Raw genomic sequence first — 115,343 nt, forward strand, 5'->3', positions numbered from 1 at the left:
ATCCTGGCTGCTACCCGACTGCGACTTTGCTGGCGTTGCTTCCTTTGGCCAAAAGTGGCTGGGTCGATCCACGCAGTTGGGTGGTGGATGCCAAGTCGGGAGTATCGGGAGCTGGACGGGGCGTCTCCCTGGGGGTTCACTACAGCGAGATTAACGAAAGTATCCACGCTTACAAGGTGGGCAAACACCAGCATACGCCGGAAATCGAGCAGGAGCTTGGTCGGCAGAGCGGTACGGAGGCAATCGTCCAGTTTACGCCGCACCTCGTTCCGATGACCCGGGGGATTCTGGTCACGGCGTACGGGCAATTGACCGAACAGGTGACCCAGACACAGGTGCAGGAGCTTTTCGCCAGTACGTATGCCGACAAGCCGTTTGTGCGGGTTCGTCCCGCAGGCAGCCATCCCCGGACCAAAGAAGTATACGGCTCCAATTACTGTGACATCGCCGTACATGTAGATGAGCGGACGCAAAAAGTAGTCCTCCTGTCGGTGATCGACAACATGGTCAAAGGCGCTGCCGGTCAAGCCATCCACAACATGAACGTCATGCTGGACTTGCCGGAGACGGCGGGGCTGCCGCTGGTGCCGGTATTCCCGTAAAGGAGGAGAACAGATGGGAAGCGTAATCGTAATCAAGTGCGGCGGGAGCACGATGGATCAATTGCCGGATTCGTTTTTTCAGGCAATTGCCACTCTTCAAGCGAACGGAAAACAAGTTGTGATCGTCCACGGCGGCGGGCCGGCGATTAACGCGATGCTCGACCGGCTGCAAATCGTCCCGCAATTCGCGGACGGGCTGCGCGTCACCTGCGAGGATACGCTCGGTGTAGTGGAGCAGGTGCTCTGCGGCAGTATCAACAAAGCGCTCGTTCGTCGCCTGACGCAGGCAGGAGTGAAGGCGTGGGGAGTGAGCGGCATAGACGGACAGACGCTGATCGCCGAAAAGACGGGCAAGCCGCTCGGTTGGGTGGGCGAGATCAAACAGGTGCAGACAGCCATTCCGCAAATGATGCTCGCCGGCGGGTACGTGCCGGTGATCGCTCCTCTGTCCGTCAGTACGGACGGATCGCACACGTACAACATCAATGCCGATGTGGCTGCCGGGGCGATTGCAGCGGGACTGCAAGCGGAAAAGCTGATCATGGTAACAGATGTTCCCGGCATTTTAAAGCCGCAGCCGGATGGCGGCAAAACGCTCGTGACACAGACTGATCCGCAGGAAATAGACGACATGATCGCCGATGAGATCATTACCGGAGGAATGATTCCCAAGGTGCGGGCTGCGCTGGACGCCTTGGGGCAGGGAGTGGAGCAGGTCGTCATTTGCCGCGGTACTGCTGGAGACTTGCTCGGAGTCTGCACAGGGCAGACAGTGGGGACGACAGTTCGGACGAATTCGACAATAAAGGGGAGATAAGCATGAATACCGCTACCGAGCCTATACATCTGATGAATAACTATGCACGCTGGCCGATCAGCCTGGTCAAAGGACAGGGCAACCAGGTATGGGACGATCAGGGCAAGCAGTACCTCGACTTTACTTCCGGCATCGCGGTCACTTCGCTGGGACATGTGCCGCCCAAGGTGACGGCGAAGCTGCACCAGCAACTGGACACCCTCTGGCATTGCTCCAATCTGTTTCATATTCCGCAGCAGGCGGTCTTGTCGGAAAAGCTGAGCAAATTGTCCGGTTTGGACAGCGCGTTTTTTTGCAACAGCGGGGCAGAGGCGAACGAAGCGCTGATCAAGATCGCCCGTCGCTACGCGCAAAAGGTAAAGGGCACCGGACGTTTTGAAATCATCACGTTTTCCCAGTCGTTTCACGGACGAACGCTGGCTACGCTGACCGCAACCGGCCAGGACAAGGTAAAAGACGGTTTTGCGCCGCTGCCAACCGGGTTTGTCACTGTTCCGTACAACGATCTGGCAGCGGTCGAGGCGGCGATCACGGACAATACGTGCGGGATCATGCTGGAGCTGGTGCAGGGAGAAGGCGGCGTGCACCCCGCCGAGGAAGCATGGGTCCAGGGATTGCGAAAGCTGTGCGATGAGCATGGATTGCTTCTCCTCGTGGATGAAATCCAGACCGGAATCGGGCGCACGGGCACCTGGTTTGCCTTCCAGCAGTACGGCGTGAAGCCGGATGCTATCTCGCTGGCAAAAGGGCTGGGCAGCGGCTTCCCGATCGGGGCGATTGTCGCCACCAGCGAGGTCGCACAAGCCTTCGCACCGGGAACGCACGGGACGACCTTCGGCGGAAATCCACTGGCGATGACAGCCGGGATCGCGACTCTGGAGACAATGGAAGAAGAACACATTCTGGAGCGGGTCGGACAAATCGAGAAACAGCTGCTCGCCGGTCTGCACAAGCTGCAGGCTGACCATCCGACCAAGGTGGTTGCCGTACGCGGCAAGGGGCTGCTCGTAGGCGTAGAACTTGCCATTCCGTCTGCCGATGTCATTTCCTTTGCACGGGAGCAGAGTGTCATCCTGCTTTCGGCAGGCCCGAACGTGCTGCGTTTGCTGCCCTCATTCATCACGACGCAAGCGGAGATCGACCAGGTAATTTCTGTTATAGACAAAGCCTTGACGCAGTAAGGATCAAAAAGAAGAGGCAGTTCATATCCGATGCAACGAGTGGCAGTTCAAAAAACTCGTTGCATTTTTATTAAAGCAAATGTATATTAATACAGAGAGTTGCATAAATTTTCGTTAACGAGTGCCTTTTCTGGAGAGGAGTGGCTTTCATAGATGAGTAGAGACAAAGAAGATTTCGGAACGGGTTATCTCACATTGGAAAGTGGAGAAGTGTTTGAAGGAACCATTTACGGCGCCCCGGTCAGCGGATTTGGGGAGGTTGTATTTCATACAGGAATGACAGGGTACCAGGAGGTAATGACCGACCCGTCCTTCGCCGGACAGATCGTTTCCTTTACGTATCCGCTGATCGGTAATTACGGGGTCAACGAACGCGACTTCGAGGCCGCCAAGCCCGCTTTGACCGGGATGGTAGTCAGCGAACTGTGCCTCGAGCCGAGCCATTACGAGTCGAACAAGTCACTGGCGGAAATCGCCGCGCAGTTCGGCTTTCCCATCCTGGCCGGCATTGACACGCGGACGATTACGAAGCGCGTGCGCCAGAACGGACCTGTGTTCGGCGTCATTTCCGATCGCGTTTTGACACCGGAAGAAGTGATCGCGCAGCGTTACAAGCACGCAAAAAAATCGCTGGTAGCCAACGTCTCCAGCGAGAAAATGATCCGCTACCCCGGCAGCGGGGAGCATGTCGTGCTGGTCGATCTGGGGATGAAACTGTCGATCCTGCATTCGTTGCTCGCGTTGGGCTGCCGCGTGACGGTTGTGCCGTTTGACGCGTCGTTTGCGCAGATCAAGGCGCTGCAGCCGGACGGCATCGTTTTCTCCAACGGCCCCGGCGACCCCGAGCATTTGCTCGCGTATTGCAGCGAGTGGCGCAAATCCGTAGAGCTGTACCCGACGCTGGGCATCTGCCTGGGTCACCAGGTACTCGCCTTGATGTACGGCGGCCAGACGGAAAAACTGGCGTACGGTCATCGCGGAAGCAACCATCCGGTAAAAGACCTGGAGACGGGAAAGGTCTACATGACTTCGCAAAACCACGGCTATGTCGTGAAGGAAGAAAGCCTGGACAAGAGCAAGCTGGAGGTTTCCTACCGGAATGTAAACGACGGTTCCGTCGAAGGGCTGCGCCACGTCAGCCTGCCGGTGTTCAGCGTGCAGTACCATCCGGAGGCACATCCCGGACCAAGTGACACATCCCATATTTTTCACCAATTCTTGCAATCGATGCGCGTAGTAGGAGCGAAGTAATATGCCGAAATTGCCACACATCCACAAAGTTCTTGTCATTGGTTCTGGCCCGATCGTCATCGGTCAGGCAGCAGAGTTTGATTACGCAGGGGCACAGGCCTGCCTCTCCCTGAAAGAAGAGGGCGTCCAGGTCGTGCTCGTGAACAATAACCCGGCCACGATTATGACCGATCAGCAAGTGGCAGACAAAGTGTACCTGGAGCCGCTGACCGTAGAGTCTGTTGCCGCAATCATCGCCAAGGAGCGCCCGGACGGCCTGTTGCCGACATTGGGCGGGCAGACCGGACTGAATCTGGCGGTCGCCTTGTCTGAGGCAGGCGTTCTGGAAAAATACAACGTAGAGCTGCTCGGTACGCCGCTTGAAGCCATCCAGAAAGGGGAAGACCGCGAGCTGTTCAAACAGTTGATGCAGCAAATCGACGAGCCTGTGCCGGAGAGCGACACGGTCGAGTCGGTGGAAGAGGCTTTGGCCTTCGCCAGCTCGATTGGCTACCCTGTGATCGTCCGTCCTGCCTATACACTGGGCGGTGCAGGCGGCGGCATCGCAGCCGACGAGGCAGAACTGAAAAAGGTAGCTGCCGGAGGAATTGCCGCCAGCCCGATCGGCCAGGTGCTGATCGAGCGCAGCGTAAAAGGCTGGAAAGAAATCGAATACGAAGTCATGCGTGATGCCAATGACACCTGCATCATCGTCTGCAATATGGAAAATCTCGACCCGGTCGGCGTGCATACGGGAGACAGTATCGTCGTCGCGCCCTCGCAGACGCTGACCGACCGCCAGTACCAAATGCTGCGCAGCGTTTCCACCAAAGTGATCCGCTCGCTGGGCGTGGTAGGGGGCTGCAACATTCAATTTGCTCTCGATCCGAATTCCGATCGCTACGTCTTGATTGAAGTCAACCCGCGGGTAAGCCGTTCCAGTGCCCTCGCCTCCAAGGCGACCGGCTATCCGATCGCCCGGATCGCGGCCAAACTCGCGCTGGGCATGCGCCTGGACGAGGTGCTGAACCCGATTACCGGCTATACGTATGCCAGCTTTGAGCCGGCATTGGACTACATCGTCGTCAAGATTCCGCGTTTCCCGTTTGACAAGTTCCCGCATGCCGACCGCAAACTCGGCACGCAGATGAAAGCGACCGGGGAAGTCATGTCGATCGCCCGCAATCTCGAAGCCGGGCTGCTCAAGGCAGTCCGCTCGCTGGAGCAGGGCTGCACCCACCTGTCCCGTCCGGAGATGGCGGAATGGACCGATGAGCAGTTGGCGCACGCTTTGCAGGAGGCGACCGACATCCGCCTGTTCGCGCTGGCGGAAGCGACGCGCAAAGGCTTTACCGAAGAGGAGCTGCACCGTCTGACGGGAATCGATCCGTTCTTTTTGCGCAGCATCCGCAAGATTGTCGAGATGGAGTTGGAGCTTGCTTCCTATAAGGGCGGTACGCTGGATGAAAAGCTGCTTTTGACCGCCAAAAGACGCGGCTTTGCCGATGAAACGATCGCTGCGCTGGTCGGCTCCACTCCGGCGGAAGTAAAAGCCATGCGCGAACAGGCGGGAATCCGCCCCAGCTACAAGATCGTGGACACATGCGCAGCCGAATTCGACGCGCAAACGCCTTACTACTATTCCGACTGGCAGGGCGTGGACGAGGTAGCGACGCTCACTGGGCGCAAAGTTCTGGTGCTTGGTTCCGGTCCGATCCGCATCGGGCAAGGGATCGAGTTCGACTACTGCTCGGTTCATGCCGCCAAGTCCTTGCAGGAAAAAGGAATAGCCGCAATCGTGGTCAACAACAACCCCGAGACGGTGAGTACGGATTACGAGACAGCCGACCATTTGTATTTCGAGCCGCTGCATGTGGAAGACGTGCTCCATGTAGCCGAGCGCGAGCAGATCGAAGGCGTCATGGTGCAGTTTGGCGGGCAAACCGCGATCAATCTGGCCGCCAAGCTGGAACAGGCCGGACTGAAGGTGATGGGCACTGAGCTTTCCGCGATTGAACGGGCGGAGGATCGCGAGCTGTTCTACGACATGCTGCGCAAGCTCGATATTCCGCACATCCCCGGAAAAGGCGTCTCCACCCAGGAGGAGGCCGCTGCAATTGCTGAAGAAATCGGCTATCCGGTGCTGATGCGTCCGTCCTACGTCATCGGCGGGCAGGGAATGGTTGTCGTGCATGACGAAAGCGAGCTTTCGGCTACGATCAGCGAATGGCTGAGCCATCCCGACAGCCAATCGTTCTTCCCGCTGCTCGTCGACAAGTACGTGCCAGGCCAGGAAGCGGAAGTAGATGCGGTCTGCGACGGGACAGACGTGCTGATCCCGGGCATTTTTCAACACGTGGAGAAAGCGGGGATTCACTCGGGTGACAGCGTAGCCTTGTTCCCGGCTCCCGCGCTGTCCGACGAGATCAAACAGACAATCTCCCGCTACACCGCCGCGATCGCGCGCGAAATGGAAGCGGTGGGATTGATCAATATTCAATTTGTCATCCATGGCGATACCGTTTATGTGCTGGAAGTAAATCCGCGCGCCTCCCGCACCGTTCCGATCACGAGCAAAGTGACAGGGATTCCGATGGTGCAGTTGGCAGTGCGGGCGCAATTGGGAGAAAAGCTGGCAGCGATGGGGTACGGTACAGGCCTGTTGCCTGACATTCCGTTTTCCGTGGTGAAAGCTCCGGTCTTCTCCACTATCAAGCTCAATGGCGTCGACCCTGCACTCGGTCCGGAGATGAAGTCGACCGGAGAGGTGCTCGGCTTGGGCCAATCGTTCGCGGAAGCCGCAGGCAAGGCTTTTGCCTTCAAAGACAAAATGTACGGAGACTGGCGCTCCGGTCACGCCGTCATCCTTTCCTTGCGCGATGCAGACAAGCGGGACGAGGTAGCGGCTGCGATCGCCAAGGTGAAAGCAGATGGAGCAGTGCTGGCTGCTACGCCGGGTACGGCCAAGTGGCTGGAGTCTCAGGGAGTCAACGTCGCGCACGTACTGGCAGACGATCAGCAACTGCCGGCTTTGCTGCAGCAGACACCTGCCGCTTTTGCACTGGTTACGGCGACAAAAGGAAATCGCTTTGGCAGCAACGGATTCTCTTTGCGCAGCCGCTTGATCCAGCAAGGCGTGTCCTTGTTTTCCGCGGTAGAAACCTTTGACTTGTACGTGCAATCGAAACTGGAGAAAAGGGGTGGCTCGGATGCAACCTGTGAAGATATTGGAACACTTACCCAACTTGCCGTTAAGCAAGCATAAAGGAAAAGATTTGCTTCGTATCGACGAGTTCGACGGCCAGGAGCTGATGGAGCTGCTGCAGCTCGCTTCGCACATCAAGCAGCTTCAGCAGCATGGTCAGCCCTTCCAGCCGCTGCAAGGCAAGACGCTGGGAATGATCTTTGACAAGGCTTCGACCCGCACTCGGGTTTCGTTTGAAGTCGGCATGTACCAGTTGGGCGGCATGGGCATGTTCCTCAGCGGAAAAGAATTGCAGCTCGGACGGGGAGAGCCGATCAGCGACACGGCGAAGGTGCTCTCCCGCTACGTCGACGCCATTATGATCCGCACGTTCTCTCACGCATACGTGGAAGAGCTGGCATTGCACGCTTCGATCCCGATCATCAACGGACTGACCGACCTGTACCATCCCTGCCAGGCGCTGGCAGACCTGCTGACGATCTGGGAGCAAAAGGGCAAGCTGCAAGGCGGCAAGCTGGCCTATGTCGGAGACGGCAACAACGTAGCCAATTCGCTCGTGCTGGCAGCAGCGCTCGTCGGTATGGATGTACGCGTCGCAACCCCGGTCGGCTACGAAATGGAAAGCGGCATCGCCCAGAAAGCCAAGGAATACGCACAGCAAAGCGGCGGCAAGCTGCTGATTACCCATGATCCGGTGGAAGCTGTGGCTGGAGCGGATGCCGTCTACACGGACGTCTGGACCAGCATGGGCTTTGAAGCGGAAAATGAGGTTCGCCTGAAGGCATTTGCCCAATACCAGGTGAACGAGCAGCTCACCGCTCACGCCGACCGCGAGCACGTTTTCTTGCACTGCCTGCCTGCACATCGCGGCGAAGAAGTGACAGCAGGCGTCATCGACGGACCGCGTTCATTCATTTTCGACCAGGCGGAGAACCGCCTTCACGCGCAAAAAGCTGTTTTGGCAGCGCTGGTGTGAGAATAGTTCTAGTTCAATAGCATCATTATTTTGGTTTTTCCCAATAGAGCCCAAATCTGTGATTGCCGAAATTTGTCAGATAGTTATAAAATATAGACAAGAAGATGCAATGAAGTACAGACAGTATTTGGTCGCTTTGTCTGTATGGAGCGAGTAGCGAATCCGCCCTTTCCCCCAAGCATGGAAAGGAACTTTGGTAGAGGCTGTATTTGGTCGCTTGGCCTCTATCCGATACAGTAGCGAACCCGGCTTTCTCCATTTCTAGAAAAAGGAGGGGGATCAGGATGAAAAAATGGATCACTGCGATCTTGATGGTGGTTGCCATCGTAGCTGCTACTTCGGCAAACTTCCACATTGGCTAATAACGGAAAAGAAAAACACCGCTTGCTTTGCAGTGGTGTTTTTTCTTAAACTTGGGGGAACTTTCGATGCTATTGGACGTCATTCTCGCTTCATTCCTCGTGGCCTTGCTGCGGGGAGGAAGGGTCAAAGAACTGCCAAAGTTCAACCGGGTGTATTTGCTGGTTGTCACGATTGCGCTTCAGATTTGTGCTGCCTTTTTTCCGCTCCAGGGCGGGGTGTTTATCTCGATTGCGTACGTGTTTATCCTGGCGTTTCTCCTGTCGAACCGGCAGTATGAAGACATGCGCATTTTTAGTGTCGGGTGGTTTTTGAACGCCATTGCGATCTGGACCAACGGCGGAAAGATGCCGATCGATCTGGAGCAGGCGAGCAAGCTGCCGTACGATTTGGAGCCGGTGATAAACGGCACCAATTTCAAACACAACGTACTGACGGAAAGCTCCAACTTTCCGTTCCTGACAGATGTTATTTACATGCCTTTTATCATTCCGAGAGTGATTAGTATCGGGGACATTTTTATTATGCTGGGTGCCTTTTTGCTTGTACAACGTCTCATGGACAAACCGATTTCTCTACTACAACTCCGAGAAGGTAAAAGCTATGCGACAAAAAATTGATGTTGGGTTCATGGTCAAGGGCTTCGTGGTGCAAGTAGGCTTTGTACTAGCTGCCATCAGCATCTTTTACACCTCCTTGCCCGCGTGGGAGCCCAGGGAAACATGGGGAGTATTGTTTGCCTATACTCTCCTCACCATCTTTTCCTGTTTTGCGCCGATCCGATACTCCAAAACGATCCTGACGGTAAACAACGCAGTCATTTTTTCGGGAATTCTTCTGTACGGGCTGGAGGTCGGGGTATGGGCGGCCGTTATTGAAGCTCTGATTATCGCATTTCTGGTACGCTTTAACTTGCTGAAAACGCTGATCAATTCAGGTCAATTGCTGATGACGATCTGGACGGTGGCGGTCGTAAACGAGTGGCTGGGAAGCTGGGAGTTGTCCCCGATCCTCTCCGATCTGCTGCTCGCCGTCCTGTACTGGTTTGTCAATTTGATCCTGTGTGGGCTCGGTATTTCCTATTTTTATCGGACAAGCTGGTTTGCTACGATTCGGGACATGGCCCGAGGGTTTACCTCTACCTATCTGCTTCTGATGGTACTGGCAGGCATCGGGGCACGGCTGTTTGAATCATACGGTGTCCTTGCGCTGATACCGATGCTCATCGCCTTGCTTACGATCAGCTTCGTGTTTCACCAATATTATGAAAGTGTGCAAAAGCTTCAGCAAAAAGTAGAAGAAGTGAAAAACCTCAACCATGGCTTCCTCACGACGATGGCTGCCGCGATTGACGCCCGTGACCACTACACGAGCGGTCACTCCATGCGTGTGGCGCATTGGGGCCGGGAGATCGCCAGGCAAATCGGATTGCCCCCAGAAAAAGTAGAGGAGGTATACTTCGGCGGTATCCTGCATGATATTGGCAAGATCGGGATTGAAGATGAAATTCTCAATAAACAAGGGAAATTAACACCGGAGGAATACGATAAGATCAAACAGCATACGGTGATTGGATATGAAATCGTCAAGAAGGCCGGGATGTTTCACGAACTGCTTCCCGCGATCCGTTCCCACCATGAGCGCTTCGACGGAAAAGGCTATCCGGATGGTCTCGCAGGTGAGGAGATTCCGCTGATTGCCCGGATTTTGGCTGTATCCGACTCGTTCGACGCGATGGTAGCGGACCGTCCGTATCGCAAAGGCTTGCCGCTGGAAGTCGCGTTGCAGGAGATCAGGCGCGGGGCGGGAACGCAATTTGACCCGGAACTGGCGCACCACTTTGTGCATATTATCAACCAGCTCCCTCCGGGGGAACTGGAGGGCATGCTCGGGCAGCAAGACAGCCCCGAGGTTCCGCTCAAGGAAACGCTGCCCTGAAACGATTCCCCGCGGCATCCGGAAGCGTGTGATGTACATATTCGCCGCAACTGCATGAATAAAAGCATATACATAAGAATACGCACAAGCTGGCAAGAAGCCGGGCGGTCGACAAGACGCGTCCGGCTTTTGTTGTCGCCCCGAAGTACCAGTTGTTGCTGGCGAAAAAGAACAGAGAGCAGGGAAAGAAAATGGTTGTATTTTTATAAATACATTTGTATAATTACTCACATAAGAAAATTCTTCGGTATAGGGAGAGAAGAACCATGTCCAAAGAAAAAATCGTATTGGCCTATTCAGGCGGTTTAGATACATCGGTAGCCATTCGCTGGCTGCAAGACACATACAACTACGACGTCATCGCGGTCGCGCTTGATGTCGGGGAGGGCAAAGACCTCGATTTCGTGCAGAAAAAGGCTCTGCAGGTCGGCGCCCTGAAATCGATCGTCGTCGATGCCAAGGAAGCATTTGCCCAGGAGTTCGTCCTGCCGGCACTGCAGGCAAACGCGATGTACGAAGGCAAGTATCCGCTCGTCTCGGCGCTGTCCCGTTATCTGATTTCCCGCGTCCTGATCGAGATCGCGGAAAAAGAAGGAGCGGTCGCTGTCGCACACGGCTGCACCGGAAAAGGAAACGACCAGGTCCGTTTTGACGTATCCTTCACGGCTCTCAATCCGGAAATCAAGATCGTCGCTCCTGTTCGTGAGTGGGGCTGGACGCGTGACGAAGAGATCGAATACGCGAAAAAGAACAACATTCCGATCCCGATCGATCTGGACAATCCGTACAGCATCGACCAAAACCTGTGGGGCAGAAGCTGCGAGTGCGGCGTCCTCGAAGATCCGTGGGCGGCTCCGCCAGAAGGCGCATACGATTTGACCAAATCGATCGCCGATGCTCCTGACGAGCCGGAAGAAATCGAGATCACATTTGTGAAAGGCGTTCCGACAGCGTTGAACGGAGAAGAGCTGGCGCTGTCCGAACTGATCCTGAAGCTGAACAAAATCGCCGGCAACCACGGCGTGGGCCGGATTGACCATGTAGAAAACCGCCTGGTCGGCATCAAATCCCGCGAGGTGTACGAGACTCCCGCGGCGACGACGCTGATCCTCGCTCACCGCGAGCTGGAATTTTTGACGCAGCCGCGCGAGGTGGCACAATTCAAGCCGATCATCGAGCAAAAAATGTCCCAAGTCATTTACGAGGGACTGTGGTTCTCGCCGATCCGCAACGCCCTGCAAGCGTTCATCGAAGAGACACAACAGTACGTTACCGGCGTCGTCCGCGTGAAACTGTTCAAAGGGCATGCGATCGTCGTGGGCCGGAAATCCGCTTCTTCGCTGTACAGCCATGAGCTTGCTACGTACAACGCCGGCGACCAGTTTGACCACAAGGCAGCGCTTGGCTTTATCAAGCTGTGGGGTCTGCCGACGAGAGTATACGCGCAGGTGAACGACGGCGTCCTGCAACAAAACGTCAATACAGCCATCAAGATCTTGGACGAAAAGGATGCGATCAAGCAATGAAACTGTGGGGAGGACGCTTCACGAAGCCGACGAATCAACTTGTAGATGAGTACACATCATCGATTTCGTTTGACCAGCAGATGTGGCGTCAGGATATCGTGGGCAGTCTGGCACATGTAGCGATGCTGGGCAAGTGTGGCATCCTGCCGATGGAAGAAGTACGGCAAATTATCGCCGGTTTGAAAAAAGTAAAGGACAAAATCGAGCGCGGCCAGGCGGAATTCCTGGTGGCGCACGAGGATGTCCATATGAATATCGAAAAAATGCTGATCGAGGAAATCGGTCCGGTCGGGGGCAAGCTCCATACCGGACGCAGCCGCAACGACCAGGTAGCGACAGATATGCATTTGTACCTGCGGGAAAAGCTGATGGAAATTATCCAGCTAGCCATGTACCTGCAGGAAGCGCTGCTGGAAAAAGCGGGCCAGCACCTGGATACGGTGATGCCTGGCTACACGCATCTGCAGCGTGCCCAGCCGGTGCTCTTTGGCTACCACCTGATGGCGTACGTCTCGATGCTGCAGCGCGACATCGAGCGAATGACCGAGACGTGGAAGCGGGTCAACGTCCTTCCGCTGGGAGCGGGCGCTTTGGCGGGCACGACCTTCCCGATCGACCGCGCCTTTGTCGCCGAACTGTTGCAGTTCGACGGAATTTACCAAAACAGTATGGATGCGGTCAGCGACCGTGACTTCATCGTGGAATTTTTGGCTGATTCGGCGATCCTGATGGCTCATCTCTCGCGTCTGTGCGAAGAGCTGGTGATCTGGAGCAGCCAGGAGTTTTCCTTTATCGAGCTGGACGATGAATTCTGCACAGGCTCCAGTATCATGCCGCAGAAGAAAAATCCTGATGTGGCCGAGCTGGTGCGCGGAAAGACAGGGCGGGTGTACGGCAATCTGTTTGGTCTATTGACTGTGCTGAAAGGCTTGCCGTTGGCGTACAACAAGGACATGCAGGAAGACAAGGAAGGCATGTTCGACACCGTGGCTACCCTGCACGGAGCGCTGGCGCTGTTGACGCCGATGATTTCCACGATGCAGGTAAAAGCCGACCGGATGCGGCAGGCGGTGACCCAGGACTTCTCCAACGCGACCGACCTGGCTGATTATCTGGTGCGCAAAAACATGCCGTTCCGCCAGGCGCATGAAGTGGTGGGCAAAGCTGTCCTGTACTGCATCGAAAACAACAAATACTTGCTCGATATGTCGCTTGCCGAATTCCAGAGCTTCTCCGGCGTGATCGGCGAGGATGTGTACGAGGCGCTGGCTGTAGAGACAGTCGTAAATGCACGCAATGTGCTGGGCGCGACTGCCCGTGGACAGGTGGAGGAACAGATCAAGGTGTTCCGCAAACACCTGGAACAGACGCATGACTGGGTAGAAAAGAACAGCCAAAAAGTGATGATCGAGTCGCTGATCGACGTCGGTTCGCCGGCGTAAGACTCCATACACATAAAAAGGATGGGCAATCCGCTGCCCATCCTTTTTGGCGTATCTTTTTTTACAAGCACATGCGCAAAATTTCAGCCACGTCCGCGGCAGACAGTTGTTTGAAGCGGCCAATCGGGCCGAACGGCGTCGCTTTTTCCGCCATCACCTGAATATGTTCATCGCCGATCTCGTAATCAGCGAGACGCGTTGGCGCTCCGATACGGGCGAAAAACGCTTCTGTGGCTGCGATGCCCTCCAGCGCGACTTCCTCGTGGGTCTTGCCTGCCGGATCGACGCCCCACACCTCAACCGCAAAACGGACGAAGCGTGCTGTGTTCTCGCGGTAGACGTAGCGCATCCATTTCGGGAAAATGATCGCCAGCCCCCCGCCGTGCGGGATGTCGTAGACAGCACTGACTGCGTGTTCGATGGAGTGGGTCGCCCAATCCGTGTCGACGCCGACTGGCAGCGTTCCGTTCAGAGCCATCGTGCCGCAGTAGAGTATATTGGCGCGGGCATCGTAGTCTTCGGGATTGGCCAGTACGCGCTCCGCATTTTCGATCACCGTCTTCAGAATTGACTCGGCGAATCGGGTTTGCAGCGGAATCTCTGGCGTATGGGTGAAGTACTGTTCAAACACATGCGACATGATGTCGCAAATGCCGTAAATTGTCTGATCTCGCGGAACAGTGAAGGTATTTTCAGGGTCCAGGATCGAAAAAGTCGGGAACGTCGTAGTGCCGCCAAACTTCTCCTTCGTCTCCCAGTTGGTTATGACACTTCCCCGGTTCATCTCCGAGCCGGTCGCAGCCAGGGTCAGGACTGTCCCCAGCGGAAGCGCTGTTTGCGGGACAGCTTTTCGCGTGTAAAAGTCCCACACATCGCCCTCATAAGGGATGCCGACAGCGATCGCTTTGGAGGCGTCAATGACACTCCCTCCGCCAACGGCCAGCACCCAGTCTGCACCTTCCTGACGGGCAAGCTCGATGCCTTTTTTCACTGTGCCAAGCCGCGGGTTTGGCTCTACGCCGGACAGCTCCAGCACGCGGCAGCCTGCTTTCTCCAGCAGGGAGACGACCTTGTCGTACAGCCCCGAACGCTTGATGCTGCCGCCTCCGTACACCATCAGCACGGTAGAACCAAGCTGCTTTGCCTTTTCTTCCAGATGGGAAATCTGGCCTCGCCCAAAAATCAGTTCCGTCGGATTGCGATACACAAAGTTATTCATTTTCCTTGTCCCCTTTCTCACCGGTACTTCTGTTATTGTACCCAACAGTCTCTTGCGCTAGCTAGATTGCAATGTGTTGGTAGACACTTCGCACCTCGGTGTCAGAATTCGACGAATCAAAGACAGTTTTGACTAGAAATGAGAGATTTAGTGGATACCATCCGCGAAATGGGATGGTATAATGGATAAGATGAGAAATCCTGCACTTTTTCAACAGTGGGGAACAGGGAGCTACAGAGAACGCGCTCGGATTTGTCGAAATGAGCGGATAGAGTGAGGATGTAGGATCTGACAACATAGGATGTGATGGACTTGATCGAGATGTTTGACGTGTGGAAGACCTACCCGAATGGGACCAATGCCTTAAAGGGTATCAATATTCGGATTGACAAAGGCGAATTTGTGTATGTAGTTGGTCCCAGTGGGGCAGGGAAGTCCACTTTTATCAAACTGATGTACCGTGAAGAAAAGCCGACCAAAGGACAGATTTTTCTCGGCGGCTTCAATGTAAGCAGAATCAAGGAACGGCAAATTCCCATGGTTCGACGCAGTATCGGCGTCGTTTTCCAAGATTTCAAACTGTTGCCAACCCTTACTGTATTCGAAAACGTGGCATTCGCCATGGAAGTAATCGAGAGCAACCCGAAGCAAATCAAACCGCGCGTAATGGACGTGCTGGGGCTGGTCAAGCTCAAGCACAAGGCGAAAATGCTGCCGAACGAGCTGTCGGGCGGGGAGCAGCAGCGCGTCGCCCTGGCACGTGCTCTGGTCAATAATCCTGGCATTATCATCGCTGACGAGCCGACGGGAAACCTGGATCCGGAAACCTCCTGGGAGATTATGAAGCTGTTCGAGGAGATCAACCAGCGAGGTACTACTGTAGTCATGGCAACGCACAACCGGGAGATCGTAAACACCATGAGAAAGCGGGTTGTCGCGATTGAGGCGGGACAAATTGCCCGTGACGAGCAGAGAGGGGATTACGGCTATGAAGATTAGAACGCTGGGGCGCCATGCCCGCGAAGGGGTAAAAAACCTCGGTCGCAACGGCTGGATGTCGTTCGCTTCCATCAGCGCCGTGACCATTACACTCTTGATCCTCGGTGTCTTTCTCATCCTGGCCATGAATGTCAATTACTTCGCGCAATCAGTGGAAAAGCAGGTGGAAATCCGCGTATTCCTCGATGTCCTCGCGACCCAGACGGAAGCCGACCAGGTGGAAGCGAACATCAAGGCGATTCCCGAAGTGAGTACAGTCACATTCGTCCCGAAAGACGAGGGCTTGAAGCAGTTTAAGGAAAGTCTGGGCGACAAGGCCTACCTGTTCGAAGGGCTGGAAGAGGACAACCCGCTGCCCGACGCCTTTGTCGTCAAGACCGAGGACCCGCAGCAGACCGCTTCCGTAGCTGCCAAAATCAAGCAGTTTGAACATGTGAACAGCCTGAACTACGGAGAGGGAACAGTCGAGAAGCTGTTCGCCTGGACCGGGGCAGTCCGCAATGTAGGGATTATTTTTATCGTCGGGCTTGGCTTTACGGCAATGTTTCTGATCGCCAATACCATCAAGCTGACGATTGTAGCGCGACGCCGCGAGATTGAGATTATGAAGCTGGTCGGGGCGACCAACTGGTTTATCCGCTGGCCGTTTTTTGTCGAAGGACTTTTGATGGGTCTTGCCGGGGCGCTGATCCCGACGATCATGCTGACAGTTGGCTACTATTATTTGCTGGACGCGATTCACTCCAGCTTTGAAGCATCCCAGCTGTTCAATCTTTTGCCGATCTATCCGCTGATGTGGCAAGTGTCGCTGGCTTTGCTGGCGATTGGCGCCTTTATCGGCATTTGGGGAAGTTTGGTTTCTGTTCGCCGCTTCTTGCGGGTGTAAAATGAGTAGAGTGGGAGGAGAAGTATGAAGAAAAAGATCCTACTAACCCTTTTCATAACCGGCCTCTTGGTCGTACCTGCGATCCCGCTGGGGCAAAGCCAGGCGGCAAGTCAGGAAGCGCTGGACAAAATCAACAAGGAATTGGCAGAAATTCAGCGAAAGAAAAATGCGCAGAGGCAGCAGGTCAAGGAAACTGAGCAGAATATTGCGGTGGTTCAGAAGCAAATCAAGGATTTGAACACTGAGCTGATGCAAATCGACCTGCGCCGCAACGAGGTCCAGGAAAAGCTGGACCAGCTGGAAAAGCAGATGGATGACACCAGGCTGAAGGCGGCACAGGCGCAGGACGAGCTGGATGAAGCGGCAGACCGCGTCGAGAAGCGGGATGCCTTGCTCAAGACCCGAGTCAAGTCGATGTACGAGCGCGGCAATATCTCTTATTGGGACGTGCTGCTCGGCGCCTCTGACTTTGGCGATTTCCTTACTCGCATGGAAGGATTGCGGCTGATTCTCGAGCAGGATACGCGCATTTTGGAAGACAACCTGCGGGACAAGGCGACGATCGAGCAGAAGAAAAAAGAGATCGACCACCAGCTTACGGTATATGCGGGCATGTACGATGAAGCGGAGGCGCTCAAAGCTGAGTTGGACAAGCAGTATCAGCGAAGCGTAGTCGTCAAGGCAGAGCTGGACAAGCAGGAGAAAGAACTGGAGGCCGATCTGGAGCGCAGCGGACAGGAGCTGCTTGCCCTGACCCGAGCAGAGTCGGAGAAGTACGCCGAACGTGTGCGCGCCCTTAGCAGCAGCAGCGGCGGCTACAAGGGCGGCAAGCTGGCTCTGCCGATCGCCGACGGAAACTTCCGCTTTACTTCCGGCTTCGGTGTGCGCAAAGACCCGTTTACAGGTCGCTCAGCGGGGCATAATGGAGTAGATATGGCAGCTCCAAAAGGGACGACTATCATGGCGGCAGCTTCCGGGATCGTCACGTATGCCGGATATTACAGCGGCTTTGGAAATACGGTTATGATCAAGCACAACGACGAACTGACGACGCTGTACGGTCATATTCGCGAGGGCGGCATCAAGGTGTCGGTCGGACAACAGGTAGCAGCAGGACAAAAAATTGCCGAAGTAGGTTCGACAGGCCGTTCCACCGGGAACCACTTGCATTTTACCGTGTATAAAAACAACGTGGCCGTAGACCCGATGCCGTATTTGCGATAGTTTCTGGTCCGTCCAGACAAATATTGCTGCCGGAAATCGCATAGACTAACAGGAATCTTTTTCGACGGCAGCAAAAGGATGGTGACGTAGCAGTGAGATGGAAGGGACGTACCGTACTCGGGCTTGTACTCGTCTCCATGGTAGCGAGCAGCTTGTTTACCATGGCGATGATGAAGACTTCAGCCGCGAGCAAGGCGGATTCATCGTTGACGGCGTCAGCGAATAGCCTCTTTGCCGGGATTGCCGGAGGATATCCGGACGAGTTTAAAAAGCTGTACGAGGCTTTTAGCGCGATCCAGAAGGAGTATATCGAGAAAGTCCCCACAGATAAGCTGGTAGAAGGCGCAATTGGCGGAATGGTCAATTCGCTTGGCGATCCGTACAGTGATTACATGGACCCGAAAACGGCGGCCGAGTTTACTTCGAGCCTGCAATCTACCTTCCAGGGGATTGGCACCGAGGTAACGATGCAAAATGGGCGTGTGACCGTCGTTTCCCCGTTCAAAGGTTCGCCAGCAGAACGGGCGGGTTTGCGTCCGAACGACCAGATTATCAGTGTGAACGGCGAATCGCTGGAAGGACTGGACTTGCATGAGGCTGTGACGAAGATTCGCGGTCCCAAAGGTACAAAAGCGGTCTTGCAGGTCATCCGCCAAGGGGTGCCGGAGCCGCTGACCATCGTCTGCATCCGCGACGATATTCCGATCGAGACGGTAACCAGCGAGATCATGGAGAAAAACGGGGTGAAAGTGGGCGTCATCTCACTCACTCAGTTCTCCACGGAAACAGCCCAGCACTTTAAAGATCAGCTTGCCGATCTCGAAGAGCAGGGAATTGGCGGTCTGGTCATCGATGTCCGCGGCAATCCGGGCGGTTACTTGCTGGCCGTGAAGGAAATTGGAGAAATGCTCGTGCCCAATTACGCACCGATCGTCAAAATTGAGTACGGCTCGGGCGGACAGCAGGAAGAGTATCGCTCGAAGACCGAACAGGCAAAGCCGTATCCGATCACGGTGCTGATCAACGGAGGAAGCGCCAGCGCATCGGAAATTCTCGCAGGTGCCATGCGCGACAGCGGCAACTACAAGCTGGTCGGCGAGAAGACGTTCGGAAAAGGCACCGTGCAGAGCACGATGGAGATGCAGGACAAGAGCCAGTTGAAGCTGACCATTGCCAAGTGGCTGACGCCAAGCGGCGAGTGGGTCAATGAAAAAGGAATTACCCCGGATTACGTCGTCGAGCAACCGGCGTACTTCAATGCCACGCTGCTGCCGGCAGACAAAGAGCTGGCGCGCGACATGAATGGCAGCGACGTGAAAAATCTGCAAGTCATTCTCAAGGGTCTCAATCTGGACCCGGGCAGAGAAGACGGCTATTTTGACCAGAAGACAGAGGATGCCGTGGAGCAGTTCCAGAAGAACAATAACTTGCCGGTGACGGGCAAGGTGGATGCTGCCACACGCACTTTGATGGAAGAAAAGCTGCTCGAAGCGATCCGTCATCCCGAAAACGACATGCAGTTGCAAAAAGCGCTCGATATCGTGAGCCAATCGACAAAATAAACCAAAGCGAAAAGGCAGGGAATCTCCTGCCATTCGTAGAAATGGTAACCACGGCAAAAAGCTGCCGTGGTTTTCTTTTTCTGAAAAATTGAGGTGAGGCGCGTGCAGATACAAGGAGACATCCTCTCAATGGTATATGGCTTTGCCCTGTTTTTTCTCAATCCCATCTTTTATGTGTTCGTCTTCCTGATTTACTTGCAGTATCGGCGGCAAATGAACTGGGAACGGCAGTTGTTTGCGGTGCGCATCCAGACCCCGGTCGTACAGACGCTTCGCGCGGTCGGCATGGGGGCAGTCGGCGGTCTGGTCATTTCGCTTTTGGCGGCAGGGCTGGGCATCGTGATTCAGGCCCAGGATTTGTGGCTGCTGTGGGGATTGGCGATCCTTTTGGCTCTGTTTCGTTTGCGCTTTCTCTGCTTTGCGTACGCGGCTGGCTTGCTGACGCTACTGCACGGAATCGCGCAGGTGTTTCCCGGGCTGTCGGAGGTGGCTGTGATCGGAGTCGTCTGGGAGATGTGCATCCAGGCGAAGCCATTGCCGCTTTTGGCGCTGGCGGCGATCATGCACATCGGAGAAGCGCTGCTGGTACGCTGGAATGGCGGCAGAGATGCCTCTCCCTTGTTCGTCGAGGGAACGCGGGGGCGCATTGTTGGCTCGTATTTGCTACATTCGTTCTGGCTCACGCCGCTTGTGCTGTTCGTTCCGGTCGACCACGGGGCGCTTCAGGGAGCACTGTACCCGGGCTGGCCGTTCTTTTGGCAGGAAGCGACGTCGTATGGTTTGCTGCTGCTGCCGACCGTGACCGGCTTTTCTGATCTGACGCAGACGACGACTCCGTACAAGAAGGCATTGCAAATTTCCAGACAGCTCGCACTGTACGGAATCGTGCTGCTCGCGATCTCCGCTCTGGCGATATGGGTCTACCCGCTGATTATTGTCGCTGCGCTGTTCGCGATTTTGGGACATGAGGGGCTGTTTATCTGGAGCCAGTATCAGGAAAGGCAGCGCACCCCGTACTACATACAGTCGCCACGAGGGGTCAAGGTCATGGCTGTCATACCAGGGACGAGGGCGGCGGAGATCGGGATTTTGCCGGGAGAGATTATCGTCAAGGTAAACGGAATACCGGTACGCAGCCGGGAAGAGCTCTATCCCGCCCTGCAGGCGAATTCCGCTTTTTGCAAATTGGAAGTGCTCACGTACGACGGCGAGGTGAAATTCGTCCAGTCCGCCGTGTACGCAGGAAGCCACCATCAATTGGGGATCATCGTTGTTCCGGATTCCTCGACCAACGTATTCGTCGATCTGCGCCGGTCCAGTGTGGTGCAGCTCATCAAGCAAAAACTGGAGAAACTGCATATAGGAGCGTAAAGGCGATGAGAGCGTGTCACAAAGGGGCGCGCTCTCTTTGTTTATGCAGATTTCCTTTGAGTGAATCAATTTTCACCATTATCTGCAAAAAAGGTGTAACAAAATACCACTTTATGCGTCTAAACCGTATGAACCAGAGGGGGAATGAATGTTGTTTACACACTATAAAAGGCCAGCGCTGTGCGTACTTTCAGGTGCAATGGTTGCAGCCAGTCTCTTCGCAGCACCGTTGGCACTAGCAAATACAGGAACGTCCGCTGCCCAGCAGCAGGAAGTGCGGCCGATCCCGGCACAGGTATCCAAGGGAATTCAGCAATTGGTCGGGCTTTTGCCGGAACTGTCGAGCACGCATGTCGTGTTGAACGGCGAAGTGGACGGTCCCGGGGTAAGCGGCATAGCCGTCTCCTTCCTGCCGTCTTCCGCACAGGCAGAAGGCGAGGCACAAGAACAAGAAGACCAGGCGATTTTTGACGCGCAGACCGGCAAGCTGCTGTTTTTGTCGTTCCATCCGAAAAAAGCGGTGCAGTCTGACGCTTTCACAGAGGAGCAGGCCAAATCCAGGGCGGTTTCCTTTGTCTCCGGATTGCAGTCCTCGCAATCATTGGGGAATACGTACCATGTACAGGAAGTCAACAGCAGCGCAGAGGGGCGGACCGTTCGCCTCGTACGCAAGCTGAACAATATCGTGCTGGATGACGCTTACGATGTGTTCGTGACGTTTGATGCAGGGGGCAGACTGATCGAATTTCGCACGCATAACGGACGGATGCACGAGGCGATCAGCCGGACCGACCTGCCGTCGGCACAGCGGGTCATCTCCGTCGAGCAGGCAGAGGCGCACTTTGCCAAAAATGCTCCCGTGGAAAAGGTGTATCTGCTTCCGAACCAGGCAAATGGCGTGGAAACAGAGGAAGTCAAGCTGGTCTACGTGGTCAAAGGCGGCGTTGTCACCAACTCGTATACGGCGAGCGCAGTCGATGCGGTGACCGGCGAGATCGCAGCGAGGACATACGCGCAGCAGCCGGAGCAAGCATCGCAGGAGGTGGTCCGGACGGCTGCCTTGCAAGGAACCGGTGAAACGTGGGCAGCGACGACAGAGGAAGAAGCTGGCAAGCTGATTAACGGGCTGTTCCAGGTCAATCCCGCTGGCTTGCCGCTCCATACCTTTGACGAAGACTGGGGGACAAAGCAGGTTCGCTATTATGTGTGGGGACATTTCGCGGAGGATGTAGCCGAAGCGGATCTGCCGTATTACCTGGGAACATATCCAGAGGATGCGACCGCCGAACAGCGCAAGCACCTGATGCTGGTTGTCGACGCGAAGTCAGGCGAACTGATTCGCTTTTTGCACCTCGACGATACGCAGGCAACAGCCCGGCAGGACAAAGAGCGGGATCGGAAGGTGGCGGACGATCTGCTGGCGCGGCTGCTGCCAACGGGGGCAAATCAGTTGAAGATCCGTGAATCGGCGGGAGGGGAGTATACGCTTATTCTCGCAGACCCGATCGTGAACGGCATACCGGTCTACCGCGCAGGACAAACGGTGGAAGATGCGATGTATCGGGTCATCGTCGACTCTCGCAGTGGAGCCGTACAAGAGGTATCCTTGCAGCGCCCGAACAGCCCGGTTTATCCGCAAGCATCGCAGGCGATCTCCGAGGAAGAAGCCGTTTCCCGCCTGCTCAAAGGCTTTCCGCTCATCCTGACCTATGTCCACGAATCCAATCCGCAAACCGAAAAAGTCGAATGGAAGCTGGTGTACGATCTGTCGTTCCGGCAAACCGACCCTCAGTGCTTCTGTGGGCCGGAGCGGCTGGTCGACGATACGATTCGCATCGACGCCCTGACGGGAGAGATGACAGTCGAGGAGTAAGCCGGCAGGCAAACGAAAAACGCACTTCGCTTGGGTTCAGGCGAGGTGCGTTTTTGTGGTTCACCATCTTTGGGCTTCGTAGCCGATCACTTGCTGCAAGGATACCTTTTCTCCGTCTTCCAGCACGAATTCCACCAGCCCGTTTTTCATGCTGACTGCCTGGATAATCCCGGATCGCTCATCCTGGTCCACCGTTCCGTCAGCGTTTGTTTGCGAGCTGTTGTAGCTGAGGGTGTAGCCGATCATTTGCGCGTACTGCAAGGAGCTGCTCATGGTCGAGTTGTCAGGGTTCACCGACATGCCGACAATATCCTCGAGCTTGACAGTGGCGCCGTTGTCCAGTTGGAACTGGCCGGTACCGTTCTTCATCGCAAATCCGATGATGGTTCCTTCGGCGATGCTTTCAACCGGTCCGCTCTCTCCTTGGGTAGTGGTGACGTAGGAGACGTGGGAGCCGATCATGTTCATGTATTTCAGGCTGCTGTCCAGTGCGTTTCCGGTCATCCCTTTGGACTCCAGTCCCTTGACGTCGGCAAGCGGGATCGGTGTGGCTTCGCCGGCGATGCGGAAGTAAATCTTGTTGTTGTCCATGTATACGGCCTCGATCGCGCCGTGCTTGGTCTCTGTGGATGTTTCGCCTGTAACGGTGTTTTTCAGCGTCAAGTCATATGTGGCGGTTCTGCCTACGAGCGCTTCGTACTTTTCCAGCGTCAGCATGCTGTTGTTGGACTGCTCCATCAGCGATGCCATTTTCGTGATTTTCTCCACCATCGTCATCATGCTCGTCTGCTGCAGGAATTGCGAGTTGTCCATCGGGGATAGCGGGTCCTGGTGTTTGAGCTGCTCGAGCATCAGCATCATAAACGCGTTTTGGTCCAGCTCGGTCGTAAACTCTTTCTTTCCTTTATAACTCCATTGCGATTGTGAACTGGTGTTGGTTAGACTGGTTACTGGCATCATGGACCTCCCTGAAGTGGCGATTTTTTCCGTTCGCTGGGGATTTCTACAGTATAGTATCGGATAAACAGACAGGTTGATAAAGACAAACATTTGTTCTGAATTTCCGCTTATAATCAGGTTGAATGTGTTATAATGGAAATAATGAGAACGGCAACGAGGAGATGAACGAGGGAATGGACCGTTTTGAATTGGTATCGGAGTATCAGCCGTCCGGCGATCAGCCTGCTGCCATTGCCGAACTGGTGAAGGGAGTACAGGCGGGGAAACGGCATCAGACGTTATTGGGGGCTACCGGTACGGGAAAAACATTTACGGCTGCCCAGGTAATCGCCCAGGTGAACAAGCCGACGCTGGTCATGGCCCACAACAAGACACTGGCTGCCCAGCTTTGCGCGGAATTCAAGGAGTTTTTCCCGAACAACGCAGTCGAATACTTTGTCAGCTACTATGACTACTATCAGCCAGAAGCGTACATTCCCCAGTCAGATACGTATATCGAGAAAGACTCCAGTGTCAACGACGAGATCGACAAGCTGCGCCACTCGGCCACCAGTGCCTTGTTCGAGCGGAGGGACGTCATTATCGTCGCATCTGTATCCTGCATTTACGGGTTGGGTTCTCCCGAGGAGTACAGAGAGCTGGTCCTTTCTTTGCGGGTGGGAATGGAAAAGAGCCGCAACGAAATTTTGCATCGGCTGGTCGACATTCAGTACAACCGCAACGACATCAATTTTGTGCGCGGTACGTTTCGCGTTCGCGGCGACGTGGTGGAGATTTTCCCTGCCTCGCAGGACGAACAGGCGATTCGCGTAGAGTTTTTCGGGGATGAGATCGAGCGCATTACGGCGATCGATGTACTGACCGGAGAAGTGCTCGGGCAGCGCGAGCATGTCGCGATCTTCCCGGCCTCCCACTACGTCACGCGCAGCGAAAAAATGAAGCTGGCTGTCGCGAGCATCGAAGCGGAGCTGGAGCAGCGGCTGGCCGAGCTGCGGGCAGCGGGCAAGCTGCTGGAAGCGCAGCGCCTGGAACAGCGGACCCGCTACGACATCGAAATGTTGCTGGAGATGGGCTTTTGCTCCGGGATCGAAAACTACTCCCGCCATTTGACCGGATTGCCGGAGGGACATCCGCCGTTCACGCTGATCGACTACTTCCCGGACGATTTCCTGGTGCTGGTCGACGAGTCGCATATCAGCCTGCCACAGGTGCGGGGCATGTACAACGGTGACCGCGCGCGCAAGGACGTCCTGGTGGAGCACGGCTTCCGGCTGCCTTCTGCACGGGACAACAGGCCGCTTCGCTTTGAAGAGTTTGAGCAAAAAGTAAAACAGGCGATCTACATCTCTGCTACGCCGGGACCGTATGAGCTGGAGCACTGTCCGGAAGTGGTGCAGCAGGTGATTCGTCCGACCGGTCTGGTCGATCCGACGATCTCGGTTCGTCCGATCAAGGGGCAAATTGACGATCTGATCGGGGAAATCAATGCCACGATCGCCAAGGATGAGCGTGTGCTGGTGACGACGCTGACGAAAAAAATGGCGGAGGATTTGACCGATTACCTGAAGGAAGTCGGCATCAAGGTGCGCTACCTGCACTCCGACATCAAAACGATCGAGCGGATGCAGATTTTGCGCTCGCTTCGCCTGGGCGAGTTTGACGTCCTGATCGGCATCAACTTGCTGCGGGAGGGACTCGATCTGCCGGAGGTATCGCTGGTGGCGATCCTCGACGCGGACAAGGAAGGCTTCTTGCGCAACGAGCGCTCGCTGATTCAGACGATCGGACGGGCAGCGCGCAACGCCGAGGGGCGGGTCATTATGTACGCTGACAAAATGACCGATTCGATGAAGGCGGCGATCCAGGAGACGGAGCGCCGGCGCAGCATCCAGATCGCGTACAACGAAAAGCATGGCATCACCCCGCAGACGATCAAAAAGGCGGTGCGCGACGTCATCGAAGCGACCAAGGTGGCGGAGGAAAAGGCGGATTACATGCCGCGCGACGACTTCAAGAAAATGCCGAAAAAGGACCGCCTGACAGTGATTGCCCGGATGGAAGAGGAAATGAAGGAAGCAGCGCGCAACCTGATGTTCGAACGTGCAGCCGAGCTGCGTGACTTGATATTGGAACTAAAGGCGGAACTCTAAGGAGAGGTTATTTTCATGCCATTGGAACATATTGTTGTAAAGGGCGCACGTGCCCACAACCTGAAAAATGTCGATGTCGTCATCCCCAGGGATAAATTCGTGGTGCTGACGGGCTTGTCGGGGTCGGGCAAGTCCTCGCTTGCTTTTGACACCATCTATGCGGAGGGACAACGCCGTTATGTGGAGTCGCTCTCCGCGTACGCCCGGCAGTTTCTCGGGCAGATGGACAAGCCGGATGTGGACTCGATTGAAGGCCTTTCTCCGGCAATTTCCATCGACCAGAAGACGACCAGCCGCAACCCGCGTTCGACGGTCGGAACCGTGACGGAGATTTACGACTACTTGCGCCTGTTTTACGCGCGCGTGGGCAGAGCTGTATGTCCGGTGCACGGTGTGGAAATTCAATCGCAGACGATTGAACAGATGGTCGATCGGGTCATGGAGTACCCCGAGCGCACCCGCATCCAGATTCTCGCTCCGATGGTACAAGGGCGCAAGGGAGAGCATGTAAAGCTGTTGGAGGACATCCGCAAGCAGGGCTTTGTCCGCGTCCGTGTCAACGGGGAGATTGTCGATCTGTCGACGGAGATCAAACTGGAGAAAAACAAGAAACACAGCATCGAGGTCGTCGTCGACCGCATTGTCGTCAAGCCTGACGTACATTCCCGTCTCGCCGATTCCCTGGAGACGGCGCTTCGTCTCGCGGACGGCAAGGTGATCGTGGATGTCATGGAGCAGGAGGAGCTGCTGTTCAGTGAAAAGCACGCCTGCGCGATTTGCGGATTTTCTATCGGTGAGCTGGAGCCGCGTATCTTTTCGTTCAACAGTCCGTTTGGCGCCTGCCCGGAGTGCGATGGGCTGGGAGTAAAGCTGGAAGTAGACCCTGATATGGTCGTTCCCGATGCCAGCTTGTCGCTTGCCGAGGGAGCAGTCGCCGCCTGGGAGCCGAAATCGTCCACCTACTACCAGCAATTGCTGGAATCGGCTTGCCGTCACTTCGGTATTCGCATGGATGTCCCGTACGAAGAACTGCCGGAAGAACATACGAAAATACTGATGTACGGCAGCAATGGAGAAAAGATCCAGTTCCGCTATGAAAACGAGTTTGGCCAGGTGCGGGAGGCAAGTGTCGTTTTTGAAGGGGTAATTCCCAACCTGCAGCGGCGCCATCTGGAGACGAGCTCCGACTACATCCGCGAGCAGATCGAAGGCTTTATGAGCCAAAAGCCGTGTCCCGTCTGCAAAGGACAGCGGCTGCGTCAGGAAAGCCTTGCTGTGAAGATCGGCAATCGCAGCATTTCTGAATTGACCGATTTGTCGATTGCCGAGGCGCATCAGTTTGTCAGCGGACTGGAGCTGACAGAGAAGGAAGCGAAGATTGCCAACTTGATCGTGAAAGAAATCAGCGGGCGTCTCAACTTCCTGATCGACGTAGGGCTTGATTACCTGACCTTGAGCCGTGCCGCCGGGACGCTGTCGGGCGGTGAGGCGCAGCGCATCCGGCTGGCGACACAGATCGGTTCGAGCTTGATGGGCGTGCTCTACATTCTCGACGAGCCGAGTATCGGGCTGCACCAGCGCGACAACGCTCGCTTGATCAAAACGCTGGAGCACATGACCAAGCTGGGCAATACGCTGATCGTCGTGGAGCATGATGAGGATACGATGATGGCTTGCGATTACATCATCGACATCGGTCCGGGGGCAGGCATTCACGGCGGACGAGTCGTGGCTGCCGGCACTCCCGAGGAGATCATGCGCAATGAAGCATCCCTGACCGGCGCGTACTTGAGCGGACGCAAGTTTATTCCTGTGCCGCTGGAGCGGCGAACGCCGACGGACAAGTGGCTGAAAATCGAGGGAGCGAAGGAAAACAACCTGAAAAACGTCAATGTGAAGATTCCGCTGGGGATGTTTATCGCAGTTACGGGTGTTTCCGGTTCCGGAAAGAGTACCTTGATCAACGAAATCCTGCAAAAGACGCTGGCCCGCGAACTGAACGGAGCCAAGGTCAAGCCAGGGGAGCATCGGCGCATCACCGGTCTGGAGCATCTCGACAAAGTCATCAACATCGACCAGTCGCCAATCGGGCGCACCCCGCGCTCCAATCCGGCGACCTATACCGGGGTTTTTGATGACATTCGCGACCTGTTTGCCTCGACGAACGAAGCCAAGGTGCGCGGCTACAAAAAAGGTCGCTTCAGCTTCAACGTAAAAGGCGGCCGCTGTGAGGCTTGCAGCGGGGACGGGATCATCAAGATCGAAATGCACTTCCTCCCCGACGTCTACGTACCGTGCGAGGTTTGCCACGGCAAACGCTACAATCGCGAGACGCTCGACGTGAAGTACAAAGGGAAAAGCATCGCCGATGTTCTGGAGATGACGATTGAGGATGCCGTCGAGTTTTTCCGCAACCTCCCGCGCATCGAGCGCAAACTGCAAACGATCGTCGATGTAGGGCTTGGCTACATGAAGCTGGGGCAGCCGGCCACGACGCTTTCCGGCGGTGAAGCACAGCGCGTCAAGCTCGCTTCCGAGCTGTACCGCCGCAGCACCGGCCGCACGCTCTACATTCTCGATGAGCCGACGACAGGTCTGCACGCGGATGACATCCACCGCTTGCTCAAAGTGCTGCAGCGGCTGGTGGAAAACGGCGATACGGTACTGGTGATCGAGCACAATCTCGATGTCATCAAAACGGTCGACTACATCATCGACCTGGGACCGGAGGGCGGTACGCGAGGCGGTCAGGTCATCGCCACTGGTACTCCCGAAGAGGTCGTCGAGATGGAAGGCTCCTATACGGGCATGTACTTAAAGCCGATTTTGGAGCGCGATCGGGAACGCACGAAGAGCAGAATGGAAGAATTGATCTCCAAATAAACAGAAGGGCTGATGAGGGGGGGATCGTATGGACTACGCGGCTTGGGCCTTATCTCATCTTTCGACCCGATTGGTCGAGGAAGCAAAACGCCACTTTCACGGCCAGGACGCGGCACATGACTGGCAGCACAACATGCGCGTGATCGGGATGTGCGAGCGAATCGGACGAGAGGAAGGAGCGGATATGACCGTTCTTCGCCTCTCTGCTTTGCTCCATGATATCGGGCGTGCACAGGAGCGGCGCACTGGCGAATGTCATGCCGAGATCAGTGCCCGGCTCGCTGCGGACATGCTGCGTGCGGAAGGTGTCGAGGAGGCACAAATCGCAAGCATCCAGCATGCCATACTCGCCCATCGCTTTCGCAAGGACTATCCGCCGCACAGTCTGGAGGCACAGATTTTGTATGATGCGGATAAACTCGATTCGATCGGAGCGATTGGAGTCGCTCGCGCGTTTGCCTTTTCAGGTGTCATCGGGCAGCCGATTCATTCCGATGATCCGGATCAACATACGCCGTACCGCGAGTATCAGACAAAGCTGAAGCGGATCAGCGAAGCATTGTTTACTGACGAAGCGAGAAGGATCGCGGCAGAGCGTCATCGTGTCATGGCTGATTTTTTTGATCAGTGGAGAGAGGAATTGAGGGGCGTACGCTAACGGAAGGGTATGCCCGGGGGAGGGAAGAAAATGGCCCGCTGGCTCGTCATGCTGTTCTTGAACGGTGCGGCCCTGCTGTACATCAGCTCCTGGTTTCCATCCATCTATCTGGCAAACATGGTTGTGGCGATGTGGGCGGCGCTGGTTCTGGGCGTAGTGAATACAGTCGTCCGTCCGATTTTGCTGCTGATGAGCCTGCCAATCCGCATGATGACATTTGGCTTGTTCTGGTTTGTCATCAATGCCGCTACTTTTGCATTAACGGCGTACTTCATCGATGGGTTCGAACTGGGTGAATGGCCAGGCAATATCGGGACTGTCATTGCAGCGGCTGCCTTGATGAGTATCGCCGGTTGGCTGATTGACAGGGTTTTCGGAAAGAAATAGCAGGAAAAAAAGAGCCCGCAACTCTGTAGTAGAGTGCGGGTTCTTTCGTATGTGAGCTGTTATTTGGCAGATTCTTTTTTTGCTTGTTCTTCTCGCATTTGAGGTGGAATTGGTTCGTAAATGACGCTTCCCTTGAGCAGTCCCTTCAGATTGAGGGAAGAAACCTGGGCAAAAAAGTGGTTGGACAACGCTTGAATCTTTTTCATTTTACAACCATCCTCTCAAAGTGTTTTTCCAAACGATTGGCAATTTGGAATGAAACCGGCAGGAGAAGTATTGATTGTGTCAGGATTGCCACCATATAAGCAATCACCAGTTGATATACATATTCTACCAGGAATAGAGAGAGGATGCAACAAAATCCTACAATATTTAGAATAATAACTCTATTTTTTTGTTGAATTTTGGGGTCGGTAGAAACATATGTATGTTCTGCGGGCGCATACCGATAATTAATAAGAAAAGCAATTCCAATACCGACTCCTGCGAGCAGCGCGGCGTAGGGCGGAACGGTCGCGGACAGGTGCTTGACCAGGTATCCTCCTGCGTTCATTAGCAAAAGCGTTGCGGTCATGCACGTCCACGGATTCTTCAAATGAACGCCACCTGATAGTAAACGATGAAAGAAAAATAGAGCCGTTACAAGAAACACTTCTCCTACGATTTGCAACAAGGCGGAGGTAACAAATAGTGCGATGACATTTAGAATGTTAAGCAACACTATTTCAATTCCATGCGCCAGCTGACCAATCGAGTAAGGGGTTTCGTCCATTTTGATCCGCTTGGCCAAACGCCATGATATTTTCTCCATCCAAGTCATAGCTGATGCCTCCTCTCCATTATCGATGGTGAAAGGAGATGCGGAATCGGGTTACGCCATCTGCAGAGCTGACTTGAATTTTCCCTCCGTATCGTTCAATCACGGATTTGACAATGGCCAAACCAAGTCCACCTTCTCCGTTTGTCTTGGTTGTATACCCCATTTGGAAAATGTCCTCTAGTTTTTCTTCCGGAATGACTGGCCCACTATTTTCGATCATCAGAAATTGTTCTTGCTCCGTCTGGCCCCATTCGAAGTGTATGTATCGATTTTCTTCCAGTTCGTGGGAAGTGGCGCGAATGGCATTGTCCAGCAAATTCCCAACCACCTTGATCAAATCAAAGGTTTTGATATGGGAGAATTGGTTGGAATTGTGAATGTCTACAGTGAGAGTGATTCGTTCTGCCAGACATAACGCCATTTTGGATTGCAGCAGCGAGGACACAGCCGGGTTTCTGATCGATTCCAAAATATGTGAGCTGTAATCTACTTTCTTCTCTGTCACCACAGTTTCCTGCAAAAGTTGTTCTACATATTCTTTGGCCAGATCGTACAATCCTTTTTTCAGAAAGCCATTAATGGCCGTATAGTGATTTAACGAGTCATGCTTGATGGAGCGAATGGCAGTCAGCATGTCATGGATATTTTTCAGATAGGGGGTCCCCGTCTCTTCTTCTACGCGGTGGATCGTCAGGTTCATATAGATGCGGAACAAATAGACGATCAGGATAAACATTCCTAGGATCAGCAGTTGAAATACGATTTGAAACTGAGGGCTGTAAAATTGAGTCATGTTGGAGTTGTTATCCCGCAAAAAGAAGGACGTGTTCATCACCAGAATCAAAGAGAATTCGATGCTGCCTGCCAGGATCAGGAAAAACAGATAGCGGTTATGGCGGTTCCTCGGCAATAGTCTTCGGATGTCAAAACGCACGATGCGCAAAATGAAAGCCAGGAGGAACAGGAGTAATAGGTAAAGTGCGCGTATCACGACAATGGTTACAGATGTCGAGAAGATGTCCGCCAAGTAAATTTGCTGACTGTTGTAAATCATCAGCAGGATAAATTCAGCCAAAATCATCGACCCGATAGCAGCAGTGGCCATGAAGACAGATTTTAAGATACCCGGTCTGTACAAGAGGTAGAGAGTAATCGTGGTTATCGTAAACATCAGCAGAAACTTGGGTTGATATTGTATTTGCAAATATGTAAAAAGTTCTCCGGCTATTGCAAAGATGATGACAAAGGTGAGTGCTTTTTTCCAGCTCCGAAAGACGGAATGATTGAATATGGCCAATCCGATCGTGAGTAGCAAGAAGGCTTCCGGTACGTCAACAAGAAAAAATCGAAGCATTAAGTCCAAGATGTTGCCTCCTTCCAGTCCAAAACTCTGAAATCGTTTCCTTCTATTATTAATTATCAACCCATATCTATCTTATGAAATCAGAAGAAAAATGTAAATGATGGCTAATCGCCCGTATCGAGCGCGGAATGGTTGTCCCGACCATGCCCGATTCGTTACAATAGAGAGATAAAACTATGATCCCGAAAACGCAATGTGAGGGGGAACACGCATGCGCAAAACAAATGTCGGTCATCTCGCCAATCATTTTCATATGAACATCGTGAGCGGCGAAGAGGGATTGGGCAGGGAGATCACGGTGACCGACCTGAGCAGGCCTGGCTTGCAACTGGCTGGTTACTACTCCTATTATGCCGAAGAGCGGATACAATTGTTTGGCCTGACCGAAGTCACGTTCTTTCAAACCTTGTCGCGCGAGGAACGATTGGAACGGATGAATTTCCTCATGCAGGGAAAAACCCCCTGTTTTTGTGTGACGCGCAATTTGGACGTGGCAGAAGAAATGATAGAGGTATCCAACAAGTACGGGGTCCCTGTATTGCAGACGCCACTGGCGACTACGCCGCTGGTCGGGAAAATGACCAATTACCTGGAGAACCGTCTCGCTCCTACGACGACGATCCACGGTGTATTGACGGATATTTACGGCGTCGGTGTCCTGATCATGGGCTCCAGCGGTATCGGGAAAAGCGAGGCAGCACTCGAGCTGGTAAAACGTGGCCACCGCCTCGTTGCCGACGACGCTGTCGAGATTCGGCAGACACAAGGGGGCCAGTTGAGCGGCAGCGCTCCTGAACTGATTCAGCATTTGCTGGAGATTCGCGGCGTCGGGATCATCAACGTAATGACGATGTTTGGCGCCGGTGCAGTCCGCAATGTGAAAAACATTGAGCTGGTTGTTCAGTTGGAGCTGTGGGAGCCGCAAAAAATGTACGAACGGCTCGGACTGGATGAAGAAACCGTCAAAATTATGGACATGGAAATTCCGATCATTACCGTACCCGTGCGACCGGGCCGCAACCTGGCTGTCATCATCGAGGTGGCAGCGATGAATTTCCGCCTGAAACGGATGGGCTACAACGCGGCTGTGCACTTCTCGCGCAAGCAATCGGATGCCATTCTGGAGGACGCGGACGGCGATTTCTAATGAAGAGAAGTGGGGTTCAAACACGATGAGAAGGACGACGCGCTATCCCGTCAAAGGTGCAAATCCGTTGTGGCATATATACAAGACGGTGAGCTTCTGGAAGGTTGTCAAAAATTTTGTCATCATCCAGTTGGCTCGCTACACTCCGTTTTTAGCCTTGAAGAATTGGCTCTACCGGACGTTTTTGCGGATGGAGGTGGGGGAACAGACGGCTGTCGCCCTGATGGTGATGGTCGACATCATGTTCCCCGAACTGATCAAGATCGGCCGCAACAGTGTAATCGGCTACAATACGACTATTCTCGCCCATGAATATCTGGTCGAGGAGTATCGGCTCGGCGAGGTGCGGATCGGCGATCGCGTTCTCATCGGAGCCAACTCGACGATTCTTCCCGGGGTGACCATCGGGGACGGTGCTGTGATCGCCGCCGGTACGGTGGTTCATAAGGACGTGCCTGCGGGCGCCTTTGTAGGAGGCAACCCGATGCAAGTCATTCGGGAAGGCAATCAATCGGACGAGATATAAAGCGCAGAGAGGGACTGCTCGTTCTGGGACGGGCTCCCTTTTTTCTTTTTGCAGGCAATATTCTGACTTTTCTTGCTGAGGTTGACCCTTGAGGCTATCCATGTTACGCTTCTATCTAACAAGAACGCTTTAGTTTGCTACCATATTAGCATAGTAAAGTAAAATCGGTTGGAGGGAAACGGAATGGCAAAGCCGTTGGGGTTTGAAAAGCCGTTGGGGATGCGGGACATACTGCCGGAATCACTGGCGAAGCAACGGCATTTGGAACATGTATTGCGAGCATGCATCGAACCTTGGGGGTATGAGGAGATTTCGACTCCTTCCCTGGAATATTACGACACCGTAGGAGCCGCCAGCGCTACCTTGACAGACCGGATGTTTCGTCTTTTGGACAAACAAGGGCATACCGTCGTCCTTCGCCCGGACATGACGACGCCGATCGCCCGTGTGGTTTCTTCCCTGTATAAAGATGTGCCGCTGCCGATTCGGCTCTTTTATCACGCCAATGTGTTTCGCGCACAGGAGCAGGAGGCAGGACGCAACGCGGAGTTTTTCCAGACAGGGATCGAGCTGATCGGCGATGGCTCGGAGGATGCGGATGCTGAGGCGATTGCCCTGGCTGTCTTTTGTTTGCGGGCAGTAGGCGTGGAGACCTTCCGGATCGCGATCGGGCACGTCGATTTCGTAGACGGATTGCTGGAAGAGGAGATCGCCTGCGAAGACGTGCGGAAACAATTCCGGCAATACCTGTACGATCGGGATTTTGTCGGATACCGCCAATTGCTCTTTGGATTGGACATCGGCAGTGACGCCAAGCAGCGTCTGGAAGCCCTGCTCAGACTGCGCGGAGGCAAAGGAAAGATTGCCGAGGCACGCGAGCTGACCGGAAACGGAAAAGCAAGACGGGCAGTGGAGACGGTCGCTTCACTCTGGGACGCATTGGAGGCGTACGGGGTGACAGAGGATTTGCTGCTCGATTTCAATCTGCTCAGCAACCTGAATTACTACACCGGCGTCGTCTTTGAAGGATATGCAGCCGACTTGGGCTCGCCATTGCTGGGCGGCGGGCGGTACGATCACTTGCTGGCGCAGTTTGGACGTCCTGCGCCTGCTACCGGGTTTGCAATCAAGATGGACCGGTTGCTGCAGGTGACGCCCGCCATCGAGGGCAAAGCCCCTTCTCGCGTGCTGCTTTGCTATAGTGCAGAACGACGCAGGGAGGCGTTGGCAGAGGCGCAGTTGCTGCGCGAAGACGGTCTGGTCGTCGTGACTCGTCTGGTAAGCGGAAGAGCAGAGGCAGCGGCAGGGGCACAAGACACACAGTACGCCAAAGTCATTTGCCTGGTCGCAGAGGAGGAGTAGGAGATGGGTTTTTCCGATGGCTCTCAAAAATTGACGATCGCCATGCCGAAAGGGAGGATCTTTGAGGAAGCAGTCCACTTTTTGCAGCAGGCCGGTCTAGAGGTGACGGCAGAGCTGCAGGAGTCGCGGAAGCTGATCATCCCGGTGGAAAATGCGCGGCTGGAATTTATTTTGGCGAAGCCGACCGATGTCCCGACGTATGTGGAATACGGTGTGGCCGATGTCGGCGTGGTCGGCAAAGACGTGCTGCTGGAAGAAGAGCGGGATGTGTACGAGCTGCTCGACCTGCAGATTGGATACTGCCGCATGATGGTAGCCGGGATGCCGGACTGGAAGCAGACCGAAGCGCCGCGTGTCGCCACCAAATACCCGAAAATCGCATCCCGGTATTTCCGCGAACAAGGCCAGCAGGTAGAGGTGATCAAGCTGAATGGTTCCGTGGAGCTGGCTCCGATCATCGGCTTGGCGGACCGCATCGTCGACATCGTCTCGACCGGACGTACGCTCAAGGAGAACGGATTGGTCGAGCTGGAGCATATTTGCGAGATTACGACCCGGCTGATCGCGAATCGGGCGAGCTACCGCATGAAAAGCGAAGCGGTCGATGATATCGCCAGCAAGTTTTTGGAAGTTATCCCTAACTCAAAGTAGATCGTGACCATGGAGAGGTGTCAATAAATGAAGATTGTACCGGCCAGTCAATACAACGCCAAGCGCTCTGTCGAATCGGGTACCCGCGATCAGCAGGAAGCGGTCAAAGCGATTCTCGCCGATGTGAAAGAACGAGGGGATCAAGCGCTTCGTGAATACACCCGCAAGTTCGACGGGGTCGAGCTGGAGCAGTTTCGCGTCTGCGTGGATGAGTTCGCGCAAGCAGATGCCGAGGTATCCCTGGAAGTGAATCACGCGCTGAAGGAAGCGGCCGCCAATATCCGCGATTTTCACGAGCGGCAGGTGCGACAGTCGTGGCTTACGACCAAAGAGAGCGGAACGATCCTGGGCCAGTTGGTGCGCCCGTTAAAACGCGTCGGCCTGTACGTGCCAGGCGGTACTGCCGCCTACCCGTCCAGCGTCTTGATGAACGCGATCCCGGCTATCATTGCCGGCGTACAGGAAGTGGTGATCGTCACTCCGCCGGGAGCGGACGGTCGGGTAAATCCGGCGATTCTCGTCGCGGCTCAGATCGCCGGAGTGACCGAGATGTACAAAGTGGGCGGGGCGCAGGCAATCGCGGCTTTGACCTATGGAACGGAGCAAATCCAGGCCGTAGACAAAATCGTCGGGCCAGGCAACATCTATGTCGCGCTGGCAAAACGGGAAGTATTCGGTCTGGTCAGCATCGATATGGTGGCGGGACCGAGCGAGATTGCCGTACTCGCAGACGACACGGCAAATCCGCGCTATGTCGCAGCCGATTTGCTGTCCCAGGCGGAGCACGATCCGATGGCGGCAGCGATCCTGGTGACGCCCTCGCCTTCATTGGCGGAACAGGTGGCGCAGGAGGTGGCGCGGCAACTGGCAGATTTGCCGCGAAAAGCGATTGCCGAGGCGGCGATTCGCGACCACGGGGCGATCGTTCTGGTCGATACGCTGGAAGAAGGCTTCGAGGTGATCAACCGGATCGCACCGGAGCATTTGGAGATTATGATTGACGATCCGTTTGCACATCTGGGCAAAGTGGAAAACGCCGGAGCGATCTTCCTCGGACCGTACAGTTCGGAGCCTGTGGGCGATTACTTCGCCGGTTCCAACCACGTGATTCCGACGAATGGTACAGCGCGTTTTTCCTCGCCGCTGTCTGTAGACGACTTTATCAAAAAATCGAGCGTGGTTTCCTACAGCAAACAGGACTTGCGCGAGAACGGCGGCAAGATCATCGCCCTGGCTGAACAGGAAGGATTGGTTGGGCACGGCAGAGCGATTGCAGAGAGACTGCGGGATATTCAAAAGCGATAAGCAGGAGCGTGACAATGATGAGTGAGATGCCAAAAAATCGGGCAGCGTCCATCGAGCGAAATACGAACGAGACGCAAATTGCCCTGTCGTTTGCAGTCGACGGAGCGGGGAATAGCAAGCAGGATTCGGGCGTGCCTTTTCTCGACCACATGCTGGATTTGTTCACCCGCCACGGACATTTCGATCTCGATGTAAAGGCAAAAGGCGATATTGAGATCGACTACCACCACACCGTAGAGGACATCGGCATCTGCCTGGGCCATGCCTTGCGCGAGGCGCTGGGCGACAAAAAAGGGATCAAGCGGTACGGGAATGCCTTCGTGCCGATGGACGACGCACTGGCACAGGTCGTGATCGACATCAGCAACCGGCCGCATCTGGAGTATCGGGCGACGTACCAGACGCAGATGGTCGGCAGCTTTCCGACCGAACTGGTGCATGAGTTTTTGTGGAAATTTGCTCTGGAAGCTCGGATCAACCTGCACGTCATCGTCCATTACGGCGTCAATACCCACCATATGATTGAAGCGATCTTCAAGGCGCTGGGACGCGCTCTGGACGAAGCGACGACGATTGATCCCCGGGTCAAAGGGGTTCCGTCGACCAAAGGGGTTTTGTAGGATGATCGGCATTATCGATTACGGAATGGGCAATTTGTACAGCTTGAGCAAGGCGCTGGAGCGGCTGGGCTACAGCTATGAATTCGTCTCGCGTCCCGAGCGGCTGCAAGCATACGCCGGACTGATCCTGCCGGGCGTCGGAGCTTTTGGGGATGCGATCGCCAATATCCGCGAGCTTGAATTGGAGAACGCGATCCGCGAATACGCAGCCTCGGGTCGCCCCATTCTGGGCATATGCCTGGGCATGCAGCTCTTGTTCGAACAAAGCGAAGAGCATGGCAAGCATCAGGGCTTGGCGCTTTTGGAGGGCGAAGTCGTTCGTTTTCACGGGGCGTACAAGGTGCCGCACATGGGCTGGAACCAATTGCAGCTCAAGCAGCGCCATCCACTGCTCGCAGGTGTACAGGAAGGCGAATACGTGTACTTTGTTCACTCCTATCACGTGCGCGTCGGAAAAGAAAACGTGCTCCTGGCGACGACGGACTACCACCAGCAGGTGACGGCTATCGTCGGACAAAACAACGTCTACGGCATGCAGTTTCACCCGGAAAAGAGCGGAGAGACGGGCATGCGTCTCTTGCAGAATTTTGCTGCACAGTGCGAGGAGGGACAGTAAGTGAGCTTTATCATTTATCCGGCTATCGATATTCGCGCAGGAAAATGCGTGCGGCTGTTTCAAGGGGACTACGCGCAGGAGACGGTGTACGCCGACTCCCCGCTGGACATGGCCAAGCGCTGGGTTGAGCAAGGCGCCGCTTGGGTCCATCTGGTCGATCTGGACGGGGCAAAGGAAGGGCAGCCGGCCAATGCCGGGCTGATCAAAGAAATCGCCGGATCGATTCCCGTCCCCGTTCAGGTGGGAGGCGGCATCCGCACAGAAGAGCAGATCGCCGATTACCTGGAAGCAGGGGTAGCCCGCGTTATCATCGGGACGGCTGCGATTGAAGACGAATCGTTTACAAGCAGTGTGCTGAAGCAATACGGAGAAAAAATCGCCATCGGGCTGGATTGCCGCAACGGCATGGTCGCGACGCGAGGCTGGCTGACCACGACCGATGTGAAAGCGACAGAGCTGGCGAAAAGACTGGTGGCATACGGCGCACAGACTTTTATCTACACCGATATTGCCCGCGACGGGACACTGACCGGGCCGAATGTGCAAGAAATTTCCGATCTGGCGCTGGCCACGGGCAAATCCGTGATCGCCTCTGGCGGGGTGAGCAGCCTGGATGACCTGCTGGAGCTGTCCGCACATGCGGCGAACGGTGTCTCCGGGGCGATCGTGGGAAAAGCGCTCTACACCGAAGCGTTCACGTTGCAAGAGGCGCTGGGGCGAATCGGGGAGCGTGGGTAATATGTTGGCGAAGCGAATCATCCCTTGTCTGGATGTAAAAGACGGACGCGTCGTAAAAGGCGTGCAGTTTGTCGGCTTGCGTGACGCCGGAGATCCGGTGGAGCTGGCGAAGAAATACAGCGAACAGCGTGCCGACGAACTGGTCTTCCTCGACATTTCCGCTTCCCATGAAGGGCGCAAAACGATGGTCGACGTGATCGAGCGGACAGCAGCAAATATTACCATCCCCTTTACGGTCGGCGGCGGCATCAACAGCGTAGAGGATATGAAGCGCATTTTGCGCGCAGGGGCGGACAAGATTTCGCTGAACACGGCTGCCGTACTCAGACCGGAACTGGTGCGTGAGGGAGCTGCGGTGTTTGGCTCGCAGTGCATCGTCGTGGCGATCGATGCCCGCCGCGTCGAGACAGGGCGTTGGGAAGTATACACCCATGGCGGACGCAACGGCACAGGCAAAGACGTGATCGCCTGGGCACAGGAGGCGGAGGCGTTGGGAGCAGGGGAAATCCTGCTGACCAGCATGGACGACGACGGCGAGAAAAAGGGTTTCGGTCTGGAGCTGACCAGGCTGGTCTCGGAAGCGGTCGGAATCCCGGTCATCGCCTCGGGCGGCGCCGGTTCACGCGAGCATTTTTACGACGTGCTGACCGATGGAAAGGCAGACGCTGCTTTGGCCGCTTCCATTTTTCACTACGAAGAAACATCGATACAATCGGTAAAAGAGTATCTGCAAACCAAAGGAGTTGTGGTGCGGCCATGACAACAGGACAGGCGTGGGACCAACTGAAGTTTGACGACAACGGTCTGATACCGGCCATCGTACAGGACGCAGCGAGCAAAAAAGTGCTGACGCTGGCGTACATGAACAAGGAATCGCTGGAAAAATCGCTGGAAACAAAGGAGACGTGGTTCTGGAGCCGCTCGCGCCAGGAGCTGTGGCACAAGGGAGCGACGTCCGGACATACCCAGCGAATCGTCTCGATCCACTACGATTGTGACGGCGATGCGCTGGTGGTGCAGGTGGAGCCAAACGGCCCGGCTTGCCACAACGGAACCTATAGCTGCTTCACAGGCGCACTGCTGGAGGAAGCAGGGACAGAGGAGCAGGCGGCAGATACACCCGCGGATCGTTTTGCGATTTTGGGCGAGCTGGAGCAGATCATCGCGACGCGCGAAGCGGAGCGTCCGGAAGGTTCGTATACGACCTATCTGTTCGACAAAGGCGTAGACAAGATTTTGAAAAAGGTGGGCGAGGAGACGGCAGAAGTGATCATCGCCGCCAAAAACCGCGACCCGCACGAACTGAGCTGCGAGGCTTCCGATCTGCTGTACCATCTCCTGGTGCTGCTGCGGGAGCAGAAGCTGCCGCTTGACCGCGTGCTGGCGGAGCTAGAGCGGCGTCGGTAAGTCAAGAAAGAGGCGATCCCTTGTGTCATGTGATACAGACGTTCAGGGGAAAGCCTCTTTTTGGCTTTCATCATTGTTCCCTGATCTCACCGGTTCGGCACGCAAGCTGGCACTTGTTGATCGCGCCCTCGCCTTACAAATTCGACTGATCACTCATCGCCCGGTTGCTGTCCTATGAAGTGCCAAAGAACATTTCCGGTACTCGCCAGCTTGTAGGGGAGGCGAGCTTTTGGTACGATACTTGGAGTGCTTCTCCTAAGAGGTTGGAGGTTCTATGAAACATACTAAACGAGTGATGAAACCAACTGTCATTGAATTTCAGCAGGACGCGGCTTTTTTTGTGGAGCGGGGTATCCGCTTTTTGAACCGCTATGACTACGATCGGGCGCTGCGTTCCTTTCGCCGGGCAGTTGATCTGGAACCGACGAATGCTGACTGTCACTGTCACCTGGCCAGTGCGTTGGCTGAGGCGGGACAATACGAACAGTCCAATGAAGTGCTGCGAGAGGTGATCGAAAAATGGAACCCCTCCATGCACGAAGTCTATTTCTATATGGCAAACAATTATGCAAATCTGGAAGATTACCATATGGCCGAAGAAATGGCCTTCCGCTACCTGCAACTGGCTGGCGACGGCCCTTACGCCGAAGAGGCGGAGGAATTGCTCGATTACATTTACTTTGAACTGGAAATTCCGCCGCGCCATTTTCTCCCTGGGCAAAGCGACGATATTTACGGCAAGCACGAAAACGCGCGGCTCAGCCTGGAAGAGGGCCGCTTTCTGGAAGCGCGCGATCTGTTGCAGGAGATCGTCGAGGAAGACCCGTCGTTTCTTCCCGCCTGGAACAATCTGGCGCTCGCCTACTACTACATCGGGGATTTTGAGCAGGCGATGGACACCATCCGCATGACGCTGGAGAGGGAAGAGGGAAACCTGCACGCCTTGTGCAACCTCGCTGTCTTGCTGTCCCATCACAACCACACCGCAGAGCTTCTCGATCTGCTGGACACGTTGAAAAAGGTAGTCCCGGTTCACCCCGAGAACATGTACAAGCTGGCGACGACGATGGGCGTACTGGGTCAGCACGAGGAAGCGTTCCGCCATTACCAGCGGATGCTGCGCACCGGTCGGCCGCACGAGGCGTGTACGTACCATTACGCTGCGATTTCGGCCTATTTGAGCGGACGCAAGGACCAGTCGTTGCGCTGGTGGCAAAAGGCGAAGCAGCTTGACCCGGATGCTGGTGTGGCTGATCCGTACATCCAGATGGTAAAAAACGAGCAAGAAGGGGAAATGATAAAACCGATCCCCTATCAGTACAATCCGCCCCAGCGAAACGTATCCTGGGAGCAGGCCAGCTTTGCCGGCGTAGAGGACTTCAAGACAGATCCGATGATTCGCGCTTCCCTGCTGTGGGCGCTGCAGCACGGACGGGATGAAGTGAAATTCGCCGTTCTCCAGACGCTGTCTCTGATCGCCGACGACGAAGCGGAGCACGCCGTCCGGCAGTTTTACTACCAGACTGACAACAAGCAGTTGCAGAAGGTGGCACTGCTGGCTCTCTCCGACATGGGAGCGGCTCTGCCGACAGACACTCCGGGGGAAAAACAGGAGCCCGGGACCAAGGAAATCGCGTCCGTAGAGGAAGGCATTTGCCTGTACTTGCGCGATCAGGGCGATCCGGAAGCGGCAAAGTGGTGTCTGGATGCCTGGAAAAAGGTACAGGAACAACAGCCTGATTGCGATCAGAAGGCGCGGAAAGCTGTGGCATGGATCGCGGCTTTGGAATATGTATACGGAAACTTTTGCGACCAGAAACGAACACAGGCCGCACTGGCGAAAAAATACGGAATTTCGGCCGCCACCGTTGCAAAATATGTGAAAGTATTGTCGAGGCTTGATTTTAAATAGATTCTTACTTTATAATTAGTTTAAATAAAGAGTCTATGCATGCGCCACAGAAGAAGGAGTGAGTTACATGAGCGACCAAAAAATTTATGATGTCATCGTCGCAGGAGCCGGGCCAGCAGGTATGACAGCTGCTGTCTACACGTCGCGGGCCAATATGAGCACATTGATGCTCGAGCGCGGCGTGCCGGGCGGCCAGATGGCCAACACGGAAGAGATCGAGAACTACCCTGGATTTACGTCGATTCTCGGTCCGGATTTGTCCACCAAAATGTTCGAGCATGCCCAGCAGTTCGGGGCTGAGTACGCATACGGGGAGATCAAGGAAATCCGTGACGAAGAACCGTATAAGCGCGTGATTACAGGCGAGAAGGAATACCTGGCCAAATCCGTCATCGTATCAACCGGGGCAGAACATCGTCTGCTCGGCGTTCCGGGCGAGAAGGAATTGTCCGGTCGCGGTGTTTCCTACTGCGCCGTTTGCGACGGAGCCTTTTTCCGCGGCAAAGAGCTGGTAGTCGTAGGTGGCGGTGACTCGGCGGTGGAAGAAGCGGTGTTTTTGACCCGTTTTGCCTCCAAAGTGACGATCATCCACAGACGCAACGAGTTCCGTGCGCAAAAAATCCTGCAAAAACGCGCGTTTGAAAACGAAAAGATCGAAGTCATCTGGGATACGCAGGTAAAAGAAATTCGCGGGGAAGGCAAAGTGCAAGCCGTCTTGCTGGAAAACACGAAAACAGGCGAGCAGCGCGAATTCAACACTGATGGCGTGTTCATCTACGTAGGGATGGACCCGCTGACGGAAGCCGTGCGCAATCTGGGCATTACCAACGAAGCTGGCTACATCCTGACCGATGAGAAAATGCACACGAAAGTAAAAGGCATCTTTGCAGCAGGGGATGTACGCGAAAAGATGCTGCGCCAGGTAGTGACAGCGACAGGTGACGGTTCGATCGCTGCCCAGTCCGCTCAGCATTACGTGGAAGAATTGAATGAACGCCTGAAAGAACAAAACGTCACAATCTCTTAACTTGGTTGTAACATAAGTGAAATATTTGCGGGGTAAGATAAAGACAATGAATTAACCCCCCTTATCTATATATCCTTTTGTTGCGTGGCTACCTGGTGGTCACGCCTCTTTTTTTTTTGCCATCGCGCGGACAGCGGCAGACAGATGATCCCTGCCGCAAAAGGATGCTGAAACGGCCGCATTATGGTATGCTATTCTCAGTATCGTAGGAGGCGAGTTGCGTGACAGAAGTGGGAAACGACAAGGCGATCAATTTGCTGATTATTACAGGAATGTCGGGTGCAGGAAAAACGGTAGCCGTACAAAGCCTGGAAGATTTAGGCTACTTTTGTGTTGACAACCTGCCACCTGTCTTGATTCCCAAATTTGCGGAACTGGTTAAGCAATCTGCGGGCAGCATGGAAAAAGTCGCATTGGTCATCGACTTGCGAGGCAGGGAATTTTTCGAGAGCTTGTCTGCGGTCATCGACAGCTTGCGAGAGATCGAGGGCCTTTCCTTCCATATTCTCTATCTGGACGCAAACGATCAGACGCTGGTCTCCCGGTACAAGGAAACACGCAGGCGCCATCCGCTATCTACTGGCGGTTCGCCTCTGCAAGGCATACAGGCGGAACGCCGCCTGCTTCAGGAAATCAAAGGCTCGGCGCATCAGATTATCGATACCAGCCAGATGAAGCCCGCACAACTGAAAGAGAAGATCATCAGCCAGTACGGCCAGCAAGGCTCTTCGCTTACGATTAACCTGATGTCGTTTGGCTTTAAATACGGCTCTCCGATCGATGTCGACCTGATGTTCGACGTGCGTTTTCTGCCCAACCCCCACTACGTGGAGGAACTGCGTCCGAAAACAGGCTGCGAGCAGGAAGTTGCCGCATACGTGATGGAACACAAGGATACACAGGAGTTTATGGAGAGGCTGATCGATTTTCTGCAATTTACCCTGCCGCACTATCAGCGCGAGGGGAAAAGCCAATTGGTGATCGGCATCGGCTGCACAGGCGGAAAGCACCGGTCTGTCGCGATTGTGGAGCGGCTGGGGGAAGTCTTTGGCAAAGATTTCACCGTCCGCATCAGCCATCGGGACATGGAAAAAAACAGATAAGATTTGGGATGCAAAAAAGTGGGAGAGCGATCCTGCTTTGCATATAGTGAGATAGGTGTGCAGGAGAGAATAACGGGGTGACATATGCCGACAAAGGGAACGGGTAGGCAACAGCCCAAACAGTTGCGAGTTGTCGTCATCGGCGGGGGGACAGGACTGTCTGTATTGCTGCGGGGATTAAAGAATGAACCTGTTCATATCACCGCGATCGTGACGGTGGCTGACGATGGAGGCAGCTCGGGGCGTCTGCGCGAAGAGATGGATATGCCTCCTCCCGGCGATATACGCAACGTATTGACGGCTCTGGCAGATACAGAGCCACTCATGGAGAAAGTCATGCAGTATCGCTTTTCCAATGGAACCGGTTTAGCCGGGCATAATTTGGGAAATCTACTACTTGCAGCGATGAACGAGATTACAGGGGATTTTGTCACCGCAGTCAAGGCGTTGAGCGGTGTATTGGCGGTACGCGGGGACGTGTTGCCTGCGTCGACCCAATCGATCCAGCTAAAGGCGGAGATGGAAGACAGCACGATCGTCACCGGCGAGTCACAAATCCCGCTTGCCGGGAAGAAGATCAAGCGCGTTTTTCTGGAGCCGCACGACGCTGCACCATTGGGCGAAGCCTTGCAAGCAATCGAGGATGCCGACGCGATTTTGATCGGACCGGGCAGTTTGTATACGAGTATTTTGCCCAATTTGCTCGTACGCGGCATTTTCGCGGCGATTACGCGCTCGCAGGCCCATAAAATGTATATTTGCAATGTAATGACCCAACCGGGGGAGACAGATGAGTACACCGCGTCCAAGCACGTGCGCGTCATTCACGAGCATGTTGGCGATGCCTTTTTGGATACGATTATCGTGAATTCGGCGGAAATTCCCGCTTATGTCTTGGAGAAGTACGCGGAAAAAGGGGCCGCGCCAGTCCCTTGCGATTTGCCACAACTGCGGAAGCTGGGATTGCATGTCGTAGCCAAGCCACTGGTTACATTCGAAGACGGCTACCTCAGACATGACGCACGGGAAGTGAGCAAACAGGTAGTATCCCTGATCAAGCGGAGGCGCAAGGCCCAGTCAGGATAAGGAGTTGAATTACAGATGTCATTCGCCGCGCATACCAAAAAGGAACTGACGATGCAGGAGGCAGGAGATTGCTGCAGCAGGGCAGAGCTGTCCGCCCTGATTCGGATGAACGGCAGTCTGCAATTTGGATCCGGTCGGCTGATACTGGATGTGACCACTGAAAATGCGGCGATTGCCAGACGAATATACACGTTGATTAAACAAGTGTTTCAACTCCATGCCGAGCTGTTGGTTCGCAAAAAAATGCGGTTGAAAAAAAACAACGTCTACATCGTGCGTATTCCGCATAAGGCTAACGAAGTCTTGCAGGAGCTGGGGATCATGGATGAATCCCTATCCTTCATTCCCGGAATCTCTGCGGATGTCGTCAAGAAATCGTGCTGCCGAGCCGCTTATTTGCGCGGGGCGTTTTTGGCGGGAGGATCGGTCAATCACCCGGAGGCGTCCAGCTACCACCTGGAGATTTTTACGTCGTACCAGGACTTCTGCGAGGCCTTGACCAAAATGGCCAATCGCTATAAGCTGAATGCAAAATGTATCGAGCGTAAGAAGGGGTACGTGCTCTATATCAAGGAAGGTGAAAAAATTACCGAATTTTTGAGCCTGATTGGTGCCCACCAGGCCCTTCTCTACTTTGAGGACGTACGAATTGTGAAAGATATGCGCAACTCTGTGAACCGGTTGCATAATTGCGAGATTGCCAATATCAACAAAACGGTTAACGCCGCTACCCGGCAGATGGAGAATATCAGGCTGATCGATCAGGAAATGGGTCTGGAAAACCTGCCGAAACGGCTGCGCGAAGTAGCGGAGCTGCGCTTGATTCATCCGGATATTAACTTGAAGGAATTAGGGGAAATGATACCAAGCGGAGTCGTCAGCAAGTCGGGAATCAATCACCGCCTGCGAAAAATTAACGAAATCGCTGACAAATTACGAGAAAAACAAAATGTTTCGTCCTAATTCCATGATATACTAGAGGATAATGATTATTTGCGTGAGGAGGTCCATCCATGGTTCAACAGCAGGTGACGGTTAAGTTGAAAACCGGTTTGCAAGCTCGTCCGGCTGCTTTTTTCGTACAGGAAGCAAACCGTTTTGCATCGGAAGTATTCGTAGAAAGAGAGAATAAAAAAGTAAACGCCAAAAGTATTATGGGTATTATGAGCCTCGCGATCAGCTCTGGAACGGAAATCACCATTTCAGCAGAAGGACCGGATGCTACCCAGGCAGTAACCAGTCTGAGCAATCTGGTGAGCAAAGAAGAGTAGAAAGAGCGTACAAAAAAGACACTCTCCCCGTTGGAAGGTGTCTTTTTTGCATGTTTTGGCACAGGGAAGGGCATTGCTAATCTATGTAATGCAAGATCCATACGGGACAAGCATGGAGAGGCAGGTGGACAAAGGGAAATGAACGCTTCAGACACGGATTGGGAAGGACGCGACGAGTACGACATGGATATCGACAGGATGGTCAACGAGGGATTGGGCGGCGGTCTTGTCACGGACCAGAACGGTCTGATCGAAGGATCGACCGTCGACACCATGACGGGAGCGACTGCGGCGAAACAGGCAGAGGACGAGTAGCGAGAAACAGCCGCAAAACAGATGATACAGGCCGAGTGACCGGAGCCGATGTGCCCGGATGCTCGGCTTTTCCGCGTCAGGGATGGAAAAGAGCTGCTGCGGTTTGTATACTGGACAAAAAGAAGTGAGACGGGAATGAAGGGGATCGTTGCAAGAAGGAATACAGGTTCTGCAGGGAGGGGAAGAGGTATGAAGAAAAAAGGATTTGTGATGGCAGCACTCGTCGGAAGTCTGCTCTTGATGGCGTGCGAGCAAACGAGTCTGGGTACTGGCGGGCAACAGCAGCCGACACAGCAGGTCCCGGGGACGGGGGCAAGCGAACAGCCAGTCGAGGAGCAACTGCCGTATCAGGCGGAGGTGCTGGCTGCTGATCTGAATGTGCCGTGGGCGATCGAGATCGCAGAAGACGGGCGGATTTTCTTTACGGAGCGACCCGGGAATGTACGGGTGATCGCGGATGGCAAGCTGCTTGAGGAACCGCTGATTTCTTTCCCGGCGCCGTTCGTCAGCCAGGGGGAAGGAGGATTGCTCGGACTCGCTCTCGATCCGCAGTTTGCCGACAATCACTATCTGTACGTCTACCATACGTACCGCGAAGAAGAGCAGACGTACAACCGCGTCCTGCGCTTGCGGGAAGAAGCGAACCGGGCTTACGTCGACAAAGTGCTGATCGACCGAATTCCCGGTGATTCCATCCACAATGGCGGACGGATCAAGATCGGTCCCGATCAGATGATGTACATCACTACGGGCGATGCCAGCGATCCGCAGCTTTCCCAGGACCCCGCCAGTCTGGCAGGCAAGATTCTCCGCCTCCATCTGGACGGCAACATTCCGGCAGACAATCCGTTTCCGAATTCACCAGTCTACAGTTGGGGAAACCGAAATCCGCAGGGCATCGCCTGGAATCAGGCCAATGGTCAGTTGTACAGCTCCGAGCATGGCTCGTCGGCGCACGATGAAATCAACCGGATCGAAAAGGGCGCAAATTACGGCTGGCCGAACATCCGCGGTGACGAGCAGGCAGACGGCATGAAAACCCCGATCGTTCACAGCGGCACGACGACGTGGGCGCCCTCGGGCATGACGTTTGTGAGCGAGGGACCGTGGGCCGGGCAGCTTCTGGTCGCCAACTTGCGCGGGCAACAACTGCTGCGCATCAGCCTGGAAGACGACACGGTAAAGGAAGTGGTACCGTTGTTTCCCGGCGAGTACGGACGGATTCGGGATGTGTACGAAGGGCCTGACGGGTCGCTGTACGTGTTGACCAACAACCGCGACGGCAGGGGGAATCCCGCCCAGGACGACGACAAAATCATTCGCCTCGTCCCGCAATTTGCGGCGACGCCATAGGCGAATGGCATGAAAAAACACCCGCTTGCAGGCAGCGGGTGTTTTCGTTATTCGTTGCGCTTATTTCTTGTCCTTGTCGGTAGGCTCAGCCGTGATGACTTTGTCGATCAGGCCGTACTCTACCGCTTGTGCAGCAGACAGGAAATTGTCGCGGTCGGTGTCTTTTTCGATCCGTTCCAGTGGCTGACCAGTCCGCTCAGCCAGGATGCGGTTCAGATGGTCGCGCATTCGCAAAATCCGCTTGGCCGCGATCTCGATATCGCTCGCTTGCCCTTGTGCACCGCCAAGAGGCTGGTGAATCATAACCTCGCTGTTCGGCAGGGCAAAACGCTTGCCTTTCGCCCCTGCAGCCAGCAGGAATGCCCCCATCGAGGCAGCCATACCCACGCAAATGGTGGAGACATCCGGTTTGATGAAGTTCATCGTATCGTAGATCGCCATACCGGCTGTAATCGAACCGCCAGGGCTGTTGATGTAGAGATGAATATCCTTGTCAGGGTCCTCTGCTTGCAGGAACAGCAATTGAGCTACCACAATATTCGCTACTGTATCGTTAATCGGGGTACCCAGAAAGATGATGCGATCCTTGAGCAGGCGCGAGTAAATATCGTAAGCACGTTCACCGCGGTTGGTCTGTTCAATAACGGTTGGAATCAAATTCATGTGCATCTAGTCTTCCTCCTCTCTTTGTAAGAATATCATACACAAAAGGCAATTAAAGGTCAATAAAGGTCAAACACTTCTATGTATCCCTTCCCTACACATGTTTGCCAGTTCTTCCTCGCTTAAACATCGGACGTGAGGAAATTCCTCGCTCACGTTTCTTCGTCTGCGGGCTTTTCTCCTTCCTCCGCGTCGGACAGCTCTACCGTGAGGCGCAGTTGGGCAGTCATCTTCTTTCCCTTGATGATCGTGTAGTCGTCGATTTCCTTGTTTTTCAATTGCTGAATCGCTTCGCCGAGAGCCTGTTCATCCGCGTACGGCTGGATGGTGAGCAGGCATTCCTCGTCGCTGGCTTCCTGATAAATCAGATATAGACGTTCGCCTTTTATCGTCAACATCCTCCTTTTACACTTATCCACATAGTTATCCACAGATTGTGCACAAAAACACCTGTTCGCGGGATAGACAGCCGCAAAAGCACAGGTGGTATGAAACAGAAAAACGCTTCATATGGTATGAACAGGACTTTTACATACTTCTCATTAGTATGGACAAAAAGGGAGTGTATAACGATGTTGCGAAAAGTATCAGCTCTACTGCTCACGGCTGCTTTGCTGACGGGAAGTGTGGCAGCGACAGCGGCACTCGGCGTGACGACAGGCGTGCGCCAGGAAGCGAATGTGAAACTGAACGGGAGAGCGTTCGAGGGAGAAATCGTCATCGAAAACGGAGTCGTCTACGTCAACGCAAGCAAACTCGCTACTGCCTTGGGCGGCTCGGCAGCATGGGACAACATGATCGAGTCCGTCCTGATTGCAAAAGACGGCACGTATGCGCTGCGCATGTACAAAGACAGCACCTTCGCCTATAAAAATGGCGAAGAGACCCGGGTGCCCCATCCGCTGCGGACGATTCCGGGAGCCGTCCTCGTCCCGCTCGGTTTTACGGCTGCAGAGCTGGGGGCTACGGTAACGTATGACGAGGCAAGCCAGACGTATCAAGTAGAATTTCCAATCCAAAAGTAAGAGGGACATATATTATTTGTGTGTGTATCAATACCTGATATAAAAAACGATGGCAAAGCAAGCAGGACCGCTCCAGCAATGCGTAGGCGGTCCTCTTTATTGGGTGAGTTATTTTTTATTGAAAACACAAATCTCTATTGCAAATTTTCCCATTTGTCATACAATTAGGTATACAGTTTGTCCACATAGCAAAGAGGGGGATGCATGCAAATGAGAAAAAAGAAATCGATTGCGATGTGTGCAACAGTATTTGCGCTGAGCGCGATGCTGGCTGGATGTGGCGGCGGAAGCACACAAGCACCAAGCCCGGAACCTAACAACAATACCGGGGACAGCAATACAGGAGCGGCCGATAGCGGCAACCTGGAAAAACTGGTGATCGCTGTCGTGGGACCGATGTCCGGTCAGTATTCCGATTACGGCAGTACCGCCAAAGCAGGCGCAGAATACGCGCTGAACGAGAAAAAGGAAGCGTTCAAGCAGCTCGGCTTTGACCTGCAGTTGTCCACGCAGGACGACCAGGCCGATCCCAAGCAAGGGGTAGCGGTCGCACAGATGCTCATTTCCGATCCGAACGTGGTCGGCGTAGTCGGTCACGTGACCACCGGGGCTACGATTACCGCAGCAGCCCAGTACGAGCAGGACAGCCTGGCCATGGTCTCGCCGTCTGCGACCGGCTCTGACTTGACCGAGCAAGGCAATAAAATTGTTCACCGGATTTGTGCCCGCGACGATCAGCAAGGCTCCAAAGCAGCGATCTTTGCCAAAAACCAGCTGAACATCAAGAGTGCGTACCTGATCCATGACAATCAGGCGTACGGTCAGGGGCTGGCAGAAGAAGTGAGAAAGCAGTTTGAAGCGGATGGCGTACAGGTCCTCGGCTTTGAAGGGGTAACGGCCGGAGAGAAGGACTACTCCGCCGTGCTCAACCAGGTGCTGGCAGCCAATCCGGAGATGATCTACTTCGGCGGCTACTACTCCGATGCGGGAATCTTGATCAAGCAAGCTCGTGAAAAAGGCTTCACAGGCGTATTCATGGGTGGAGACGGATACGACTCCATGGACCTGGTCAAAATCGCCGGCGAAGAAAACGCCAACAACGTCATCTTTACCTCAACAGTAGGCGACGTAGGCGCGACCGAAGAAGGCAAACAGTGGATCACCGAATTCGAACAGGCGACTGGAAACAAAGTCGGAATCTTCACTTCCTTCGGCTATGATTCGATGGGTGTAATGCTGCATGCTGTGGAAGAGGCGATCAAGGCAAACGGCGGCCAAAAGCCGACGCGTGAACAGGTGCTGGAAGCAGTCAAAGGCGTCAAGGACTACCAAGGCAAATTTGTCAACGTCACCTTCGACGAAAAAGGGGACAACGAGTTTGCTTCCGTCTACGTCTACAAGTACGAAAACGGACAAAAAGTATACATCGGCGAAGCGGAGTAAGAAGCGCTGCGCGGCAGAAGCTGCATCGAGCAAAACCCCTGGAGATTTCGTTTCTCCAGGGGTTTTGTGCTGCTTGGCTCGCTAAATCCCTTGCTTGCTCGGCAGGCGCTTTTGCGGTTGCCCGTAGCCTTGGCGCTGTTTGTTGCGAAGGCTCTTCCTTTGTGTCTCTTGGATCATGGAGACAAACTGGCTTGTGCTCACCTGCTGCATATCCAACGAAAACACCTCCGAAAAAAGTGGGCTGTCCGCTTCTATAGGATGACCGGATGCCGGGGTCGGCAGTCGGAAAAACAGACATGCCAGGAGGGAAAAGTTATTCCTGTCGGCGGGCGCGGGGATGCGCTATAATAAAGCTAACGAAAAAACGGAGGTACTCGTTCATGTCAGCAGGTTTCATTGCGATATTGGTGATCGTAGCCGTATTTATTATCGGTGTCACGATCTGGGCGACGAACTCGGCGTACTCGCGCAAGCCCGATACGATAGACCCTGATCCGCTCCAGCAGCAGACTTCCGACGAAGCGAAGAAGGAGTAATCGATACGACCGCGAACGAAAAAGGCTGTTCCCCTGTCGCTTGACGAAGGAACAGCCTTTTTGGATGGTACGCCTGAAGGGAATCGAACCCCCGCACATGGTTCCGGAGACCATTGCTCTATCCACTGAGCTACAGGCGCATGGTTTTTTCGTGCTCTTCTATTATACGGCATGGGGCTGACGGATGCAAATAAAAAAAGGGGTGTTCCTCTAATTTTTTTCGTGAGTGTGAAATTAAGTGAGGAAGGGGCAGACGTGAAAGCGGTGTCCATCTTTTTTTACTTGATTTGTAAGGGTTTTCAGTATCACGTATCCAATATTCTGAAAAATATTGGCAGGAAAATTGCAAGAAGTTGCGAATAGGAATAAAATAAGAAAAAGAGCGACAACAGGCAGAATGGGAAGGGGGCAGTTGCAATGAATATGGGCATGGGTCTGTTTCAGGAACAGACACTCAAATTGGTAATGACACCGGAATTGCGACAGGCGATCACCATTTTGCAGTATTCCACCATTGATCTGATCTCCTACTTGCGCGAGCAGGCTACGGAAAACCCTGTGATTGAGCTGCAGGAAGCAGCGGGGGAAGTCGCCTCGGCCCAAGTGGAGAAGCCGGGACCCGAGATCGACTGGAAGGAGATCGTCGGCAATCGGGCCACCGGAGAATACTCGCCAATGAAAAGCGATAACTCATACAATCCACTGGATTTTGTCTCGCAAGGCTCCGTGACGCTGTATGAACACCTGGAAAACCAGCTTGGCTACGTCAAAGGATTCACCCCCTTGCAGCGGAAGATCGCCCTATTTCTGATCGGCAATCTGGACGAGAAAGGGTACCTTGAGGTCACGCTGGAAGAGGCGTCCGAACGGCTGGACGCCGAGCCGGAGGAGATCGAGGACGTGCTGGTAGTCTTGCAGCATTTCGATCCGGTCGGCGTAGCGGCGCGCAATCTCGAGGAATGTCTGCTGCTGCAGTTGCAGCATCTGGCGCTAGACGACGACAAGATCGTCCAGGTGGTACAGCATCACCTGCAAGATTTGGCAGACAATCGCTACCAGCGGATTGCCGAAAAAATCGGCTGTACTGTCCAGGACGTGCAAACGATGGCCGATCTGATCCGTACGCTCAATCCTCGTCCGGGAGCTGCTTACTCCACGGTCGAAACGCGGTATGTCATTCCCGACATCTCGGTAGAGAAGGTCGGCGGCGAATACGTCGTGCTGGTCAACGACATTGCGACGCCGCGCTTGCGAATCAACAATTTTTATGAAAAAATGCTCAGCCAGCAGCAGAGCCAAAACGAAGCGAAGCAGTTTATTCACGACAAGCTGAACGCCGCGATGTGGCTGGCGAAAAGTCTGGAACAGCGCAGGCTGACGCTGTTGCGCGTGACGCAGGCAATCGTCGAGATGCAGTTGGACTTTTTCGAGCGGGGCGTTCATTACTTGAAGCCGATGACGCAAAAGGAAATCGCCGAGCGAGTGGGGCTGCACGAGTCGACGATCAGCCGGGCGACGAGCAACAAGTATGTGCAGACGCCGCGCGGGATTTTTGAACTGAAGTATTTCTTTACCTCGGCGCTGTCTACGGCAAGCGGCGAATCGGCTTCGTCGGAGAGCGTCAAGCGGCGGATCAAGGCCCTGATCGAAGCAGAAGACCGCAAAGCGCCCTTGTCCGACCAGAAGCTGTCGGAGCTGCTGCTCACAGAGGGCGTGGAGATTTCCAGACGCACGGTCGCAAAATACCGGGAAGAACTGCTGATTCCTTCTTCCGCCAAACGAAAGAGGTTTTAACAATTGATCAGGATTGTACTGTACGGCAGACCAAACTGTCATTTGTGCGAGGACGTGGAATTGGCGGTCCGCACGCTGGAACATGTGTATCCGCTTTCAGTGGAAGTGGTCAACATCGAACAAGACCCGCTGCTTCACGAACGGTTTATGCTGGAGATTCCTGTAGTCGAAATCGACGGAGAGGTCGTCTTTCGCTCCGTGTCGCAGGTCGTCACGATCGCCGAGCTGGATCGCGAGCTGGCGAAAAGAAGCGCCAAGTAAGCGCAAAGCAAGCGGCGAGCAAATGGGCGCAAGCATGCTTGCAAGTTTTTTACGGGTGTGCTACATTCATGGTGTAGCACACGTTCTTTTTTTTGCACCAAGCGGGACATAAAAAGTAATAGCGGGACGTAATAAGTCCCGATTATTTGGTCACTTTACCCATATGAGGAAGATTGTAGATGAATCCGTTATTGAAATTGCAACAAAAGCTGCTGCCTGATCTGGTAGAGGTGCTGCGTCAGCGGTACATGCTGCTGCGCTCCATCTCGCACATGCAGCCGATCGGCCGACGCGCTCTGGCGCAGGCGGTTGGCAGTACCGAGCGGATTTTGCGGGCAGAGGTTGACTTGCTCAAGGAGACCGGGCTGTTGCATGTGACAGCGGCAGGGATGAGTCTCAGTGAAGATGGACAGCTTGTCCTCGACGAAATGGAACCGATGGTCAACGAGCTTTTCGGCCTGACCCAGTTGGGAGAGCGGCTGCAGCGACTGCTCAACATCGAAGAAGTGATCGTCGTGCAGGGCGATGCCGACCAGTCGCCGTGGGTCAAGCAGGAGTTGGGGCGAGTCGGTGCCCGCGTCTTGCGGCAGCTCGTGCAGGAAGGCGATACGATCGCCGTGACGGGCGGCTCCACTGTAGCGAGTGTCGTCCATCACTTGTCGGCCTCATCCGTCTTCCGAAGCGTCCAGTTCTTGCCTGCGCGCGGCGGGTTGGGCGAGCGGCTGGAGCTGCAAGCCAACACCCTCGCCTCAGCGATGGCGGAAAAGACAGGGGGAAGCTACCGGCTGCTCCACGTCCCGGATCGGCTTCATCCCGAAGCACTGCAAACATTGCTCAAGGAGCCGCAAGTGCAAGATGTACTCGGCTTGCTGCAAAGCACGCGGATCGTCCTGCACGGGATTGGTGATGCGCTGGCGATGGCCAGAAGGCGGAACTACTCCGAAGCGGAGCTCGCTTCGCTGGCAGAAGCCGGGGCGGTCGCAGAGGCATTCGGCTACTACTTTAATGAAGCCGGAGAAGCGGTCGAGCATATGCCGACGATCGGGCTGCAGTTGGAGGACGTCAAAAGGGCGCATAGCGTCATCTCTATCGCAGGCGGTGAGAGCAAGGCAAAAGCAATTCTTTCCTTTTCCAAGCAGTCGTGTCAGAATGTACTGGTCACAGATGAAGGTGCGGCCAGAGCGTTGCTGATGGCCTGCATGTAAAAGGAGACGTTTGGATGCAATGAATTTCACGGCTGTGCTGCCAATCTTGTCTTTAATAGCAGGAATCGTAGTAAGTTTGCTTTTGGGAATTCCGCTTGCACTGGGGATTGTTTTTGCAATCTTGGTCACACTGGTTAATGTAAAAAAACGGGGATACGGCTGGAAGCAGCAGTTTGCCTTCGGCTGGTCAGGTGTTCGGCAAACGAAGCCGGTACTCATTATCTTGTTGCTCGTCGGTATCTTGATTCCCCTGCTGATGATGGGGGGAACCATTCCGGCGATCATCTACTACGGACTGTCGGCTGTGAATGTCGATTTTCTCGTGGTCATCTCGTTTCTGCTGAGCGCTGCTGTCAGCTATGTGCTGGGCACGTCAGTCGGGACGCTGAGTACGGTGGGCCTGTCGCTGATGGGGATTGCCCATGCAGCGGCGATCTCGCCGGCAATGATAGCCGGAGCCTTGATCAGCGGAGCGATGGTTGGCGAGCGCTTTTCTCTGATCTCCAGCAGCCGCCTGCTGATCTTAGCGCAGGTAGGCGTTACCGAGGAGCAGGAACGGATCATGCGCAAGCCGGCTTTGTGGACGGCAGGACTGTGCGCCATGTTGTTTTTGGTGTTGGACCTGTTTCGTACAGATGCGGAGTCGGGCAGCACGATCCCGATGTACCAGGAGCTTTTGCTCGCCTACTTTCCGGTGGGCGTCGTGCCCCTGCTGCCGATCATCGTCCTGATTGCCAGCTTTGCTTTCCGCACGAAGGCAGTCAAGGCACTTCTCGCAGGAGTGGTGACCGCTGCTTTTCTCGTCGTCCTGAATGGGCCGATTGACGTCGCGAGGTTTCTCGCCACTGTCTGGAATGGATATGAATTGAACTCCGGGACGAGGCTGGACGAGCTTGTCCACGGGGGAGGTCTGGCGAGCATCGCCAGCGTACTGCTGTTGATCGTCCTGGCTGGATTTTTGACAGGCATTTTGAAAGAGGCAAATTTGCTGACTCCGCTGGTCGAGCGCATGCTAGGCCAGACGCGAAGCAGCGTCGTGCTGGTGGCAAAGTCAGTCGCCCTGTCGCTGCTCGTGGTGATCGTCAGTTGCAATCAGACGATTCCGATTCTGGTTATGGGTTCGACGCTCATCAGGCGTTTCTCCCGGTTGCCGAAAGGGAAGGAGCTGCTCGGCAGGACGATGCTTGATTCGACCCTGGTCATGCCCGTGCTGATTCCGTGGAACGGCCTGGCGATGGTCTTCGCGGTCAGCCTCGGCGTCTCGACGCTTGCGTCTTTGCCGTTTGTCTTGTATGCCTTGTTGTTGCCCTTGGTTACCATCTTTTCTTCCCGGCGCTTTTTGTCCGGGGACGGATATGAAAATAAAGCTATCGATAGCGAGCAGGAGGTAGTTTGATATGGTGAAGGTAGGAATTAACGGGTTTGGACGAATTGGCCGCAATGTATTTCGCGCAGCAATGGCAAATCCCCAGGTAGAGATTGTCGCGGTAAACGATTTGACCGATGCGCACACTCTGGCTCATTTGCTCAAATACGATACGGTTCACGGCGTGCTGGATGTAGCTGTGGAAGCTGGAGAAAACGCGCTGATCGTTAACGGCAAGGAAATCAAGGTACTCGCTGAGCGCGACCCGGCACAACTGAAATGGGCGGACTACGGAGTCGAGATCGTGGTCGAATCGACCGGACGCTTCACCAAGCGCGAAGATGCAGCGAAGCATCTGGAAGGCGGAGCGAAAAAAGTCATCATCTCCGCTCCGGCGACCAATGAAGACATCACCGTGGTAATGGGCGTGAACGAAGACAAGTACGACCCGGCAAGCCACACTGTCATCTCCAACGCGTCCTGCACGACAAACTGCCTGGCTCCGTTTGCCAAGGTGCTCAACGACAAGTTCGGAATCGTGCGCGGTCTGATGACAACCGTTCACTCTTACACCAACGACCAGCAAATTCTCGACCTTCCGCACAAGGACCTGCGCCGTGCGCGCGCTGCTGCGGAAAACATCATTCCGACTTCGACCGGAGCGGCAAAAGCAGTAGCACTCGTACTGCCTGAACTGAAAGGCAAGCTGAACGGCTTTGCGATGCGCGTGCCGACGCCGAATGTATCCGTCGTCGATCTCGTCGCGGAACTGAAGACCGATGTCACCGTCGAAGAGATCAACGAAGCGCTGAAAGAAGCGGCAAACGGAAAACTGAAAGGCATCCTCGGCTACTCCGAAGAGCCGCTCGTCTCCTCCGACTACAACGGAAATCCGGCTTCTTCCACGATCGACGCGCTCTCCACAATGGTGCTGGAAGGAAACATGGTCAAAGTCGTCTCCTGGTACGACAACGAGTGGGGCTACTCCAATCGCGTCGTAGACCTGTGCCAGTATGTTGCGCAGCGCGGGCTGTAACACGTAAAATAGATGTGGTTGTGAAAAAGGGAGAGGGAATCTCCCTTTTCCCATATGTATGTTACGAACTATACGCTGCTGATTGGAGAGAATCGTTCATGGACAAGAAATCGATCCGCGATGTGGAGTTGGCAGGAAAGCGCATTTTCTGCCGTGTTGATTTTAACGTGCCGATGCAGGACGGGGTCATTACGGACGACACGCGTATTCGCGCTGCTGTGCCGACCATTCGCTACCTGATCGATGCAGGAGCCAAGGTCATTTTGGCCAGCCACTTTGGTCGTCCAAAAGGGCAAGTCGTCGAAGAGATGCGCCTGACGCCGGTAGCGGCCCATCTGTCCCGGTTGCTGGACCGGGATGTGCAGAAGCTGGACGAGTCAGTCGGTGAGCAGGTGCAGGCTGCCGTCGCGCAAATGAACAACGGGGACGTCGTGCTGCTGGAAAACGTCCGCTTCCATGCCGGAGAAGAAAAGAACGATCCGGAGCTGGCCAAACAGTTCGCCTCGCTTGCCGACCTGTTTGTCAACGACGCGTTTGGCGCTGCACACCGCGCTCACGCCAGCACTGCTGGTATCGCGCAGTACATACCGGCCGTAGCGGGCCTGCTGATGGAAAAGGAAATTCGCTTTTTGGGCGGAGCGCTTACCCGTCCGGAGCGTCCATTTACGGCGATTGTCGGGGGCGCGAAGGTCAAAGATAAGATCGCGGTAATTGAAAACCTGCTGACCAAGGTCGACAACCTGATCATCGGCGGGGGAATGGCGAATACGTTTTTGAAGGCGCAGGGCCATGAGATCGGCGCTTCGTTGTGCGAAGATGACAAGCTTGACCTGGCGCGCTCGCTGATGGAGCAGGCCAAAGAGCGGGGCGTCAACCTGCTGATGCCAGTCGACGTCGTCGTGGCGGACCGCTTTGCCGCGGACGCAGCCAAACAGACCGTTTCGGTAGAAGCGATTGCCGACGGCTGGATGGCGCTCGATATTGGTCCGAAGACCGTGGAATTGTTCCAGCGGGCAATTGTCGATTCCAAGACAGTCGTCTGGAATGGCCCGATGGGTGTGTTTGAGATGGACGCGTTTGCCCAAGGGACGATCGGCGTGGCGATGGCGATGAAAGCATGCGCCGGCACGACGATCATCGGCGGGGGAGATTCGGTAGCCGCAGTCGAAAAGGCGGGAGTCGCGGAAGAAATGACGCATATCTCGACCGGAGGCGGCGCTTCCCTGGAGTTTATGGAGGGCAAGGAATTGCCGGGAGTCGCGGTTCTGGCTGACAATGACTGAGGAGGATGCGCATTGAGAACGCCAATACTTGCAGGGAACTGGAAGATGTTCAAGACGATTCAGGAAGCGAGGCAGTTTGCCCGGGAAGCTCGGGCGGGCGCGACTGCAGACGGGGTGCAAAAGGTGATTTGCGCGCCATTTACCGCTTTGTCCGCGCTGGCGGAAGAGCTGCAGGGCAGCCAGATCGCACTGGGAGCGCAAAACATGCATTTTGCCGAACAGGGCGCGTACACCGGAGAGATCAGTCCGGCGATGCTGGTAGAAATCGGGGTGAAGTACGTGATCCTCGGCCACTCCGAGCGGCGCCAGTATTTCAATGAGACCGATGAATCGGTCAATCAAAAAGTACATGCGGCAATCAAGCACGGCCTGGTGCCGATCATTTGCGTCGGCGAAAGCCTGGAGCAGCGCGAGGCAGGCGAGACCGAAGCGGTCGTGCGCAGACAGACGGAAGCAGCATTGTCCGGTCTGGAAGCGTCGCAGGTTCGCGATGTGATCATCGCCTACGAGCCGATCTGGGCGATTGGTACGGGCAAGTCCTCCAGTGCGGAAGAGGCAAATGAGACGATCGCGATCATCCGTCAGGTTATCGCTGCGTTCTTCGGGCACCAGACAGCCGAGCAGGTTCGCATCCAGTACGGGGGCAGCGTCAAGCCGGAAAATATCGAAAGCTACATGGCGCAGCCGGACATCGACGGAGCATTGGTCGGGGGCGCGAGCCTTGTCGCGGACAGCTTTTTGCAGCTTGTCGCCGGAGCAGCGCAGAAATAGGGAGGAGGAACAGACATGGCACATCGGCCAAAACCGGTTGCACTGTTGATCCTGGACGGCTTTGCCCTGCGTGAAGAGACGTACGGCAACGCCGTGGCACAGGCGAAGAAACCCAACTTTGAACGGTACTGGAACCGGTTCCCGCACGCCACACTGGAAGCGAGCGGGCTTGCCGTCGGTTTGCCGGAGGGGCAGATGGGCAACTCCGAGGTCGGTCACCTGAACATCGGTGCCGGCCGTGTCGTCTATCAGGATTTGACGCGGATCTCCAAGTCGATCGCCGAGGGAGATTTCTTTGAAAACGAGACGCTTTTGGCAGCCTTCCAGCACGCCCGCGACAACGGGACCAATGTTCATCTGTTCGGGCTTTTGTCCGACGGTGGCGTACACAGCCACATCGAGCATCTGTACGCGATTCTGGAGCTGGCGAAAAAGCAAAACTTTGACCGGGTATTCATCCACGCCTTCCTCGACGGGCGGGATGTCTCGCCGGACAGTGCGGTCGTCTACATCGAACAGTTGCAAGCGCGGATCGCGGAAATCGGCGTCGGCACTATCGCCACTGTTCAAGGCCGCTACTACGCGATGGACCGAGACAAGCGCTGGGAGCGTGTGGAAAAGGCGTACCGCGCGATGGCGTACGGCGACGGACCTGCCTACACCGATCCGCTGCAAGCGGTAAAAGAGTCGTACGAGAAGTCGATCATGGACGAATTCGTCATGCCGACGGTGATCGTCGACGAGCAAGGCAAGCCGCTCGGTACGATCAAGGACAAGGACGCAATCATCTTTTTCAACTTCCGACCGGACCGCGCCATTCAGACGTCACAGGCATTCACCAACGACGATTTCCGCGGCTTCGATCGGGGAGAAAACCGTCCGCGCAACCTGCATTTTGTCTGCCTGACGCACTTTTCCGAAACCGTCGACGGCTACGTGGCCTACAAGCCTTCCAACCTGGACAATACGCTGGGAGAGGTGCTGGCGCAAAACGGTCTGAAGCAGTTGCGTATCGCAGAGACGGAAAAGTATCCGCATGTCACGTTCTTTTTCAGCGGCGGACGCGAGCAGGAGTTTCCCGGTGAAACGCGCATCCTGATCCCCTCTCCCAAAGTGGCGACCTACGACCTGCAGCCGGAGATGAGCGCTGAACAGGTGACGGACGCCGTAGTCAAGGAGATCGAGGCGGAGAACTTCGACGCGATCATTCTCAACTTTGCCAACTGCGATATGGTCGGACATTCCGGCTTGATGGAGCCGACGATCAAGGCGGTCGAGACCGTCGACGCGTGTCTGGGCAGAGTGGTCGACGCGATTCTCGCCAAGGGCGGGGTGGCCGTCATCACTGCAGACCATGGCAACGCAGACCTGATGCTGGATGAAGCGGGACGGCCGATCACCTCGCACAGCACGTATCCGGTTCCCGTGATCGTCACCAAAGAAGGTGCGACACTGCGGGAAGGCGGTATTCTCGCCGACCTTTCGCCGACATTGCTCGATTTGCTGGGCGTCGGGCAGCCTAAAGAAATGACAGGAAAATCCTTGCTTGCAAAATAGCGTTCCGTAGCACAAACTGTATGTGGATATGGCAATTGTTGAAAATAGTACGAGAAAAGGAGATGGATGAGAGATGGCTATGATTACAGATGTATACGCACGTGAGATTATGGATTCGCGCGGCAACCCGACTGTCGAAGTGGAAGTGTACCTGGAGGATGGCAGCATGGGCCGTGCCGCTGTGCCGTCCGGTGCCTCCACAGGCGCATATGAGGCAGTAGAACTGCGCGATGGCGACAAGTCCCGCTACCTGGGCAAAGGCGTACTGAAAGCAGTCGAAAACGTAAATGAAATCATCGCTCCGGCGCTGGTTGGCATGGATGCGCTCGATCAGGTGGGCGTCGACATGGTCATGCTCGACCTCGACGGCACGCAAAACAAAGGCAAGCTGGGCGCCAACGCAATCCTCGGCGTCTCCATGGCTGTCGCCCGTGCTGCTGCTGACTCGCTCGGACTGCCGTTGTACAACTACCTCGGCGGATTCAATGCGAGAACGCTCCCTGTTCCGATGATGAACATCTTAAACGGCGGAAAGCATGCTGACAATACGGTCGACATCCAGGAATTCATGGTCATGCCGGTAGGAGCAGAGTCTTTCAAGGAAGCGCTGCGCACCGGTGCGGAGATTTTCCACTCGCTGAAAAAAGTGCTGCATGACAAAGGCTTGAGCACGGCAGTAGGGGATGAAGGCGGCTTTGCGCCGAACCTGAAATCCAATGAAGAGGCGATCACGACGATCCTCGACGCGATCAAGGCGGCTGGCTACGAGCCAGGCAAAGACGTCTTCCTCGCGCTCGACGTCGCCGCTACAGAAATGTACAAGGACGGCAAGTACCACTTCGAAGGCGAAGGCGTCGTGAAAACGACGGAAGAAATGATCTCCTTCTACGAAGAACTGGTCAGCAAATATCCGATCATCTCCATCGAAGACGGCTTGTCCGAGGACGACTGGGACGGCTGGAAGGCTCTGACGGAAAAGCTCGGCGGCAAAGTGCAGCTCGTGGGCGACGACTTGTTCGTGACCAACACCGAGCGTCTGTCGCGCGGTATCGACAGCGACACCGGCAACTCCATTCTCGTCAAAGTGAACCAAATCGGTACGCTGACAGAGACGTTCGAAGCGATCGAGATGGCGAAACGCGCGGGCTATACCGCTGTCATTTCCCACCGCTCCGGCGAGACGGAAGACTCCACGATTTCCGATATTGCCGTCGCGACCAACGCAGGTCAAATCAAGACAGGCGCTCCATCCCGTACTGACCGCGTAGCCAAGTACAACCAGTTGCTGCGCATTGAGGACGAACTGGGCGATACAGGGCGTTTTGCAGGGAAAGCTGCCTTTTACAACTTGAAGAAATAAGCATCGATGTACAATCAAAAAGGACTGTTTCCAGCTCAACCGCGGGGAAACAGTCCTTTTTGGTACAGTCCTCATGGTATTATTTTCAAAAAGGGGGGATTTTTTTGTCGATCAACACAGGGTTATTACGGGTAATTTATAATAGTAAAACGAGCGCAGAAAGAGAAAGTATCATTGCTAACAAGGTGCCGGAGGTTGAGGTAGCACTATCGCATACACTGCAAGATACACAGGCACTGTTGAGAAGCCGAGAGATTGGGAATGTAATAGAATTTGTACTTTCTAACGACCGTTGGAACGACTATGGTGTTTATGGTCCAAAGCAAGAAGAGAATCGAACGACCCTCCGTGGGAGGAAAATCAATCGGGGCAGATTGGTTTTTATCGATTTTGGCCATAACATAGGAAAGGAACTTTCATTACCTCATCTCGGAATCGTAGTTGGCAATTTTCCGAAAACGGTAGTAGTGGTTCCCGTACGCTCTGATCGAGGACAGGCCATTGAAGGTGATTTTGTGGACGCAGTAATTAAGGTTAAAAAGGTTGACTATCCTCAATTTGCTCATGACTCAGAGCTTATGATTCATCAGATTCGGACTGTCGATAAAAACCGGATTTTACGGGATACGGGCAAATCTGTTTCTGGTACTGTACTAATGAAGAAGATTGAGGAGGCGATATACAAATCATTTGCTAAGTTTCTCTATTCACAGAATGAAGCAGTGAAGCAGGAAATGGATGTGTTGAAATTGCGATTACAACAAAAAGATGCTTTATTGCAGGAAATAAAAAATGTAATTGGCGAGGAAAAGTTTGAACAAGTTGCGGCAGCTATGCAAAAGGAAGGCTGACATGTTTTTCAACCACTAGCTGTTGACCAAACATTCCCTGAAGAGTTATAATGATTTCTGAAAAGAAGTACCGTTATTTCGCCCTTTGAGGCTTCGTTGATTTCGCCCTTGAGGCTCTGCCCCCTAATGAGAATTAGGGGGCATTCGTTTTTCTGACTGTTAGATTCAATGATGAGAAAAGAGAAAAATTTCACTCCATAAACATCAAAAAAGTAATATTTTTGCCACTTCATAAGGAAAGCAAAGAGAGTATCATGGAAGAGAAGTAAAGTTCCTCAGGAGGTGCACTGTGGTAAAAGATCTTGTGGCCCTCACCAAGCCACGTATCATACGCTTGAACCTGATTGCGGCTTTTGGTGGTTACTGGGTCGCTTCGCAATGGAATATCGATGCATGGGTACTCGTGTGGATGCTGGTCGGCTCTGCATTGACGATGGCTTCTGCCTGTGTGTTCAACAACTACCTGGACCGGGATTTCGATACAAAGATGGAACGCACCCGTGACCGTGCGCTGCCGCAGGGGCGAATCAAGCCGCAAAGTGTGCTGCTGTACGCAATCATCCTTGGCATTGCCGGTTCTGCGGTGCTCTTCGGGCTTGTCAATGAATTGACTGGATGGCTGGGTCTGATCGGCATTTTTGTCTATGTTGTCATTTATACGATGTGGCTAAAGCGAAATTCTACGTGGAGCACGTCCATCGGCGGAATATCCGGCGCGATGCCGCCGCTGATCGGCTTTTGTGCCGTAACTGGCGAGCTGACGATTGGGGCGTGGCTTTTGTTTGCTTTGCTGTTTTTGTGGCAGCCAGCCCATTTTTGGTCGCTGGCGATTCGTCGCGTCGAGGAGTACAGGGCAGCGGGCTTTCCGCTTCTCCCCGTAGTAAAAGGGATTACCCGGACGAAGTGGCAGATGCTTCCCTACATTGTGCTGCTCGTACCTGCTTCGATCCTGTTTTATATGTATGAGTATGTAGGCATTTATTTTCTCGTCATTTCTGTCGTTCTGGCGCTCGTCTGGCTCGTACACACCGTACTCGGGTTTGGTGCCAAAGACGATGACAAATGGGCCAAAGTGAATTTTATTATCTCCATCAACTATCTGATGATCGTCTTTTTCACGATGATTTTCGATACGAGCAAGGTGTGAGTCTCACAACGCCATAGTACAAAAAAGGACCGTAACGGCGCAGTGCTGCGTGGACGGTCCTTTTCTGTTTTCAGGCAAATTTCGGCTGTCAGGACATGACGACACGTTCTTGTTTGGCTGCTGTTTTGGCCATCATGCGGTTTTTGCTGTACGGGATGCACATCGGGGTACCGTAGAGCGGATCATGGGTGATTTCGCAGTCCATTTGAAAGACAGTGCGGACCAGGTCGACGGTCATAATCGCCTCTGGCGGGCCTTCTGCGACGACGGTCTGGTTGTGAACAGCGACGATGTGATGAGCGTAGCGGCAAGCCAGGTTGAGATCGTGCAGAACCATGATGATCGTGCGCTCTTCCTGCTGGTTCAGCTCATCGAGCAGATCGAGAATTTCAATCTGATGCGACATGTCCAAATAGGTGGTCGGCTCGTCGAGCAGGATCGTCTCTGTCCCCTGCGCCAGGGTCATGGCGATCCAGGCGCGCTGCCGCTGTCCACCCGAAAGCGAGTCGACGGTGCGGTCGGCCATATCGGTAAGCTGGGTCGCTTCCAATGCCCGCTGGACCATCTGTTCGTCTTCCTCGGACCATTGCTGCAGCCAGGATTGGTACGGATACCTGCCCTGCTTCACAAGCTGCAGGACGGTCAAACCTTCTGGCGCGCTCGGTCCCTGCGGCAAAATCGCCAGCCGCTTGGCGACTTCTTTGGTGGAGCGCTTGGCGATCGCTTCACCTTCGAGCAGGACGGCTCCTCCCTTTGGCTTGAGCAAACGGGCGAGGGAGCGCAGCAGCGTCGATTTGCCGCTACCGTTGCTCCCGATAAAGACAGTTACTTTACCTTTTGGAATTTGCAAGTCCAGGGAATCGATGATGTTCCGTTCTCCGTACGACAAGGTGAGTTGACGGGTTTCCAGCGTATGGGACAGCATAAATGATCCCTCCTATTTGGTTACTGATGGCGGTTTTTGTACAGCAGGTAAATAAAGAACGGAGCGCCGACTGCCGAGGTGAAGACACCTGCGGGGACGTCAATCGGTGCAAACGCAACGCGTGCAATCAGATCGGCGATCAGTACGATCAAGGAGCCGATCAGTGCGGACAAAGGCAGCGATGAGCCAAAGGACGGGCCGATCAACTGCTTGGCGATGTGCGGTGCCAGCAGGGCGACGAAGCTGATGTCTCCGGCAACGGAAACGGCAGTGCCGATCAGAGCCGAGCAGAGAATGAGCAGCAAAAAGCGATCCCACTGCAGCGTACTTCCCATCCCGCTGGCGATGTCATCGCCCAATTGCTGAATGTTTACCCTCCGCGCCAAGATGGCGGCAACCAAAATCAGTGTCACGACCCAGGGGAGGATCATCCAGACGTCGGTCCAGGAGGCACTGTAGATGCTTCCGGTCAGCCACAGCAGCGCCTTGTTTTGCAGCAAAAACGGGCTGAACGTAATCAGCAAGGTGACAAGCGCTCCGGCAGCTACCTTGATCCCTACGCCGATCATCACCAGACGCAGCGGTGTGACGCCTTTTTTCCAGGAAAGCATGTAGAGCAGAAGCGTCGTCACCATCGCGCCGAGAAAGGCGAAAGGGGGCAGCCATTTCGTGCTGACGCTGTCAATCATCAGCAGATAGAAGACAGCGGCTACGCTCGCGCCTCCGGAGACGCCGAGCACGTCGGGAGAGGCGAGCGGGTTGCGCAGGATGCCCTGCATGATCGCCCCGGCAGAAGCGAGCGCCGCCCCGACGAGGATCGCGGTGAGAATGCGCGGCATGCGAAACTGCTGAACGATCAGCGCATGCTGGTCCGTACCCATGCCGAGGAGCACCTTCGCCACATCGAGCGGATGGATGCTCATTTCCCCCATCCCCAGGCTGACAATTGCCGCGATGCAGGTGAGCAGAAGCCCGATGCAGGTATAGAGAACGGTCTTTTTCTGAATTTGCCAGGAGATGGACCGTTTGCCGATGCGCAGCGATACGTATCCTTTCATTTTGCATCCCATCCTTTCCGCGCCACGTAGATGAAGAACGGGATTCCGATCAGCGCGGTCATCACCCCGATCGGCACTTCGGATGGCATGGCCACAAAGCGGGCGGCGATGTCGGCGATCAGCAGCAGGGCAGAGCCGAGAAGGCCGCTGTACAAGAGCACCCAGCGCGTGTCCAGTCCGACCAGGTAGCGGGCAAAATGCGGAGTGACCAGCCCGATGAAGCCGATCGGTCCCGCGACTGCTACCGAGGAGCCAGCCAGCAGGACGAGTGCGATCCCGGTGATGATCTTGACCCAGACGGTGCGCTGTCCGACGCCCTTGGCGACGTCATCGCCCATCATCAAGGTTTGCAGCGGGCGTGCCAGCAAAAAGGCGATGACCCATGCGACGAGCATGTACGGCAGGACGGCAGTCAAATACTCCAGCTTTCTTCCGCCGACAGACCCGGCGAGCCAGAAGAGGACTTCATCCGCTGCTTTTTCATTGAGGACCATCATGCCGTGGCGAATCGATGCGGAGAGCGCGGTGATCGCCGCACCAGCCAAAATCAGCTTGACTGGCGTAAAGCCGTCGCGACCCAGGGAGCCGAGTACGTAGACGACAAGCCCTGCCGTCGCCGCACCGAAAAAGGCGATCCAGGTAAACTGGGTGAGCGAGCTGATCCCGGTAAAGGTAACGGCGAATACGACGAACAGGGCCGCACCCGCATTGAGACCAAACAGCTCTACGTCTGCCACCGGATTGCGGGTCAGGGATTGCAGCAGCATCCCCGCCAACCCGAGCGAAAAGCCGACGCACAGCGCATTGAGGACGCGAGGGATACGCACTTCGCGGATGACGATATGCTCATTGGAGCCGTCGTACTGCCGGAATGCATCGATGGCGGTCTGCCAGTTTGTATCGATCACGCCGAAGACCAGGCTTGCATAGCAGAGATACACGAGAAAAAGAAGAAGAATCAGTGCTCCCGAAATCTTTCGAAAGTTTGAGTCCAGTAATGAATGCATGGGGGCAGACATCCTTATATACACATGAAATTTTCCCTGAAACGAATCAGTGACAAGATCATTGTAGAAGGAAGCCGGGTAGGTGTCAATGAATTTGAGAGTCATTATCATTAAGTTGTTGACTTCCCAATGGCTAGGCTGTAGGATATGTATGGCATTGATGATAATTCTCACTATCACTCAGAGTGAATGTTTGAAAGGGGTTTTCCAGGATGCGTCTTCGTACACATCGTTTGATCGGAAAGAGGGGATTGGTAGCAGCAGCAATGTCCCTGATGCTGCTTGTAACCGGATGCGGAGGACAGTCGAGCGAGACGCAGGCTCCCCCGCAGTCCAATACGGAAACGCCGGCACAAAGCAATACGGCTTCTGACCAGCAGCCGTACACGGTAAAACATGCGATGGGGGAAACCACGCTCCCAGGTACGCCGCAGCGTGTCGTCATGCTGACTACGCAAGGCGTGGAAACGCTGATCGCATTGGGTGTGAAGCCGGTCGGCGCCGTCGGTTCCTTTACTGATCCGACTTCGTTTTACGATTTTGTCAAACCGGAGCTTGAGGGTGTAACCGTCGTCGGTTCCGAATCCCAGCCCAGCCTGGAAGCGATCGCGGCGCTGCAGCCGGATCTGATTCTGGGGATGAAAATGCGTCAGGAACAAATTTACCAGCAGCTCAGCGCCATCGCTCCGACTGTATTTGTGGAAGAGCCGCGCGGTGACTGGAAAGACAACTTCATGCTGTTCGCCGAGGCGGTCAACAAGAAGGAAGAAGGCGAAAAGGTACTCGCCGACTGGAACAAGCGTGTCGAAGAGTTCAAGGTAAAGGCTGGCGACAAGCTGAACACTGAAGTATCAATCGTTCGCTTCATGCCTGGACGCGTTCGCATTTACTACAATGATACGTTTAGCGGTACGATTCTGAAGGATCTGGGCATTCCGCGTCCAGAGGCGCAAAACAAAGAAGAGTTTGCGGCTGAAGTGACGAAAGAGCGGATTCCGGAGATGGAGGGAGACATTCTCTTCTACTTCACCTATGAGACAGGCGATGGCGAAGGCTCCAAGCTGGAACAGGAATGGACCAACGATTCGCTCTGGAAAAACCTCAACGTGGTGAAAAACAACAAGGCGTTCAAAGTGGATGACACGATCTGGAACACGTCCGGCGGTGTGATCGCAGCCAACATGGTGCTGGATGAGCTGGAGAAGTACATTATCGGAGAATAATGGTTTGCATGACAAAAGATGCCCTTCGTTTCGTCGGAGGGCATCTTTTTTTCGTTGGCAAGTAGCCGCAGGGAGGAGAAGAATATTTCTATGCACTGCTCAGGTCTACGTCCGCAGGGAAGCGGAGGTTGTTCTGTTTTTTACCGCAGCATCCCGTCCCGGGTAAACCACAGCCGGTAGCTCATGGCACTGATCAGGACGGCGGAAATCGAGGCGGCAGACGAGAACGTGAGCATGATCAAAATCTGGTAGCGGACCGCTTCGATTGGACTTGCCCCGGCGATAATCATGCCGGTCATCATGCCGGGCAACTGCACCAGACCGATTGTTTTCATCGCGTCAAAGGTCGGGATCATGCTCGCTTTGACGGACCGTTTCAGCACGTGCTGTACAGCCTGTCGGGTGGTCGCTCCCAGGCAGAGCAGGGTCTCGATCTCGCCGCGTGAGGCTTCCTTTTCGCGGTCCATCTGGTTGAGAAACAGGCCGCAGACGATCATCGAACTGCCCAGTATCATCCCGCTCATCGGGATCACGTATTGCGGAGTAGGCGACACCAGATCGAAGGCGAGGAGAAGTCCCATCGTGACCGTTTCGGTGACAGCCAGGCAGACAAAGATTCGCCAAAAAATGCCGCTGAGGGCACGGCCGCGCCGGGATGCGTTCCAGGAAGCGACGGAAATCATCATCACCAGAATCAGGACGACGAAAAGCGGGTTGTCCGCATGAAAGACGAATTGCAGCACATAGCCAATGGCGAGCAGTTGGACGGTACAGCGGATCGTCCCGATCAAAATCTCCTTTTCCATCCCCAGCTTTTGCCGCAGGGACAAAAACAGGGCGATGAGGACAAAACCAGCGGCGAACCACATCGTTACAGGTGAATCGGTCATGGAGTCTCTCCCTCGTCTCTTGGTTCGGCAGCAGTCTGGCTTTTCAGGTACAGCCGTGCCTGTTCGGTAGCGGGTGCGGAAAAAAACGTGTGGCTCTCCTGGTCTTCCAGTAGCTGTCCCTCAGCCATGAACCAGACGCGGCTGCTGGTCGTCCTCGCTTCCTCCAGGTCGTGTGTTACCCAGAGGATCGTCGTCCCTCTGTGCGCATGCAGATCGGCCAGCAGATTTTGAGTGGCGAGCTTGCTGTAGCCGTCGAGAGAAGAGGTGACTTCATCGAGCAAGAGCACTGCGGGAAGCAGCAGCAAGGTACGTACGAGCGAGAGGCGCTGCTTTTCCCCGCCGGATAGCTGCTCGGCCTGTTTGCCCCAGTCGAGCTGCTCCAGCCCGATCTGTTCCATCCACAGCCGCGCCTGCTGGCGGTCGAACGGGCGCTGGTGGAGCGTACTGGCAGCACGCAAGTTGTCCTCGACCGTGCCCGGCAGCATGACCGGCGCCTGCGATACATAGCTGATCCGCATGCGCCAATGTTCCGGAGCCCATTGCTCCATCTCCTTGCCGTCCAGCAGGACCATTCCCTGATCCTGTGCCGTCAAGCGCCCGAGGATGCGCAGCAGCGTGCTTTTTCCTTGTCCTGATTTTCCCAAGATACTGACAATAGCCGGCTCTTGTATGGATGCGCTGATGTCGCGAAACAGCCAGGAGCCGGATGGAGAACCCAGTTGTTTGCCCAGTGTCTGCAGTTGAAGCGTGGCGCTCATGTTCTCCTCCTCAAAATAGGGAAAACACCGAAGAGGACGAATCTCCGGTGTTTGTCCGACAGGCTATCTATGTACTTACTTGTGCTCAGACAGCCATTGTGCAACCGCTTGAATTTCCGGTTGCTTTTTCAGCAGTCCTGGTGGCATGCTGCCTTTACCGTTTTTGATAATGTCGGCAATTTCATCAGCAGTGTAATGAGCCCCTACAGTATTAAGAGCTGGTGCAGCGATACCTTCCAGGTTTTGACCATGACAGGACGCGCAGTTTTGTGCGAAAATAGCGGCAGCATCGATAGTTGCGGTTCCACCGCCGCCTTCTTGGGCTTCTTCTCCATGTGTCGGCGGAAAAAAGATCGATCCTACAAGTGCAATGAGAAATACTAAAAACAAGATGCCGAACGAAGTGAAAAAGGCCTTCGCGGAATCAATTACGTCGTTTTGATTCATGTCTTTTTTGTTGGACCCAGCCATCTGACAAAGACCTCCCAAAGCAAGTATAAAGGTACAAGTGCAATTTTACGGCAAAATGATGACAGTTGCAAGGACACTTGGAAACGGTCAAAGAAAGTACACATTTTCCATTTTATACACGATTGATTTTTCTATTCAGATTGACCTGCGCAATGCTCCCTACCTATCATCCCTATATAATATGGAAATGATACCGGGTTGCTGTCGCCTTGGAAATATGGTAAAGTGGTCTCATTAGTTCTCTGCCTGCGGAATACGTTTTGAGGTGAATAAATATGGCATTGGCTGCGAAAATTTTACTTATCATTGCAAGTATTGGCTTGATTATCGTGGTATTGTTGCAATCCGGGAAAAGTGCCGGACTGTCTGGAGCGATTGGTGGCGGTGCGGAACAATTGATGGGCAAGCAAAAAGCTCGTGGGATTGACGCATTGTTGGGAAGACTGACGGTTGTATTTGCTGTAGCATTTATGGTATTTGCGATTTTGTTGGGGTACTTCCTGAAAGCAGGAGCGTAATAGACGAACGGTAAAAGACAGCGAGTTGCGAACTTGCTGTCTTTTTCTCTTGCACTGATTGCGCAGGGGGCGTGCGGTGAATACTACATAGTACAAGAAAATCAAAGTAGAGAATGAGCGAGGAGAATCCACGCCCATCAGGAGGTTAGGGAATGAAGGAACAGGATATCCTGGCGTTCATGCGGGAGCAAGCGTATCACCCGATGACCGTCAAGGAGCTGGAGGAAGCTTTTGCACTGGCAGACCCGAAAGGCTTCAAGGAATTGGTCAAGACGCTGAATCGTCTGGAAGCAAACGGAGAGATCGTACGGACGCGGGCCAACCGCTACGGCGTGCCGGAGAAAATGAATCTGGTGCGGGGCCGTTTGCAGAGCCATCCAAAAGGATTCGGGTTTGTCATTGCGGAAGCGCAGGAAATGGACGATATATATGTGCATGCCAACGATATGAACGGGGCGTTGCACGGGGACACGGTGCTGGTCCGCGTCGAGAAGGAGAGCGGCGGCAACCGTCTGGAAGGCAGAATTATTCGCGTCGTGGAAAGAGGGATTACAGAAGTGGTGGGCACGTTTCAGGATGAGACTCACTACGCTTTTGTCATCCCCGATGAAAAACGGCTGGGCAAAGATATTTTTATTCCCAAGGAGGCGTACAACGGCGCTGTCGACGGGCACAAGGTCGTGGTCAAGATCGTCCGCTATCCGGAAGGGCGCGTCAACCCAGAGGGCGAAGTGGTGGAGATTCTCGGCCACAAAAATGACCCTGGCGTGGACATTTTGTCCATCATCCGCAAGTTCGGCTTGCCGGAGTCGTTTCCCGACGAAGTGCTGGCACAGGCAGAGGCAGTGCCGGACGAGATTTCCGAGGAGGAGATCCAGGGGCGGCGTGATTTGCGTACGCGCATGATGGTGACGATCGACGGCGCCGACGCAAAGGATCTGGATGACGCGGTATCGCTGGAGCGTCTGCCCAACGGCAACGTACGGCTGGGCGTGCATATCGCCGATGTCAGCTACTACGTCCCGGAAAATTCGCCGCTCGACCAGGAAGCGTATCGCCGGGGAACGAGCGTCTATTTGGTGGATCGCGTCATCCCGATGATCCCCCATCGCCTGTCCAACGGGATCTGCAGCTTGAATCCCAAGGTGGACCGGCTGACGATCTCCTGCGACATGGAGATGGACAAAGAGGCAAACGTCGTCGGCTACGACATCTTTCTCAGCGTGATCCGCACCAACGAGCGGATGACCTACGCCGATGTGCGCAGCATCCTGGAGGACAAGGACGAGGCCCTGATCGAGAAGTACAGCGAGTTGGTCCCGATGTTTCAGGAGATGGAGCAATTGGCGCGCAAGCTGCGCAGCAAGCGGATGAGACGCGGCGCGATCGACTTCGATTTCCGCGAAGCGAAGATCTACGTGGACGAGGCAGGCACCCCGACGAACATCGGGTTTCGCACGCGCTCCATCGCCGAGCAGATCATCGAAGAGTTCATGCTCGCCGCCAACGAGACGGTTGCGGAGCATTTTCACTGGCTGAAACAGCCGTTCATGTACCGGATTCACGAAGATCCAAACCAGGAAAAGCTGCAAAACTTCATGGAGTTCGTCACCAACTTTGGCTATTCGATCCGCGGCAAAGGCAATTCGGTTCACCCGCGTGCGCTTCAGCAGCTTCTGGAAGAAGTGAAGGGCACACCCGAGGAGATCATCATCAGCACCGTCATGCTGCGCTCGATGAAGCAAGCGCGTTACGATGCGGAAAGTCTCGGCCACTACGGGTTGTCCACCGATTTTTACACGCATTTTACCTCGCCGATCCGGCGCTACCCGGACCTCATCGTCCATCGCCGTATTCGCGAGTGGCTGCAGTACGGGGAGCATCTGGATGAAAAACGGATGGCGTACTGGCAGGAGCAAATGCCGCTCATCGCCGAGCATGCGTCCCAGCGCGAGCGTCTGGCGGTGGATGCGGAGCGGGAGACAGACGATCTGAAAAAGGCCGAGTTCATGCTGGAGCGGATCGGCGAGGAGTTCGAGGGCGTCATTTCCGGCGTCACGGCGTTCGGGATTTTCGTCGAGCTGCCCAATACGATCGAGGGTCTGGTCCATGTCAGCTACCTGACAGACGACTACTACCACTACCATGAAAAAATGTACGCGCTCGTCGGGGAACGCACCGGAAAGCAGTTCCGCATCGGGGATGTCGTGCAGGTACGGGTGTCCAATGTCAATGTGGATGAGCGCGCCATCGACTTCGAAATCGTTGGCATGGCCAAAGCCGGTTTTCGCGGCAGCCGCGAGCGAAGCCCGAAAGTCATCGATGCCCGCGGCAGGGAGCGGAAAGCCGGAGGGCGCGGCAAGCCAGAACGTGCCGGACGTCCAGGTGCAGATCGGCCGGGCCGCAAGAAGGATAAGCCGCATCCGGCAGAACTGCGACGCAAGTACAAGGAGCAGCGTGCGAGTGAAGGCAAGAGAGGCAAGCCCACACGCCGCGCAGATGGGCCAGCGCCAACGGAAGGACTTCCTCCCGTGATGAACGAGCTGGCAGAAGACAACGCGGTGCCGCGCCAGAAGGCGTTTTGGGAGGATTTGGTCCGCTCCAAGAAAAAGAGCCGCAAGAATGTGATTGGACAAGCAAAGCGAAAACGCCGTTAAACAGTTGTTTAGGGCTGTACATCAAGCCATTTTTGCGCCGTTGCCGGGTAAATTCCTTGCAACGGCGCGTGAAATTTGCTAGACTAACTGATACGACACGGCAAAATCAGTGCCCAAGCGAGGTGATCTCCATTGTCCAAGACAAAAACTGGTGTCAAGACTGTTGCCCAAAACCGGAAAGCGCGCCATGATTACCACATCGAGCAAGTATTCGAAGCGGGCATCGCTTTGACCGGTACGGAGATCAAATCGGTCCGCGCTGCCCGCGTCCAGCTCAAGGACAGTTTCGCTCGCGTACAGGACGGCGAGCTGCTGCTGTACAACGTGCACATCAGCCCGTACGAGCAGGGCAACCGGTTCAACCACGAACCGGAGCGCACCCGCAAGCTGCTGATGAACCGTCTGGAAATCCTCAAGCTGAACGGCCTCGTGCGGGAAAAGGGGTTCTCGCTGGTCCCGCTCAGCATTTACCTGAAGGGCGGCTGGGCCAAGGTGGAGCTGGCGCTGGTCAAAGGGAAGAAAAATTACGACAAACGCGAGGATCTCAAGAAAAAGGACGCTGCGCGTGAAGTGGAACGTGCGCTGCGGGATCGGCAGAAGGTGTAAAGCCGTCGCGACGGGGCATGAGGATTCGTTTTCGCGTGTGTGTCATGGCTGTTGGCTTGCCTTGGCAGGCTTGGCAGCAATCCACGTTGAGACGTGCGTGTCACATGTGGTATCATAGAAGAGTAGTAAACACTGTGAAGACACAATCTGGGTGTGGAACAGGTTTGGTTGCCTCTCTTCGCCTGGATTTTTTTATCCACTTTTTTTCACATCCCGGGGGCGTTCTGGATTCGACGGGGATGGTAGAGCATGAGAAGCGAGCCGGGGGGTTGCGGACCTCGTCATCAACGCAAACGCCATTAACTGGCAACAAACAACTTTCTCTCGCTGCTTAATAACCAGTGAGGCGCTACCACTCCATCGCCCATGTGGCGTGACTAGCGCTCAACTTTAGTGGGATACGCCGGAGGTCTCCGCCTGGGGCCAAAGGAAGAAGATCAATCAGGCTAGGTGCTGGGTCAGCGCGTCACTCCGCGAATCCATCGCCGAATTCTAAATGAGTGACTGCGCTCGGAGATGCTCATGTATCGCTGTTTTCGGACGGGGGTTCGAATCCCCCCGCCTCCACCTTACATAAAAAAACGCACCCCTCGTGGGTGTTTTTTTTATGTACCGGCGTGCGCAGGATTTGATCTCACAAGTCCGAACGGGCGGGAGGGGCGTCCGCGAGGGAGCGGAGCGACGGAGCGAGAAGATGAAGGAGATTGGTAATTCCCTTGCCTCCACCATACATATCAAAGATACCGCCTGATGAGGGTAGCTGTAATGAAAACTATAAATTTGCCGCATCGGCAAGCTAATTCTTCTAAAAACTTTAGGCAAACTTTTGCTTTAAAGTTTTTTTGTTTCTATTCGGGCTCATTCAGAAGATTGCGATCGAATTAAAGAAGCCAAAGTGATCCCCGTGTTGAATATGGTACAATGCTAGAATGTACAAGCTGGCCTGAAAAACAAAGTAACGATTTATTAAGGAAGATCAGTCGCTCACAATGGACACCTGCCCTTACATGCTCAATTATTGGGTAACCTTTGGCGAGAATTTTGCTCTACTACATACTAAGAAATAGGAGCATTCGGGATGACGAAATTATTTTTGCGGAATAAGGAAATGAATAGTGTATTCCAACTTCTCGGGGAACATGAGAATGACATTAGCTACAGTGTTGCCTGGGGGCTGGCTCAATGTCCTTCTTTCCTTGGCGTTTTTCTCTCACATGTCATTCAATGGTCTGGGAGCATCGATGAGGTAGAGATTCGAATGCAGCAGTATGATCGGGGCAAAGGCTTTACCGATATTGAAATTGAGCTGCGAAACGAGTTTCATTTGATTATCGAAGCAAAACGAGGTTGGAATCTTCCTGCCGATACCCAGCTTCAAAAGTATGCGACGAGAGCTTCTTTTGTAAGAAGCCATTGTCCGATCAAGCGGCTTATTGTGTTAAGTGAATGCAGCAAAGACTACGCTGAACATCGAGTGCCAAAGTCCGTAAATGGCATTCAAGTTGACATCTTGTCTTGGAAGGACATATATCAGTATTCCAGAATTGCTTATGGTGACAGTACGCATGCTGGAAAACGGTTGTTATTGGAGTTGAACACTTATTTAGGGGGGCTGATGACGATGCAGAAGAAAGATTCAAATTTGGTGTATGTAGTTTCCATTTCCAATGGCTCCCCTGAAGGTTGGAGCATCTCCTGGAAAGACATTGTCAAGAAAAGATCGAGATACTTCCATCCGGTTGGTGGAAACGGTTGGGTAAAAGAGCCTCCTAATTATATAGCCTTTCGATATGACGGCAAGCTGCAGTCGATTCATCATATCGAAAATTATGAGATTGTCACGAACATGAGCAAGGTTTTCCCCGAAGCCGTTGACGAAGAGTGGAATCCGACTTTCTTATATCATCTTGGTCCGGCTTTTGCCCCGAGTAAAGAAGTAAAGACAGGAAACATTTATCCATCCGGTCGGGTGTGGTGTATGTTAGACACCTTATTTACCTGTAAAACCATTTATGAAGCCAGGGATCTTACCAAGCTGCGATTGAATAGTTGATCGATTGTAACGCTCCTGTTAATCATAGGGCGTTGCATGCCGCCTCCATCATACATATCAGTGAAGCCACCTGATGAGGGCGGCTTTTTTTGTTATCAAGTATCCTCGCTATACAGGACGGTTTTTCAAGTCATGGTATGAATGTGTTTCTCGATGAACTCACCAGTAAACGACCGATGCCCACGTTTCCCCACGACATCCCCTCGTTCCATATCGATTTGGTTTCAATCGAAAATTGTCCAACTTCGTGTAACCGCCCTCCTGCCATAGAGATGAAACAAGAGAGTGATTTTCCGTTATGGCGTAGGTAGAAAATAAAAAATCAGACTATTACAATAACTGAAAAAGTAAACGCTTTCATTATGCGGTTCTGGAACAGACCGATCATAACCTTTTGGGGAGGGAAGTTGCAATGAGAGTATTGAATGCAAGTCAAATCGTTGACCGTTCTCGGTTCAATGCCTTTCATCTTGCCATCATTGTCTGGAGTTTTATCATTATCATGTTCGATGGGTACGACATTGTCATTTACGGCTCGGTCGTTCCGGTATTGATGGAGGAGTGGTCGCTGTCGTCCGTCGTCACTGGTGCCATCGGCAGCTACGCCACCCTGGGGACAGCCATTGGAGCGTTAGCGTTCGGGTATCTGGCAGATAAAATCGGCAGGAGAAAAGTGATTGTACTATGTGTCGTCTTGTTTAGCATTTTCGTTCCCTTGGCAGGCTTGATGGTTGATCCGGTGCTGTTTGCGATCTGCCGCGTCATCGCCGGTTTGGGGCTTGGCGGCGTGATGCCCAACATTATCGCGCTTACAACCGAATACGCCCCCAAAACGTCGAGAGCGGCGATCGTCTCCTTCGTATTTTGCGGATATTCGGTTGGAGGTATATTGGCGGGACTGGTTAGCAGACTGATTTTGCCGGAATTCGGATGGAGACCGATATTCTGGATTGGAGCAATTCCGTTGCTCTTGCTGCCATTTATCCTCAAGGCATTGCCGGAAAGCTACGGTCAGCTGCTCCGAAAAGGAGAGCATCAGAAAGTTGGACAAATTCTTAGCAGAGCGAATCCGGAATACCAACCGGATGAACAGGACACGTTTGCTATGGGCTCGGATGCCAAGGAAGCCAAGCCCTCCCTCGGAAAGCTGTTTGAAAGCAAACGCCGCCTTAGCACGATTATGTTTTGGTTTGCATGCTTCAGTTGCTTTATCCTCATATCTTCGTTAAACACCTGGCTGCCCAAGCTGATGATGGAGACGGGCTATGACCTTCGTTCGAGCTTGACCTTTGTGATGGTATTGAACGCAGGGGCCATTTTGGGAACGATCATTTTCGGAAGACTAACCGACAAAAAAGGGTTCAAAACGGTTCTGATTCCCCTGTATGTGTGCGGTGCTGTGGCTCTCAGTGCCATCGGTCTCAAAACCGATCTGTGGCTCGCTTACATCTTGATTGCCATTGTTGGGGCTGCATCGATTGGCCTGCAGAATCTGCTTAATGCCTATGTCTCCCAGTACTATCCGGCAGAGATTCGCTCTACGGCAGTCGGTGTGTATACGGCCTTTGGCAGGATCGGGGGGATTGTCGCTCCGATGCTTGTCGGTATATTGCTTTCCATGAGCCTGTCGCCGCAGACGAATCTGGTAGTGCTCGCCTTTTCCGGTGTAATTGGTGCGATCGCAATCCTTCTTGTCAAGGAACAGCATGGGGATTCGATAAAGCGATTGCCCGAAGAGACAGGTGCCGGTATCAAGAGCCAGACATAAGAAGGTCGCCAATGGAGAATCCTTTCAGGGTTCTCTTTTTCCTACACGAAGTACGAGAAAGCTTCTCGGATTCGTTTATGGCGTAGGTAGTTATTGGAAACGGCGACACACTATAATCTCGAATAGACGAACAATTCAAACAAAACAAAAGGGGAGGACGAGAGGCATGGAAATGGTCACGGTAGGAGTTGTCGGTGCCGGATCAATGGGAAGCGGCATTGCCAATCTGGCAGCGATGTCGGGCTTCCACGTAATCCTTCAGGATCTCGAAGAAAAGTTTTTGCAGTCGGCATTGGGAAGAATTGATTCGTTCCTTGTCAAAAGCGTTTCGAAAGGGAAAATGACGGAGGCCGAAAAGGCAGAGGTCATGGGGCGGATTCAAGTCACCACGCAGCTTGAAGAAATGAAAAGGGCAGATATCGTCATTGAGGCCGTCATTGAAAACATGGAAGTAAAGAAGAGCGTGTTTGCAAGACTTGACGAGATTGTTCCCGATCACGTCATTCTGGCCACGAACACCTCGTCCATGTCGATCACGGCGATAGCCGAAGCCACGAAGCGTCCGGAACGGGTCGCGGGCATGCACTTCTTTAACCCGGCACAAATCATGAAGCTGGTGGAGGTCGTGCGAGGATACAAAACCAGCGATGAAACGGTGGAGGAAATCAAAGCATTTTCCAAGCGATTAAACAAAGAGCCGGTTGTGGTAAAGAAAGATACGCCTGGATTTATCGTAAACAGGATTATGGTACCGCAGTTCATTGAAGCGATCCGGTTATTGGAGGAAGGAGTAGCCTCCGCAGAAGACATCGACAAGGCTGTCACACTCGGACTGAACTATCCGATGGGACCATTCGCGCTGCAGGATTATGGCGGGGTGGATGTCGGCCTGCATGTCATGGATTACTTTTATGAGGAATTCAAAGACAGCCGATTCGCCGCACCGCTTTTGATTCGCCAGCTTGTACGGGCAGGTCGCTTGGGCAAGAAAACGGGAGCCGGCTTTTACGACTATAGCAAGTAAAACAGGGAGGGTCGCATGTTGAAACGGGAATGTATCTTGTGTGAAATCGAAAACGAAGTAGCGGTCGTTACCATTAATCGCCCGCCTATGAACCCGCTTAACACGCAAGTGCTGACGGAGCTGGCAGAGACCATGGGGGAATTGGAAGCGAACAGCGAAGTGGGAGCGATTATCCTTACCGGCCAAGGAGAAAAGGCATTCGTAGCTGGAGCAGACATTCATCAGATGCTGGAACTTGATCACATCGGCATGATGGAAATGAACAATGTCTCCCGACGGACCTTTTCCAAAATCGAGAATCTATCGAAACCGGTCATAGCGGCGATTAACGGACTTGCACTCGGGGGAGGGTGCGAACTGACATTGGCTTGCGATTTACGGATAAGCACGGAGAAGGCGAGGTTTGCTTTTCCCGAGATGTCTTTGGGTATCATTCCCGGAGCCGGGGGAACGCAACGTCTGCAAAGGCTGGTTGGCCAAACAGTGGCAAAAGAACTGCTTTATTTCGGGGAAATGATCGATGCCCAAAGAGCGCTGGAGATTCACCTGATTAATAAAGTGGTGCCTGCAGAAGAGTTGTTGCCCGCTGCAAAGGATTGGGCGCAAAAGCTGGCGCAAAAGCCGGCTGTCGCGCTTCGCATGATGAAAACGGCTGTAAATGCCGGTGCAAGCGCAGACCTGGAGACGGCGTTGACGATTGAAAGCGCTTGCTTTGGAAATGCCTTTGCCACCCATGATCGCAAGGAAGGCATGCAAGCATTCGTTGAAAAAAGAAAACCTGTGTTCTCGGGAAGGTAACAGGAGGAGTTGAGCATGAGCATGGATCATCGCTCGGAGCAGTCACGACCTGTGCTTGTAGTGGGTGCCGGCCCTATTGGATTGACGGCTGCGCTTGCTCTAAGAAGCATGGGAATACCTGCAACGGTCATCGAAGCGGAGCCGAAGGGACGGCTGCGACCGGGAAGCCGGGCCATTTATTTCCACAAGGCAACGCTTTCGCACCTGGAAGAAATATGTCCCGGTCTTGGCTATACGTATGCAAAAAACGGGATTGTCTGGCCGGTAAAACGAACGCTATTTGGAGGCAAGGAGGTGTATGTCAAACACTATCCTGCACCGAATCCGAAAGATTTGCCCCCGTTTGCCAGCCTGCCTCAGGTTGAGGCGGAGCGGTTTTTGTATGAAGCCTGTCTGAGTGCGGGCGTAGAGTTTGTCTGGGACTCTCCTGTCACCGATGTAAAGGCGAATGATAAGGGAGTTACAGTGACCACGGAACGGGGAACCAAGTGGTCTTGTCATTACCTGATCGGAGCAGATGGAGCGCGTTCCACCGTGAGAAAAGCAGTTGGGATCGAGTTTGAAGGCCCAAGGTCAAATGACTTTTTCCTGGTCGTGGACGTCCTGGAAGACATCGAAGCACCGCTGCCATTGGAGCGCGTGTTCCATTACAAGCATCCTGCAATGGGGGGACGAAACGTATTGTTCGTGCCGTTCGCAGGGGGATGGAGGGTAGATTTGCAGCTCCTGGAGGGAGACGATCCCGAAGAATTTGGCGGTGTGTCAGGCGTACGGAAATGGTTGCCCAAGGTCATGGACGAAAAATACGCAGATCGGGTCAGTTGGGTATCCACGTACCAGTTTCACCAGGTGGTGGCAAAATCCTTTACGGATGTCTCCTGCCGCGTCTTGCTCGCGGGGGAAGCAGCGCACCTGTTTGCTCCATTCGGCGCCCGCGGGATGAATTCAGGCGTACCCGATGCCATTTTAGCGGCACGAGCGATACGCAAAGCATTGGATGTTTCTGACCCCGAAGCGGCAAGACAGGCCGTGATGGAAGCCGCTGAAGAAAGAAAAATCGCGGCACAGTACAACAGGGATTGTGCGGGGATTGCATTGGAGCACATTCAAGGAAACTCGCCGGCCATGAGTATGAAGCGGGAGATTGCTGCTTCCTTGTCGTCCATCCTGCCGCGCTTGGGCCGTTGGCTTGACGAAGGCCCCTATGGTCCCAAGTCTGGTCCTCCTCAATTAACGACCAAGTATTGAAGAATGAATGTTATAGAAAGAGAGCGACGACTATGGAGGAAGAAACCATGAACCCCAGTCAGTATCAATTTCGCGTACGATGGGGAGAAACGGATGCTGCCGGTATCGTTTACTACCCCAATTTTTACAAATGGATGGATGAGGCTTCCCATCACTTTTTTCACGAACTCGGCTTTTCGTTTAGCCATCTCTTTTCTGAGCAAAAAGCGGGAATGCCTCTCCTGGAGGCACTGTGCAAATTTACGTCACCCCTCATGCACGAAGACGAGGTATGCGTCCGCTCAGCCATCATCAGCTTGAAAGACAAAGTATTTACGATCGAGCATGAATTTCTCAGGAGGGGTGAAGTGGTTGCAAGCGGGTATGAAACCCGGGCCTGGGCCGACTTCTCGAACGGAAAACCCAAGGCCGTATCGATTCCAAATGAAATTCGCAATGCACTTGCCAGTATTCGAAAAAAGGATGATGGAAGCCAGGAAAATGTACGGGAGGGGATGTTATGACAGCTCCCTCATATCTGTCTGCTACTGTTGAGTACGGTCCGAATGCTGACAGCGTGGTCGATCTCATGGCGAGAGTATCAAGCACGGATTGGTTTTCAACGGCAGGGAAAAGCGCAGGTCGGGCAGCAGCAGAAAAGTCTTTGCGGGAAATCAGCCATCGTTTCGGTATTGACGAGTATCGAATCCAGTGGCTCGACAAAGCCCAACTCCCTTCGTTTTTGGAAGGGATGAGATTGGAAACCAGCCCGCTTTGGCAACAAATCCATGACCTTCCTGACAGGATCAGGGAGAAAGCAGAGGATAGCGGCAGAATGCCAAATGTGACGGCAATCGCGGAGCATATCCCCGAGTATCTTTTTCACCAGTCCTTTGACGGGGCGTTCCGGGAGTTTGGCTCCCAAGGCAAGGAGATTGTGCAAACCGCTGTCGGCTCGGTCATGTATCTAGCTGGATTGGCTTGCGCTTGGGAAATGCTGGCGGACACTGGGGACTGGGAAACAAATCCATACAAACCGTTGTTGCAGGTGTTCGAAACCGGGCACTGGCCTTTGGGATTGTATGATGGTGTATTCTACTTGATCTAGCTGTTGAAAAATGAAGCGATCTGTCGAAGGAGGATTACACGGATATGAGCACTTCGGAAGCGAAAGAAGCGTTGCACCAGTTTGCAAACAAGCTGGCTGGTCTTCATCTGGGACCGTTGTGGGACAACATTGGCGAAATGGTCACTCCGCAGCCTTCGAATGGCGTCACAGCTTATTTGTGGAAGTGGCAGACGATTCGCAACTATTTGCTGGAGGCAGGTTCACTGTTGTCCCTCGGAAGGGCAAGTGAGCGTCGGGTGATCTATTTGCAAAACCCTTCGCTCTTGAAAGAGGGGAAAATCGGATATGCCACCAATACCTTGTACGCGGGCGTCCAGTTGCTATTGCCGGGTGAGATCGCCCCGTCACATCGCCACTCGCAGGCAGCCATCCGCTTTGTCATCGAGGGGGATGGTGGGGCCTATACCACGGTAGACGGAGAGAAAACCTATATGCGGCGGGGTGATTTAATCTTGACACCGCCGTGGACGTGGCATGATCACGGTCATGAAGGGACGGAGCCTGTTTTCTGGATGGACGGACTTGATGTAGGGTTGGTGAAAACATTAACGGGTTCGTTTTTTGAGCCCTATCACGATGACACCTATCCTGTGACCGGAGAGCCGGATCGTTCCGTTCTTCGCTATGCGAGTGGAGTGAGAGCCATTTCGGAGCGAAAAAAATACGGATATCCTTCCCCTCTTATTAACTACAAATGGTCGAATATTGAAAAAACAATCAATGATTTAGGCAAACTTGAACCTGATCCATACGATGGTTACGCGGTTGATTATATTAATCCGACGACAGGCGGTTCTGCTGATGCGAGATTAGGGACATCCATGCAAAAGCTCCCTCCCGGATTTCACACGAGAGCCCATCGGCATGTTCACAGTGTCGTTTATCACGTGCTGGAAGGCACTGGGTACTCCGTTATCAACGGGCAAAAATTCGAGTGGTCTTCGGGTGATTTCTTCGTGGTCCCGCCATGGAGTTGGCATGAGCATCACAACAGCGGGGAAGCGGACTCGTTCCTGTTCTCCTTAAATGACCGGCCGGTAATGGAGCTGCTAGGGCTGGAAAAAGAAGATGTCTTGCAAGAAAACGGCGGGTATCAACAGATTGAAAGCGTATTTGAACCAATCACACTCTAACGCGCTTGCAGTCAAGGGGGAGGAAACGTATGAAATTCGCATTGTTTAACGACTTTCAGCTGGGAGTGGTAATCGAAGACAAGATTTACGAGATTGGGGATTTGATGGACGATGGAAAGCCGGCCCATACCTGCCCAATGGTCGACTTGATTCGCCGCTATGAGGACTGCAAAGAGACGATTGCAAAGCATGTTCTTGACATGCCGTCCCACTCGCTCACTGATGTTCGCCTGCGCCACCCTGTATCTCGTCCAGGCAAGATTGTCGCCACTCCGGTCAACTATATCGCTCACAAACAGGAAATGAAGGCCGAGAATACCGCACGCGGGTTAGGTTTTTTTCTCAAGGCGAATACATCGTTGATCGGACCGGAAGACACGATCGTTCTGCCGGCGAGCAAAGAAGGACGACGGTTCGACCACGAGCTGGAGTTGGCTTTCGTCATCGGAAAAACGGCAAAAAACGTGAAGGCCGAGCAAGCCTATGACTACATTTTCGGGTACACGGGTTTGAATGACGTGACACTGCGTCCGGATGAACAAAACGAAGAAGAAAGATGCCTGCGGAAATCCTTCGATACCTTTACTCCGATGGGGCCGTGGATTGTTACGCCAGAAGAGATCAAGGACCCGCAACAGCTGGATATGGTGCTAACCGTTAACGGCGAGGAAAGACAAAAGGTAAATGGCAAGGACATGATTTGCGGCATCGCGGAGTTGGTGGAGATTTTTTCCCATGTCATGACCTTGGAGCCAGGTGACATTATTGCGACAGGGACGCCCGATGGGGTAGCTCCTATCAAGCAGGGGGATGTCATTACGATTTCCATCGAGCAAATCGGGTCGTTTTCCAATCCGGTCGTGTCTGAGAGTGTGAAAGGAGAAATGCGTCATGACAGGTAGAGAAATCGTGGTTCTGGACGGAGCCCGCACTGCGTTTACCAAATTCGGAGGCTCCTTCAAAGACATTTCCGCCATTGACCTGGGAGTGCACGTGGCCAAAGAAGCGATGACACGCTCCAAGGTTGAGCCGGAGGAAATTGACCAAGTGATATTTGGCAATGTCATACAGTCTAGTCCCGATGCCGTATTGGCCGCACGCCATGTCGGCCTGAAAGCGGGGGTACCGCTGGAGGTGCCTGCACTGACGGTCAACCGCTTATGCGGCTCTGGCCTGGAAGCGATTACGCAGGCGGCACGGATGATTATGACGGGTGAATCCCAAGTTGCTTTGGCGGGCGGAACAGAAAATATGAGCCAGATCCCGCATGTTATTCGGGGCGCCCGTTGGGGAGTGCCATTGTTTGAAAATCCGATGAGGGATTATTTGTATGAAGCGCTATACGATACACATGGGGAATGCTTTATGACCACGACAGCCGAAAATCTGGCTGAGCTTCACGGTTTTACCCGAGAGGAACTGGACCAGCACGCTTTGGCCAGTCATGAAAAAGCGTTGAATGCGATCGAAAAAGGCTACTTCCAAAACGAGATCGTCCCGGTGACGGTTCACGAGCGAAAGGAAAGCAGAACGGTCGATACGGATGAGCATCCGCGGAAAACAAGCATGGAGAAGCTGTCGGTGCTAGCGGCATCCAGGTTCAAGAGAGATGGTCTTGTTACGCCCGGGAACTCGAGCGGTATTAACGATGGGGCAGCGGCACTCGTCGTCACGTCGGCCGAATACGCGCAAAGACGCGGATGGCAACCAATCGGCCGACTCGTCTCATGGGCGGTAGCTGGAGTGGAACCCAAAATTATGGGAATTGGTCCTGTTCCCGCGATCAGGGAAGCGCTGCGAAAGGCCGGGATGTCCATCGCAGACCTTGATTTGGTGGAAATAAACGAAGCCTTCTCGGCACAGTATCTTGCCTGCCAGAAGGAGTTGGATTTTGATCCTGCCATCGGCAATGTAAACGGCGGCGCTGTCGCTTTGGGGCATCCGCTGGCTGCTTCGGGAGCAAGACTTTCTTTGACTCTCTTGTATGAATTGGGCCGAAGAGGCAAAAAATACGGTGCTTCTGCGCTATGCATTGGTGGAGGCCAGGGCATAGCAGCTATATGGGAAAGACTGTAGAGAGGGGTATCAAAAGATGGCGCTGGAACGAGTTTTGTCTGTTTCACAGCTTTTGGAGAAGACGGCAGAACGAACACCTGACAAAGAAGCGATCTATGATCTTTCTCGCAGACTGACCTACGGCGAACTGCAAAAAGAGGTGCATCGACTGGCTTCCGCGCTGGTTTCTTTGGGCATCAGGGAAGGAGATCGCGTGGCGGTTTCTTTGCCCAACTGGCACGAGACTGTTGCGTTGTTTTTTGCCATCGCCAAAGTAGGTGCGATCCTCGTTCCCTTCAATCCCAAATACCGTGCTCATGAAGTAAATTACATTCTGGCCAATTCCGGAGCAAAAGTGGTTTTTGTATGCGAGGATTTTGAAAAAGTCGGATTCGAATCTGTTGCTGCTCTAGTGGAAACAGTTGTCACCGTACGATACGAAAAACAAGGGTATCCATCCTTATCTGAGTTGATGAAGAAAGAGTATCAAACAGCTTTTCCCTCGGTTATTCCCGATCCCGACAACGACATTTTCTGCATTCTGTACACATCCGGAACTACAGGCTCGCCAAAAGGGGTCATGATCACGCATCGAAGCGTGGTTCAATCCGGAATGGCCATCGGCAAAAGCCTGAAATGCGATGAGGATGATGTGTTCATCATCGTTTCTCCTCTGTTTCATGTGTTCGGGATGTCATGCAATCTAATGTCAGCCGTCTATTTCCAGTCGAAAATGGTGTTGCTGGACAAATATCACCCGCAAACGGCCCTTCAGTTAATCGAGCAGGAAAAAGGTACCGTGCATCATGCCGTACCCGCGATGCTTGCAATGGAACTGCAGCATCCCGATTTCGCAACCTACGATTTGTCTTCGCTGCGAACAGGGATTACGGGAGCTGCCTTTTGCCCTCCCGAAACGATTCAAGCGGTTCGAGAGCGGATGGGGATGAATCTTTGTGTTTCTTTCGGAAGCACAGAGACGGGGAGCGTCACGCTTACTCCGTATGAAGCTAAGGGCCATCATGTACTGGATACAGTAGGGAAAGCGATTGATGGGGTCGAGATACGGATTGTCAATGAACAGAGAGAGCCGGTACCTTCAGGTGTTACCGGGGAAATCGCCTACAGAGGCTTTGGACTGATGAAGGGCTATTACCAGCTTCCCGAACAAACCGCACTGGCAATTGACAAGGATGGCTGGTACTACACGGGGGACCTGGGGACGATGGATGAGGAGGGGTATATTCGATTTGTGGGACGCAAAAAAGACATGATTATCAAAGGCGGATATAACATCTACCCGCAGGAAATCGAGGATGTCTTGCGCAAGTATCCAAAAATAAGGGAAGTGGCAATTGTCGGGCTTCCCGATCCCATCATGGGGGAGCTTGTCTGTGCGGCCATCAAGTTGAAGGATGGGGTTACCTGTACGGTGGAGGAGATCACTGAATTTCTAAGACCTCAATTCGCCAGCTATAAGCTTCCGAGCAAAGTGGTGTTCGTAGAAGAAATACCGATGACTGCTAGCGGAAAGATTCAAAAGATGAAGCTGAAGGATGCACTGATGGAATCCGTATAACTGTACATGCGCCGAAATCTCTCTGCCTTTTACAAGAGGGACAACAGAGGCGCTTTTTTCTTTCAAGCGGTTATAATGAATATAACAATGTGTGAATAGAATTGAGGTGATTATGTGGTAGACAACAAAAAGCAAAGTGCGTTGGTGGAAAGGCTCAATATCCACTTGCGAAAAACTGCCAGACAATTGATTCAATTCGAAACATTGGAAGAAACCCTTCTCTTCCTGGTGAATGCTTTTTGGAAGCAGTTCTCTTGTGATTATGTCGCAATCATTTTTCGGGAAGAAGACCGTCTATACAAGAAAGTAGCGAAAGGAAAAGGGGAGCTTTTCGAATCGATTTTTCCGCTGCATCACACAGGCTGTTCGCCCCGTTTTTTGGAAAGCCCGGTTTGGTGTTACGATATTATCAAAGCAGACGAACGGTGCCGTTTTTACGAAAGTATCGAGGCAGAGAAATTTGCTACGTGGTTTACGGTTCCGATTAAAGAACAGGATTCAGACAGTTACGGGGTTTGTTTAGTCGGGTTTCGCAGCTTTGTCCCTTTGTTTGAGGATGCAAACAGAGTGTTCGTTGAATTTGGGAAAGATATTGTTTCGGCGATCGGTATCGCGATGAATAAACAAAAGGAAAAAAAGAAACTGGAAGGGATGGAGTGGCTGCAAGAGAATGTATCCCTGGGCTCTTCATTGGAGAAGTTGGTTGGCAGTGCGGTCGAGAGAGCGGGAAAAGGGACGGAAGCCGAAGCGGCGTGTATGTATCTCTTTGATGAGACCAAGAGCTGTTTTGTCCTTCACCCGGCGGCCTACGGCTTCGTTACTCTTCCAACGGCGATACAGATCGAACACAACCGTAGCCTGTACGAATACTTCCCCTTTTTAGATCGGTGCGGGGAGAGCGAAACTACTGTTCCTCTCATCGTTAACTTGAAGACGGTTGGTGTACTGCACGTAAAGAAGAAACAAAACAGGATCGTTACCCAGGAGGATACCGAACTCCTGCATCTCATATGTTCCCACGTCTCTGTTTTGATCGAAAACGCAAGGCTGTACAAAAATGAACGGGAAAGCAAAGCGCGCTTGGCAAAGTTCATGGAACACCAGAAGGAGCTGGTCAAGCAAACTCTGATAGGGGAAGGGTTTCGTGAAATTACTTCATCGCTTTCGCAAATGATAGAACGGACTGTGATCTTGTTCGACAGGTTCGTGCGAACGATGGATTTTGCTCCGATTGATGCTTCTGAGCATACAATCCAATCTATTGTTCAAAAGGCAGAGGCAAGGAGCAATGAAATTCGAAAAAGCAGCAGCATGGAACAATGGTTCACGCTGGAAGATGGGAGCGAGTTTGGCCTTTTTACCATCCGAGGTGGTGGGGAATTGCTCGGCTATTTGGCTGTACAGATCCAGAAGGAAGACGTTGATGCCGTGCTTCACATGACATTAAACCATGCTCTCAATGTGTATGCCACGCAGTTTATCAAACAAAAACTAATCCTCGATGCCAAGGATCAGGTAAAGGAAAGCTTTTTGAACCAGTTGTTCGTCCCAAACATGCAGGATAAAGAGCGAGTCATTCAGTATGCTAACCTGTTCAAGCTGAATGTGTTCGAGCCTCATAAGGTTGCCGTTATTTCGTTTTCCTTTGAAGAAAGTATCGAGAAAGAATCAGACCTCATGGAAATCGAGGCAAAGAAGACCTTGATCTGGGAGCGATTTCGCGAGCATTTGTCCCGGCACTATCCAAGTATTGTGGCTACACGCAAGGAAGGCTTGTTTATCCTGATCGTTCCAGATCAAGGGGGCAGGGAGGAGCATTTCGAATGGGAACGGGTCTATTGCCAATTAAAAACGATCACGCTTTCTCATGAAAAGGGAGCAAAAGTTTACTTAGGCATCAGTTCCAGCACTCAAAAAATCGATCATTATTACCGGTGCTATAAAGAAGCAATGCAGGCTTTAAAAATAGCGGAGAGCCGTTTTCAGCACAAGGGATTCATCGACTTTGACAGCTTGGGTTCTTATATCGTTCTGAGCAACCTGCAGGACACGATGATCGCAGAACAATTTATTGACAATTACCTTAGTCCCTTGTTGAAATCCAGCAAAGGGAAGGGGAAAGAATTGTTCGACACGCTACGAGTTTATTTGATGATGAATGGAAATTTAAAAGAAACCTCTGAACATCTCTTCATTCACCGGAGTTCGTTAAAGTACAGGCTGGAACGAATCAGTGAGCTTCTGAAGGTGGATCTTGAGGATGCAGAAGAAAGATTTAATTTGATGCTTGCCTATAAACTGCACGATTTTTATCGCTTGTAAAAAAGAGGAGTATCGTAAACCGTCCCGCTTCCGCCATACATATCAGCCACAAGGTAAGGGGGGATGACGGGAAAAACCTGTTATCCTGAATGGCATCGGAGCCAAGAAAAAGTAGAGCTGCACAGGTCCACTGCGGTGCATCATTGAAACGGGCCATCCCTGGTCAAGACCCCAATTTGTAGACAGTAAGAAAAACCCCGGCCGTTAGGCAGCAAGCTGACGCCTGTATTCTACAGGGGTCAGCTTTTTTAGGTTGATTTGAATCCGTTCCTATTAATTTATAGAATATCTGATATCCGCAACCCTAATATGTAAGGTGTAACGATAATAACCACTACAAATACTAATTACGCCACCTGAAAGAGAAACAGGTACAAATGAAGAAGTTACATGTATTTACTATGATGTGATGCTAAGTATATTTGCAAGTAATCTGCAAAGCTAGTTTCATTGAGTTCTCGGGTTCGTGTCCACTCAAACAATCGGAAACTCTCCATAAATGAAAGGAATTCATTATTTTTCAGCAATTGAATGATTAAATTATTTTTTGCACTTACAGTATTCGATTTTGAGTCAGGCTCATTTAAGATAATGGTTCGAACAAAACCAAGCAACAAATCAGTTAATTCTAAACCGATTTCCTTTCCTTTTGGAACGAGAGAGCTGGTTACTACACGAAACTGTTCCCCGCGGTAAATCGATTGAACATTGAGTTGTTCTTTTATTGTGTCGTTAAGGCGTATATCTTGATACTCTGTAGATTCTTCTATACAAATGTCTGCCTCAATTGAAATGTTTTTGCCATAGCCTCGTAATAGTCCATAAATTAGGCGTTCGGGAAATTTTGAGTACACAATTTGAGAAATGATAGTTGGGGAGGAGGTGTTGGCACTCAGGATCGTGTAATCGTAATTGATAATGTTAAATTTGAGCATTTTACGGTATTGAGCAACCAAATTCATAACTTCCATCATGTTGTCTCTTATTTGAGCAGAACCTGTAAATCCTACCCAATGAAACCTGACTTCACCGTCACGCAATTTTTGACTCCATGTTTGGAACTTGTCTGATTCATATAAATCTGAGGGAATAGACAGTCCACCCATTAAATTGGGTTTGTTCGTTCTTTTTCCACTTTCGTCGAAGAAAATTCGCAGCGTTACATCGTTCACACGAATCCCCCCTGGATTATGGCATTGACTAAAATTAACGGTATTTGGTACAATTTAAACAGGAATACGATCCTCTTTCCTTGAGATAGCGGAGAGTGTTCCAGAAGGATAGCCACTCTTTCCATTGATAGCGTGGCTCTTCGAATATGCGTAAGAGAAACTGCCTAAGGGCAGTTTTATTTTGTTCATCATTTTCGGAATATTCCTACACATCTATTATATCGTTCTTCCTATAATTAGGCATATAATTCTTTTCTTTATACCTGCCATTTGTCCCTACTGTTATAGGCTATACAGGAGTTTGAACCTGCCTGCCTCCATATAGTAAAAATCCACCTGTTTTGGGGTGTCTTTTCTACGCAACATAGAAAACCTTGACACCCCACCCCAACATGCTACACTATAACCGACAGGATGTCGGTCGGTTATAGTGGGAGGTACGGCAATGAGAATTGTAAAAGAAGCGGAAGCACGCAAAAACGAGATTCTTGACGCGGCGGATGAGCTTTTTGGCCGGAAGGGCTTTGATGGCACAAGCACAAACGACATTCTCCAAAAGGTCGGGATCGCGCGGGGGACCTTGTATCATCACTTCAAGTCCAAGGAAGACATCATGGATGCGCTGATCGAACGGTACAGCGCCAGGATGTTAGGGGCGGCGCAGGAAATTGCCGCAGACAAAAGCATACCCGTAGTAGAGCGCATCATTCGCGTCATTATGGCACTGAAAATAAGCGGCGGGGGCAGCCACGAAATCATGGAGCATATCCACAAGCCGCAAAATGCGCTGATGCATCAAAAAATACAAAGAGTCGTCGTGAATGGCGTTCCTCCGATCCTGGCGGAAATCATCCGCGAGGGCATCGAGCAAGGGCTGTTCAGCACGCCGTTTCCGTACGAATGTATGGAAATGGTGGTGGTCTATACGAGTGCCGTTTTCGATGATGACCTCGTTTCGTTGACGGACGAAGAGCGTGCCGGGCGTTTGCAGGCATTCGTTTTCAACCTGGAAAGGCTGCTTGGCGTCGAAAGCGGGGGATTGATGGAGATTATGGCGGTGTTGGGCGGTGGGAATGGAGGAGGCCATGAATAATCCGGCAAATGCGTTCCGAAAATTTCTCCTGTTGTGGTCGGGGCAGTTTATTTCGGCGATCGGGAGCGGGCTGACGGCGTTCGGGCTTGGGGTGTATGTATTTGAGCAAACCGGCATGGCGTCGGCAACGGCTCTTGTCACCCTGCTTGCATTTATGCCGTCTCTGTTGCTAAGCGCAGTGGCAGGGGTGCTGGCGGACCGGTATGACCGCAGGCTGCTGCTCGTATTGGGCGACGGTCTGTCAGCAATGGGGCTTGTCTTTATTTTGATTTGCATGCTTCAGGGAGATGTGCAGCTATGGCAAATTTGTCTGGGTGTGACGATCAGCTCTGTGTTTTCATCGCTGCTCGATCCTGCATTTAAAGCTACCGTTACCGACTTGCTGACAGAGGAGCAATACACCAAGGCGAGCGGTCTTGTGCAGGTGGCCAGCTCCGCCAAATTTTTGATTTCGCCCATCCTGGCGGGGGTGCTGCTGGCTTATTCGGATATCAAACTGCTGCTGCTCATCGATATTTGCACCATTGTCGTAACTGTCGCATGCACGCTCGTCGTACGCAAAGGCCTGGAGGCGAAGAAGTATGAGCAGGAGGCAAAGTCATTTCTCCGCGAATTCCAGGACGGCTGGAGCGCGATTACCGCAGACAGAGGCGTGCTTGTTCTCGTGATGATGACCTCGGTGATGGTCTTTTTCATCGGGTTTATCGAGACGCTCGCGGTGCCGATGGTTCTTGCCTTTACGGACAGTGCCGCCTTGGGAACGGTCATCACGATTGCAGCTTCGGGAATGTTGGTCACCAGCCTCCTCATCGGCGTCCTTCCGGTCAAAAAGGGTTTCGCCAAAGTGCTTTCGCTGTCTCTGTTTGGTGCCGGCTTGTTTATGGCACTGTTTGGCATGCGTGAAAATATTGTATGGATTTGCGTTTCGGGATTTTTGTTCTTTGCGATGCTTCCGCTTGTCAATAGCAGCCTGGATTATCTCATTCGCACGAACATTGCCAATTCCGTTCAGGGACGCGCCTGGGGGCTGATTGGTGTCATCTCCCAGTTGGGGTATGTGGTCGCGTATGCATCTTCGGGCGTACTTGCGGATTTTGTGTTCACTCCTTTGCTGGTCGATGGGGGATTGCTGGAAAACAGCGTCGGAACACTCATTGGCACGGGAAGCGGCAGAGGGACGGGACTGCTCATTATGATCGCGGGAGGTCTGCTTTGTGTGACGGCTGTCGTGTTGTACCGGTTGCGATCGGTGAGACGGCTTGAAAGCAAAGGGCTGCTATACGGCACAGAATAATCTGCCATGATCGTTTCCCAAAAGAACACGCTGTAAACGGCATTCGTTTTGCTGCGTAGGGGTAACGGGGGCTGGGGAGTGTTCTCGCCAAAGCAGGTATTACCCCCGCCCCCCTAGAATTGTCTAACGAGAAGTCTTGCAATTCGGAAAAAAAGGAGGCTACCGCAATGCTCGAAGGAGGAAAATACATCAAAGTCGATTCCGGTGTGGAAATTTTTGTCCAGGACGTGGGGAGCGGCCAACCGCTTGTCTTTATCCCGGGCTGGACCTTTACGACAGAGGTGTTCGAAAAGCAGATCGCCCACTTCCGGAAAACGAACCGGGTCATCGTCATCGATCCGCGCAGCCACGGCAGATCGTCGATTGCGATGCACGGCAATGACTATGCGACACATGGCACAGACTTGGCAAAAGTGATCGAAGCGTTGGAGCTGACGGACGTGACCTTGGTCGGCTGGTCGTTTGGCTGCCTGACGATGTGGGAGTATATCCGGCAGTTCGGCACGGCAAACATCCGCTCGCTGGTTTTCGTCGACCTGTCTGCCAAGCCGCTTTCGGTCAATCACGAACAGGACTGGGTGGAAGGACCGCTCGACGAGATCGCTGCCGTCTATACCCACTACTTGCGAGATGCCGAGAAGCAGCGCGAGTTTATCGCCATGTACGCAAAAGAAGTGATGGTCCAGCGGGAGCTTGCCGAAGACGAGCTGAACTGGATCGTGGAGCAATCCGTCAAAACGCCGCACTATATCGCGGCCAATCTGTTTGCCTCGGGAATGTTCTCGGACTACCGGGAAGAAGCCAGGCTGGCAAGCGAGTCGGTACCGACCTTGACCATCGTGGCGGAGCACTGGGCCGAAACAGCCAAACGCTTCGTCGAACGCCACGCGCCGAAGTCGGCAGTGGAAGTGCTGGGCGGGCATATGATGTTCTGGGAGCATGATGCGAAGTTCAATCAGATCCTCGATCAGTTTCTGCGAGGCTAGCGTACCGCTGGATAAGGCTGCCCGGTGAAAGGCAGACGGTTTGAAAAAATGCCATTCCTCCCATGCTAGGTATGAACAAACCGAGATGGAGGGTGGCCGGCATGAGCGATCAGTGCCCGAGGATCTGGGCAGAAGAGAATCCCCCGGCAGGTGTCGAGGACTGTACAGATTGCGGTCTTTACAAGCACGGATCGAGAGTGGTCTGGGGTGAAGGAAATCCGGATGCACCGATCATGGTCGTGCTGGATAATCCGGGGGCAAGAGAAAAGCGGGACGGGACCGCGTTTGTCTGTGGAACGAGGGAGACCTTGCAGCAAGCGGTTCTACAGGCTGGTCTTGGCGAACGCGATGTATACGTCACCTATGTGTTGAAGCGTCGGCCGACTAAGGCGTACGACAAGGCGGAGGCGAGGACGATCTGCATGCAGCATCTGCTTGCCCAGTTGGAGAGCAAGTCTCCCCGCATTGTCCTTTGCTTGGGCAATGTAGCGGCTCAGATGTTCTTTGGCGATCAGGAGGCTGACGTAAAGACGCTCAGGCAAGCCTGGCATTTGCCGCGGGGCGTGAAGACGGCTGTTTCCTACCATCCGTTAGCGGTACGCAGGCGTCCGAACCTCTGGCCCGCTTTTTTGGCTGATTGGGAATTTGTCGTGTCTGGATTCAAGAATAAAGAGCCGTAACGGACAGGAGGGGCAGGCGAGGAATTGCCTCTCTTTTGTTTGACAGCCGTTGTCAAAATATTGAGAAATAGACGCGGACACGGTAAGCTATAAGTAATTCCGTTGATTCATGGGAACAGGCAAAGGGGGGCGGCTCCTTGTTTAACGAAACGCTTTCGACGAAAATGTGGAAACGTTTTGTACAAGAAGGTGTGATTGACTCTTCACGCATCAACAAGCGGATCACGGAGTCGTGGATTCGCTGCAAAAACAGGTACGTGGATCCTTATCGGGGCATTGGCCGGGACATTTTGACCGGCGAGGCATTCGAGAGGCAAAAGCACAGACACCAGGAATTGCTCGACGTCACGCGGCCGCATGTAGAGAAGATGTCAACCTTCATTGAAGACACCGGAATGATCGCCATACTGATTGATCCTGATGGCTATGTCCTTTCCATGAAAGGGAAAAAACCGATCTTGCAATACGCCGGGGACATCAACTTTGTCGAAGGAGTGCGCTGGACGGAGGATGAGGTAGGAACGAATGCGATCGGGACTGCGATCCATGCCAAAGAGCCGATCCTGGTCACGGGTACGGAGCATTACTCGATGGCATCGCATAAATGGAGCTGTTCAGCGGCGCCGATTCACGACGATGAAGGCAGGCTGGCAGGGATTCTCGACATCTCCTGCCCGGTGGAACAAAGTCATCCCAATATGCTCGCGATCGTTTCCTCCATCGCGTATACGGTCGAGCAGGAGTGGAACAGAAGGCGCGAGCAGGACGAGTTGGAGCTGATCCGCTGTACGTGGGAGATCGCGGAAACGAGCCAGCCTGTCGTCTTTTTGAACCAGAAGCAGCAGGTCATCTTTGCCAACAAGACCGTGCGCCAAAAAATGTCGTCCTGGTCGGGAAAATGCGACTACCAGAACCTGTTGCGCGAATACGAGTACGCCGAGCGAAAACGAACTCCTGTATACTCCCGGAGACACGGGAGGCTGCTCGGATACTGTGTGCAATTGGGGGATACGGCCATGAACGTCCGCTATTCGATGTCGTTGCCCGCTTCCTTCCCCAACATTCGCTTTCAGGGAGAGACGGGAACGAGCAAGGCGTTTCTGCGTGTCTTGAAACAGATTGAGCGCATTGCCCAAAGCAGCATGAATGTGTGTATCCGCGGCGAAAGCGGCACAGGCAAAGAACTCGTCGCTCGCGCCATCCACGAAAACAGCCCGCAGCGCTCGGGGCCGTTCGTCGCTGTGAATTGCGGCGCCATCCCCAAGGACCTGATCGAAAGCGAGCTGTTCGGCTACGCGGAAGGGGCGTTTACCGGTTCGCGCCGCCACGGATACAAAGGCAAGCTGCAGCAGGCGCATGGAGGAACCTTGTTTCTCGACGAGATCGGGGAGATTCCGCATCAGATGCAGGTTGCTTTGTTGCGCGTCTTGCAGGAGCGAAAAGTCGTACCCATCGGAAGCACCTCGGAAATACCGGTACACATCCGCGTCATTGCCGCGACGCATCGGGATATTGCCCGGCTGGTGCAGGAGGGAAAATTCCGCGAAGATTTGTATTACCGTCTGCACGTGTTTCCCCTTTATGTACCGCCCCTGCGCGAGCGCAAGGAAGACATCCCTCACCTGATCCGTTATTACTGCCGAAAAAACAAGCTGGAGCTGCCAGTCATCTCATCTGTCATGCCGCAGTTGCTGGAATACGACTGGCCCGGAAATATCCGGGAGCTGTTCAATATGCTCGACCGCCTGAGCGTCTGCGAGGAAGAAGACATCCCGTACGTCCTCCAGGAGTTGTTCCACACCGGGGCAAAGGGCAAGGCGAGCCCTGCAGCGCCAGTCGTGACGACGACGAGCGACAGCAAAACCAATTCATCCATCCAGCGAACCGTTCGCGCTGGCAAGATGACCTACCGCGAGGAGATTGAAAAGCAATCGATCATCCAGGCTTTGCAGAAAACAAATGGAAGCGCTTCCGCTGCTGCTGGTCTGTTGGGCATTCCGCGCAGCACCTTTTACCGCAAATTGCAAAAGTACAATCTGTAGCAGCCCAAGAAAGGAGACGACATGACCGGAGCAAATTTGCCAGCCGCACTTTGCGCAATCGATACGACTGCTGCCGCCATGACCGGCGATGTGATGATGCCGTTTGCCTTCGATGAAGTATACGGGAGAAGGACAGGGGACGGGGGGCTGGAACCTGCCGTTCACCTGTGGCGACACGAGAGGGCGTTTGTGCTGGGAACGAGAGACTGGAGGCTTCCCCGCGCGCAGGAGGCGGTCCGTTGGCTGCAACGCCACGGATATTCGGTCGCCGTACGCAATTCGGGAGGGGCAGCCGTACCGCTGGACCCGGGCGTAGTGAACCTCTCGCTGATCGTGCCCAACCGTCAGGGCGATCTCGACGCGCAGCGCCATTTCGTCCTGATGGCGGAGCTGATTGGCCGCTGCCTGGAGCGCTGGTCGTTGCAGATCGGCACGGGAGAGGTGCGCGGTTCGTACTGTCCCGGCGACTTTGACGTCAGTGTGCAGGGAAAAAAACTGTGTGGCATCGCCCAGCGCAGGCTGACCCGGGCAGTGATAATCCAGGCATTCGTGATCGTCGAAGGCAGCGGGGAGGAGCGAGGGCGGCTCGTCCAGGCGTTCTACGAGCAGGCTGCGGCACCGTCTTCACAAGCAGGCGCGGACCATCCCATCGTGGAACCTGCCAGCATGACCAGTCTGAGCGAGCTGGTCGGAGAGGCGAGTGCAGCATCGTTTGTCGATGCGGTCAAGCAGGAGCTGGCCACGCACCTGTCCGGCGAGTATCGGAGCTACTCCGCGCTCGACCCGGAGGACGTGCAAAAAACAATCGATGAGTACCGCAGACGGTATTCGCTACATGCACAAGAGCGTACAACCTCATAGCCGCTGGTGCTGGCAAACGAACGGGCAGGAATCGCCCCGGGGTTTTGCACACCGGTGGCTTTTTTTTTTGTCCCAAAACGGACCTGGGAGCAAATGAGACAAATTGGGACAATGTCTCATTTTGTACCGCCTTTTGTGGGACACAGGCGGGGACGTCGTCCGCATATTCCCGTGATTGCAGCGCTTGCCAGCATTGGCATACGAGTTGCTATACGGGTAGGTAGCACCCGGCAGGAAAGGGGGGCAGGCTGTCAGAGTGAATGTGATGGTGTGCAAGCGCTGAGGACATGAATGAAGATGGGAGGAAGATCGTATGGAAGTAACGGCAAAAGAAAACAAGATATTGTCGCAGGACAAGGCGAGATGGATGTACCGGAAAATGCTGGAGATCCGCAAGTTTGAGGATGCCGTACATCTCCTGTTCGGCCAGGGCAAGCTGCCCGGGTTCGTTCACTTGTACGCAGGCGAGGAAGCGATCGCGGTGGGAGTCGGCGCCCATCTGGAAGACAAGGACTCGATCACGAGCACGCATCGCGGGCACGGGCACTGCATCGCCAAAGGATGTGATCTGGACGGGATGATGGCCGAAATTTACGGCAAGGTGACAGGCCTGTGCAAAGGAAAAGGCGGATCCATGCACATCGCCGATCTGGACAAAGGGATGCTCGGCGCAAACGGCATCGTGGGCGGCGGATTCCCGCTGGCATGCGGATCTGCGCTGACCGCCAAGCTGAAAAAGACCGGGGCTGTGAGCGTCTGCTTTTTCGGGGATGGAGCCAACAACCAGGGGACGTTCCACGAGGGGATCAACCTGGCTGCGATCTGGAAGCTGCCTGTGATCTTTGTCGCCGAAAACAACGGATACGCGGAAGCGACGCCGTTTACGTACGCATCGAGCTGCACGAATATCGCCGATCGTGCAATCGCTTACAATATCCCCGGCGTGACAGTGGACGGGAAGAATGTGCTGGAAGTGTACCGCGTCGCTGAAGAAGCAGTGAGAAGAGCGCGCAACGGCGAGGGACCGACTCTGATCGAGTGCATCACGTACCGCAACTACGGCCATTTTGAAGGAGACGCCCAGAAGTACAAGACGGAGGAAGACAAACAAAAACACAGCAACGAGCAGGATGCGATCAGGCTGTTCCGCGACTATTTGGCGCAGCAGCAGCTTTTTGCGGAAGCGGAATTGACGCAGATGGAGGAATCTGTCGAGCAAGCGATCCAACAGGCCATCCGTTTCGCCGAAGAGAGTCCGTATCCGGAAGCGGATGAACTGTTGACGGATGTGTACGTGTCGTACTAAGCGAAGGGAGGAGAAAGCATGGCGAGAACAATCAGTTTTTCAAAAGCGATCAATGAAGCGATGACCATCGCGATGGAGCGGGATGAGAATGTCATCCTGATGGGAGAAGACGTAGCAGGGGGAGCGCAGGTCGACCACCTGCAGGACGATGAAGCATGGGGCGGCGTACTCGGGGTGACGAAAGGGCTGGTCCAGACATTCGGTCGCGACCGCGTGCTCGATACGCCGATTACGGAAGCCGGGTATGTAGGGGCTGCGATGGCTGCTGCCGCTACGGGATTGCGGCCGATTGCCGAGCTGATGTTCAACGATTTCATCGGAAGCTGCCTGGACCAGGTGATGAACCAGGGGGCGAAATTCCGCTACATGTTCGGCGGCAAGGCGCAAGTCCCGGTCACGATTCGCACGATGCACGGCGCAGGCTTCCGGGCTGCCGCCCAGCACTCGCAGAGCCTGTACGCCATGTTCACCCATATTCCGGGGATCAAGGTCGTCGTGCCGTCCACGCCGTACGATGCCAAAGGCTTGCTTTTGGCTGCGATCGAGGACAACGACCCGGTTATTTTCTTCGAGGACAAGACGCTGTACAACAAGATGGGCGAGGTCCCCGAAGGTCACTACACGATTCCGCTCGGAAAGGCAGACATCAAGCGGGCCGGTAGCGATGTGACGATCGTGGCGATCGGCAAGCAGGTGCATACAGCGCTGGAAGCGGCAGAGCTGCTGGCGAAAAAAGGGATCGAGATCGAGGTCGTCGACCCGCGCAGCCTCTCTCCGCTGGATGAGGAGACGATCCTGTCCTCGGTCGCCAAGACGAACCGCATGATCGTCATCGACGAAGCCAACCCGCGCTGCAGCATCGCTACCGACATCGCCGCGCTCGTCGCTGACAAAGGCTTCGACTCGCTGGACGCGCCAATCAAGCGCATCACAGCGCCGCATACGCCGGTTCCGTTCTCGCCGCCTCTGGAAGATCTGTATCTGCCTACGCCGAAAAAAGTGATTGAAGTCGTCTCCGAACTGATTGGGGACGCATCCATCATGGCCGTATCCTGATCGGGCACAGGGCACTCCTGCAAGTCCAACAGGAGTGCCCGAACATCACAACATTGTACGAAGGAGGGTATCTGGATCATGGCAGTAGAAGTCATCATGCCGAAATTGGGAATGTCCATGGTAGAAGGAACCGTAATCGCCTGGAAAAAGAAAGTGGGTGAGGCGGTTGCAAAAGGGGAGAGAATCGTCGACATCAGCTCGGAAAAAATCGAGATGGAGCTGGAAGCGCCCGGGGATGGAATCCTGCTTGCCATCGCTGTCAACGAAGGCGGCGTGGTCCCGTATGGAACGGTTCTCGGCTATATCGGACAGGAGGGCGAGCAAGTCGAGACATCATCTCCTGCGCAACCGGCTGCGGCAGCGACGCAGGATCAAGAGGTAGCGGCGACTGCAGCCGTGCAGGAGCAAGCCGGACCAGCCCCTGCAGCACGCAAAGGGAACAGTCTGAAAATTTCACCAGTTGCCAAAAAAATTGCCGAAGAAGCCGGGCTGAACCTGGAGTTGCTCGTAGGAACAGGTCCCCAAGGCCGAATCACAAAAGAGGATGTGGAAAAAGCGTTGGCGTCAGGAGCCGCAGCCGGTCGGCAAGAGACAGCCTCGCCCGTTGATTCTCCTGCTGTTTCGCCTGCCGCCGCTGCAGCATCGACGTCCGCGTCTGCTTCACAGGAGAGGGTGGAAAGCAGTCCGGTTACCGGCATGCGCAAGGTGATTGCCACGCGAATGTTGGCAAGTCTGCAGCAGAGCGCCCAGTTGACGATGACAGCCAAGGCCGATGTCACCGAGCTGCTCTCGCTTCAAAGCCAACTGGCAGAAGAGACAAAGAGACGCCAGGAAGGAAAGCTCACCGTGACAGACTTCATCGCCCGTGCCGTAGTGCTTTCCTTGCAGCAGCACAAACAGATGAACAGCGCCTATCTCACCGACCAGCAAGAGGCGAGAATCGAGACGTACGGGCATGTCCATCTGGGCATTGCAGTGGCACTGGAGAGGGGACTGGTCGTCCCGGTGATCCGTCACGCAGACACGCTGTCGCTGCTGGGCATCTCGCGTGCGATCAAATCGCTTGGTGAACGGGCCCGCAACAATCAGCTCGACGCCGACGAGATGAAGGGGTCTACGTTTACGATCAGCAATCTCGGTGCATACGGGGTCGAGTACTTCACGCCTGTTCTCAACCCTCCGGAAGCCGGGATTCTCGGAGTCGGTGCGATCGAGACGGTTCCGGTCTACCGGGGAGATGAGCTCGTGCGTAGCAGCCTGCTCCCGCTCAGCCTGACTTTCGATCACCGCGTACTCGACGGAGCGCCTGCCGCTCAATTTTTGAGATGTGTCAAAGAGTACCTGGAAAACCCGTATAGCTTGTTGTTGTAAGGAGGAGAACCGTGGGAACTGTAGTCGTGATCGGTGGTGGACCAGCCGGGTACGTGGCTGCGATAACGGCAGCCCGCAACGGTCAGCAGGTGACCTTGATTGAGTCGCAGCAACTGGGAGGGACGTGCCTGAACGAAGGGTGCATCCCGACCAAATCGCTTCTGAAAAGCGCGGAGACGTATGAAACGATCAGGCATGCCACAGCTTTCGGCATCGATGTGGCAGAAGGTGCGGTGTCCGTCAACTGGCCGGGCGTCCAGCAGCACAAAGACAGCGTGATGAAGCAGCTCGTTCTCGGTGTCGGATATTTGATGAAGAAAAACAAGGTGCAAGTCGTCCGCGGCAAGGCAGCCTTCGTAACAGATCGAGAAGTGTGGGTGGAAAAGCCGGAAGGAGACGAACAGATTACGGCGGATCGGTTTATTATCGCGACCGGTTCAGCGCCGATCGAGCTGCCCTTTGCTCCTTTTGACGGCAGCTGGATTCTCCACAGCGGCCAGGCCATGTCATTGCCAGACATTCCGGCCAGCATGCTGGTTGTCGGCGGAGGGGTGATCGGCTGTGAATTCGCCAGCATCTACAGCAGGTTGGGCACAAAGGTGACGATCGTCGAGCTGGCAGATCATCTGCTGCCCGGTGAAGACCGCGACATCGCAGAAGTGCTGGCCAAACAGCTCACAGCCGCGGGAGTCGCGGTATATACCGGGACTGCCTTGAAAAGCGTGCAGGCGGCGACGAAAACGGCGACCGTGCAAGCAAAGGACCGGATCGAGGAAATACAGGCGGAGCGTGTCCTCGTGGCGATTGGCCGCAGGCCGCGCGTGGAGGAACTGGGGCTGGACCGCATCGGGGTGCGCTATTCCCGTCAAGGCATCGAGGTAAACGAACATATGCAGACGAACGTCCCGCATATTTACGCCTGCGGCGATGTGATTGGCGGCGTGCAGCTTGCCCACGTGGCGTTTCACGAGGGAGAAGTGGCAGCGCTCCACGCCTGCGGGCGAGGGAAAAGCGTCTCCTACCGAGCCGTCCCTCGCTGCATCTATACGTCGCCGGAGATCGCCAGTGTGGGACTGACAGAAGCCCAGGCCAGAGAGCAGTACGGAGATGTCCGCATTGGCGAATTCGCGTTTTCAGCCAACGGCAAGGCATTGATAGGCAAAGAGCCGGCAGGGAAAGTAAAAGTGATCGTCGAGCCAACGTACCATGAGATCGTCGGGATGTCGATTGTCGGCCCGCGGGCGACGGAAATGATCGGCCAGGGAACGCTCATGCTGCACGCTGAGATGACGACAGATGCGATGGAGGATTTGATTGCAGCGCATCCGACCTTGTCAGAAGCCGTGACGGAAGCGGTGGCGAATGCGACGGGCCGTGCCATACACGGGTAAAGGGAAAAAGAGCTGTTCGTCCTGGTAATATTGGACGAACAGCTCTTTTATTGCGATGCGGACTGATACAGCTCGTCGATGCTGGCACCGGAATCGACCAATCCGCGGTCAATCGATTCCCACAGGTAGAGAGAGGCGACGCTCGCATACGGATTCCAGCGCGGGCCGTGCTGGGCGAGTGCATCCGGCGTATCGTACAGCCATCTGGCTGCACGCTGCAGGCCGACATCTGCCAAAGACAGCACATCGGTACGACCGAGGGAGAAGATCAGGAACATCTCGGCGGTCCAGGTCCCGATTCCTTTGACAGCGGTCAGCATCTGGATGACTTGCTCGTTATTGAGCTGATGGATGCCGCCAAAATCGAGTTCTTTGGACTGTATACGCCCGCACAGATCGTGAATGTAGGCGATTTTCGGGCGGGACACGCCTGCCTCCCGAAGCTGCTCGACGGGGATCTGCAGGACATGTTCGGGCGAAAATTCCGGGCACAGCAGGCTGACCCGCTTGCGAATCGTACTGGCTGCCTTGGCTGATAGCTGCTGGCCGATTACGGACATCGCCAGCGAATAAAAGTGGTTGTGGCGCACTGTCAGCTCCAGTTCGCCGATCACGTGAATGAGCTTGTTCAACTGTGCGTCTGCTTCGCCCAAGGCGATGACAGACTCGCTTTGCCGGGTAAATCGCAATAAGGTATCCATACATCCATTCTACCTTTCAAACGAAATGGGAAGCGCATGTGATTTCTGGAAAGCAAAGCAGATCGCTGCTGCCTGGGTGCTTGCTGCTGCACGCATCCGGGATTTACCGCAGGATGTGCGAAGCGATGCGTACGTACATGTTCACGCCGATGGACAGCGCGTCTTCATCGAGGTCGAAGCGCGGATGGTGGTGCGGATAGACGATGCCTTTTTCCGCGTTGCCCGAGCCGATCAGGACGAAGCAGCCGGGAATCTTTTGCAGGTAGGCGGAAAAATCTTCGCCGACCGTCAGCGGACGCATGTCCGTGATCAGCGTTGCTCCGAGATCGCCAATACCAGCCTCCTCGATGCGCCTGCACACATCGCTGTCATTGGTCAGCGGCAGGTAGCCGTTGTTGTACTGAAACGTGTACGAAGCGCCATGTGCGTCTGTTACTCCCTTGACGATGCGCTCCATCAGGCGGGGCAGAGTCTCTTTCCACTCGTTTTTGAAATAGCGGGTCGTCCCGCCCAATTCGACCGAATCAGGGATGACGTTGTTCGTCGCGCCGCCGATGATTTTCGTGGTCGAGATGACGACGCTTTCCAGCGGATCGACGTTGCGGGAGACGATTTGCTGGAGGTTGGTGACGACCTGGGCGGCGATGGCGACACTGTCTACTGCTTCATGCGGCAGCCCGCCGTGACCGCCTCTTCCCTGAATCGTGATGGAAAACAAGTCTCCCCCGGCGAATAGCGCTCCCTTTTTCAAGACGATGCTCCCGGTCTCCAGATGGGACATCAGGTGTGCCCCGACGATCATGTCGACCCCGTCCAGCACGCCGGACTGGACCAGCTCGATGGCGCCACCGGGAGGCATTTCCTCCGCGTGCTGAAACAGAAAGCGGACCTCGCCGCACAGTCTGTCGCGATACTTGCCCAGTACCTTGGCTGCTCCGAGCAGTATCGCGGTATGTCCATCATGTCCGCAGGCGTGCATGACGCCGGGAACCTCCGAAGCGTAGTCGACCTCGTTTTGCTCGTGAATCGGCAGCGCGTCCATGTCAGCCCGAAAGGCGAGCACCGGACCGGGCCGATCCCCGATCAACCGGGCGACCACACTCGTTTTGGTCGGTCGGGATAGCTGCATGCCGCCAAATTGCTGCAGTGTCTCATAGACGTAATCGGCTGTTCTTGATTCCTGAAACGACAACTCCGGATTGCGGTGAAAATGGCGCCTCCAGGCGATGACGTCTTGTCTCACCTCATCGGCCATCGCTTTTTCCCGTTCGAGCTGCATGTCCATACCTCCCCAAAAAAGACGGTGATTTCCTCCATCATACATGCTGAGCTTGGCATGGTGTCAATGCTTCTTGTGTGATATTATCAGAACTGTCAGAAATATTTTGGACAAGAAGCCAAAAAGGAAGGCAGGCGTGCACCATGATCCTGGATTATTTGCAAGTCAACACAGCGTACGACCTCGGTGTCATCCCCGATCGGCAGACGATCACCTTTTTAAGCAAAATTTCGGGAACGGCGCAGCTTTGGCACTGGAACGACGAGCAGGCAGCCGCACAGCAGATCACCGCGCTGCCGGATCGCGTCGTGGAGGTGCATCACTCGCCCTGCGGAACGAAAACGGTGGTCGGCATGGACAATAAAGGAGACGAGCGCATCCAGTTTTATCTCGTCAAAGAGGATGGAGCCGTCGTCGAGCCGCTGACAGACGCCCCGCAGTATTTTCACTACTTCGGCGGATGGTCGGCGTGCGGGACGTATATCGCCTGGGCGAGCAACCGCCGCCATCCCGGCAAGTTCGACCTGTTTACGCAAAACGTCGATACGAAAGAAAGCAAAGAGGTATACCGCTACGACGGTCCCTGCCGTCCGGTCGGCTGGCATCCGAACGGAAAAAAGCTGTATTTCAGCGTAGCGACGAGCAATCTGGACAACGAGCTGTCGGTGCTTGACTTGCAGACCAGTACGGCGGAACGTCTGTGGATTTGCAGCAGGCCAGCAAGCTATCAGTCGCTTCAGATCAGCAAGGATGGCGAATACGGATACATCATTACAGACCGCGACAGCGATACTGCTGCGCTATACCGTTTTTCCCTGGAAGAAGGGGATTGGGAGTGCCTCGTGCATTTTCCAAAGTGGGATGTGGAGCTGTACAAGCTCTCCGCAGATCAGCAAACATGCGCCTTTACCGTCAACGAAGGCGGCATCTCGGCACTGTATGCCTATTCCCTGACGGAGCGGAAAAGGGAGCGGGCAGAAGGCATCCCGAGCGGTGTCATCAAGCACATCGCCTGGCTGTCCGACGATCGGATCGCCTTTGACCTGATCAGCCCGACTGTGCCCGGCGACATTTGGACCTACGGGTGGGCAGGGAAGCTGGCAGAGCGAGTCACGCATATCAGCCACTCGGAGACGATCGCGCCGACCCTGGTAGAGCCGGAGCTGCGCACATTCCAATCGTTCGACGGGCTGGAAGTCCCGTACTTTTTCTACGCCAAGGGGAACGAGGAAAAGCGCCCGGTCGTCGTCTACGTCCACGGGGGACCGGAAAGCCAGATTCGCGCCGAGTACCATCCGGTGTTTCAGTATTTGGCCAATCAGGGCTTTATCGTCGTCGCGCCCAATGTGCGTGGCAGCTCCGGTTACGGCCGCACCTATATCACGCTGGATGACCGACGCAAGCGCATGGATTCCGTAGCCGACCTGGCGTATCTGGCAAAGGAATTGTCGACGCTAGGTGAGGTGAATCCCCAGGCGATCGGCATCATGGGCAGAAGCTACGGAGGATTCATGGTGCTGGCGGCGCTTACGCATTATCCCGACATTTGGGCGGCGGGCGTCGATATTGTCGGGATCGGCAACTTCCGCACGTTTTTGCAAAATACGGGGGAGTGGCGGCGAAAGCTGCGCGAGGCGGAATACGGGTCGCTTGACGAGGACAGCGACTTCTTCGAAGAGATCGCCCCGATCAATCATCTGGAAAAGATCACAGCTCCATTGCTTGTCTTCCACGGTCGAAACGACACGCGGGTTCCCGTGAGCGAAGCGGAACAGTTGGTTGCGGAGATGACGCGGCGCGGCCAGACTGTCGACCTGCACATCTTTGAGGACGAAGGACATTTTACGGAGAAAGTGAGCAACCATATCACGATGAACCAAAAGATTGTGCAGTTTTTCCTGGAGCATTTGCGAGCAAAGGGGTGAGTGGGGGAGTTCATGCGGAAGTATAGACCCGGATGAACACGACTAGCGCTTCTCGCCAAGCTGCCACATAATCAGCTACATTACAAAGGCAAAACACCGGCGTCTCTTGGGCACAGCCCGAGGGGGCATCGGTGTTTTTTCTTTCGCTGTCGCATCGCGGGAGATGTCCCCTCGATCGTTGCGCGTTCTGCTGTAATCGTCAATCGCTCCATGAGATGCTCCAGCTCCCGAACAGCAATGTTTAGCACTATGAAACAGAGAACGGTTTTCTGCCAAAAGCAAATGTGAGCGTTATGTGCCACCCGTTCGGCATTATCGCCTTTATATACGATAATATCGAATAAGGTAGAAATTTCAAAAAATTTGTCGCAAAAAAATTGACAGACAGAAAAGTTCAATTATAATAAATCCCATAAGCGTCGATATTTACGAACGACGTTCGATAATGTCGAACAATAAGCGGAAGGGAGGGGGAAGTATGACAGAACGCTTGATTCAATCTGTTGACAGGGCTATTGACATCATTGAACTTTTTACCGCCTCGACACCTGAATTGAGTGTAAAAGAAATAAGTGAGAGACTCCATTTGTCGAAAAGCACAGTGCATGGTCTGATCAAAACATTGGAGTATCGCGGCCTTTTGGAACAAAACCTGGAGAATCAAAAGTACAGGCTGGGACTTAAGTTATTTGAACTGGGCAACCTCGTAGGCAATCAACTGGATATTCGCAAGCTATCATCCACAGTTATTCACAAGTTAGTCGAACAAGTAAAAGAAACGGTGCATTTGACCATTTTGGACAAGCATGAGGTTGTCTACGTGGAAAAACTGGAGGGACCGTCCTCCCTGCGCATGTATTCGCAGATTGGCAAGCGTGCCCCGATGTATTGTACCGGGGTAGGAAAAGCCATTTTGGCCTACTTGGACGAACAGAGAGTAGATGACATACTTCGTACCACCGAGATGGTGTCGTACACCCCGTACACCATTACCACCGTGGAAGGGATCAAGACCGAATTGCAGCGCATCCGGGAAAACGGCTATGCCACAGACGATCAGGAAATCGAGCTGGGGTTGCGTTGCTTTGCCGCTCCGATCTTCAACCACGAAGGCAATGCAGTTGCATCCATCAGTTGCGCAGGACCGATCAATCGCATTGTGTACACAAAAGAAAGTGAAATCGCCGGGTATGTGAAAGAAGCAGCAGCGGAAATCTCGAGAAAGCTGGGATACCGCGGAAATAGGCACGCTGGTCAGGCTTGAGGACCAGCTATCGTTATAAAACACCATGTAAGCGTTTACGCATATGCGAGCACAAACAGTTTGCATGTGGTCATGTCCAATAGGGGGGATGAAAATGAGTACGAATCCGCAAAACAACATGAATGATTCGAAGGAAGAGACGACAGTGCCAGATGGACCTTGGTGGAGAGGGGCCACCCCGCAGCAGTGGAAGGTTCTCTGGGCTGCCTTTCTGGGTTGGGCTCTCGACGTCATGGATCTGATGCTGTATTCCATGGTCATCGTATACGTCATTCAGGAATTCCAGTTTGACTCCTCGATGGCAGGGACCATCGCATCCGCGACCTTGATTGCCTCGGCCTTCGGGGGGATTATCTTCGGATTTGTCGCGGACAAGTTCGGCCGGACGAAATCGATGCTGTACAGTATCCTGGTCTATTCCCTGTTCAGCCTTATGTGCGGATTTTCCACAACTTTCACGCAGTTGTTAGTATTCCGTATTCTCGTCGGTCTGGGTACTGGCGGGGAGTGGTCTGCCGGAGCCGCCCTCGTAACGGAAAGTTGGCCGGCGAAGCACCGGGCAAAGGTAATGGCATTTGTCCAAAGCTCCTTTGCAGTCGGGTATGCGCTGGCTGCCTTCATCGCCATGATCGTGGTACCTGTGTGGGGCTGGAGAGGCGTTTTCTTCGTTGGTGTATTGCCCGCTCTCTTGACCTTGTGGATCCGCAAGCATACGCCGGAGTCTGAAGTCTGGCAAGCCCAGAAAAAACGCTACTCTTTTAAAGAGATTGTCGGGCAATTGTTTGGCGCCCACAAACGAAATACGATTATCTGCTTGCTGTTTACCGGTTTTGCAATGCTTGGATACTGGGGCTTGTTTACCTGGATTCCGACCTACCTGGCAACACCTGTCAGCGAAGGCGGCCCCGGACTCGATGTCGTGAAATCCGGGATGTGGATTATCGTGATGCAGTTTGGCGCGTGGCTCGGTTTTCTCAGTTATGGCTACGTGGCGGACTGGCTCGGACGGAAAAAATCGTTTGCCCTGTACTTCGTCATTTCCGCCATTTGCGTACCGTTGTACATGCTGATTGACGATGTGACACTGCTCTTGATTTTTGGACCTGTAGTCGCCTTCTTTGGCACCGGTTTTTACAGCGGCTTCGGACCGACGTTTGCCGAGCTGTTCCCTACCGGAATCCGTGCTACAGCCCAGGGCTTTATCTACAATGCGGCACGGGCGCTCAGTGCGTTGGCTCCGTTTATTATCGGACAGTTGGCAGTGACCCAAGGTCTTGCCTCGGCACTGCTCGTAACGAGTGGATTCTTTCTCCTGGCGGCCGTGGTCGTCATGGTCTTCTTGCCGGAAACGAGAAATAAAGAGCTTGTGTAAGCGGATAGAAGGAGGAATCGAGTATGAGCAACATTCCAGTATTGCTTCAACAAATCTCATCCATGCAGCAATTTGATCTGAGCCAGCCAGTAGTAAAGGGGATGCCGATCCATCCGGCTCATCCCCCTTACCACATCACGCTCAATAACCGGCACGGAGATGTGATCCGCGAATGTGGTCACAGCTCCTCCAATGAAATGATCGTTATGAGCACACACTCTGGTACACATATCGACGCATTGTGCCACGTCTCCGAGCACGGCAAGCTGTTCAGCGGGGAAGAAGCGGCAGAGGCGCAGCGCGGGGTACAGTTGTTCAAAACACTGGGTGCCGAGCAAATCGGGACGATATTCAAACGCGGCGTCCTGCTCGACGTGGCGGCGTACAAAGGTGTGGATGCGTTGGATGAAGCCTATGAAATTACCGAAGAGGACTTGATCGCAACAGCCCAGGCGCAAGGCACTGCCATCGAGCAGGACAATGTGATTCTCGTGCGCACGGGTTGGGGCAAATGGTGGGATCAGGCAGCCAAATACCTCGGCGGACACGATGGAGCCCCTGGTCCGGGTGTGCGCGCCGGAGAGTGGCTGGCAAAACAAAAACCGTTCTGCGTCGGCTCGGACACCTCTGCGTTCGAAGTGATGAATCACGACAACATTACGCTGGAGGTTCACATGATCCTGATTGCCCGCAATGGCATCTCGATCATCGAAAACCTCTACCTGGAAGAGTTGAGCCAGAACAAACAATATGAATTTGCCTTTGTCGCCCTGCCGATTCGAATTGTCGGAGCGACCGGCTCGCCAATTCGCCCGATTGCATTTGCATAACGAAAGGAGTGGACAGACATGCCGATCATTCAGATTACGATGGTAGCAGGCAGAGATAACGAAGTGGTGGAAAACTGCATCCGGAAAGTAGCAGAAACGGTCTCGGAAACATTGAATGCGCCGATTGAAACTGTCCGGGTGTTGGTGACCGAATTGCCGCCCAACCGTTTTGCTGTCGGAACAAAGCTGAAAAGCGAAAAATAGAAGGCAATCATCTGCATCCGGAGGAGGAGAAACCCCTGTGACTGATTATTTGAGCGTCAACCGTTGCGAGGAGCTTGCACAATTGCTGCGCACAGCCGAAAAGGAGAAAGCCGGAATCGCCCCGCTGACGGCCATGGAGCCGGGGATGAGTGTGCGGGATGCCTACCAGATCCAACTGATCAACATCCGGGACAAAGTAGAGGGCGGTCAGAAAATAACCGGGAAAAAGATTGGATTGACCTCGCTGGCGATGCAACATCTGCTCGGCGTGGACCAGCCCGATTACGGTTTTTTGCTGGAGAGTATGGAATGCCGCAATCACGGCGAAATCTCCATGCAAAAGCTGATGCAGCCCAAAATTGAAGCCGAGATCGCATTTGTCTTGAAGCGTGACCTGGCAGGGTCTTCTGTCACTGCCCTCGACGTGCTGCTGGCGACGGACTACATCGTGCCTGCCTTTGAGATCGTTGACAGCCGGATTCAGGATTGGAAGATCAAGCTGGAAGACACTGTTGCCGACAACGCCTCATCGGGAATGTATCTGCTCGGCGAGAACCGGCTGCGGGTAGAAGAGGTAGATATGGCTAACCTTGGCGTAGCGCTTTACAAAAATGGCGAACTGGTCAATACCGGAGTAGGCAGTGCTGCTCTCGGTCACCCCGCAAATTGTGTGGCGTGGCTGGCAAACAAGTTGTCCGAATACGGCATTTCGCTCAAGGCAGGAGAAGTCATTTTGTCGGGAGCACTGTCGGCGGCGGTCGCTGTATCCGCCGGGGATCATTGCGTCGCCCGGTTTGCGCACCTGGGAGAGGTTGGCGTTCGCTTCACAGAGTAGACAGAATAAGGAGTGGAAACTGGATGGAAAAGAGAAAAGTAGCGATTCTCGGCTCGGGGAATATTGGCACAGACTTGATGATCAAGCTGGGTCGTTCCGAAGTGCTGGAGCTGACGACGGTGATAGGCATCGATCCTCAATCGGACGGTTTGCGCCATGCGAGCCGGAAAGGGTATACAGCCATTTCCACCGGTATTGACGGCTTTTTGGAGCAGCCCGAGCTGGCTGATCTCGTGTTTGACGCGACCTCTGCAAAGGCACACGCGCGCCACGACCAACTCCTGCGCGCAGCAGGCAAGACGGTCATCGATTTGACACCGGCAGCACTCGGTCCCTTTGTCGTGCCGACGGTAAACCTGGGCGAGCATCTGTCCAAAGGGAACGTAAACATGATTACGTGCGGCGGACAGGCGACCATTCCGATGGTGTACGCCGTAAGCCGCATAGCCCCGGTCGCATACGCGGAGATTGTGGCGACCATTTCCAGCAGAAGCGCAGGTCCGGGAACCCGGGCCAATATCGATGAATTTACCGAGACAACAGCGAGAGCGATTGAACAGATTGGCGGGGCCAGAGAAGGCAAGGCGATCATCATTATCAACCCGGCGGAGCCGCCGATTATTATGCGGGATACCGTATATGTGGAGATTGAAGGAGCTTACGACAAGGAAGAAGTACGGGCGTCCATCTATGAAATGGCGGCTGCTGTGCAGTCGTACGTACCCGGGTATCGCATCGTGACGGAACCGATTTTTGAAGGCAGCATCGTCACCATCCTCCTGGAGGTGGAAGGCAGCGGAGATTATCTGCCCAAATACGCCGGCAATCTGGATATTATGACGGCGGCAGCGGTGAAAGTGGCAGAGGAACTTGTAAAAAAACAGACAGCACCGAAGACGCTGTAAGGAGGGGGAGGAGCATATGACGACAAAGCCGGAAATCATCATTACAGAAGTCGCGTTGCGGGATGGAAGTCATGCGCTTGCCCATCAATATACGGTGGAGCAAGTCGCAAAAGTGGCAAAAGGGCTGGATGAGGCGCGGATTCCCTACATCGAGGTTTCCCACGGTGACGGGTTGGGCGGTTCGTCCTTGCAATTCGGGCGATCGGCCACAGATGAATGGAAGCTGATCGAGGCAGCCTTGTCCGTATGCCAGTTTTCGAAAATCGGTGTACTGCTGCTTCCGGGCATCGGCACACAGCGCGACTTGCGCAGGGCAGCAGACATGGGCGTAAAGTTGGCGCGGATTGCTACCCATGTGACCGAAGCGGACGTTTCCGCGCAGCACATTGCCTTGTCCAAAGAACTGGGCATGCTGACCGTCGGCTTTTTGATGATGGCGCATCTCGCTCCCGTCGAGAAGCTGGTAGAACAGGCGGCACTGATGGAGAGTTACGGGGCAGATATCGTCTACATCGTGGATTCCGCAGGGGCAATGCTGCCAAATGACGTCCGTGAAAGGGTCCGTGCGCTGAAGCAACACTTGCAGGTCGAGGTCGGTTTCCACGGTCACAACAATCTCTCTGTTGCGGTAGCCAACAGCCTGGTCGCGATCGAAGAAGGAGCGACCCGCATCGATGGCAGTATTCGCTGCCTGGGAGCCGGAGCAGGCAATACGCAGACGGAAGTGCTGGTGGCAGTATTGGACCGTCTGGGTATTCAGACAGACGTCGATTTGTACAAGCTCATGGATGTCGCAGAAGAGGTGATCGCACCGATTTTGCCTGCGCCGCAGGAAATTACCAAGGGCAGCCTGACGCTTGGATACGCAGGCGTGTATTCCAGCTTTTTGCTCCATGCGCAAAGAGCGGCGAAAAAATACGGGTTGGACCCGCGCGATATTCTCGTAGAGATCGGGAAGCGCAAAGCGGTCGGCGGACAGGAAGACATGATCGTCGAGGTAGCGGCTGCGTTAAGCAAGGGCCGCGACTAAAAAGTGGGAGGGAGAGAGATCCGTATGGAAGCAAAAGAGCTCACATCACTTGCACGTTTTCTGGAAAGCGCGGAGCGAAACCGACAGGAAGTGCCGCGCATCACGTTGCAACATCCGTCCTTGACTGTGGATGAAGCGTACGACATTCAGGCAGAGATCGTCAAGCTGAAGGTGGAAAACGGCTCCAGGGTAATCGGTCCGAAAATGGGGCTGACGAGTGCGGCAAAAATGAAGCAGATGGGCGTGGAAGAACCGATTTTCGGCTACGTCTTCGATTACATGGTCGTTCCCAATGGAGGAACCATTCGCTTTGACGAGCTGATTCATCCCAAGGCCGAGGCGGAGATTGCCTTTGTGCTGGACAAGGATCTTGAAGGACCGGACGTGACGATCGAACAGGTGCTAGAGGCTACCCGTTACGTACTGCCGGCGCTTGAGATCATCGACAGCCGATATGAAAACTTCAAGTTTACCCTCCCGGACGTGATCGCCGATAACACGTCGGCATCGCGGGTCGTATTTGGGGACCGGCTGATCAAGCCGTCCGAACTGGAGCTCGACCTGATCGGAGCTACCATGCTGTTCAACGGAGAAAGCAAGGCGTTTGGCGCGAGCGCAGCAGTCCTGGGTCATCCGGCCCGCTCCATTGCCATGCTCGCTGCCATGCTTTCCCGAAAAGGCGGAGGGCTGCGCGCCGGGGAAGTCATCCTGTCCGGCGCGATCACGGAAGCTGTGATGTTTGCCCAAGGCGACTATGTCGTTGGAAAATTTGACGTCCTGGGAGACGTCTCGTTTTTGTGCAAATAAACAGGTTCTTCCAGTAAAATACAGGAGAAAAGAGGAGGGATCCGGTTGAAAGCAGTTATCCAGCAATGGCTGAAACCATCCATGAAAAAGAAGCTGCTCGTTTCGTTTTTGTTGGTTTCACTTTTGCCGTTGCTCGCTTTGGGGATCATCAACTACTACTTGTCCAAAGACGCGTTGGTCAACGCCAACAAAGCGCATTTGAAATCACTGGGAGACGCGGCATACATCCTCGCTCATACACTGGATCAGCAGGTGCAAAGCGGCAAGTTGAGCAAAGAAGAGGCACAGGATATGTTTCGCGTCGCCCTGAACGGGGAAATCAACGGCGATGTGCGCGATATCCCCGCAGATTCACCGCGAATCGGCACGGATGATTACTTCTTTGCCGTCAATGGCGAAATCCGCACGGTCATGCACGTGAAAGTGGAGCTGGAAGGACAAATTCTCGACAAGCCAAACGATTTTGGTGTCAACGTCAGCCGTGATATGTACACCCAGAAGGAAGGCTTTTATGAATTCATGTGGACGAATCCGGGAGAGACGGAACCGCGTCCGAAAATCTCTTACTTGCGTTATTTTCCGGAGTGGGATTGGGTCTTGGTCATGGGCTCCTACTACGATTCCTTCTACGAGGCATCGGAGGAGAGCAAAAATGTTACCGCACTGATTCTTCTGATTGGCCTTGTCCTCGTCACTACGGTTTCTGTCTGGATTGCATCGAGTTTCACCAAGCGGATCAACCACGTTCGCGAGACGATGGAATTCATGGGACAAGGTGACTTTACAAAACGGGTAGACATATCGGGAAGCGACGAGCTGGCGCAAATGGGGCACTCGCTCAACAATACGATCGCGAGCCTGTCCGGCGTGATGCAGCGAGTGAAGGAATCCGCCGTGATTGTCCAAAAGTCGGCTGCCCAGCTATCCGAGGGAGCCAGCCAGTTGAACACCGCATCTACGGAAATTGCCGTTTCGATCGATGACGTTTCCCAGGGATCGGATCAGCAGGCGGACAATCTGCAAAATATATCCGGGTACATGGAGGAGCTGGCAGCCAGCTTCGCGGAAGCCAGCACCAATGTCAGCACCGTAAACGACCTGGCTGTCAAAGCGAAAGATGCCAGTATCGAAGGACGACACAACATTGAAGAAACAATGAACCAGATGGGATCGATCAAGGAATCTGTCCTGGAGATTCAGGATGTGATCGAGAACCTGAATGACCGCACCAAAGAAATCGGCAACTTCGTCACGGTCATTACCGACATTTCTTCGCAGACCAACCTCCTGGCACTGAACGCCGCGATCGAGGCGGCACGGGCTGGCGAGAGCGGCAGAGGCTTTGCCGTCGTAGCGGAGGAAGTTCGCA

Annotated in this window: 105 protein-coding genes, 1 tRNA gene, 1 other RNA gene, 1 pseudogene and 1 riboswitch (2 of these 109 cut by a window edge); of the genes and pseudogenes, 89 read left to right on the forward strand and 19 right to left on the reverse strand. The window is 54.0% G+C overall.

Annotation, left to right across the window (positions count from 1 at the left end):
* The 10 genes from argC to argH all read left to right on the forward strand — a co-directional run.
* On the forward strand, positions 1-602 hold the 3' portion of the coding sequence (gene argC / locus ACAF76_RS01815) for an N-acetyl-gamma-glutamyl-phosphate reductase (protein ID WP_400162340.1). The gene continues 439 nt to the left of window position 1, outside the view; only the last 602 of its 1,041 coding nucleotides appear in the window; the start codon falls outside the window, past its left edge; the stop codon is at positions 600-602.
* A gap of 13 nt (positions 603-615) precedes the next feature.
* Positions 616-1,419, forward strand: a complete 804-nt coding sequence (gene argB / locus ACAF76_RS01820; RefSeq protein WP_400162341.1) for an acetylglutamate kinase — start codon at positions 616-618, stop codon at positions 1,417-1,419.
* A 2-nt stretch (positions 1,420-1,421) separates the two neighbouring features.
* Positions 1,422-2,600, forward strand: a complete 1,179-nt coding sequence (locus ACAF76_RS01825; protein ID WP_400162342.1) for an aspartate aminotransferase family protein — start codon at positions 1,422-1,424, stop codon at positions 2,598-2,600.
* A gap of 153 nt (positions 2,601-2,753) precedes the next feature.
* The gene (locus tag ACAF76_RS01830) at positions 2,754-3,851 is read left to right on the forward strand and encodes a carbamoyl phosphate synthase small subunit (RefSeq protein ID WP_400162343.1); all 1,098 of its coding nucleotides are present in this window, start codon (positions 2,754-2,756) and stop codon (positions 3,849-3,851) included.
* A 1-nt stretch (position 3,852) separates the two neighbouring features.
* On the forward strand, positions 3,853-7,095 hold the full coding sequence (gene carB / locus ACAF76_RS01835; RefSeq protein ID WP_400162344.1) for a carbamoyl-phosphate synthase (glutamine-hydrolyzing) large subunit: 3,243 nt from the start codon (positions 3,853-3,855) through the stop codon (positions 7,093-7,095).
* Positions 7,040-8,011 (forward strand): ornithine carbamoyltransferase, encoded by a 972-nt coding sequence (argF, locus tag ACAF76_RS01840; protein ID WP_400162345.1) that lies wholly within the window; start codon positions 7,040-7,042, stop codon positions 8,009-8,011. Before carB ends, argF begins: the two co-directional genes overlap by 56 nt.
* A 93-nt stretch (positions 8,012-8,104) precedes the next feature.
* A riboswitch (cyclic di-GMP riboswitch) is annotated at positions 8,105-8,188 on the forward strand.
* A gap of 251 nt (positions 8,189-8,439) precedes the next feature.
* Positions 8,440-8,991 carry a DUF5317 domain-containing protein gene (locus tag ACAF76_RS01845; RefSeq protein WP_400162346.1) on the forward strand — a complete coding sequence of 184 codons (552 nt, stop codon included), beginning with the start codon at positions 8,440-8,442 and terminating at the stop codon, positions 8,989-8,991.
* Positions 8,975-10,309 (forward strand): HD-GYP domain-containing protein, encoded by a 1,335-nt coding sequence (locus ACAF76_RS01850; RefSeq protein ID WP_400162347.1) that lies wholly within the window; start codon positions 8,975-8,977, stop codon positions 10,307-10,309. The genes ACAF76_RS01845 and ACAF76_RS01850 overlap by 17 nt, the downstream gene beginning before the upstream one ends.
* A gap of 266 nt (positions 10,310-10,575) precedes the next feature.
* Positions 10,576-11,835: an argininosuccinate synthase gene (locus ACAF76_RS01855; protein WP_400162348.1), complete on the forward strand. Its 1,260-nt coding sequence runs from the start codon at positions 10,576-10,578 to the stop codon at positions 11,833-11,835.
* A complete protein-coding gene (gene argH / locus ACAF76_RS01860) occupies positions 11,832-13,277 on the forward strand; it encodes an argininosuccinate lyase (protein ID WP_400162349.1) in 1,446 nt (481 codons plus the stop codon). The genes ACAF76_RS01855 and argH overlap by 4 nt, the downstream gene beginning before the upstream one ends.
* Positions 13,278-13,338: 61 nt before the next feature.
* Here the strand turns inward: argH and ACAF76_RS01865 are convergent, their stop codons facing one another.
* A complete protein-coding gene (locus ACAF76_RS01865; RefSeq protein ID WP_400162350.1) occupies positions 13,339-14,496 on the reverse strand; it encodes an iron-containing alcohol dehydrogenase in 1,158 nt (385 codons plus the stop codon).
* 312 nt (positions 14,497-14,808) lie between these two features.
* Here ACAF76_RS01865 and ftsE point away from each other — a divergent pair, with 312 nt between their 5' ends.
* The 6 genes from ftsE to ACAF76_RS01895 all read left to right on the forward strand — a co-directional run bounded on the left by ftsE (position 14,809) and on the right by ACAF76_RS01895 (position 22,411).
* The gene (gene ftsE, locus ACAF76_RS01870) at positions 14,809-15,495 is read left to right on the forward strand and encodes a cell division ATP-binding protein FtsE (RefSeq protein WP_400162352.1); all 687 of its coding nucleotides are present in this window, start codon (positions 14,809-14,811) and stop codon (positions 15,493-15,495) included.
* A complete protein-coding gene (gene ftsX / locus ACAF76_RS01875) occupies positions 15,485-16,381 on the forward strand; it encodes a permease-like cell division protein FtsX (protein ID WP_400162353.1) in 897 nt (298 codons plus the stop codon). The genes ftsE and ftsX overlap by 11 nt, the downstream gene beginning before the upstream one ends.
* 24 nt (positions 16,382-16,405) lie before the next feature.
* Positions 16,406-17,605 (forward strand): murein hydrolase activator EnvC family protein, encoded by a 1,200-nt coding sequence (locus ACAF76_RS01880; RefSeq protein ID WP_400162354.1) that lies wholly within the window; start codon positions 16,406-16,408, stop codon positions 17,603-17,605.
* Between the two features lie 92 nt (positions 17,606-17,697).
* On the forward strand, positions 17,698-19,167 hold the full coding sequence (locus ACAF76_RS01885; protein WP_400162355.1) for a S41 family peptidase: 1,470 nt from the start codon (positions 17,698-17,700) through the stop codon (positions 19,165-19,167).
* A 102-nt stretch (positions 19,168-19,269) separates the two neighbouring features.
* Positions 19,270-20,538 carry a PDZ domain-containing protein gene (locus ACAF76_RS01890; RefSeq protein ID WP_400162356.1) on the forward strand — a complete coding sequence of 423 codons (1,269 nt, stop codon included), beginning with the start codon at positions 19,270-19,272 and terminating at the stop codon, positions 20,536-20,538.
* 151 nt (positions 20,539-20,689) lie between these two features.
* Entirely contained in the window at positions 20,690-22,411 is a 1,722-nt protein-coding gene (locus ACAF76_RS01895; RefSeq protein ID WP_400162357.1) for a hypothetical protein, read from the forward strand.
* A gap of 60 nt (positions 22,412-22,471) precedes the next feature.
* Here ACAF76_RS01895 and ACAF76_RS01900 read toward each other — a convergent pair whose 3' ends face one another.
* Positions 22,472-23,368, reverse strand: coding sequence for a flagellar hook assembly protein FlgD (locus tag ACAF76_RS01900; RefSeq protein WP_400162358.1), 897 nt, complete (start codon positions 23,366-23,368; stop codon positions 22,472-22,474).
* A 176-nt stretch (positions 23,369-23,544) separates the two neighbouring features.
* Between ACAF76_RS01900 and uvrB the strand changes: the two genes are divergently transcribed.
* The 4 genes from uvrB to ACAF76_RS01920 are packed head-to-tail and all read left to right on the forward strand — an operon-like array spanning position 23,545 to position 29,449.
* A complete protein-coding gene (gene uvrB / locus ACAF76_RS01905) occupies positions 23,545-25,521 on the forward strand; it encodes an excinuclease ABC subunit UvrB (protein ID WP_400162359.1) in 1,977 nt (658 codons plus the stop codon).
* 15 nt (positions 25,522-25,536) lie between these two features.
* Positions 25,537-28,404, forward strand: coding sequence for an excinuclease ABC subunit UvrA (uvrA, locus tag ACAF76_RS01910; RefSeq protein ID WP_400162360.1), 2,868 nt, complete (start codon positions 25,537-25,539; stop codon positions 28,402-28,404).
* 28 nt (positions 28,405-28,432) lie between these two features.
* Entirely contained in the window at positions 28,433-29,062 is a 630-nt protein-coding gene (locus ACAF76_RS01915; protein ID WP_400162361.1) for an HD domain-containing protein, read from the forward strand.
* Between the two features lie 30 nt (positions 29,063-29,092).
* Positions 29,093-29,449: a phage holin family protein gene (locus ACAF76_RS01920; RefSeq protein ID WP_400162362.1), complete on the forward strand. Its 357-nt coding sequence runs from the start codon at positions 29,093-29,095 to the stop codon at positions 29,447-29,449.
* 59 nt (positions 29,450-29,508) lie between these two features.
* On the opposite strand, the gene ACAF76_RS01925 is transcribed toward ACAF76_RS01920, so the two are convergent.
* From ACAF76_RS01925 to ACAF76_RS01935, 3 genes are read right to left on the reverse strand one after another with little or no spacing between them, the layout of a single operon-like run.
* Positions 29,509-29,655 (reverse strand): hypothetical protein, encoded by a 147-nt coding sequence (locus tag ACAF76_RS01925; protein ID WP_400162364.1) that lies wholly within the window; start codon positions 29,653-29,655, stop codon positions 29,509-29,511.
* Complete coding sequence (locus ACAF76_RS01930; protein WP_400162365.1) at positions 29,652-30,269, reverse strand: accessory gene regulator ArgB-like protein; 618 nt, start codon at positions 30,267-30,269, stop codon at positions 29,652-29,654. The genes ACAF76_RS01925 and ACAF76_RS01930 overlap by 4 nt, the downstream gene beginning before the upstream one ends.
* A gap of 19 nt (positions 30,270-30,288) precedes the next feature.
* Positions 30,289-31,623: a sensor histidine kinase gene (locus ACAF76_RS01935; protein ID WP_400162650.1), complete on the reverse strand. Its 1,335-nt coding sequence runs from the start codon at positions 31,621-31,623 to the stop codon at positions 30,289-30,291.
* Between the two features lie 220 nt (positions 31,624-31,843).
* Here ACAF76_RS01935 and hprK point away from each other — a divergent pair, with 220 nt between their 5' ends.
* The 18 genes from hprK to ACAF76_RS02025 all read left to right on the forward strand — a co-directional run bounded on the left by hprK (position 31,844) and on the right by ACAF76_RS02025 (position 48,071).
* Positions 31,844-32,779, forward strand: coding sequence for an HPr(Ser) kinase/phosphatase (gene hprK, locus ACAF76_RS01940; protein ID WP_400162366.1), 936 nt, complete (start codon positions 31,844-31,846; stop codon positions 32,777-32,779).
* Between the two features lie 25 nt (positions 32,780-32,804).
* Positions 32,805-33,305: an acyltransferase gene (locus ACAF76_RS01945; protein ID WP_400162367.1), complete on the forward strand. Its 501-nt coding sequence runs from the start codon at positions 32,805-32,807 to the stop codon at positions 33,303-33,305.
* 183 nt (positions 33,306-33,488) lie between these two features.
* Positions 33,489-34,667 (forward strand): ATP phosphoribosyltransferase regulatory subunit, encoded by a 1,179-nt coding sequence (locus ACAF76_RS01950; protein ID WP_400162368.1) that lies wholly within the window; start codon positions 33,489-33,491, stop codon positions 34,665-34,667.
* 3 nt (positions 34,668-34,670) lie between these two features.
* On the forward strand, positions 34,671-35,318 hold the full coding sequence (gene hisG, locus ACAF76_RS01955) for an ATP phosphoribosyltransferase (RefSeq protein ID WP_400162369.1): 648 nt from the start codon (positions 34,671-34,673) through the stop codon (positions 35,316-35,318).
* Positions 35,319-35,345: 27 nt separating this feature from the next.
* Positions 35,346-36,623, forward strand: a complete 1,278-nt coding sequence (gene hisD, locus ACAF76_RS01960; protein WP_400162370.1) for a histidinol dehydrogenase — start codon at positions 35,346-35,348, stop codon at positions 36,621-36,623.
* A 17-nt stretch (positions 36,624-36,640) separates the two neighbouring features.
* A complete protein-coding gene (gene hisB, locus ACAF76_RS01965; protein ID WP_400162371.1) occupies positions 36,641-37,243 on the forward strand; it encodes an imidazoleglycerol-phosphate dehydratase HisB in 603 nt (200 codons plus the stop codon).
* A 1-nt stretch (position 37,244) separates the two neighbouring features.
* Positions 37,245-37,859, forward strand: coding sequence for an imidazole glycerol phosphate synthase subunit HisH (hisH, locus tag ACAF76_RS01970; protein ID WP_400162372.1), 615 nt, complete (start codon positions 37,245-37,247; stop codon positions 37,857-37,859).
* The gene (gene hisA / locus ACAF76_RS01975) at positions 37,860-38,597 is read left to right on the forward strand and encodes a 1-(5-phosphoribosyl)-5-[(5-phosphoribosylamino)methylideneamino]imidazole-4-carboxamide isomerase (protein WP_400162373.1); all 738 of its coding nucleotides are present in this window, start codon (positions 37,860-37,862) and stop codon (positions 38,595-38,597) included.
* A gap of 1 nt (position 38,598) precedes the next feature.
* The gene (hisF, locus tag ACAF76_RS01980; RefSeq protein WP_400162374.1) at positions 38,599-39,357 is read left to right on the forward strand and encodes an imidazole glycerol phosphate synthase subunit HisF; all 759 of its coding nucleotides are present in this window, start codon (positions 38,599-38,601) and stop codon (positions 39,355-39,357) included.
* On the forward strand, positions 39,354-40,004 hold the full coding sequence (hisIE, locus tag ACAF76_RS01985; protein ID WP_400162375.1) for a bifunctional phosphoribosyl-AMP cyclohydrolase/phosphoribosyl-ATP diphosphatase HisIE: 651 nt from the start codon (positions 39,354-39,356) through the stop codon (positions 40,002-40,004). The genes hisF and hisIE overlap by 4 nt, the downstream gene beginning before the upstream one ends.
* 274 nt (positions 40,005-40,278) lie before the next feature.
* Positions 40,279-41,916 carry a tetratricopeptide repeat protein gene (locus tag ACAF76_RS01990; RefSeq protein WP_400162376.1) on the forward strand — a complete coding sequence of 546 codons (1,638 nt, stop codon included), beginning with the start codon at positions 40,279-40,281 and terminating at the stop codon, positions 41,914-41,916.
* Between the two features lie 67 nt (positions 41,917-41,983).
* Positions 41,984-42,943, forward strand: a complete 960-nt coding sequence (gene trxB / locus ACAF76_RS01995) for a thioredoxin-disulfide reductase (RefSeq protein WP_400162377.1) — start codon at positions 41,984-41,986, stop codon at positions 42,941-42,943.
* A gap of 221 nt (positions 42,944-43,164) precedes the next feature.
* Entirely contained in the window at positions 43,165-44,046 is an 882-nt protein-coding gene (rapZ, locus tag ACAF76_RS02000) for an RNase adapter RapZ (RefSeq protein ID WP_400162378.1), read from the forward strand.
* Between the two features lie 84 nt (positions 44,047-44,130).
* The gene (locus ACAF76_RS02005) at positions 44,131-45,132 is read left to right on the forward strand and encodes a uridine diphosphate-N-acetylglucosamine-binding protein YvcK (RefSeq protein WP_400162379.1); all 1,002 of its coding nucleotides are present in this window, start codon (positions 44,131-44,133) and stop codon (positions 45,130-45,132) included.
* A 15-nt stretch (positions 45,133-45,147) separates the two neighbouring features.
* Complete coding sequence (whiA, locus tag ACAF76_RS02010) at positions 45,148-46,095, forward strand: DNA-binding protein WhiA (RefSeq protein WP_400162380.1); 948 nt, start codon at positions 45,148-45,150, stop codon at positions 46,093-46,095.
* 50 nt (positions 46,096-46,145) lie between these two features.
* The gene (locus tag ACAF76_RS02015) at positions 46,146-46,403 is read left to right on the forward strand and encodes an HPr family phosphocarrier protein (RefSeq protein ID WP_400162381.1); all 258 of its coding nucleotides are present in this window, start codon (positions 46,146-46,148) and stop codon (positions 46,401-46,403) included.
* Between the two features lie 138 nt (positions 46,404-46,541).
* Positions 46,542-46,718 (forward strand): hypothetical protein, encoded by a 177-nt coding sequence (locus tag ACAF76_RS02020; RefSeq protein WP_400162382.1) that lies wholly within the window; start codon positions 46,542-46,544, stop codon positions 46,716-46,718.
* 189 nt (positions 46,719-46,907) lie between these two features.
* On the forward strand, positions 46,908-48,071 hold the full coding sequence (locus ACAF76_RS02025; protein WP_400162383.1) for a PQQ-dependent sugar dehydrogenase: 1,164 nt from the start codon (positions 46,908-46,910) through the stop codon (positions 48,069-48,071).
* A gap of 60 nt (positions 48,072-48,131) precedes the next feature.
* Here the strand turns inward: ACAF76_RS02025 and clpP are convergent, their stop codons facing one another.
* Together clpP and ACAF76_RS02035 are read right to left on the reverse strand one after the other, a co-directional pair.
* A complete protein-coding gene (gene clpP / locus ACAF76_RS02030) occupies positions 48,132-48,734 on the reverse strand; it encodes an ATP-dependent Clp endopeptidase proteolytic subunit ClpP (protein WP_400162651.1) in 603 nt (200 codons plus the stop codon).
* Between the two features lie 152 nt (positions 48,735-48,886).
* Positions 48,887-49,132 (reverse strand): hypothetical protein, encoded by a 246-nt coding sequence (locus ACAF76_RS02035; protein ID WP_400162384.1) that lies wholly within the window; start codon positions 49,130-49,132, stop codon positions 48,887-48,889.
* 174 nt (positions 49,133-49,306) lie between these two features.
* Between ACAF76_RS02035 and ACAF76_RS02040 the strand changes: the two genes are divergently transcribed.
* Together ACAF76_RS02040 and ACAF76_RS02045 are read left to right on the forward strand one after the other, a co-directional pair.
* Positions 49,307-49,759 carry a copper amine oxidase N-terminal domain-containing protein gene (locus tag ACAF76_RS02040; RefSeq protein ID WP_400162385.1) on the forward strand — a complete coding sequence of 151 codons (453 nt, stop codon included), beginning with the start codon at positions 49,307-49,309 and terminating at the stop codon, positions 49,757-49,759.
* 210 nt (positions 49,760-49,969) lie between these two features.
* Positions 49,970-51,202: a branched-chain amino acid ABC transporter substrate-binding protein gene (locus tag ACAF76_RS02045; RefSeq protein WP_400162386.1), complete on the forward strand. Its 1,233-nt coding sequence runs from the start codon at positions 49,970-49,972 to the stop codon at positions 51,200-51,202.
* 81 nt (positions 51,203-51,283) lie between these two features.
* Here ACAF76_RS02045 and ACAF76_RS02050 read toward each other — a convergent pair whose 3' ends face one another.
* A complete protein-coding gene (locus tag ACAF76_RS02050) occupies positions 51,284-51,412 on the reverse strand; it encodes a DUF4023 domain-containing protein (RefSeq protein WP_400162652.1) in 129 nt (42 codons plus the stop codon).
* Between the two features lie 170 nt (positions 51,413-51,582).
* Between ACAF76_RS02050 and ACAF76_RS02055 the strand changes: the two genes are divergently transcribed.
* Positions 51,583-51,738: a hypothetical protein gene (locus ACAF76_RS02055; RefSeq protein WP_400162387.1), complete on the forward strand. Its 156-nt coding sequence runs from the start codon at positions 51,583-51,585 to the stop codon at positions 51,736-51,738.
* A 65-nt stretch (positions 51,739-51,803) separates the two neighbouring features.
* Here ACAF76_RS02055 and ACAF76_RS02060 read toward each other — a convergent pair.
* Positions 51,804-51,878 (reverse strand) — tRNA-Arg (locus ACAF76_RS02060).
* A 277-nt stretch (positions 51,879-52,155) separates the two neighbouring features.
* Here ACAF76_RS02060 and rpoN point away from each other — a divergent pair.
* The 11 genes from rpoN (at position 52,156) to cyoE (ending at position 64,369) form a co-directional block, all read left to right on the forward strand.
* Positions 52,156-53,532, forward strand: coding sequence for an RNA polymerase factor sigma-54 (gene rpoN, locus ACAF76_RS02065; protein WP_400162388.1), 1,377 nt, complete (start codon positions 52,156-52,158; stop codon positions 53,530-53,532).
* Between the two features lie 3 nt (positions 53,533-53,535).
* On the forward strand, positions 53,536-53,793 hold the full coding sequence (locus ACAF76_RS02070) for a glutaredoxin family protein (RefSeq protein WP_400162389.1): 258 nt from the start codon (positions 53,536-53,538) through the stop codon (positions 53,791-53,793).
* 179 nt (positions 53,794-53,972) lie between these two features.
* Positions 53,973-54,998, forward strand: a complete 1,026-nt coding sequence (locus ACAF76_RS02075; RefSeq protein ID WP_400162390.1) for a sugar-binding transcriptional regulator — start codon at positions 53,973-53,975, stop codon at positions 54,996-54,998.
* A 19-nt stretch (positions 54,999-55,017) separates the two neighbouring features.
* Positions 55,018-56,394 (forward strand): Na+/H+ antiporter NhaC family protein, encoded by a 1,377-nt coding sequence (locus ACAF76_RS02080; protein ID WP_400162391.1) that lies wholly within the window; start codon positions 55,018-55,020, stop codon positions 56,392-56,394.
* A gap of 1 nt (position 56,395) precedes the next feature.
* On the forward strand, positions 56,396-57,400 hold the full coding sequence (gene gap, locus ACAF76_RS02085; RefSeq protein ID WP_400162392.1) for a type I glyceraldehyde-3-phosphate dehydrogenase: 1,005 nt from the start codon (positions 56,396-56,398) through the stop codon (positions 57,398-57,400).
* 98 nt (positions 57,401-57,498) lie between these two features.
* On the forward strand, positions 57,499-58,683 hold the full coding sequence (locus ACAF76_RS02090; RefSeq protein WP_400162393.1) for a phosphoglycerate kinase: 1,185 nt from the start codon (positions 57,499-57,501) through the stop codon (positions 58,681-58,683).
* A gap of 12 nt (positions 58,684-58,695) precedes the next feature.
* Positions 58,696-59,454, forward strand: a complete 759-nt coding sequence (tpiA, locus tag ACAF76_RS02095) for a triose-phosphate isomerase (protein WP_400162394.1) — start codon at positions 58,696-58,698, stop codon at positions 59,452-59,454.
* 15 nt (positions 59,455-59,469) lie between these two features.
* Positions 59,470-61,011: a 2,3-bisphosphoglycerate-independent phosphoglycerate mutase gene (gene gpmI, locus ACAF76_RS02100; RefSeq protein WP_400162395.1), complete on the forward strand. Its 1,542-nt coding sequence runs from the start codon at positions 59,470-59,472 to the stop codon at positions 61,009-61,011.
* Positions 61,012-61,084: 73 nt separating this feature from the next.
* The gene (eno, locus tag ACAF76_RS02105) at positions 61,085-62,371 is read left to right on the forward strand and encodes a phosphopyruvate hydratase (protein WP_400162396.1); all 1,287 of its coding nucleotides are present in this window, start codon (positions 61,085-61,087) and stop codon (positions 62,369-62,371) included.
* 104 nt (positions 62,372-62,475) lie between these two features.
* The gene (locus tag ACAF76_RS02110) at positions 62,476-63,222 is read left to right on the forward strand and encodes a type II toxin-antitoxin system PemK/MazF family toxin (RefSeq protein ID WP_400162397.1); all 747 of its coding nucleotides are present in this window, start codon (positions 62,476-62,478) and stop codon (positions 63,220-63,222) included.
* Between the two features lie 289 nt (positions 63,223-63,511).
* Complete coding sequence (gene cyoE, locus ACAF76_RS02115) at positions 63,512-64,369, forward strand: heme o synthase (RefSeq protein ID WP_400162398.1); 858 nt, start codon at positions 63,512-63,514, stop codon at positions 64,367-64,369.
* An 88-nt stretch (positions 64,370-64,457) separates the two neighbouring features.
* Here the strand turns inward: cyoE and ACAF76_RS02120 are convergent, their stop codons facing one another.
* The 3 genes from ACAF76_RS02120 to ACAF76_RS02130 are packed head-to-tail and all read right to left on the reverse strand — an operon-like array spanning position 64,458 to position 67,359.
* A complete protein-coding gene (locus ACAF76_RS02120; protein ID WP_400162399.1) occupies positions 64,458-65,294 on the reverse strand; it encodes an ABC transporter ATP-binding protein in 837 nt (278 codons plus the stop codon).
* Positions 65,295-65,314: 20 nt separating this feature from the next.
* Positions 65,315-66,352, reverse strand: a complete 1,038-nt coding sequence (locus ACAF76_RS02125; protein ID WP_400162400.1) for a FecCD family ABC transporter permease — start codon at positions 66,350-66,352, stop codon at positions 65,315-65,317.
* Positions 66,349-67,359, reverse strand: coding sequence for a FecCD family ABC transporter permease (locus tag ACAF76_RS02130; protein WP_400162401.1), 1,011 nt, complete (start codon positions 67,357-67,359; stop codon positions 66,349-66,351). The genes ACAF76_RS02125 and ACAF76_RS02130 overlap by 4 nt, the downstream gene beginning before the upstream one ends.
* Positions 67,360-67,571: 212 nt before the next feature.
* On the opposite strand from ACAF76_RS02130, the gene ACAF76_RS02135 reads away from it, so the two are divergent.
* The gene (locus tag ACAF76_RS02135; protein WP_400162402.1) at positions 67,572-68,582 is read left to right on the forward strand and encodes an ABC transporter substrate-binding protein; all 1,011 of its coding nucleotides are present in this window, start codon (positions 67,572-67,574) and stop codon (positions 68,580-68,582) included.
* 140 nt (positions 68,583-68,722) lie between these two features.
* Here ACAF76_RS02135 and ACAF76_RS02140 read toward each other — a convergent pair whose 3' ends face one another.
* The 3 genes from ACAF76_RS02140 to ACAF76_RS02150 all read right to left on the reverse strand — a co-directional run bounded on the left by ACAF76_RS02140 (position 68,723) and on the right by ACAF76_RS02150 (position 70,701).
* The gene (locus ACAF76_RS02140; protein ID WP_400162403.1) at positions 68,723-69,472 is read right to left on the reverse strand and encodes an ABC transporter permease; all 750 of its coding nucleotides are present in this window, start codon (positions 69,470-69,472) and stop codon (positions 68,723-68,725) included.
* The gene (locus ACAF76_RS02145; protein ID WP_400162405.1) at positions 69,469-70,230 is read right to left on the reverse strand and encodes an ATP-binding cassette domain-containing protein; all 762 of its coding nucleotides are present in this window, start codon (positions 70,228-70,230) and stop codon (positions 69,469-69,471) included. The genes ACAF76_RS02140 and ACAF76_RS02145 overlap by 4 nt, the downstream gene beginning before the upstream one ends.
* Positions 70,231-70,305: 75 nt before the next feature.
* The gene (locus ACAF76_RS02150) at positions 70,306-70,701 is read right to left on the reverse strand and encodes a YqzM family protein (RefSeq protein ID WP_400162406.1); all 396 of its coding nucleotides are present in this window, start codon (positions 70,699-70,701) and stop codon (positions 70,306-70,308) included.
* A 275-nt stretch (positions 70,702-70,976) separates the two neighbouring features.
* Here ACAF76_RS02150 and secG point away from each other — a divergent pair, with 275 nt between their 5' ends.
* The 16 genes from secG (at position 70,977) to ACAF76_RS02230 (ending at position 89,570) form a co-directional block, all read left to right on the forward strand.
* A complete protein-coding gene (gene secG / locus ACAF76_RS02155) occupies positions 70,977-71,219 on the forward strand; it encodes a preprotein translocase subunit SecG (protein WP_400162407.1) in 243 nt (80 codons plus the stop codon).
* Between the two features lie 152 nt (positions 71,220-71,371).
* Positions 71,372-73,876 (forward strand): ribonuclease R, encoded by a 2,505-nt coding sequence (gene rnr, locus ACAF76_RS02160; RefSeq protein ID WP_400162408.1) that lies wholly within the window; start codon positions 71,372-71,374, stop codon positions 73,874-73,876.
* A gap of 132 nt (positions 73,877-74,008) precedes the next feature.
* Positions 74,009-74,482 (forward strand): SsrA-binding protein SmpB, encoded by a 474-nt coding sequence (gene smpB, locus ACAF76_RS02165; RefSeq protein WP_400162409.1) that lies wholly within the window; start codon positions 74,009-74,011, stop codon positions 74,480-74,482.
* Positions 74,483-74,697: 215 nt separating this feature from the next.
* Positions 74,698-75,052, forward strand: a transfer-messenger RNA (tmRNA) gene (gene ssrA / locus ACAF76_RS02170).
* A 508-nt stretch (positions 75,053-75,560) separates the two neighbouring features.
* Entirely contained in the window at positions 75,561-76,535 is a 975-nt protein-coding gene (locus tag ACAF76_RS02175; RefSeq protein ID WP_400162410.1) for a hypothetical protein, read from the forward strand.
* Positions 76,536-76,947: 412 nt separating this feature from the next.
* Positions 76,948-78,303 carry an MFS transporter gene (locus tag ACAF76_RS02180; protein WP_400162411.1) on the forward strand — a complete coding sequence of 452 codons (1,356 nt, stop codon included), beginning with the start codon at positions 76,948-76,950 and terminating at the stop codon, positions 78,301-78,303.
* Between the two features lie 166 nt (positions 78,304-78,469).
* Positions 78,470-79,327, forward strand: coding sequence for a 3-hydroxyacyl-CoA dehydrogenase family protein (locus ACAF76_RS02185; RefSeq protein ID WP_400162412.1), 858 nt, complete (start codon positions 78,470-78,472; stop codon positions 79,325-79,327).
* Positions 79,328-79,342: 15 nt separating this feature from the next.
* On the forward strand, positions 79,343-80,125 hold the full coding sequence (locus ACAF76_RS02190; protein ID WP_400162413.1) for an enoyl-CoA hydratase/isomerase family protein: 783 nt from the start codon (positions 79,343-79,345) through the stop codon (positions 80,123-80,125).
* A 21-nt stretch (positions 80,126-80,146) separates the two neighbouring features.
* On the forward strand, positions 80,147-81,373 hold the full coding sequence (locus tag ACAF76_RS02195; RefSeq protein ID WP_400162653.1) for an FAD-dependent monooxygenase: 1,227 nt from the start codon (positions 80,147-80,149) through the stop codon (positions 81,371-81,373).
* Between the two features lie 47 nt (positions 81,374-81,420).
* Positions 81,421-81,876: an acyl-CoA thioesterase gene (locus ACAF76_RS02200; RefSeq protein WP_400162414.1), complete on the forward strand. Its 456-nt coding sequence runs from the start codon at positions 81,421-81,423 to the stop codon at positions 81,874-81,876.
* Positions 81,873-82,460 (forward strand): hypothetical protein, encoded by a 588-nt coding sequence (locus ACAF76_RS02205; RefSeq protein ID WP_400162415.1) that lies wholly within the window; start codon positions 81,873-81,875, stop codon positions 82,458-82,460. The genes ACAF76_RS02200 and ACAF76_RS02205 overlap by 4 nt, the downstream gene beginning before the upstream one ends.
* A 44-nt stretch (positions 82,461-82,504) precedes the next feature.
* A complete protein-coding gene (locus ACAF76_RS02210) occupies positions 82,505-83,614 on the forward strand; it encodes a cupin domain-containing protein (RefSeq protein ID WP_400162416.1) in 1,110 nt (369 codons plus the stop codon).
* A gap of 29 nt (positions 83,615-83,643) precedes the next feature.
* Complete coding sequence (locus tag ACAF76_RS02215) at positions 83,644-84,516, forward strand: fumarylacetoacetate hydrolase family protein (RefSeq protein ID WP_400162417.1); 873 nt, start codon at positions 83,644-83,646, stop codon at positions 84,514-84,516.
* Positions 84,506-85,690, forward strand: coding sequence for an acetyl-CoA C-acetyltransferase (locus ACAF76_RS02220; RefSeq protein ID WP_400162418.1), 1,185 nt, complete (start codon positions 84,506-84,508; stop codon positions 85,688-85,690). Before ACAF76_RS02215 ends, ACAF76_RS02220 begins: the two co-directional genes overlap by 11 nt.
* Positions 85,691-85,706: 16 nt before the next feature.
* Positions 85,707-87,248 carry a class I adenylate-forming enzyme family protein gene (locus tag ACAF76_RS02225; RefSeq protein WP_400162419.1) on the forward strand — a complete coding sequence of 514 codons (1,542 nt, stop codon included), beginning with the start codon at positions 85,707-85,709 and terminating at the stop codon, positions 87,246-87,248.
* A gap of 114 nt (positions 87,249-87,362) precedes the next feature.
* Complete coding sequence (locus ACAF76_RS02230) at positions 87,363-89,570, forward strand: helix-turn-helix domain-containing protein (protein ID WP_400162420.1); 2,208 nt, start codon at positions 87,363-87,365, stop codon at positions 89,568-89,570.
* A 204-nt stretch (positions 89,571-89,774) separates the two neighbouring features.
* Here ACAF76_RS02230 and ACAF76_RS02235 read toward each other — a convergent pair.
* Both ACAF76_RS02235 and ACAF76_RS02240 read right to left on the reverse strand, forming a co-directional pair.
* Positions 89,775-89,840, reverse strand: a pseudogene (locus ACAF76_RS02235) (IS3 family transposase); the annotation flags it as partial.
* A gap of 116 nt (positions 89,841-89,956) precedes the next feature.
* Complete coding sequence (locus ACAF76_RS02240; RefSeq protein WP_400162421.1) at positions 89,957-90,742, reverse strand: hypothetical protein; 786 nt, start codon at positions 90,740-90,742, stop codon at positions 89,957-89,959.
* A 445-nt stretch (positions 90,743-91,187) separates the two neighbouring features.
* On the opposite strand from ACAF76_RS02240, the gene ACAF76_RS02245 reads away from it, so the two are divergent.
* From ACAF76_RS02245 to lpdA, 10 genes are all read left to right on the forward strand, one after another.
* On the forward strand, positions 91,188-91,835 hold the full coding sequence (locus ACAF76_RS02245) for a TetR/AcrR family transcriptional regulator (protein ID WP_400162422.1): 648 nt from the start codon (positions 91,188-91,190) through the stop codon (positions 91,833-91,835).
* Positions 91,828-93,129 carry an MFS transporter gene (locus tag ACAF76_RS02250; protein WP_400162423.1) on the forward strand — a complete coding sequence of 434 codons (1,302 nt, stop codon included), beginning with the start codon at positions 91,828-91,830 and terminating at the stop codon, positions 93,127-93,129. Before ACAF76_RS02245 ends, ACAF76_RS02250 begins: the two co-directional genes overlap by 8 nt.
* A gap of 167 nt (positions 93,130-93,296) precedes the next feature.
* Positions 93,297-94,115, forward strand: coding sequence for an alpha/beta fold hydrolase (locus tag ACAF76_RS02255; RefSeq protein ID WP_400162424.1), 819 nt, complete (start codon positions 93,297-93,299; stop codon positions 94,113-94,115).
* Positions 94,116-94,216: 101 nt separating this feature from the next.
* Complete coding sequence (locus tag ACAF76_RS02260) at positions 94,217-94,795, forward strand: uracil-DNA glycosylase (protein ID WP_400162425.1); 579 nt, start codon at positions 94,217-94,219, stop codon at positions 94,793-94,795.
* A gap of 137 nt (positions 94,796-94,932) precedes the next feature.
* Complete coding sequence (locus ACAF76_RS02265) at positions 94,933-96,837, forward strand: sigma-54-dependent Fis family transcriptional regulator (protein ID WP_400162426.1); 1,905 nt, start codon at positions 94,933-94,935, stop codon at positions 96,835-96,837.
* Between the two features lie 21 nt (positions 96,838-96,858).
* Positions 96,859-97,698, forward strand: a complete 840-nt coding sequence (locus tag ACAF76_RS02270; RefSeq protein WP_400162427.1) for a biotin/lipoate A/B protein ligase family protein — start codon at positions 96,859-96,861, stop codon at positions 97,696-97,698.
* Positions 97,699-98,011: 313 nt separating this feature from the next.
* A complete protein-coding gene (locus ACAF76_RS02275) occupies positions 98,012-99,004 on the forward strand; it encodes a thiamine pyrophosphate-dependent dehydrogenase E1 component subunit alpha (RefSeq protein WP_400162428.1) in 993 nt (330 codons plus the stop codon).
* Positions 99,005-99,022: 18 nt separating this feature from the next.
* A complete protein-coding gene (locus tag ACAF76_RS02280; protein WP_400162429.1) occupies positions 99,023-100,060 on the forward strand; it encodes an alpha-ketoacid dehydrogenase subunit beta in 1,038 nt (345 codons plus the stop codon).
* Positions 100,061-100,138: 78 nt separating this feature from the next.
* Complete coding sequence (locus ACAF76_RS02285) at positions 100,139-101,431, forward strand: dihydrolipoamide acetyltransferase family protein (RefSeq protein ID WP_400162430.1); 1,293 nt, start codon at positions 100,139-100,141, stop codon at positions 101,429-101,431.
* A gap of 11 nt (positions 101,432-101,442) precedes the next feature.
* On the forward strand, positions 101,443-102,822 hold the full coding sequence (gene lpdA, locus ACAF76_RS02290) for a dihydrolipoyl dehydrogenase (protein WP_400162431.1): 1,380 nt from the start codon (positions 101,443-101,445) through the stop codon (positions 102,820-102,822).
* A gap of 47 nt (positions 102,823-102,869) precedes the next feature.
* Here lpdA and ACAF76_RS02295 read toward each other — a convergent pair whose 3' ends face one another.
* The gene (locus ACAF76_RS02295; RefSeq protein WP_400162432.1) at positions 102,870-103,523 is read right to left on the reverse strand and encodes a DNA-3-methyladenine glycosylase family protein; all 654 of its coding nucleotides are present in this window, start codon (positions 103,521-103,523) and stop codon (positions 102,870-102,872) included.
* Between the two features lie 103 nt (positions 103,524-103,626).
* Complete coding sequence (locus ACAF76_RS02300) at positions 103,627-104,802, reverse strand: amidohydrolase (RefSeq protein ID WP_400162433.1); 1,176 nt, start codon at positions 104,800-104,802, stop codon at positions 103,627-103,629.
* Between the two features lie 143 nt (positions 104,803-104,945).
* Here ACAF76_RS02300 and ACAF76_RS02305 point away from each other — a divergent pair, with 143 nt between their 5' ends.
* The 10 genes from ACAF76_RS02305 to ACAF76_RS02350 form a co-directional block, all read left to right on the forward strand.
* The gene (locus ACAF76_RS02305; protein WP_400162434.1) at positions 104,946-106,727 is read left to right on the forward strand and encodes a S9 family peptidase; all 1,782 of its coding nucleotides are present in this window, start codon (positions 104,946-104,948) and stop codon (positions 106,725-106,727) included.
* A 478-nt stretch (positions 106,728-107,205) separates the two neighbouring features.
* A complete protein-coding gene (locus tag ACAF76_RS02310; protein WP_400162435.1) occupies positions 107,206-107,991 on the forward strand; it encodes an IclR family transcriptional regulator in 786 nt (261 codons plus the stop codon).
* Between the two features lie 94 nt (positions 107,992-108,085).
* Entirely contained in the window at positions 108,086-109,363 is a 1,278-nt protein-coding gene (locus ACAF76_RS02315; RefSeq protein ID WP_400162436.1) for an MFS transporter, read from the forward strand.
* A 23-nt stretch (positions 109,364-109,386) separates the two neighbouring features.
* On the forward strand, positions 109,387-110,193 hold the full coding sequence (locus tag ACAF76_RS02320; protein ID WP_400162437.1) for a cyclase family protein: 807 nt from the start codon (positions 109,387-109,389) through the stop codon (positions 110,191-110,193).
* Between the two features lie 18 nt (positions 110,194-110,211).
* Entirely contained in the window at positions 110,212-110,397 is a 186-nt protein-coding gene (locus ACAF76_RS02325; protein ID WP_400162438.1) for a 2-hydroxymuconate tautomerase, read from the forward strand.
* Between the two features lie 37 nt (positions 110,398-110,434).
* Complete coding sequence (locus tag ACAF76_RS02330) at positions 110,435-111,232, forward strand: 2-keto-4-pentenoate hydratase (RefSeq protein ID WP_400162439.1); 798 nt, start codon at positions 110,435-110,437, stop codon at positions 111,230-111,232.
* 23 nt (positions 111,233-111,255) lie between these two features.
* Positions 111,256-112,137 (forward strand): acetaldehyde dehydrogenase (acetylating), encoded by an 882-nt coding sequence (locus ACAF76_RS02335; protein ID WP_400162440.1) that lies wholly within the window; start codon positions 111,256-111,258, stop codon positions 112,135-112,137.
* Between the two features lie 16 nt (positions 112,138-112,153).
* Entirely contained in the window at positions 112,154-113,167 is a 1,014-nt protein-coding gene (dmpG, locus tag ACAF76_RS02340; protein WP_400162441.1) for a 4-hydroxy-2-oxovalerate aldolase, read from the forward strand.
* A gap of 24 nt (positions 113,168-113,191) precedes the next feature.
* Positions 113,192-113,974: a 2-keto-4-pentenoate hydratase gene (locus ACAF76_RS02345; RefSeq protein WP_400162442.1), complete on the forward strand. Its 783-nt coding sequence runs from the start codon at positions 113,192-113,194 to the stop codon at positions 113,972-113,974.
* A 45-nt stretch (positions 113,975-114,019) separates the two neighbouring features.
* Positions 114,020-115,343, forward strand: the 5' portion of a protein-coding gene (locus ACAF76_RS02350) for a methyl-accepting chemotaxis protein (protein ID WP_400162443.1). It continues 425 nt past the right edge of the window; the window shows 1,324 of its 1,749 coding nt (coding positions 1-1,324); it begins with the start codon at positions 114,020-114,022; its stop codon lies beyond the right edge, outside the window.

Source organism: Brevibacillus sp. TJ4 (genome assembly GCF_044627595.2).
Classification (GTDB): Bacteria; Bacillota; Bacilli; order Brevibacillales; family Brevibacillaceae; genus Brevibacillus.

Excerpts from the sequence above, each read along its gene's own strand:
- ACAF76_RS01950 (WP_400162368.1), top strand. The coding sequence starts at position 33,489 with ATGGCAAAGCCGTTGGGGTTTGAAAAGCCGTTGGGGATGCGGGACATA.
- ACAF76_RS02005 (WP_400162379.1), top strand. The coding sequence starts at position 44,131 with ATGCCGACAAAGGGAACGGGTAGGCAACAGCCCAAACAGTTGCGAGTT.
- ACAF76_RS02260 (WP_400162425.1), top strand. The coding sequence starts at position 94,217 with ATGAGCGATCAGTGCCCGAGGATCTGGGCAGAAGAGAATCCCCCGGCA.
- ACAF76_RS02310 (WP_400162435.1), top strand. The coding sequence starts at position 107,206 with ATGACAGAACGCTTGATTCAATCTGTTGACAGGGCTATTGACATCATT.
- ACAF76_RS01865 (WP_400162350.1), bottom strand. The coding sequence starts at position 14,496 with ATGAATAACTTTGTGTATCGCAATCCGACGGAACTGATTTTTGGGCGA.
- ACAF76_RS02285 (WP_400162430.1), top strand. The coding sequence starts at position 100,139 with ATGGCAGTAGAAGTCATCATGCCGAAATTGGGAATGTCCATGGTAGAA.
- ACAF76_RS02210 (WP_400162416.1), top strand. The coding sequence starts at position 82,505 with ATGAGCACTTCGGAAGCGAAAGAAGCGTTGCACCAGTTTGCAAACAAG.
- dmpG (WP_400162441.1), top strand. The coding sequence starts at position 112,154 with ATGACGACAAAGCCGGAAATCATCATTACAGAAGTCGCGTTGCGGGAT.
- whiA (WP_400162380.1), top strand. The coding sequence starts at position 45,148 with ATGTCATTCGCCGCGCATACCAAAAAGGAACTGACGATGCAGGAGGCA.
- ACAF76_RS02245 (WP_400162422.1), top strand. The coding sequence starts at position 91,188 with ATGAGAATTGTAAAAGAAGCGGAAGCACGCAAAAACGAGATTCTTGAC.
- clpP (WP_400162651.1), bottom strand. The coding sequence starts at position 48,734 with ATGAATTTGATTCCAACCGTTATTGAACAGACCAACCGCGGTGAACGT.
- hisIE (WP_400162375.1), top strand. The coding sequence starts at position 39,354 with ATGACAACAGGACAGGCGTGGGACCAACTGAAGTTTGACGACAACGGT.
- ACAF76_RS02045 (WP_400162386.1), top strand. The coding sequence starts at position 49,970 with ATGAGAAAAAAGAAATCGATTGCGATGTGTGCAACAGTATTTGCGCTG.
- hisH (WP_400162372.1), top strand. The coding sequence starts at position 37,245 with ATGATCGGCATTATCGATTACGGAATGGGCAATTTGTACAGCTTGAGC.
- gap (WP_400162392.1), top strand. The coding sequence starts at position 56,396 with ATGGTGAAGGTAGGAATTAACGGGTTTGGACGAATTGGCCGCAATGTA.
- hisF (WP_400162374.1), top strand. The coding sequence starts at position 38,599 with ATGTTGGCGAAGCGAATCATCCCTTGTCTGGATGTAAAAGACGGACGC.
- uvrA (WP_400162360.1), top strand. The coding sequence starts at position 25,537 with ATGCCATTGGAACATATTGTTGTAAAGGGCGCACGTGCCCACAACCTG.
- ACAF76_RS02345 (WP_400162442.1), top strand. The coding sequence starts at position 113,192 with ATGGAAGCAAAAGAGCTCACATCACTTGCACGTTTTCTGGAAAGCGCG.
- ACAF76_RS02190 (WP_400162413.1), top strand. The coding sequence starts at position 79,343 with ATGTTGAAACGGGAATGTATCTTGTGTGAAATCGAAAACGAAGTAGCG.
- ACAF76_RS02140 (WP_400162403.1), bottom strand. The coding sequence starts at position 69,472 with ATGACCGATTCACCTGTAACGATGTGGTTCGCCGCTGGTTTTGTCCTC.
- ACAF76_RS02090 (WP_400162393.1), top strand. The coding sequence starts at position 57,499 with ATGGACAAGAAATCGATCCGCGATGTGGAGTTGGCAGGAAAGCGCATT.
- ACAF76_RS02250 (WP_400162423.1), top strand. The coding sequence starts at position 91,828 with ATGAATAATCCGGCAAATGCGTTCCGAAAATTTCTCCTGTTGTGGTCG.
- ACAF76_RS01920 (WP_400162362.1), top strand. The coding sequence starts at position 29,093 with ATGGCCCGCTGGCTCGTCATGCTGTTCTTGAACGGTGCGGCCCTGCTG.
- trxB (WP_400162377.1), top strand. The coding sequence starts at position 41,984 with ATGAGCGACCAAAAAATTTATGATGTCATCGTCGCAGGAGCCGGGCCA.
- ACAF76_RS01935 (WP_400162650.1), bottom strand. The coding sequence starts at position 31,623 with ATGCTTCGATTTTTTCTTGTTGACGTACCGGAAGCCTTCTTGCTACTC.
- ACAF76_RS02145 (WP_400162405.1), bottom strand. The coding sequence starts at position 70,230 with ATGAGCGCCACGCTTCAACTGCAGACACTGGGCAAACAACTGGGTTCT.
- ACAF76_RS02225 (WP_400162419.1), top strand. The coding sequence starts at position 85,707 with ATGGCGCTGGAACGAGTTTTGTCTGTTTCACAGCTTTTGGAGAAGACG.
- ACAF76_RS02275 (WP_400162428.1), top strand. The coding sequence starts at position 98,012 with ATGGAAGTAACGGCAAAAGAAAACAAGATATTGTCGCAGGACAAGGCG.
- ACAF76_RS02125 (WP_400162400.1), bottom strand. The coding sequence starts at position 66,352 with ATGAAAGGATACGTATCGCTGCGCATCGGCAAACGGTCCATCTCCTGG.
- ACAF76_RS02185 (WP_400162412.1), top strand. The coding sequence starts at position 78,470 with ATGGAAATGGTCACGGTAGGAGTTGTCGGTGCCGGATCAATGGGAAGC.
- ACAF76_RS02175 (WP_400162410.1), top strand. The coding sequence starts at position 75,561 with ATGACGAAATTATTTTTGCGGAATAAGGAAATGAATAGTGTATTCCAA.
- ACAF76_RS01825 (WP_400162342.1), top strand. The coding sequence starts at position 1,422 with ATGAATACCGCTACCGAGCCTATACATCTGATGAATAACTATGCACGC.
- ACAF76_RS02075 (WP_400162390.1), top strand. The coding sequence starts at position 53,973 with ATGAATCCGTTATTGAAATTGCAACAAAAGCTGCTGCCTGATCTGGTA.
- ACAF76_RS01880 (WP_400162354.1), top strand. The coding sequence starts at position 16,406 with ATGAAGAAAAAGATCCTACTAACCCTTTTCATAACCGGCCTCTTGGTC.
- ACAF76_RS02335 (WP_400162440.1), top strand. The coding sequence starts at position 111,256 with ATGGAAAAGAGAAAAGTAGCGATTCTCGGCTCGGGGAATATTGGCACA.
- ACAF76_RS02195 (WP_400162653.1), top strand. The coding sequence starts at position 80,147 with ATGGATCATCGCTCGGAGCAGTCACGACCTGTGCTTGTAGTGGGTGCC.
- ACAF76_RS02255 (WP_400162424.1), top strand. The coding sequence starts at position 93,297 with ATGCTCGAAGGAGGAAAATACATCAAAGTCGATTCCGGTGTGGAAATT.
- ACAF76_RS01990 (WP_400162376.1), top strand. The coding sequence starts at position 40,279 with ATGAAACATACTAAACGAGTGATGAAACCAACTGTCATTGAATTTCAG.
- ACAF76_RS02035 (WP_400162384.1), bottom strand. The coding sequence starts at position 49,132 with ATGTTGACGATAAAAGGCGAACGTCTATATCTGATTTATCAGGAAGCC.
- ACAF76_RS02015 (WP_400162381.1), top strand. The coding sequence starts at position 46,146 with ATGGTTCAACAGCAGGTGACGGTTAAGTTGAAAACCGGTTTGCAAGCT.
- ACAF76_RS01855 (WP_400162348.1), top strand. The coding sequence starts at position 10,576 with ATGTCCAAAGAAAAAATCGTATTGGCCTATTCAGGCGGTTTAGATACA.
- ACAF76_RS02120 (WP_400162399.1), bottom strand. The coding sequence starts at position 65,294 with ATGCTGTCCCATACGCTGGAAACCCGTCAACTCACCTTGTCGTACGGA.
- argF (WP_400162345.1), top strand. The coding sequence starts at position 7,040 with ATGCAACCTGTGAAGATATTGGAACACTTACCCAACTTGCCGTTAAGC.
- gpmI (WP_400162395.1), top strand. The coding sequence starts at position 59,470 with ATGGCACATCGGCCAAAACCGGTTGCACTGTTGATCCTGGACGGCTTT.
- ACAF76_RS02300 (WP_400162433.1), bottom strand. The coding sequence starts at position 104,802 with ATGCAGCTCGAACGGGAAAAAGCGATGGCCGATGAGGTGAGACAAGAC.
- ACAF76_RS02025 (WP_400162383.1), top strand. The coding sequence starts at position 46,908 with ATGAAGAAAAAAGGATTTGTGATGGCAGCACTCGTCGGAAGTCTGCTC.
- ACAF76_RS02295 (WP_400162432.1), bottom strand. The coding sequence starts at position 103,523 with ATGGATACCTTATTGCGATTTACCCGGCAAAGCGAGTCTGTCATCGCC.
- ACAF76_RS01900 (WP_400162358.1), bottom strand. The coding sequence starts at position 23,368 with ATGCCAGTAACCAGTCTAACCAACACCAGTTCACAATCGCAATGGAGT.
- ACAF76_RS02180 (WP_400162411.1), top strand. The coding sequence starts at position 76,948 with ATGAGAGTATTGAATGCAAGTCAAATCGTTGACCGTTCTCGGTTCAAT.
- ACAF76_RS02040 (WP_400162385.1), top strand. The coding sequence starts at position 49,307 with ATGTTGCGAAAAGTATCAGCTCTACTGCTCACGGCTGCTTTGCTGACG.
- argH (WP_400162349.1), top strand. The coding sequence starts at position 11,832 with ATGAAACTGTGGGGAGGACGCTTCACGAAGCCGACGAATCAACTTGTA.
- ACAF76_RS01915 (WP_400162361.1), top strand. The coding sequence starts at position 28,433 with ATGGACTACGCGGCTTGGGCCTTATCTCATCTTTCGACCCGATTGGTC.
- ACAF76_RS01925 (WP_400162364.1), bottom strand. The coding sequence starts at position 29,655 with ATGAAAAAGATTCAAGCGTTGTCCAACCACTTTTTTGCCCAGGTTTCT.
- ACAF76_RS02305 (WP_400162434.1), top strand. The coding sequence starts at position 104,946 with ATGATCCTGGATTATTTGCAAGTCAACACAGCGTACGACCTCGGTGTC.
- ACAF76_RS01930 (WP_400162365.1), bottom strand. The coding sequence starts at position 30,269 with ATGACTTGGATGGAGAAAATATCATGGCGTTTGGCCAAGCGGATCAAA.
- uvrB (WP_400162359.1), top strand. The coding sequence starts at position 23,545 with ATGGACCGTTTTGAATTGGTATCGGAGTATCAGCCGTCCGGCGATCAG.
- ACAF76_RS02205 (WP_400162415.1), top strand. The coding sequence starts at position 81,873 with ATGACAGCTCCCTCATATCTGTCTGCTACTGTTGAGTACGGTCCGAAT.
- ftsX (WP_400162353.1), top strand. The coding sequence starts at position 15,485 with ATGAAGATTAGAACGCTGGGGCGCCATGCCCGCGAAGGGGTAAAAAAC.
- hisG (WP_400162369.1), top strand. The coding sequence starts at position 34,671 with ATGGGTTTTTCCGATGGCTCTCAAAAATTGACGATCGCCATGCCGAAA.
- ACAF76_RS02215 (WP_400162417.1), top strand. The coding sequence starts at position 83,644 with ATGAAATTCGCATTGTTTAACGACTTTCAGCTGGGAGTGGTAATCGAA.
- argB (WP_400162341.1), top strand. The coding sequence starts at position 616 with ATGGGAAGCGTAATCGTAATCAAGTGCGGCGGGAGCACGATGGATCAA.
- ACAF76_RS01830 (WP_400162343.1), top strand. The coding sequence starts at position 2,754 with ATGAGTAGAGACAAAGAAGATTTCGGAACGGGTTATCTCACATTGGAA.
- ACAF76_RS02315 (WP_400162436.1), top strand. The coding sequence starts at position 108,086 with ATGAGTACGAATCCGCAAAACAACATGAATGATTCGAAGGAAGAGACG.
- secG (WP_400162407.1), top strand. The coding sequence starts at position 70,977 with ATGGCATTGGCTGCGAAAATTTTACTTATCATTGCAAGTATTGGCTTG.
- hisB (WP_400162371.1), top strand. The coding sequence starts at position 36,641 with ATGAGTGAGATGCCAAAAAATCGGGCAGCGTCCATCGAGCGAAATACG.
- ACAF76_RS02150 (WP_400162406.1), bottom strand. The coding sequence starts at position 70,701 with ATGGCTGGGTCCAACAAAAAAGACATGAATCAAAACGACGTAATTGAT.
- ACAF76_RS02320 (WP_400162437.1), top strand. The coding sequence starts at position 109,387 with ATGAGCAACATTCCAGTATTGCTTCAACAAATCTCATCCATGCAGCAA.
- ACAF76_RS02200 (WP_400162414.1), top strand. The coding sequence starts at position 81,421 with ATGAACCCCAGTCAGTATCAATTTCGCGTACGATGGGGAGAAACGGAT.
- ACAF76_RS01945 (WP_400162367.1), top strand. The coding sequence starts at position 32,805 with ATGAGAAGGACGACGCGCTATCCCGTCAAAGGTGCAAATCCGTTGTGG.
- ACAF76_RS02325 (WP_400162438.1), top strand. The coding sequence starts at position 110,212 with ATGCCGATCATTCAGATTACGATGGTAGCAGGCAGAGATAACGAAGTG.
- rnr (WP_400162408.1), top strand. The coding sequence starts at position 71,372 with ATGAAGGAACAGGATATCCTGGCGTTCATGCGGGAGCAAGCGTATCAC.
- carB (WP_400162344.1), top strand. The coding sequence starts at position 3,853 with ATGCCGAAATTGCCACACATCCACAAAGTTCTTGTCATTGGTTCTGGC.
- ACAF76_RS02130 (WP_400162401.1), bottom strand. The coding sequence starts at position 67,359 with ATGCATTCATTACTGGACTCAAACTTTCGAAAGATTTCGGGAGCACTG.
- ACAF76_RS01850 (WP_400162347.1), top strand. The coding sequence starts at position 8,975 with ATGCGACAAAAAATTGATGTTGGGTTCATGGTCAAGGGCTTCGTGGTG.
- eno (WP_400162396.1), top strand. The coding sequence starts at position 61,085 with ATGGCTATGATTACAGATGTATACGCACGTGAGATTATGGATTCGCGC.
- ACAF76_RS02135 (WP_400162402.1), top strand. The coding sequence starts at position 67,572 with ATGCGTCTTCGTACACATCGTTTGATCGGAAAGAGGGGATTGGTAGCA.
- rpoN (WP_400162388.1), top strand. The coding sequence starts at position 52,156 with ATGAATATGGGCATGGGTCTGTTTCAGGAACAGACACTCAAATTGGTA.
- hprK (WP_400162366.1), top strand. The coding sequence starts at position 31,844 with ATGCGCAAAACAAATGTCGGTCATCTCGCCAATCATTTTCATATGAAC.
- ACAF76_RS02280 (WP_400162429.1), top strand. The coding sequence starts at position 99,023 with ATGGCGAGAACAATCAGTTTTTCAAAAGCGATCAATGAAGCGATGACC.
- ACAF76_RS02020 (WP_400162382.1), top strand. The coding sequence starts at position 46,542 with ATGAACGCTTCAGACACGGATTGGGAAGGACGCGACGAGTACGACATG.
- ACAF76_RS02055 (WP_400162387.1), top strand. The coding sequence starts at position 51,583 with ATGTCAGCAGGTTTCATTGCGATATTGGTGATCGTAGCCGTATTTATT.
- ACAF76_RS02220 (WP_400162418.1), top strand. The coding sequence starts at position 84,506 with ATGACAGGTAGAGAAATCGTGGTTCTGGACGGAGCCCGCACTGCGTTT.
- hisD (WP_400162370.1), top strand. The coding sequence starts at position 35,346 with ATGAAGATTGTACCGGCCAGTCAATACAACGCCAAGCGCTCTGTCGAA.
- ACAF76_RS02270 (WP_400162427.1), top strand. The coding sequence starts at position 96,859 with ATGACCGGAGCAAATTTGCCAGCCGCACTTTGCGCAATCGATACGACT.
- ACAF76_RS01845 (WP_400162346.1), top strand. The coding sequence starts at position 8,440 with ATGCTATTGGACGTCATTCTCGCTTCATTCCTCGTGGCCTTGCTGCGG.
- ACAF76_RS02050 (WP_400162652.1), bottom strand. The coding sequence starts at position 51,412 with ATGCAGCAGGTGAGCACAAGCCAGTTTGTCTCCATGATCCAAGAGACA.
- ACAF76_RS02080 (WP_400162391.1), top strand. The coding sequence starts at position 55,018 with ATGAATTTCACGGCTGTGCTGCCAATCTTGTCTTTAATAGCAGGAATC.